Here is a 115343-nt window from a genome sequence, read left to right as displayed (position 1 = left end):
TGCAACATTAGAATGCTTAACTCATTTGATCATTCAGTAAAATCATAATCATGGAAAACGAATCACAAGACATCAGTAAATGCCCGTTCCATAACGGTAGTATGAAGGAGAATGCCGGCGGCGGCGGTACTCGTAACCGCGACTGGTGGCCCAATCAGCTTAAGTTAAATATTCTTCGTCAGCATTCGTCGCTGTCGGACCCTATGGATCCGGACTTCGACTATGCCGAGGAGTTTAAAACGCTTGATCTGGAAGCATTGAAGCAGGATCTTAATGCATTGATGACCGACTCGCAGGATTGGTGGCCGGCTGATTTTGGCCATTACGGGCCTTTATTCATCCGGATGGCCTGGCACAGTGCTGGTACATACCGGGTGCACGATGGTCGCGGCGGTGCCGGTGCCGGACAGCAGCGATTTGCCCCGCTGAACAGTTGGCCGGATAATGTCAGTCTGGATAAGGCCCGCAGGCTCCTCTGGCCTATCAAGCAAAAGTATGGGCGCAAGATCTCCTGGGCCGACCTGCTGATCCTTACCGGCAACGTGGCGCTGGAATCCATGGGTTTTAAAACTTTCGGCTTTGCTGGAGGTCGTGCCGATGTATGGGAGCCTCAGGAGGATGTTTACTGGGGATCAGAGAAAACATGGCTCGGCGGCGATCTGCGATATTCGCACGGGTCTGAGGGTGTAGCGCCGCACTCGGTGCTGGTGTCTGATGATGACGCCGATGGAAAAATACACTCCCGCGATCTGGAAAAACCACTTGCTGCAGTGCAGATGGGCTTGATTTACGTAAACCCCGAAGGTCCGGATGGCAACCCCGATCCTATCGCAGCCGCTAAGGACATCCGGGATACTTTTGGCCGTATGGCTATGGACGATGAGGAAACTGTTGCGCTTATAGCCGGCGGACATAGTTTCGGTAAGACCCACGGTGCTGCACCATCGGCCCATGTGGGCAATGAACCGGAAGCCTCAGATCTGGAAATGCAAGGACTAGGATGGAAAAACAATTATGGTACAGGCAAGGGTGCAGACACAATTACCAGCGGTTTGGAGGTTACCTGGACCAAAACACCTACGCAGTGGAGCAATAACTTTTTTGAAAACCTGTTTGGATTTGAATGGCAGCTTTCAAAGAGTCCGGCCGGTGCACATCAATGGATAGCAACCAACGCTGAACGTATCATTCCTGACGCCCATGACGGTTCAAAGCAGCACTTTCCTACCATGCTCACCACCGATTTGTCGTTACGCTTTGATCCGGTTTATGAAAAAATATCGCGCCGCTTTCTGGAAGATCCGGATGCCTTCGCAGATGCCTTTGCACGTGCGTGGTTTAAACTTACGCACCGGGATATGGGCCCGCGGTCAAGGTATCTCGGTCCGGATGTACCTGCAGAAGAACTGATCTGGCAGGATCCCGTTCCGGCGGTCGACCATGTACTGATCGATGCGCAGGATATCAACGACCTGAAAGCACGGATCCTCGAATCAGGATTAAGCATTTCCGAACTGATCTCTACCGCATGGGCTTCGGCCTCTACTTTTCGGGGCTCCGACAAGCGTGGTGGTGCTAATGGTGCACGCATCCGCCTGGCGCCTCAACGCTACTGGCAGGTTAACAACCCGGCTCAACTGCAAAAAGTGCTTGATGTGCTGACCCGCATTCAGCAGGAATTTAATACTGCGCAGTTGACCGGAAAAAAGGTATCCCTCGCCGATCTGATCGTGCTTGGCGGTAGTGCCGCGGTAGAAAAAGCCGCCCTGCAGGCTGGTCACGCAATCAGCGTTCCTTTCAGTCCGGGCCGTACAGACGCTACCCAGGACCAAACTGATGTGCACTCTGTGAGCTTTTTAGAGCCGGCTGCCGATGGCTTCCGCAACTACCGGAGATCCGTTTCAAGCGTGTCTACTGAAGCGCTGCTCATTGACAAGGCCCAACTGCTTACACTTACGGCGCCTGAGCTTACGGTGTTGGTAGGCGGATTACGTGTTCTTGAAGCGAATTACGATGGCTCAAAACATGGTGTATTTACTTCAAGACCAGGCGTATTGAGTACCGACTTCTTTGTGAACCTGCTCGACATGAGCACCGCATGGAAGGCAGTTGGCCCAGATAAAGAACTTTATCAGGGAAGCGATCGCAGTACAGGAGAGCTAAGATGGACGGCGACCCGTGCCGATCTGGTATTCGGATCGAACTCAGAACTGCGTGCTGTAGCCGAGGTCTACGCCAGTGCCGATGCGGATGGCAAATTTGTCCGTGACTTCGTTGCTGCCTGGACTAAAGTAATGAACCTTGACAGGTTTGACCTGAAACAGGCAAAATAGCTTTTTAGGAATTATTTCGCTATCATTGGCCGTATAACGCAACATGCGGCCAATGGCGAAATATTCTACATACAGCGAGGAGGAACTTGTGGCATTACTGCGACAAGGAAATCATTCCGCTTATCTGGAAATATACGACAGGTTTAAGTCGCCACTGCAGCAACACGCCTATAAGAAACTTGGCAATGCGCAGGATGTGGAAGACGTTATTCAGGAGCTGTTTACCGAACTATGGCATAAACGCGAAGCCCTACACCTCACGACAGGGCTTCCCGGTTATCTCTTCAGAGCAGTCAGAAACCGCTCGCTAAACCTGATCTATAAGCGCAGGAAGGAACATCATTACCTCGACTCACTTGAAGAATTCATCAGTGAGGGCAATTACCTCATAGACCTGCAGATACGCGAGGCCGAATTTGCGGCACAAATACAAAAGGAGATCGACGCGCTCCCACCGCGGATGCGGCAGGTGTTCGATCTGAGTCGCAACCAGGGTCTTTCCCATAAACAGATTGCTGCGCAACTAGGTACTTCTGAAACAACAGTAGCCAAGCAAATGACCAATGTATTAAAGGTACTGCGGCAGAAGCTTGGTAAGTTGTATTTCATCGTTTTTCTTATTCCCTGATTTTTTTGCAGTTTTTTTTCAAGTGCAATACTTGTATGGCCCGCGTTGTTTGTCTTAGGTATGAACATGGCAGATAAAGGCATGTTGCCCCTGGATGAAATCATCGGAGAAACTACTACACAAATATTTGAACGACGAAGCAGACGCTGCCGAACGGGAAATCGTAGAGCAATGGTATGATGCGCTTGAAGTACCCGATGTTTCGGGATTGAATGACCAGCAAAAACTTGTGCAACTGGCCACCATCAGGTCGCAATTGCCCGGCTACGCCAAACATATACCATTATGGCCGCGGTGGATGGCTGCAGCTGTGGCTATAGTGATGCTGGTGGTCGGACTCTTCTACTATCAGGCCAACAGATCGCAAATCTCTGAAAACCGCCTATCGGCGAAGCACATCAAGCCTGGAAAAACCGGCGCCACGCTTACGCTGTCTGACGGCAGGAAGATCCGCCTGGATGAGGCCGCTGAAGGTGAAATTGCAAAAGAGGCCGGCATCCGTGTTACCAAGACCGCCGATGGCGGAATTGCTTACGAAATCATAGGTCATGATTTTGGCAAGGGCCAGTTAAACAAGCTGACCACAGCGCGGGGCGAATCTTTTGAGCTCACGCTGCCTGACAAGTCGAAAGTTTGGCTGAATGCTGCTTCTGAACTTACTTATCAGGCCGCTCTTGGTGCAGATACACGACGGGTAAGATTGACCGGAGAGGCCTATTTTAAAATAGCCAGGGACGAAAAGCGGCCCTTTATCGTGGAAAGCGGATCGCAGCAGGTGGAAGTACTCGGCACGGCTTTCAATGTAAACGCTTATGCAGACGAACCCGTGATCAGGACCACGCTTATTGAGGGCAGTGTGAAGCTGGCCGACAGAAGTAGCAGCGCAATGCTCGTTCCGGGTCAGCAGGCTACCAATCGTAACGGTACAGTCAGCATTTCAACAGCAAATACGGCACTTGCAACGGCCTGGAAAGACAACAATTTCGCTTTCGACCGCCTCAGCATCGGACAAATTATGCGTATGATCTCCCGCTGGTACAATGTGGAGGTCGTATACGAGGGAAAGGTTCCGTCTGAGTTGTTCTGGGGTTCAGTATCTCGGTTCAACGATGTATCGGAGGTTTTACGCCCGCTGGAAAAGACGGGACATGCACGCTTCCGCATTGAAGGAAGAACAATTTACGTAAGGGATAATTAACTGATTAGACAACCAAACAACACCACATGAAAGAAAAACTACAAAAGTGCGGCTAAACCAGCCCCCGGAAGAAGTAAAGAACCAATTCCCCGTTTGTGCAGGGAACTGGTCTGAAAGCCGGACCCGCTAATTTATTTCAATCAACGTTTAACCGCAGTTGCCCAATGATTTCGAGACACAAGGCATACTGCTAAAACCAGCTAAACAAATGTATAAAAAAGATACTACTCATTGGGGTATGCTGAGCGCATATGCCCGTAAAATTTGGCTCATTATGCGACTAACCACCGTAATCTTAATTGTCGCCATCGTGCAGGTCAGCGCTACTGGCTTTGCTCAAAAAATCAGTCTGACCAGGTCGAACGCTTCCCTCGAATCGGTGATCAACGAACTGAGGGTGCAGAGCGGATACAATTTCATTGCCACCGGCGATGTGCTGGACAAGGCCAGACTCGTTAGCATCGATGTGAGGAACAAGGACTTCCGCCTCGTGCTGGAACAGATTTTCGAAAAACAGCCGATCAGCTACGACATTGAAAACAACACAGTGACATTGAAAACACGGGAAGCGAGCTTGCTCGATAATTTGATTTCCCGTTTCAGGTCAATTGATATACGCGGGCGCGTTACCGACGATAAAGGTCAGCCACTGCCCGGCGTAACCATCCTGGTAAAGGGAACGCAACGAGGAACATTAAGTGCAGCTGACGGGACCTATCAAATTAAAGCTGATGAGGGGGAAATACTGGTATTCAGCTATCTGGGGTTTATGGAAGCAGAGCTGACGGTTGGCAGGCAAAACAGTTACGACCTGCAGATGAAACCGACCAGCATTGAGCTCGGCACGGTTGAACTGGTGTCTACAGGCTACCAGACCCTGCCGAAAGAACGTGCGACCGGTTCATTTGAACGAATTAACCAGCAGACGCTCGACCGGAAGATCAGTCAGAACGTATTTTCAAAGATTGAAGGTGAAGTAGCCGGTGTAACCACAGATGCCAACGGACGCTTTATTATAAGGGGACTTAGTTCGATAAGGGCAAACACCGATCCGCTGATTGTGGTAGACGGATTTCCGGTGGAGCAAGGTGCGAATACGATCAATACGACGGATGTGGAGAGCATCGTTGTACTAAAGGATGCCTCCGCCGCATCGATATGGGGTATACGGGCAGCCAACGGTGTTATCGTGATTACCACCAAGAAGGCCGCCAGGAATGGGAAGCTCAATGTGAGCGGGTCGGTAAACACTGCATTTACCCCGAAGCCAGATCTTTTTGCCGTGCCCCTTGGCGATGCCGCTACACAGGTAGCCTACCACAGGGCCATGTATGAAGTGGGTGGCTATTATCTTGCTTCGCAGTTATACTCCGGCGTACTGAGCGGCAGCTCTGGCCGGGTCTTGAACCCGGTGGGTGAAACTCTGTTGCTGCGCGACCGGGGGGACATTACTGCTGAAGAGGCTGAAAGTCGCCTGCAAGACCTTGCCCATACGGATATACGAAAAGAATACCGGGATTTAATTCAGCAAACCGAGGCATGGCGACAGTACAATGTTTCGGTATCTGGTGGCAGCAAGAACTATGACTTTGTAACTTCGGCAAGCTATAACGGGAACGACAAAGAGTTTGTAACAACCGGCGCCAGGCAGTACCTGCTAAATTTTGCAAACACCTTTAATCCGGTTAGCCGCCTGAAGATCGACGGATCACTCAATTTTTCGCAGTCGAAGGAAAATTTTCCGGCTTCAACCACCGCCGACGGCATACCTTCTGTAGGTGTTAATACCCATACTACCTTTCTCAATAACGTGCCTCTAAACGGCCGCATCCTGGACGAATCGGGAAATTATGTGCCTATGGAGAGCATATTGAGTTTTGGCAAACAAAGTTCAGACCTGGCGTTATCGCGCGGCTTTCCATATGCCTGGACTTACAATATTAAGCAGGAACTTGAAAACACAAACAATACGCTTCGCGAAACAGCGCTGCGCCTGCAGACCGGTGCCACTTATAACTTTATGAAGGGCCTTGATTTCAGTATGAAATATCAATATGAATGGGCGCAGCAGAATACCTCGGACCTGCACAACGAGCAAACGCTGTTTACCCGCTCACGGGTAAATATGTTCAGTAAACTGACTAATGGTGTCGTTTCAGGATACAACATCGATCCAGGGGCTATCCTCGATACAGACCTGCGTAATCAGAGAGCGCACACCTTCCGCAGTCAGCTGAACTTCGACAGATCATTCGGCGAAAGCAAGCATCAGGTGGTCGCTATAGCAGGTTACGAAGTGCGTAAAACGCTGTTCGACCGGGCTACCGACAGGAAATACGGTTTTAATGAACAGTCGCTTACTTCTATCAGACCAGATTACAGGCCAACTGTAACCCCCGCTGTTTCGCTGACGACGATCACCACGGTTCCGCCTAACTCTATCAATGAGTATATCGAAAACCGCTTTATTTCATACTATGCCAATGGTGCCTATACGTACGACAACCGTTATACGGTTTCGGCCAGTACGCGTTTGGATGACACCAACTTGTTCGGCACGTCCGACAAGTACAAAAACATCCCCCTGTACTCTTTTGGCTTCAAGTGGAACGTTTATAACGAGTTTCTGAAAGGCAGCGAGGTGGTGGATGATATGCAGTTCCGGACCACCTATGGTACGAATGGTAACGTAGACCGCAGCACCAGTCCCTTTTTACAGGCTAAGATTAAGCGTGGCTTCCCTCCTTTCAACGGCATGAGTGCCGATATCATAAGTGTTCCTAACCCTGAACTTCGCCTGGAAAAAACACGGACACTGAATGTTGGCGCAGATTTTTCCTTGTTTAACAGATTTATCAGCGGAAGCGCGGAATACTATGTAAAAAACAGTGAAGATCTGTTGGCCTTTACGACGTTGAACCCCACGCTTGGCGTAACCGGAGCGCTGATTAATAATGGCACGCTCCGTAATGAGGGCTTCGACCTAAACCTGCGGTTCAGAGTGCTTGAAAACAGCCAGTTCAGCTATTATACTACCGGAATCTTCAGCGTAAATAAGAATACGCTCAAAAAGGTGGATGTACCCAATAAGCAGATATTTGAATACGTAAACGGGACCGTTGCTGAGTCGGGAGCGGCTTTGCGTACCATCTACAGTTACCAGTATAAAGGGCTGGATGGCAAGGGCGCACCGCAGTTTGCGAACGAACTCGGTCAGATCGTAGATGTCAAAACTTTCATTAACAGTACCGAAGCACTGGTTAAACATGGTTCGCTCATTCCAAAGTTCTATGGCTCCTGGATCAATAGTTTCTCTTACCGCAACCTTTATGTGAGGGCGCTGACCACCTTTAAGGCGGGACATGTGTTTCGCTATGCAAGGAATAATAACGTGACATACATCCCGGCTGTGTCTGTAAAGGCGCCATGGTCGAACGTGGCGGCCGACTTTAATCAACGCTGGCAAAATCCAGGCGATGAGCATTTTACAGATATTCCTGCACTTCCTACACTTGCAGACAGGCAGCAGTCGACCGGGTACGATTACTACCGGGACGCGGATAAATTTGTCGACAATGCTTCGTTTATCCGCCTGAGTCAGTTGAACCTGGGATACAGTTTGGGCAAGAAGATGACAGACCGCCTGGGCCTGACTGCTTTGCAGATTGGTTTGCAGGCCGACAACCTTGCCGTGTGGAATTTTAACAAATGGGATGTTGACCCGGAGAGCAACTTTATTCCGGTGACACCAACCTACACTTTGAATGTTTCGATCTCATTTTAATCTACAGCTATGAAAAAAAGTATTTATACAACCATGATGTTATTCGCGGTGCTAGTGTTTGCATCGTGCAAACGCGAGGAGTTCCTGGACGTAAAGCCGAGGGGCATCGTAATTCCCTCTACCCTTGCCGATTTCAGGTTGATCCTGGATAACGTTGTGTCGGCAGCCGCCAGTGGTTCAGTAACCTCTGGTTTATCGGCGAAACACCAGAGTACGGCGCTGATGACAGACAATACAACGCTTACGCCTGAGCTTATGCTTGCACTGTTTAAGCAGGATTATGAGGTAAGAGCCTATATGTTTGAAGACGCAATTTATGGGCCGACAGAGGACGATCTTGATTGGAACCGCTATTACCAGCATATTTACGTAGCTAATGTGATTCTGGACGGGCTGGAAGATATAGCTGGCCAGTCGGCCGAGAAATCACTACTGGAGGCGGAAGCCCGCCTGCACAGAGCTTATGCTTACCTGCATTTGGTAAACATGTATGCGCCACACTATAACGCTGCTACCGCAGGCAGTGATTTGGGTGTACCGATAAGGGAGGGTATTCAGCTCTCTAACGTAGACCTTACCAGGGCATCGGTACAAGCGGTATACGACCTGGTTATTGCTGATCTGACTTTTGGCACGCAGAACCTTGCGGATAAACAGCCGGGGACATTGCAGTTCCGGCCTTCAAAGGCTGCGGCATTCGGACTGCTTGCCAGAACTTATCTGTACCAGGCAAAATATTCCGATGCGCTCGCCGCAGCAGAGAGCGCATTGAAATTGCAGGGTACGATCAGGGATATTAATACAGATCCCATGTCGATGTTCGCGCCGGGCGTTCGTGTGTTTCCGAACCAGGTTAATGATCCGGAGATCATTTGGTACAAGGATCAGGGCGGGCTGTTCCTCAGTGCTGTCTCCGGCGAACTGCTCAACCTCTACGAAACGGGTGATCTGAGAAAAGAATGGTACAGTACGGTTCGAAATCATTTGATTCTGGGCAGCAATGCAGAGGGTACCATTTACGCTGCACAACTTGTCGCAAACAATACGTCTTCCGGCGTCCGTACCTCGGAACTGCTTTTAATCCATGCCGAATGTAACGCAAGGTTGGGTAACATACCAGAAGCCAATAAGGATCTTAATGAGCTGAGGAAGAAGCGCTTTAAGCCGGCAAATTATACCGATATAAACATTTCCGACCCGGGAGCGCTGCTCCGGTTTGTAAAAGCTGAGCGCCGTCGCGAAATGGCTGCGGATGCAGAGCGATTGTTTGATATAAAACGCTATAATCTTTTGGATCAGGACGGTATTTCTGTAACCAGGACATATAACGGGAAGACCATTACCGTGGGACCAACCAGTAAAAAGTGGATACTACCGATAGCAACAAAATACATCCAGATCAATCCGGAGATTAAGCCTAACCCGCGCGATTAAAAACAAAATGATTTTACTATGAAGACTATAAAACAACTGATACTGGCAATATGCCTCCTGACCACCGCCTATGCAAAGGCGCAGACTAAAGATTATGTAGTGTTTTCCGGAAAGATAGAAAACGCTAGAAACCATGAACTTATATTATTTGACGTTTACAATAATAAAAAAACGATCACGGTTGACCAGACCGGCCGGTTTAAGGACACGGTGCATGTAACCACCGCAGGACATTATCGTTTTTATGATAATAAAGACAAGCTGGCCATTTACCTTGAGAATGGAAAAGACCTGACGGTTGCCTATGATGCGAAGAACTTTGACGGAAGCATCCGTTTTTCAGGACCTGGAGCCGCGCCAAACAATTACATACGCAGAAAAGAGGAGATCAGGAAGCAGCACGAACAGAAACCTCTTGCTGACGGGGCATCAAATGTTTTTACCTTGAGCGAGGCTAGCTTTAAAGCACATTATTCTGATATGAAGAAGGCGATGCTTGGGGAATTGTCGGCCACCGCCGGGCTGTCTGACCAATATAAAAAGCTGGAAGCAAGAAACATCAATTATGAGTATCTATACTTTTTAAGTCAGTATGAAGCGGTTCAGGTGAATCATATGAAAAAACCAGATTTTAAGGCTTCGAAAGCCATGACTGAAGAATTAGAAGGGTTTGATGCCACAAATCAGGCTGATTTTCTGTTTTCTGATATGTATCGTAATATCATCCAAAGTATGTACTACGAAGATGCCGGCAAGAAGAGCATCGCTGAAGGAATTCCAAGGGATGTTACCTACCTCAAGCTAGTTTCTACGATCGACAATGCTTTTATCCGTGACTATTTGCTATACAGATTTGCTGCATCGTATTTCAACTATACGACGGATCGGGAGGGCTTCTACAACGCATTCATGAAAGGCTCTTCCAATGAGGCTGATAAAACTAAAATTACGAAGATGCGCGATGCAATAAACAGCCTGGTCGTAAACGCTCCCTCGCCCAAGTTTGTGAATTATGAGAATTATGCCGGCGGCACCTCCTCTCTGGACGATTTTAAGGGAAAATACCTGTTCATAGATGTGTGGGCAACCTGGTGTGGTCCCTGCATTTATGAAATGCCTTTTTTAGATAAGCTAGAAGACGGCTATAAGGGGAAGAACATTACGTTTATAACCCTTTCTATTGATAAAAAAACCGATCGGCAAAAATGGAAGGACTATGTTAAAGAAAAGAATCTCGACGGCGTACAGCTACTTGCCGATGATGCTTTCAACTCGGCTTTCATTAAGGCGTATAACATCACCGGCATTCCGAGATTCTTAATTATTGATCCTAAGGGTAATATTTTGTCTACAAATGCACCAAGGCCTTCGGATCCGAAACTGAAGGAACTGCTGGATAGTTTGCCGCTATAGGGTAGCGGTTAATACGTCTGGCCGCGGGTAATTGCAGGTTGCTAAGGCTGGTTTACGAAAGGAATTGCCTTTCCGAACCAGCCTTTAAAGTGTTAATGTAATATTCAATGCGTTACGGAATGGTCTTTTTTTACTAGATTTAGGTTCATTCCTAACCAATGACAATAAATTTAAACGCAAGGCCCGACTTTAAACACCACCTGGAAATTACCCAGCGCCTGGGACAAATCGGAAGCTGGGAACTGGATCTGAACAACAGCGACCCTGAAGCTCCGCAATACTGGTCGGACGAAACCTACCGGATACTGGGGTATGAACCGGGCGAGGCGAAGCCGTGTTATCGTACCTTTATGAATTCAATACATCCGGACGACTATGATAACGTTCTGGAGGCTTCGGCACTCAGCATTAAGGAAGGCAGGGAATATGATATGGAACAGCGTCATATCACCCCGGATGGTCGTATTGTGGTTACCCGAAGCGTTGCTCAGGTGATCAGAGATCAGAAAACCGGACAACCCTTGAAGTTGTGCGGCGCAATGAAAGACATTACAGAAGAAAATGAGGCACGCGAGGCCTTAGAGCGGGTCAACAGAGACCTGAGTATCTTCTTTCAAAAAGTAGATGAGGTATTGTATTCGGTAGATATGCAGCAGTACGCAGTGTTGCAGATGTCGCCCGCCTGCGAACGTGTTTACGGATACACGGTTGCTGAAATGACTGAAAATCCCTTAAGATGGTTCGAAGTAATTTTGGATGAAGATAAGCACATCATCCATGAAAGTGATCCTGTAATGCGGCGCGGCGAGATCGTAACCAACGAATACAGGATACGGCATAAGGACGGTAGTATTCGCTGGATTTGGGGGACCCTGACGCCAACGTTGGACGACAGTGGCAACCTGCTGCGTATTGACGGCGTATGCGCCGACATCAGCGCGCGCAAAAACGCAGAGCTTGCTTTGATGAACAGTGAGCTCAAATTCCGCACAATGCTGGAAAACTCTTCAGACGGTGTTGCAGTTACGGACGGCAACTGGCAGCTCACATTTGCCTCAAGCTCCATGTTGCGGATTACCGGATACAGTGCTGAGGACTTACTTCACACCAACGTGTCCGCACTGGTGCACCCGGACGACCTGGAAGCCTTGCTGGAAGTTAGGGACAACCTAATGAAGAAAACAGCCGGCACTACTCAATATACCGCAAGAATACGTCAGAAGAGTGGAAAATGGATCTGGCTGGAAGGTGTGTCACAGAACCTTCTGCATGAACCGGCCGTAAACGGCTTCGTCACGAACTTCCGTGATGTAACGGAACGCCTGTCGCACGAGGAAGCGCTTAAATCAGCAAACAGAGATTTAAAAAAAACAAATGATGAACTGGATCGCTTTGTATACAGTGTATCTCATGATTTAAGAGCTCCGCTGGCATCCCTCCTGGGCGCTATTGAATTTACTGAGACCGAAACGGATGACCCGGAAATATTAGAAAACCTGTCTATGATGAAGTTTAGCGTTCAGAAACTCGACGGCTTTATTCTCGATATTCTTGATTACTCAAGGAACTCGCGTCTAGAGGTAAAAAGCGGGCCGGTAGACCTTGAGCAAATGCTGAGCGAAACCGTGAAGAATCTTAAATTCATGAGTCAGGATAACGGACAAGTGGATGTGCGATTAAATATCCGCGGGCAGGCAATACTTCATTCGGACAGCAGCCGACTGAATACCATACTCAATAACCTCATCTCTAACGCGATAAGATATCACAATCCGGCGGCAGAAGACCCTTTCGTTTTGGTAGACGTAAGCATCGGGCCGCATGAGGCAACAATAAGAATTGCAGATAATGGAATGGGAATTGACCCTAAATACCACGATAAAGTGTTTGATATGTTTTACCGTGTGTCAAAAAAATCTGTAGGCTCAGGATTAGGACTTTATATTGTAAAGGAAGCTGTCGACAAATTAAACGGTTCCATTACCCTGAAATCTGAGCCAGGCCGTGGAACAGAATTTTTATTAAAGGTACCGAATTTAAACAATGTCCAATCCGCATAAATAGCTATCTGATGAATTACAAGAAAGTATTGATTGTTGATGACGCGCAGATAGACCGCTATTTGGCGCAGAAGGTGATGAAGAAGTACGACTTTGCCAGCGATGTTATTTCGGTAGAATCGGCCATGGACGCTTTGAGTTATATCGATGCGTACAAAAATGATCCGGGGGCGCTGCCAGAGCTTATTTTTCTGGATATAAACATGCCCGAGATGAACGGTTTTGATTTCCTGGATGCATATAAGGAGTTTCCGGACTCCATAAAAAGAAAGTGCATCATCGTGATGCTGTCGTCTTCCCTGCATCCCGAAGATAAACAACGCGCGCTCGACAGCCCCTATGTATACAGGTTTCTCAGCAAACCGATCAACCCGGACAAATTGCAGGAACTGCGCGAAATAGCGAAATAAATTATTGATTGTCAGATGACGCAATTCAGCGAAAATATAAACGAACCTTTCCTCTACCATGCGCTGCAGCATATGCAGGAAGGCTATATTTTTACCAATAATCGCTGGATCATCGAAGTATTCAACGCTTCTGCCGCAAAAATATTTGAAATGGCGGGTACAGACGCTAAGGGAAAGCACTTGCTCGAAACCTGGCCTGAAATCTTTTCTCCGCTCAAATCCAAATTAGAAGCTGATGCTGCGGCTAGCGAATACAGTTATGAGGTAAGCCACCGTCATTCCGGATCAGGCGATTCGGCTCTGGAAATAAGAGCGTATAAGTCGGCGGACGGAGTTGCCGTCTTCGTCAGGGATATTGAGCTGAATTCCAGTGAACAGCGGTTCAAACTTCTGGTGCAGGACGGATCAGATCTGGTCACCATTTTCGATCAGGATGGGGTTTACAAATTTGCGAGCCCCACAGCTATCAATGTCCTGGGCGTGGGGCCAGACTTGCTGATTGGCAGAAATGTGTTTGATTTCATACATCCTGACGACCGTGAAACCGCAAGGTTGCAATTTAAGCTGGTGGAAAATGAACACCGCATTATGATGCCTCCTTTTAGATATAAGCATTACAATGGCGAGATCAGATGGATGGAGACAATCATTACCAACAGACTGAAAGACCCGGTAATAAACGGCATCATAACCAACTCCCGCGATGTTACGGAAAGAATAAACCAGGAAATAGCACTAAAAAAGATCCTGGAGCGGTTTAATACGGTATCGAAGGCAACCAGTGACGCCATTTGGGATCTGGATTTCGTGACAAAAACGATCACCTGGAATAAAGGATTGACCGGCTTATTCGGCTACGATCTGGAATACACCAGCATGGATTGGTGGAAAGGTAATGTGCACCCTGACGATCTGGAACCGGTGCTTGCGCATTTCAATAAAATGATTAAATCGGGCATCATCAAATCGAGGCTCGAATACCGATATCGAAGCGCAGATGGATCCTATAAAAATGTGTTTGACCGATCGTATATTCATTTTGACGAATCGGGCCTCCCAACGCGTATCATCGGATCTATGCAGGACATTACGAGTCTGAAAAAACATATTGCAGAGATCGAATTGCAAAACGCTAAACTGCGGGAAATATCTTTTATCCAGTCGCACCAGTTACGCGCGCCGCTCGCCTCCCTTATGGGCCTGATATCGCTGTTAGATCCAGAAACCAGCAGCCCTGAAGATGTCTATGAGATACTCCCCTTGCTGATGCGGTCAGCGAAAGAAGCCGATGACGTCGTGAGGGCCATCACTGAAAAGGCTTCCAGTTAGTGAGTAACAAAAAATGGCCTTCGTTGGAAGGCCATCTGTGATCCCGCTGGGATTCGAACCCAGGACCACTACATTAAAAGTGTAATGCTCTACCAGCTGAGCTACGGAATCATCGCTCTTTCGAACTTATTTACTCTAAGCGTTTCCGTTTAAAGTGGTGCAAATATAGAAGTATGCCTCAATTTTTGCAAATATTTATTGTACAAAACCTATACAATCCTGATTATTAGTTAAATTAATTGTGTGCCGTCGACACCTGCCTAATAAACCGGTGGTTTTGCAGACCCTATCACCGAGAAACTTCTTTGTATGGATCTGGTACCAGCAACCACGGTTTCTTCATATGTATCTATCTTTGCAGGCGTAAAGCCTGCCCCTGCAAGTAACCCTTTCACTTCGGCGTTCTCATACAATTTAAAGCCGTACTGCGTAAATGGAAGCGTCTCCATGAAAGATTTGGGTGCAAAACAAAGGACAAACATACCGCCCGGTTTCAACACGCGTTCTATTTCCCGCAAGTATGCTTCCGGGTCTTTCCAGAAGTACAGTGTATTTACCGTAAATATCTTGTCGAACATATCATTGGGAAAATCAATCCGGATGCCGTCTGACAAATGGAACTCCGCGCGCCCGTCGCCGACCAGATCACTGTTGGTCTGTTTACACAGATCGACCATCAACGGCGATATATCGATTGCGTGATATCGAATTGCGTTTGTACGTGTAAAAAGCTCAGCAACATGTGCGCCCCCTCCAGGTCCTATTTCCAGAACGATATCGTTACTATGCAAATCCAGGGCAGAAACTGCCGTTGAGATCATGAACTGATTGTTGGCTGCCATGCTTTCAGCGGTAGGCAAGCCATTATCGCCATGCGGACAGCCCAGCTGGCTTGCCAGTTCTTTTAATTGTAGTTCATCCATCATCACTGTCAGCGATTGTAGTCGTCTTTTGGTTCGGCAGCCATTTTAATGACTAGTTCTCCCCCACCCGTGATATCCTTCCAGGAAATAAACGGGCGACTAACCGGCCTGCCCTTGAACCGCATGCTCTGGATATAACGGCGGGTCTCTCCTCCATTTTCCCTCAATATATGAAACATCTTTCCTTTGTAGTACTTCGGGTTTAAACGGATTGAAATCTTATCAAACAGCGGGCTGCTGATGCCCATCTCCGGATTAACGCTGGTAAGGCCACCTACATCAAGCAAACCCATGGCGGCCATTACATACCATGCGCCCAGCTGGCCCTGGTCTTCATCCTGCCCGAACCCATAGCCATGTACGCCATTCACACCGTAAAACTCATCGCATATCGTGCTTACCCATTTCTGAGTGAGCGATGGTCTGCCGGAATAATTGAAAAGCCAGGAAACGTGCAGGTTGGGTTGATTTCCATGGTTGTACAAGCCTTCCAATCCGCTGAAGGCGTCGAGCGTCGTCCCACCGCCAAACTTCTGCTTACGTGAGGTAGTGAAGATACTGTCGAGCCGCATGTTAAACTCATCGCGACCGATCTTTTCGACGAGCCTGTTGGGATTCTGTGGCACATAAAACGTATACTGCCATGAGTTTCCCTCCTGAAAACCACGCCAGGCTTCGCTGGGTTTAAAATTGTCGATGAACTGTCCGTTAGCCAGCTTGGGGCGGATAAGCTTTAATTTTGGATCAAACAGTTGCTCCCAGGCCGATGACAAGCGGTATAGCTTTTTATAGTCCTCAGTTTTCCCAAGCGCCTTCGCCCATTGTGCTACAGCGTGCGCACTAAATGCATACTCCATGGTGTGCGAAGCAGAAAACTTCCATGACTCTTCCCAGCCATTGCCTTTGTCGATATGATTCACATAACCGTAATGCACAAAACTGTCTACATCAAGTTTACCTGCGCCGCGCGGACGGTCCTTACCAACCAGTTCGTTCTTAAGCGAAGCTTCATAGGCCTTGTTCACGTCAAAATCGCGAATGCCCGCCATGTAGGCGCTTGCCATCGCCAGGCTTACAAAGTTTGTACCTACGCCTGAAACATATTTGCTGTTGGCGATGCCATCGGCCAGCCAGCCGGAATCCTGGTAAACCAGCAGCTGGCTTTTCACCCAGTCGGAATAATATTCCGGGTAAGCAAGCGCCCACAGCTGAGTAAGGTTCCAGAAAGCGCCCCATATGGCGTCTGTATTATAGTGGTGATGAAGTGGGCGGTTGTTGCGGTCGACCGGAATCTGACCGACAGTCCCGTCATTCTTTGGATAAGCACCATTGACATCGCTGGCCAATCCACGGCCTAGCAAGGCATGATACAGGCCGGTATAAAACTTCTGCAGATCTTCCGGCTTGCCGCCGGAGACATCTACACGCCCGAGGTGATTGTTCCAGGATTGCTGCGACAGTTTCCGGGCCTGATCAAAATCAAGCGTCTTGGCCTCAGATGCAAGATTCAGGCGTGCGTTCTCTAACGATGTGTACGACAAACCGGCTTTGATGGTAATGGGTTCATTGCTTTTAGTCTTAAAACTGAGAAAAGCACCCGCTCCTTCACCCTTTTCGGACCGGCTTCCAGCACGCTGCACGGCGCCTTTAAAAGTACCAAAACTGGAAGGCTGTTTATCGACCACTGCAGAGAAGTACATTCTGACCTCCGATCCGGTCTGATACTTCTGCACATAAACTGGCAAGGTTGTTACGTATCCTTCTATCCGGCCATCCTCCGTAACTTGAACTTCCGCGTCCTTTACTGGTCCGCTTTCGCCCTGCCGGTTGCCGATGTCAAAAATCAAATGCGCTTCTTCTGATGCCGGGAATGTATACCTGTGAAAAGCTACTCGGGCTGTTGCCGTAACCTCAGCTTTAATGCCATAGTCTTTCAACAAAACTGCATAATATCCTGCTGTAGCAGTTTCGTCCTTACGATCAAACGCAGACCGGTACCCTGCCTCCGGACTTTCCAGTTTGCCCGGGACGGTCTGCAGCTTTCCCGTTGTGGCTGTAAACACAACGCCGCCAACCTGAAACTCATGAAAGTTGGGAAAGCCCTCGATGGATGTGTGACGAAAATCGTAGCCAGTAGCCTCCCAGCCGCTCGCATTGCCATAACTACCATTGGTAGAGGGTCCGGGCTTGGCCATTCCAAAGGGCATAGCTCCGGGAGCGTAATGGAACCAGCGGCAATGCGCGGTACCAATATTTGGATTTACGTACTGGATAAAATCCTTTTGCTGCGCCCGGGTATTGCTAAATATGCCAGCTGTAAACAGCTGTGTAAAAATTATTGCACGCACTATGCGATGTTTCATAAGGTATTAATTTGGTTAAATATTCATGTGCACACGTTCGGTAATATGTACCAACATACTGCTAATGTAACAATACAAATTTTTATTTCATATTTTTGGTGTTTCATTCTCAGTTCATGACGTATTCAATTGATCATAAAAGCCCTGTCCCTCTGCACATTCAGGCAGAGCAATTATTGCGAAGAATTATTGAGGAGCCTCAGTATTCCGACCAGGGAAAACTTCTACCCAACGAGGTTGAGCTGGCCAACCATCTCGCAATATCGCGCACCACGTTGCGGCAAGCCCTGAACAAACTTGTATACGAAGGTCTGCTGATCCGTAAAAAAGGTGTAGGCACCAAGGTAGCCGAAAAGTCCGTAAGCTCGAAATCGATGAACTGGCTCAGTTTCTCACAGGAGATGAAGGCACGCGGCATTCCGATCAGAAATTACGAACTCCACATTAGTTGGGTAATACCAGACGATCATGTGGCAGAGTTTCTCGGCACAACAGCCACTGAGAAAGTACTTAAACTGGAACGTTTGCGCGGAAGGCCGGAAAGCCCTTTCGTCTATTTTGTATCCTACTTTAATCCACGGCTTGGCCTCACCGGCGAGGAGGACTTTAAACAACCGCTCTACGAAATACTGCAGAAACAATATTCGGTACTGGCAGATCTTTCCAAAGAAGAGATCAGCGCCAAGGGAGCCGATAAGTTCATTGCGGGTAAGCTGGAGATTGAGCCAGGCTCGCCCATTTTGTTCAGGAAGCGCTTCGTGTACGATCAGGACGAACGTCCTATTGAATACAATGTGGGTTACTATAAAGCCGATAGTTTCGTGTATACACTCGAAAGCCGCCGGCAACCAGCAGGCTAAAAAATGTGAACTTTTTCATACCCGGGTTGTTAACATTACAAAATACCCGATCATGAACAAATTTGCACAAGATCCACCCGAGAAAAATGAGCCAAAGCGCGATCCCGAAGTAATCACCGACCCATCGCTCACAGCCGAAACCGATGAACTTCCTACCGGGGAGGTTTCGGAGGACAAGGACAATGAGGCTGACGAACTGCATGTGGGCGACTTGAACACGGCTCCGGCAGAAGATACAGGACTGAACCATGATGCCGATGATGACCTGAGCCTGAATAAAAGTAAAGATATTTAAATTGCAGGTTCCTGTGTCTGGCGTTTGCTGCTGAGTATACTTTTAAGCACCCCGGCGAACTCCCTGTTGTCGATCTGTTCGCGCAGATCCGTTAAATCCTCATCCGATGCGTTGATCAGTTTGTGCTGCAGCGCATAAAACTCATACCGGAAAAGATATACGTAATGATGCGCCAGGTTGTAGTCAGATTTACTGACCTGGATGTCGGGCAGAACAATCCCATCGCTATAATGAACATGCAGGCAGCGCTCCTTCAACGCATCTGCCCGCTGCCACCAGGTTAAGCTGTCCTTTCCGGTTACCAGGCCGGTAAATTCTACCACGAGCAACTGAAACAGGTTCTTAAGGCTGTATTGTTTCTTTGGACCTGCCAGTTTCAGGATCTCCCTGATGTTAAACCAGACCTTAAAAAAATCCATGATCAGGCCGTTGCCACGTCTATCCGGTGCAAGGAGTTCATGGTAACTGATGATATGTTCGGGATATAATGCTTTACTCCTCAGCAGCAGCAAGGTGGCGTAGACCATCTCTTCAGCCCCTAATATCAGATGCGCCACCGAATTCGGGTAATCACCTACCGTAAAAATGTGGTGAGCAACAGAAAAATGTCTTTCCGCGTTATCAATGAGCGAAGGATATACTTCTCCGCTTTCACGGTCGCTCAAGTGAGTAAAATCGTGGTTAATGCGCATACATCTATAAAACTACTTATAAAAAATTGACTTTACATTCCTTTTTTTCTTGGATTTTCAAATTATTGGAGGTAAATTTATGATAGCGGTTTAATCTTAAGGTAAAAACAAGGGCAAATGGACACACAAAGAATTAAACTCATCCTCTATTGGTTATTTCTTATGGTCGTTTTTTACTTTTTCTGGGCTGTATCATACTTTCTTACGGTAAAATTCCTGATTTCACAGCTAAGACGGTTCGGAAACTCAACTACCTCGGTCTGGTCGGAACTGAAACTGGATGATGCGTTTTGGTACTTTATATGTATCGCGGGGGTCTCATTCGTGCTTTATGGTATTCACTATATTCTGAACAAGGCGCCATTCCGGATGTTCACATGCATAGTGTTCCTTGTGCTGATCCTGTCTTCTACCTCTCTTCTTGTTTTCAATCAAAGTTCACCTGTAGAAGGCGCTCAGCGGTATTTGCATCTTGCTTATGCGCTTGTAACCTGCGTACCAGTGGCTTATGTACTTTTTAAAGAATTGCCGGAAAACAATTCTTTTAGAAATACCAGTTTGTAGGGAACTGCATAGCATAGTTTTTGTTTTGGTTAGATATATACGTGTATATTTGATCAAAACCCCCTGACATGACCAAAAACATCTTCATCGCGTCGGCCGAGCCCTATACCGGCAAATCTGTAATAGCGTTTGGCATGGTAAATATGCTGCTGTCTAAAACGCAAAAGGTCGGGTATTTTAAGCCCATCATCGCAGAAGACGACCTAACACAAAAGGAAGCCCATCTGGAAGCCATACTGGATCACTTCTCCCTTCCCATCGCTTATAACGACACTTTTGCTTTTACGCGGCAGCAGATTCTTCAGTCGCCCAATTCGGAGAACACCAACGAAATGATCAATACGGTCATTACGAAATATAAAAAGCTGGAAGATAATTACGACTTTACCGTCATAGAAGGCAGCGACTTCCTCGGCGAAGGCATTGCCTTCGAATTTGAATCGAACGCCCTCATCGCTAAAAATCTCGGTGCGCCTATTATTATGGTGGTTACGGGGAAAGACAAGACTGCTATACAGCTGGTCACCAAAGCCATCAATATCTACCGGAACTTCCTGCAGCGTGACTTACAGGTGCTGGGCATTGTTGCCAATATGGTAGACCCGGGAGATGTGAATGATATCCGGGATGCGCTAACAGCCCAATTACCTGCTGAGGTGATGATTACTGTCATACCCATGGAGAGCGGACTGCAGAGTCCGACCATGAAGGAAATTACCACCGCTTTAAACGCAAGGGTACTCTTTGGCGAAGAGCTGATGGCCAATCAGGTAGACAATTTCGTTACCGGTGCTATGATGCTGCCTAACTTTCTGAACCACATTAAAGAGAATGTGCTCATACTTACGCCGGGCGACCGCGGCGACATCATTATCGGATCCTTACAGGCCAACCTATCGGCCAACTATCCAAAGGTTGCCGGAATTGTTCTCACTGCCGGTACCCTGCCCGATGAGCCCATGCTGCGTCTGATAGAAGGTCTGCAGGCTGTCATCCCGATTATAGCAGTCGACTACGGCACCTTTGAAACCTCCACACGGATCGGCGCTATTCATTCCAAGATATCTAAAGACAACAAGAAAAAGATTGAGCTGGCCATCGATGTGTTTGAGCGCTATGTAGATATGCAGGTGCTCGACGATAAGATCATTACCTTCCAGTATGAAGGCATCACCCCACACATGTTCCAGTACCAGCTGGTTAAATGGGCTAAGAGCCAGAAAAAGCATATCGTACTTCCGGAAGGCAACGACGAACGCATATTAAAGGCGGTAGAGCGTCTGATCAGTCAGGACATCGTCGATATTACGCTCCTTGGCGATCAGCTTGAAATCGCCACATCCATCAAACGACTTGGCCTGAACCTGGACATCAACGCGATTAACACCCATAATCCCGCACAGTCTAGCCACTACAACGAATACGTCGAGACCCTTTACGAACTGCGCAAAACGAAGAATGTAAACATGGAAATGGCCAGGGATATGATGACCGACGTATCATACTACGGCACGATGATGGTTTATAAAGGTCATGCCGACGGCATGGTTTCAGGAGCGGTACACACCACGCAGCATACTATTAGGCCCGCACTGCAGTTTGTTAAGACCAAACCAGGCGTGTCTGTTGTATCGTCCATCTTTTTTATGTGTTTGCCTGAGCGGGTAGCCATATTTGGCGATTGCGCGGTAAATCCCAACCCCACTGCGCAGCAACTGGCGGAGATCGCTATTTCTTCGGCCGAGAGCAGCGCCCGGTTTGGTATAGAACCACGCATAGCAATGCTTTCCTACTCCTCGGGCACCTCCGGTGAGGGCGAGGATGTAGAACGCGTACGCGAGGCCACGGCCATTGTTAAAGCACGCCACCCCGAACTTAAGATTGAGGGACCGATACAGTACGACGCTGCCGTTGACCCCGCAGTGGGTAAGCAAAAACTGCCTGGCTCGGAAGTAGCCGGACGGGCCAGTGTACTGATATTTCCTGATCTCAATACGGGAAACAACACTTACAAAGCCGTGCAAAGGGAAACCGGCGCACTGGCGATCGGCCCTATGCTTCAAGGATTAAATAAACCAATCAACGACCTGAGCCGCGGATGCACCGTGGATGACATTTTCAATACTGTAGTCATCACCGCCATCCAGTGCCAGGACTTATAACTTATACATGAATATTTTAGTTATTAATTCGGGAAGCAGTTCCCTGAAATATCAGCTTTTAAAGATGCCTTCTGGTACGCTCTTAGCCAGCGGACTGGTAGAACGCATTGGCGAAGCAGGAAGCCCTATCAGCGACCACAAGGCCGCACTTGACGAAGTGCTTAAAGAATTGCCTGCAGCAGTCGATGTGGTAGGTCACCGCGTTGTACACGGCGGTGAGCGATTTTCGGAGGCCACTGTGATCAACGACGATGTCAAGAAGCAAATCCGCCGGCTGTTTTCCCTGGCACCGCTACACAACCCGGCCAACTACGCCTGCATTGAAATGGCTGAGCAGACTTTCCCGGGCATTACTCAGATCGCTGTCTTCGATACGGCATTTCACCATACCCTCCCGGCAAAAGCCTACCGCTTTGCCATTCCCGAAAAGTATTACAGGGAAAACAAGATGCGCGTGTACGGCTTTCACGGCACCAGCCATAAGTATGTGAGCGAGCAGGCAATAAAGTGGCTGGGCGATAAAGCAGACACGAAGATCGTGAGTATACATCTGGGCAACGGATGCAGTATGACCGCCATCAAAAACGGCAAGTCGGTAGACACCAGCATGGGTTTCGGACCGCTGGCCGGACTAATGATGGGCACCAGGTCGGGCGACATTGACCCATCGTTGATCTTCCATCTCATTGAACACTCAGGTTATACGCTTGAACAGCTTAGCAGACTACTGAATAAAGAATCAGGATTGCTGGGTGTGGGCGGTTCCGGCGATATGCGAGACATTCGCAAACGCGTTGCAAACGGTGATCAGGGGGCTAAGCTGGCACTTGAAATTTACGCCTATCGTATCAAAAAATACCTGGGTGCTTACACCGCTGCAATGAACGGACTCGACGCAATCATCTTCACAGCCGGAGTCGGCGAAAATGACGCCGACATGCGCACAGCAGTATGCGAAGAAATGGACTACCTGGGTATAGCGCTGAACGAGGAAAAGAACAGGAACTACAAAAAGCAAATCACAGACATCAGTGAAGATGGATCTGCGGTCAGGATTTTGGTTATTCCGACCAACGAGGAACTGGAGATTGCACTGCAGTGTTATGATATGATGGCGAAATAGTGAGCGGCAGGAAGAGCTATTCCTCTTCCTCCCTGCCTTCCTTCGTTACTGCACTTTCATCAACCTCTCCGGTGCGATCGTTTGGCAGACCCTCTTTTTCAGTATCGGGAGTCACTGTTTCTATATCTTTTTGAACTTCGTCTGATGGTGCCGGGTGTTTCTTTGTTTCTTCTTGCATAGCTGTAAATTAAATAAGGGTAATACATCAATGTACTACCCTTATAATATAAACTGGAGATAAATTGTTTTTATCTATGCATATCTCTTAAAGTACCAGGCTGTAGGTTGCGCCCTTCCAGGTCGCTTTATATTCCTTCCCATGATGCTCACCAGGTGTCTTGTCCATATCGCTCACCTCAACCACATAGCGCCCAGGCCAAATAGGTGTAAACTCGAAACTACCGTTGGCATCGGTATAAAACTCCTTAGACCATCCGTAAGGCGAGAAAACAGTAACCGTTTTTTCTTTAGCAGCAGTACCGTTTAAATAGGCAGTCATTTTTACCGGTTTCTTCACTTTAAGCGATGATACATCGGCCAGGTGCAGATTAAGGGCATTGCTATTTTGAGAAGCTAACGGCGCTACCCCGCCAACCGATACGGTTGCGCTTGAGAGAAAGTGGTATTTGGTAGTACCACCCAGGTCTTTAGCTTCATGGCTTACCGTGATGGTGTATGCGCCATTCTGCTGTGGTGTAAAACTGCTTTCAAAATAGTTTACACCGGGAGTGACTGTCAGCTGAGTTTTCTTTTGATCGGGACCAACCAGCCACAGCGTAAATTCTTTAACGTCAGAATACCAGGTCGAAACGCTGTCGCGACCCAGATCGGCATACTCACCGTAGAAAACTTTAACGGTCTGCTTCTGTCCAACCTTTCCGGTGGCAGCAGTTTCTATCCATAGTGCATGTGCGAAAACACTGGCAGTTGAGAACGTCAGCAGTGCGGCAAGAATCGCGAATTTTAGTTTCTTCATTTTTATTTCTTTATATAGGTTTTTAATAGACAATTACTTCACGGGAGTACTAGCAGCGAGCACGGGCTCCGGTACCTTTTTAAATACCTTTCTGCCCGGATTAGGCCCCCCGCCTGCCGACTGCAAAGCACTCTTGCTGTCAGACTTCTTTTTCTTCTTAAACTTTCGTCCATACCATACCAGGAACCCCGTGATAGGCAAACTTGCGCCAATCAGTGAAGCTAAAAATGCCAGCACTTTTCCCGGGAAGCCCAGTATGCTGCCCACGTGGATGTCATAATTCATTTTCCGAAGTTTGCCCGCAAAGCCGGCATCTGCATAAGACACCGAATATACATCGGTACCCTTTAGCTCCTTCAAGGTATGCTGATCAAAGGCATAGGCCTCGCGGTTGTAAAACTGTCCTCTGCTTGGGTATACTGATATTTCGATGGCCGCTTTGGCTTTTTTCTGATCAGGAAAAACATAATAGAACCCTTTAGATTCCGGGCTCTTGGCAACAACCTTGCTCCAGGCTGCATCCATAGCCTCAAGTGGTCTGTAAAACTTACCAACCTGTGTGGTATCCGACTGCAGGCGGCCATACTCACCTAGTTTCTCCCCTCCGCTGGTAACCCAGTACAAGCCTTTACTATACCACTCAATTCCATATACCATTCCGGTAAGCGCGATTGCCGCAAGAAACAGCAGGGAATAAAAACCAAGCACATTGTGCAGATCAAGATTCACGCGTTTAAATGAAGCTTTCCACTTAATTTTAAAACTCTTATCGCGTGTAGAGTTGTTCCATTTCTTAGGATACCACCAAATCAGGCCCGTAATCAACAATACCACAAATACCAGCGTACCGTAATTAACAATAGGCCTGCCTATTGCCGGAGGCATCCATAAAAAGCGGTGACCGTTCAGGATAAACCTGAAGAAATCAACCTCACCTTTTTTCCGCACCTGCTCCTTCATTACCTCACCCGTATAAGGATTCAGGTTGAGCGTAACACCAGCACCTCGGCGGCCAACCTCTTCAGGTGACCTTAATGTAACCTGCACAGCACGGCCTTGTAAATAATAAGCAGATGCCGCCACCTTATCAGGAAAACGCTCCGAGGCCACAGTGGCAATAGCAGACGGCGTAATCACAGGCTTATCCTGCCACTCCACGTTTAGTTCCGGCTCTACCAGGGCTGTAATTTCTTCCTGGAATGCCCATATGCAGCCTGTGATGCAGACAACGAAAACAATGACGCCAGATATAAGACCCATCCACAGATGGAGCCAGTTGTTTACCCTCTTAAAAAGCGAGTCCTTTTGCTTTTTTTTCTGTGTGGAATTCCTGTCTGTCATCATCGTTTTATTGTTAGCTTGTTGAATTATTTAAATCGGTAGGTTAAGGTTACCCTCCCGTTGCGCGGCACTTCATAAATGTAAGTGTAGTATGATACGCTGGTAGGCGTCGGGCTAGCAACGCTAGTGTAAGATCCCTGCGTTAACAACCTTCTGTCTAGCAAGTTATTTACAACCGCTGAGATAGTGAATTTGCCTTTCTCATAAGAAGCACCAGCATCGAAGCGATAATAGTTTGGAATCATAAACGGCAGCGATGTAGAACCAGCATACCTGTCCAGTTGAATCTGATAGCCGCCGCTCAGGCCAAAACCATTTAGAATAGAACCAGGCTTTCTATGACGATATGTTAGCCATCCGTTTGTTATATGTTTCACAGAATTAGGTGAGGGCCTACCTATAAAAACAGGATTCGTATCTTCGGTTACTCTTGCGTTAGTAAATGCATAATTTAAGATAACATTCAATCCACTCATGATTTCACCGGAAATATCTAACTCTACACCATCCGAGCGGATTTCGCCCAACTGAGTTCTCCAATTAGCTCCGGGGTGGTCAAGGTCAGCAACCAAGACATTAGATTTTGTTATTCTGTATACGGCGGCCGTCGCGTTCCACTTCCCGTCAAACCAATCTTTCTTAACGCCAAATTCGATGTTATCTCCGCGAACTGCTTTAAAGGAATTGCCGAAGAAATCCTGTCCCGACTGAGGTAAGAAACTCTGATCATATAAAGTATATGCAGAAAAGTCCTTAGTAACTGAATAGCTTAAGCCTATACGCGGACTAAACACATTGTCAGACACCTGCAATGAATTCTTCTTTCCAACAGTAACTGCATGAGTAAATCTTCCCGCAAGGGTTAGACGCAACTTTTCTTCCAGCATCCTGATTTCATCCTGTAAGTATGCACCGGTGTAGGTGAGATTAGTTGCATATGTATTTGAGCCTGAACGGACCTGTATACTTCTTGAACGGTCAAACACCGGAATATTTGCCATCGGGATTCCGTATGTCGGGTCATATATATTAAACGGCGCATTACCGGACAACTGAAGATCACCATGAGTTACACTGGAAAAATCGCCCCAGGTTTTCAGGTTACCCATATCTATACCACCCATTAAACGGTGAATTACAGAACCTGCAATCAAGTCTCCCTGAATGCTCAATTGTGCATTTTTGCTTATAGCCAGTTCTTCACTAATATTCAGGTATCTCCTCATGTCACCATTAGGTGCAATCATAGACGGCCACGGTGTACCTCCAAACATACCATATTTTATATAAGCAGCCTGTCCGTTCACCTTCCAGTTTTCGTCAAACTTATGGGTAAAATATAAAGTAGCATTATGATCCCATAACTTCACCGGATCAAGCGCCGGATCACCAATAAAAAAACTTGGATCGGTATCAGCCAGACCTTTTGGAGAAAAACCGTAAGTACCTAATGCTTGTGCTTCTACGCGCTGGGTGGTATATTCAGCAGTTATTAATGTGTTTGAATCAATCTGGTAGCTCACAACAGGTGCAAGTACATATTTATCGGTGTAATTATACTTATTATAACTCCCCTTCGTTTGAGCTGCTGCATTGAAACGAAACAACAAACGTCCATCACCGGATAGTTTCCCATCGAGGTCGATAGCTGCACGGCCAAGATTAAAGCCTCCGCCGCCAAGACTTACTGAACTGCGGTTCTGACCCGTAGGCTTTTTAGTTACAATATTATAGATACCTCCTGGTTCACCATTAGCCATCATAAAGCCTGAAGGGCCTTTAACAAATTCAATCCGGTCGATGGTCGCTGCATCATCCGCCAGAGGTCCCCAAGGCATTTTTAAGTTCATCCCGTTACGGAACGCCGGAATGGTTGTTCCCCGGGTAGAAATATTTGCATATTGCGCATCCCAGTGTCCGGTCCTGGTGGTACCTGAAACATTCCTGGTAACTCCATCGACAATGTCAAAAACTTGCTGGTCAGCCATGACAGCGCTGGTCACCACCTTGATGTTTTGAGGCACTTCAAGCAGAGGCGATTGAAGGCGTAGTGATGGAGAAACCTTCTCGACTTTATATCTCTTTCTGTGACCATCAATCTCTACCATTTCAAGTTCAGAAAGGTTTTCATTCAGCGAGAAATCAACAACTACGGTCGACTTCGCATTAACCGTAACTTCTTTCTCCTTTGGATAAAGACCAACTGCAGATACCACAAGTGTGTACTGTCCTGCAGGGACTCTTCTTATTTGGTACTCTCCATCTTCGTTAGTCATCGCTCCATACGGAGTTCCTCTCAAAGAAACACTTACAAACGGAGCAATGCTGCCGTCTGATGTAGTTATGCGGCCTTTGATAATACCGTACTGCTGTTCTACACCACGGGAAGGGGCCGGTTGATTACCCGCCCCGGCGGCAGAGGCTACAAATTTTTCTTGCGAGCTTGCTGAAAAAATAGAGGCACATAACATGCCTGAGAGCACAATTGATTTGATATGCATAATTTTTTATAACATTTATGCGGCAAATATAGAACTACGTTTAGAATTAATCCAAATAAAACACATATTATTTATAATTAATCTAAACATAGCCCTATATCAAACAATATGTTATTGCAGGTGCTGAATTGCCGTGATCGTACCGCCTTCTACTTTGATACCTTGAGTAGCGGTAGCAGTAGATGCGTCAATTTTGTAAATATAAGTCGCACCACTAACCAGGTTTACGCCGATGTAACCAGTTTTGCCATCCTTAGGACTATAATTTGTGGTCGTCACACTAGAGATCTGGCTTACTTCAGGAAAACCTGTAACTGCCTTAACGGTTTTAGCCACCACGTCAACAATCGCTAAGCGTTTACCAACAACGTACTGACCTTTGGTTGCAACCGGCTCTATGTTGGCTATAAACTTGTTCTGACCCACATACAGCCAGTTAGTGATTACATATCCGTTAGACGCTTGTTCGAAATTGAAGAAGTAATCGAGGTCGAATTCCGTAGTACCGGCTTTTATACGGGTGATTGCGGAAGGTTTTGTGGAAGTCATTTTAGCATCTACCGCAGTGGTCGCCGGATCATCATCTGCAGCCACTGATGATGAAAACGCATAGCAATCGCCATTTTCCACAACGCCTAAACCGTCAGTAAAATATCTGCCAATAAAACTTGTCCTGGTATCCCTTATAGTTTTTTCATATTGCATTCCAGGATAAGAGAATACAGCAATTCCAGCCTGATCAGGATATTTTGTAAAGAAACTGTTGTAAATACTGAAATATGGAGCGAACACCTTATTACCAACTTGCTTGATCCAGCTCAGGTGTGCGATCTCGCCGTTTCCACTAGGTACTATAGCATCAGCAGTGCCCTTAGCAACTTCCTCATTCGTTGTTGTACTTACGCGGTACCATTCGTATACCGTCGGCGAACCCGCTGCAGCCATCCTTCTTGGAACCCTTATGCTAAGAATATCATCGTTTACCGGGGCAAAAGCGTGTACAGTTGCAGAAGTAAAATCATTAAGTTTCTTTAGTTTGCCTTCGTTTATGCCATAAACCGTTACGGCTCCGGGACTACCCTGACCATATAACATACTAAAGAGCTTATTGTTAGCAGTGACATAGTATCTGTACAAACCAGCCTGCTCAGTACCGTTACCAATGATAGACACAGCACCACTTTCCAGGTTACTGGCAGTTACAAGGTAATCAGCTTTACTCGCGATGGCAGTCGGCGATACCGCTATGATATAGTTTCCGGGGTTTTCAGGAATTATTTCCCTATCCGGTTTTTTCTCGCAAGAACTTAAAGCGCCAGCAAAAGCAAGGGCAACAAGAGCTTTGGTAATAGTTGTTTTCATGTTGTTATTAAAATTAATATTGACTACTATGGTTTATTTATAAAGTACCTGAAATTCAGGTAGAAGGCACGTCCTGGCTTTTGTAATGCGTAATTGTCGAATACAGGTTTGTCCGCGATGTTCCTGGCCTCCATGGAAATATTATAGCGGCCGTTTTTCATACTGTAAACGAAGTTTACGTCGTGACTTAACTGAACTTTTGTGGAAAATTTATCCTCATCGGATGGATTGCCGTAACTAGGCCAGTCGAGCCAAAAGCGATCTACAAACAATACATTATATCCGAGAGTAAGATTGTTTCCCTTGCGAAAAACATTTTTAAAAGACGCGGAGAGATCGCCGTTGCCAAAGAAATACGGGATATTGGGCATTTGGTCTAAATAAGCCCAGCTTATCTCATCGTAGTACCTTCCAGCATTTGGGTCCCAGTCATGCTTCTGCATATTGATAATGTTCTGATAGGTTAGGGTTGTGCCGGCACTTAACCATCCCTTATAAGAGTACCTTATTTCCGCGTCAATACCAGTAGTGCGTACGCCATCCCGGTTGCTTACTGTTGACCAATCTCTTTGCTGGCTCGTCCCTCCTACCAAATGAGAATAGATATAATCGGAAGCATTTCTGTATATAGCGTTAGCAGTAACAGAAAAGCGGTTTACTTCATTTATTTGAAATCCATATACGACGCCTAAATTAAGGTTATCGCTTTGTTCGGGTTTAAGAGAAGGATTGCCTTTGAAACTTTCAAGGTTACCAAAAATTTCGTTGGCTTCAGGTATCCTGTTGGCAAGCTCATACGAAGCGCGGATCTGAAGATTCGGTGTAATGTAGTAAGCAAGAGCAGTACCATATCCGAATTTTTGGTCTGTACTTTTCTGACTATAGCTGTTAACAACATTCTTAAGCAAGATGTATTTACCGAAAAAATTCAGGCTCCACTTGTTTGCAACATCGTAGGAGTAGCCAAATCCCAGCACGTTCTTGTCCATTTTTTTTGGAACATTTTGTGCGTCCAGTTCCGGAAATAAAACATCTTTTTGCTTCCTGTCGAACGTAGAGAATAGGTTATTTAGCGCTATACCGTGATGCTCAGCAAGTTTATAACTTACCATCGCTGTAGCCAAGCCGTTGTTATTCCAATATTTCCTATGTTGCCCGTTCTCATTCTCGCCCATTGAAGTCTTAGAATCCCGTATTCCATCCCAATCGTAGTCTGCTTTCGCAGTATCTATGGTTGTTTCATAGCCCAGATTATAATTTGCATTAACAGTCACTTCCAACCCAGGTATTAAATCGGTCTTTTTATATTTTAATGATGGCATCAGAATATTTCCACGCCTGTGCAACTGTCCATATACAGCGATCGGTCTCGCTGCGGTTTGAATTTCCTTATAATTCTGACCCAGCGTCAATCCAATCAGCAAGTTGTCGGCCCAGGATTTATTAATAACACCGACGTTACCAATCAACGTCTCGTTGTGATAAACATCATGAAACCTCCTCACCGTCTCAGATCTCCTATCCGGTAGCATGTTATTTTGAAGTAACTGTTCAATCTGAATTTTATAATTATTATCCGAATAATTTTGGAAAGCGCTCATCTGAACAGTGAACCCGTTTTTCGATGTCGCAGCGGCGTTAATCACACTTCTGTGTGTATTAAAGGAGCCATAAGAATACGAGGCATCCACATAGTTCCGGTGCTTGTTGCCTGTTACAATATTTATCGCTCCACCCAGCGCATCAGATCCCAGCCAAATCGGCACCACACCCTTGTAGACTTCAACCCGCTCCGCAACATTGATAGGAATATTATTGGCCTGAAAAGAAGATCCAAAATTGTCCATAGGTATTCCATCAATAAAATACCGAATATGCCGGCCGGAAAAGCCATTTAGCGAAATATCAAAATTAGAACCCACACCACCAGATTCCCTTACCCTGACACCAGCTACGCGGTCTAACGCGCCCGAAATATCCAGTGTCGTATTGTACAATTTCGTCGCATCAACCGCTGTCACATTGAAAGCCTGCCGGTTTACCTCCTGTGCTTTAGTACGGCCAATCACGTTTACCGTCTCCATATTCCGGCTATCCTCGGCGAGGGTAAAGTTGAGCGTCAGCTGTTTACCGGTCTCAATTTTGACATTCTTTTTCTCAGGATGGAACCCGATAGCAGAAACAAGAATACTATAACTGCCCGCGGCAACGTTACTGAACTGATAATAACCATTCTCGTCAGAAACGGCGCCGTAAGCGGAATTTTGAAGTTTGATGGTTGCTGAAGGTACCGATTCTCCGGTGCTGCTGGTAAGCCTCCCCTTCAGGCTGCTTGGCCCGGTTTGGGCTTGTGAAAAAAATACGCAGGTACATAATATACCCAATAGCAAAAATTTACTAATTTGCATGGCTTTTAACTGAGATTAAAGGTAACCCGGCTTTGCCGGTCGCCACACGGGTCCGAAACCGTGTGGCATTTTTTTTATGCCAGCAAATATAGAAGTATGTTTAGAATTATTCCAAATAAAGTCTCAAATTATTTATACAAATTCTAAACAAGCATTACATAGACTACCAAAAACCTGCAAGAGGCCACCTGAGCTCGAGATTAGGAACTGAGCTATAAAGCCCACAAAGACTTGGCTAGGATAAAAATAAAAAAGATCAGTATCCCGCATTTTAAGGATACTGATCTTTTAATGGAACGAAGTTTCGATCTGAGGGCCGCTAGAACCCAAAGAGCTCTTTTAGTTTACCGTCAATCTTATCGCTATCGCCAACGTAAGCCGCCACAACCTTACCTGCTTTGTCGATCACAAACTTGGTGGGCAACGCCGGAACGCTGTACATGGCCATAATATCGGCGGGATTCTCCTCACCCTTCATACGTTTTTTGGGATCTGAACCTGCCAACGCGTGGTGAAACATGGTGATGTTGTCGGCCGCAATGGCCTCACGCCAGGCTTCAGGTCGCGGATCATCATCTGCTATGCCAATAATTTCAAGACCTTTATCATGGTACTTTTTGTAAAGGGAGATGAGATGCGGGTGACTCTGTCTGCATGGTTTACACCAGGTGGCCCAAAAGTCGAGGATTACATACTTACCCTTAAAACTTTCAAGCGACAGTTTTCTGCCGTTGACGTCCTTGGTAATAAAATTGGGCGCTTTCTTGCCTACCAGTTTATTTTGAAGCTCAGATACCAGCGAAGCCAACATCTGATCCATATTCGCGGGTGAAGTAACTTTTTGTTCCTGTGCGTTAACGTTTATACAGAAGCTTACCAGCAGCGCGCATCCTAATATTTTGATTGCTTTCATATATCAAATGTTTAGTAAATCTTACTTAGAATATCCTGGGTTTTGATCGCCAATAGCCGGGTTACTTACAAACTCCGTTTTCGGTATCGGTAAAATATATTGATTCACACTTGTTATTGTCGGGCGCAGTTCAGTCACCTTAGCCAAAGGAAAACGAAGCAGCGCCCAATAAGCTTGTCCATCTTCACCGATAAGGCTCCTGACATATTCATAGTAAATCTCCTTACAAAGTTCGTTGGCTGTGCCGGAGCCGTCTACAGCACTAAAGTTCGTCACCCCGGCGCGGGTCATTACTGCTTTTAACTGTGTTTTGGCCAGGTTGAGGTCACCGCCTGAGCGCGCAATCGCCTCCGACTGCATCAGGTAGATCTCCGATAGTCTGAAGGCATATGCAACTTCAGATACCATCGTCGTGGCCAGGGCAGGCTGCACATATTTGATAAAATAGTACCCTTTGCCCCTTCTCCCGGCATTCCCGATCATCCATGACTTGCGAGGATCATTGGTTAGCAGCGTATTCAAAGCAGCGGTAGCCACATAATAGGAGTTTCTGGAAACGTAATTTCCACTTGTGTTATAGTAGTAGTTCTCCTGATTGGCCTGAGGTTTAACACCCATAATCACCTCGGTGCTGGTTAAGCCCTTAGTGTAGAATATATCCCTCGGATTGTTTTCGAGCACATACGGGCCGGTGGTGATTATCGTATTTCCAAGCTGGGCGCAATCGGCATAGTCACTTCCCTGTCCGCGACTCATTAGTACCCGCATTTTAAGGGCCATTGCGGTCCACTTATTCGCATATACATTTGTTGTTGCCGGAACATCGGCCGCTATCGAAAAGTTCAGATCTTCCAGTATAAAAGCATAACTGTCTTTTACCGATGCCCTGGCCTGCGAAATATTTGTCGAGGTAATAAACTTCTCGCGTAGCATCACACCGTACGCGCTGTTCAAATCCCACCACTGACCAAACCAAAGTAGCAATTTGAAGTGGCCGTAGGCGCGTAAAAACCGGGCTTCTGCAAGCATTCGAAGTTTTACATCATCAGCGATGGCAGCGCTGCCCAGCTTGTTTAAGCCTTCAATAACACCGTTTGCCGCATTGATTAATGTGTATTGTGTACGCCATTCGCTGTTCATCGGACTAGTACCCAGCAGGTTTTTGGCCTCATTTAAAGTATTGTTGCCATCGTCCAGATAACCGGTCAGGATTCCGCCGTTTATCTGGTTGCTTAGCCAGTTGGTATTCGTTACCGTAGCATTAGCGAACCGGTAATATACCCCATTTAAAGCCGTTGCAGCTGTTTGCTGATTTACAATCGCGTTACCCTCTACAAGCGCATTTTCGGGCAGCGCATCCAATTCTTTCTTACATCCATATTGCGATAACAAGGTAAGTCCCACTATCGCCATCAATATCTTGTGTTTCATGATCTTATCAATTATTATCTGTTAAAAACTTAGCCTTGCACCCAATACATACTGTCTTATCGTAGGATAAGCGTTGGAATCTGTATAGCCATCAACCAAGCTGTAAGGATCGTTGCTTACCTCGGGGTCCTGACCAGGATATTTTGATATGGTAAACAGATTGGTGCCTGAAACATACACCGATAGGTTGGCGACCTTAAGGCGCTGGAGCAGGGTTTGTGGCAGCTGATAGTTCAATGTCAGCGATTTCAGTTTGATGTATGACGAACTGTAAATACTGCTGCTGGTTGTGCCGATAGAATTCTGCCCGTATACCAGTCGCGGACGATCGGTATTCGTGTTTTCCGGCGTCCAGCGGCCAAGTACCACCCTTCCTTTGTTGGCCATGTCATAAATAAAATTGTCACGGATATCGGCCAGGTAGAGTATTTGGCCCCCGTAAGAATAGTTAAGCAGACTCACCAGTGAAAAGTTACTGAAGATTAACGTGTTCGTCCAGCCCCCATAAAATTTAGGCGCGGCACTTCCAATAAGTCTGTAGGTATCCACAAATCCTTCCAGCGGACCGCTACCGATCTGATACATAGCATCGCCGATGTTCAGGTATGGATTAAAGAACATATAAAAGGGCTGCTGTGCTTTATAGGCCTCCAATTGCTCCGTGTTTTGGATAATGCCTGCGTACTGGGCACCAACAAACTGCCCTACTGCCATGCCGGTTCGCAGCACGGTGTTCGACATGATATAACTTTGTCCGTTGTTGCTGTTTACACTTCCATGCTTAGGATCGGCATAGTCCATATTAAGCCCGGTAACCAGACTTCTGTTGAACGACACATTCAGATCACTCCTCCAGGTAAAAGACTTAGCGCGTAAAATCTCGCCTTGCAGACCAATTTCCAAACCGCGGTTGCGTATATCGGCCAGATTGGCCGTTAAATTACTGAACGAAGAACTTGGTGCAAGCGGAAGGGTAAACAGCAGACCCGACGACTTCTTCTCGTAAAGACCTATACTTGCCGATAATCTTGAATCGAACAATGAAAGGTCAATTCCAGCATCCTTTTGTAAAGTTGACTCCCACTTGATGGCATTATTGCCGAGCTGACTGGGTATAACGGCATTTGCACCATTATAGGTGGCTGGAGTATACAGAGTGCGGTACAAATAATCGCCGATATTCTGCGTACCCGTATAACCGGCACTGGCGCGCAGTTTAATATCATCTATCCAACTTATATCCTTCATGAAATTTTCCTCTGATAACCGCCAGGCTACACCAGCAGAAGGAAAATAGCCGATCCGGTTGGTATTAGAAAATTTGGAAGAAGCATCAGAACGTGCTGTAACGGTAAGCAAGTATTTATCCTGATAAGCATAGTTACCTCTTGCATAAAAACTTAAGAGTGAATTCTGACCAAATGACGAAACGTTCGGAAGGGTTACTGCCGCAGAACCAAGGTGGTTCAGTACAACGTCATCCGGGAAGGTCTGGCCCGATGCCTGGAAAGAGGACGACTTACTCAACTGCCAGGAAGTACCCGCCACGAAATCTAAGCGATGCTCAGCAAACTGTGTATTGTAATTTAAGGTGTTTTCGTAAAGATAACTCACGTTTTCTGACTGGCCCAATGAACCTACACCTCCTTTAGAGTCGACTGCATTGGTACTACCCGAAGCGACTAGTGTAGACGATGGCGTGAAGTTTCGCTGCTGGTAATTGTTATAGTTTACAGACGACTGGCTACGGAATTTCAGGTTTTTAAGGATATCGTATTCCAGCGTAAGGGAGCCCAGGAACATGGCGTTCTTGCCTCGGTTTATACCCTTCAGCAACAACAATGGGTTCTGCAAACCTAGATAAGCATCGCTTCCAATAGCCCCGGCACTCAGGTTTGTCAGCGAACCATCTGCATTATAAGGACTCCGTGTAGGCGGTGCATAAAGCGCCTGCGAGTATGCGCCGTTGGTAATATTGTTGGTGGTAAAGCCATAGTTGATATTGGTGATCACTTTAAACTTGCTGGTCACCTCGTTATCGAAGTTCACCTTACCCGAAAGACGCGAAAAGTCTGTCCCCTCAATTACCCCGCTCTGCTTGCTGTACGATAATGAAGTATAATACCGAGAGGCCTTTCCGCCGCCGCGAACCGACAGGTCGGTATTTTGAGTTAAACCCGTACGCAACACCAGATCCAGCCAGTCTGTGTTATCTGCACCAAGAAAGTCAGGCGTATTAACGATGCTACTGGCCCTTGCACTTAAGGGCTCCCCTAGCGCAGCCTGTTCGTTCAGCAAGTTCTGCGCTGCTTCCTTCATGATCGTCCGGTATTCATCGGCATTCAGCAACTCCGCTTTTATCGGATTAGAAAAGCCGGTATAATTGTTTAGTTCTACAACCGGCTTCTGATCACGCCTGCCTTTTTTAGTGGTGATGATTACCACCCCATTGGCCGCTTTCGAACCATAAATCGCCGTACCTGAAGCATCTTTTAATATATCGATAGTTTCGATATCATTGATGTTCAAACCGGCCAGACTATTCAATCCCCTGGCAAAAGCCCCGGCTAGCGCTGGTGAAGAATCGCTCGATGCGCGTGCAACAGGATCTACCAGTTCGCCGGGAGTACTGATGTATCTGTTTTGAGGTGTAATCTGCACGCCGTCAATAATATAGAGCGGATCATTTCCGCCCATTATCGAAGTTCCGCCGCGAACCCTGATACTGGCAACACCCCCCGGTGAGCCGTCGCCCTGCACTACCTGGACACCGGCTGCTTTACCCGATAACGCCTGGTCTACACTCATGAAGGGTATGTCCTTGATCTCGTCTACGCTGACAGAAGCTACTGACCCGGTCAGATCTTTACGTTTCACTGTTCCGTACCCTACCACAACCACCTGCTCCAAACCGGAAGTAACTGGTTCAAGCTTTACATTGTAAACCGTAGAATTGCCAACGGTTACATCGGTGGTCTTATACCCAATGTAGGAAAACACCAGTACGTCAGCACGTTCAGCCGCAATAGCATAGGAACCATCCTTATCCGTCACGGCCACCTTTTTTGAACGCTTGTTCATAATCCCTACGCCCGACATTGGTCCGCCCGTTTCGTCGGTCACCTTCCCGCCCACGGTTACCTGGGTGGCAACATTAGATACTGCCGGAGACATGGGTACAGATTGCTCCAACTGCTTTAGAACAATATTGCGTCCAACAATCTTATAAGTGAGCGGCAAGTTATCCAGGCAGGTCTTCAGAGCTGTCTCAACAGTCACATTTTTTACATTCACAGAGACGACCTTTTTGTCCAGGTCTTCCGAATCATAAAAAAAATGATACCCCGTTTGCTTGTTAATCAGCTTCAGTACCTTTTCAAGAGGCACATTGCTTTCATTCAGGCTCACCTGTCCATAGCCGGCAGCACTTACCTGGAGCAAAGCAATAAATAGTATACATGTGGTTAGTTTTAAAACCATTAGGATTTTTTTTAAATGCCATGCCTCCGGCACAGCAATAGAATTGAATTTCATTACTTTTGTACAGTTTGGTTTAATTGATTGAATCACTTTTCATCGTTTGCCCTCAGGCAAGGTTAAGCCAGCTTAACGCAGGGGTGCTGTCACACTCCTGCATTTTTTATTCCGGGAAACCTTCGTTTACATCATGGCAGCCATTTTTTCATCGTGTTGGGTTTGTTGGTTTTTGGTTCAGTTTATTTTTGTTGAATATGTATTACCTTCCGGCCATCCTGCTGCGTCAGTTTAAAATTGACATCAAGAAAACTCAGCATGTCAAGGATCTCAGAAATGTTTGAATTTCGGGCAAGTTCGCCGGAGAAACTACGGTCACTCATCCCGGCCGCATAGGTAAAATCCACATCGTACCAGCGGGAAAGCTGTCGGGTTACCTCACGCAGACTCGTCTTATTGAACTTAAATATCCCGTTCTTCCAGGCAATAACCGGTTCTACATCGGCAGAAGCGATCTTTACACTTCCTCCAGCCAGGATGGACTGCTGACCCGGCTTTAAAACAGCTATAGAAGTAGTGGAGACATTAGAGCCGGGGATTACGCGAACGCTGCCTTCCAACAGTGTAGTCCGGACAGCTGGTTCGTCAGGATATATATTTATATTAAACATGGTACCCAACACTTCCACGGTTTGCTGTCCAGAAACCACACGGAAAGGCCTGGTCTCATCGTGGGCGACTTCCATATACACCTCTCCGCTAATCTCAACCCGGCGCTCGCCTGCAGGAAAATCAGCGGGATAGGAAATCGAGGAGGCCGAATTTAGCCATACCCGCGTGCCATCAGAAAGTGTCACTTGATATTGTCCGCCACGCGGTGTCCGGATGTTGTTCATCAGTTTTTCACCGTCAGACGAAGCGCTGTTTCCGTCGATCAGGTAAGCAAGCTTACCATTCCCTTGCTCAACAAGTCTGACCCCGCCCTGCTCTTTGACTTTACCAGACCCGGCAGTGGTACCGAGCAATACCCGGCTACCATCCGCCAGCGTTAGAATAGCTTTATTACCGCCGGGTGGGATTGTGATCGCTGACCGCACCGGTTCTGCGGAGCCTCCACCAGGATTTAAAATCAAAGTGTAAATGCCCACAGAAAGCACCATCAGTAACAACGCAGCTACAGCTATCCAGCGATAAGAGAGCCGGAAACTCTGCGGTTCATCCATCATATATTCATGCTTCAGTGCCAGAATGTCGAGCAATTGCTTGTCAGAAAGCCCCTCAGCATCTGCTATTTCAAGACCATGATACCAGGACTGTAAAAGCGCCTGCTCGGCCTCAGTCGCCTCGCCATCCAAAAAGCGGTCTATTAGTTTTTCAAACCCTTGTTTATCCATATCCCGTAGTCCTGATCTCTAATGATGATGTTTTAGAGATAAGACAACCAGGAAAACAAACAGGGCTAGTAAGATTAAAAAAAAAATCAGCAAAATAAGAAGAGTGCGTTTCCGAGGTTTCTGCGAAGCACCTTTAAAGCTGCCTTCATATGATTCTTAACCGTAAACTCAGATATACCGAGACGCTCGGCAATCTCCCGGTGCTTTAGATGCTCCTTTCGGCTAAGTATCAAGACCTCTCTCATTCTGTCGGGCAGACTGGCTATCTCCTTGTCTATCAGTGCAGCGAGTTCCTTTTCCCTGAAAACCTGGTCAGGAGTATGCGGGTTTTCGGCCAGATACTCATTAAACGAGGCCAGGTACCGATTGGCCACAGCATGGTGTTTTACCACGTTTAAGACCCGGCGCTGCACCAGGACATACAAATAGGCGGGCAAACTGTTGACCGCACTCAGCGAAATGCGATTATGCCACAACGTCGAAAAAACTTCCTGCACCACATCCTTAGCCTGCTCAAAGTCGCCCAGTTTCTTAAAGGCGTGTAATATCAACGCAGCCTTATACCTGCGGTAAATTTCCCCGAAGGCCTGTTTATCCTCCTGAGCGAGTAAAACGATCAATTCTTCGTCGGTTGCTTGATCCCAGTGCTGCATTGGTGCCAATGTACTGTATTTCCGGCTTCCAGCAAACAGTAATCTGTATGCAAAGCCGAGAGCTTGAACATGAAACTACCCCTTCCCAGTAATCACCTTTCGGTGCTGTTTTCCCCACCTGGCCAGGTCGTCGATAATAGACTGCAGGGTTCTGCCATATTCCGTCAGGCTATACTCAACAGTAACGGGCTGCGTATTATGAACCGTACGGTTAATCAGCTTGTTCATTTCAAGTTCCTTCAGTTCTTTGCTTAGCATTTTATTGGATATACCCTCTACATCATTCAGGATATCCGAAAACCTTCTTTTGTTATAATAGCAGATCGACGAAACTATGGAAACCTTCCATTTTCCGTTAAGCACGTCCATGGCGTCGTGAACGGCCATAATCTCTGGTTTGTGGCAAATATTTTCTGTCATAAGTTACCTGGTTACTCAAATGTTACTGTTACTTTTGGTTACAAAGTTACCATAATTAATTTACTCACACTAGTTTTGCATCATAATTATTAAACACTTTTAAACACTTTACAATGGACTTTACAGGAAAAAATTTGATTATAACCGGAGGTACCACAGGTATCGGCCTGGCGACCGCACATGCCTTCATAGGTGCCGGCGCTAACGTATGGATTACCGGCAGAAATGAAGCGAACCTAGACAAGGCACGTGCAGAGATCAATAGTCCGAACCTGCACACACTCGTGGCAGATACGTCAAAAATGCCGGATATCGACCTCCTGGAAAAAACTTTTGCTGAAAGCCGACAGAACCTGGACGTGCTGTTCCTCAATGCGGGTATTGCTGTGTTTACACCTATTGCGCAAACCACGGAAGCCGACTTCGATGCGCAGTTTAACACTAATGTGAAGGGTCACTATTTTACACTTCAAAAGCTAATGCCACATCTTGCAGATGGTGCATCTGTTATCTTCACTTCTTCTACGGTTGCAACGGCTACTAACGTGGGTACGAGCGTATACTCCTCTACCAAAGGTGCGCTTAATAAGATCGCACAGATTGCAGCGAATGAATTGGTCGACCGCAAAATAAGGGTAAACATTGTAAGTCCCGGACCAGTACTTACACCAGGGCTAGAATCAGTTGCCTCAGAAGCTAAATCATACCTCGCTGCTGCAACTGCCCTTCAGCGTTTAGGTCGCCCAGAAGAAATCGCCAGCACCGTACTGTTTCTGGCTTCTGATGCCGCGAGTTTTATCACAGGAACGGAAATTGTTGCTGATGGAGGTTATTTAACCTATGGATTGAAGTAAATTTTAACCCCATAACGGGAAATAGCAGTTACTTGAGCCGGCTTCCTGCAAAAAAAAGTGCATAAAAGTTCAAATTGCCGGACAATATCTCACAAAAAAGCTAACTTTAGTGCGACGGTAACAAGTAACTGCTTCCCCGGGGGTATGGAAGATTATAGTGCGTATTCTGATTTAGAGTTAATCCGGGAGCTAAGCCTGGACAATACCACTGCGCTTACGGAAATCCACTCCCGTTACTATGCAGCACTGTACATTCATGCATATAAACGATTTCCTCACAGGGAAGAAATTCTTGATTTGCTCCAGGAGATATTCGTTGCGCTCTGGAACAATCGCGAAACGCTCTCCATATCAGTTAATTTACAGGTTTACCTGTATGGGGCTGTGCGAAAGAGTCTGCTAAAACTTTACCGACACAACAAGGTTAGAACCGACTATATCAATTCTTTGCAGGTCTTTATAGATCAGGGTGCCAATACCACCTACGAAAAAATTAGAGAGAAAGAGCTTCTCCTGCTCATTGAGGCCGAAATCGCCGCCTTGCCACCGCAAATGCGCATCATATTCGAGTTAAGCAGAACGGACGAATTAAGCCACAAAGAGATCGCCGAAAGATTGAATATTAGTCCCCAAACAGTGCGTACCCAAGTACGTAACGCACTCAGAATCCTGCGGTCAAAACTAGGGGCAAATATTTTTTTTCTTTTGTAATACCCCATAGGCCTTGGTTAGGGTACTTATCTGTATAAGCCTAACAAACTTTTATGGGAACCACCAACGCAAAAGACCTTCTTGACAGATATCATAACGGACAGGCCACTGAGCAGGAAAAAGCACTTGTGGAGCGCTGGTACATGGAGTCGTCCAAGGGCGACCTGCCAGATCCAGTTCAAATTATTGCGGACCAACGCATCGCACGCGTTAAGTTGCTCGAAACCATACGACCACGCACAAGGCGGTTAAACTGGGCACCCTATGCTGCTGCCGCTGTGTTGCTGCTGGTTGCGGGAATATTTCTTTACCATATGCAAACTGACAGTCCCGTGAAAAAACTTGCCGCAAATGCAACCGAGAAATTAGAAGATGTGGCGCCGGGCGGCAACAAAGCTGTTCTGATCCTTGGCAACGGAAAAAGGATAGACTTAAGTGATGAAACCAATGGTACCCTTAGTGTACTGGCGGGCATCACCATCTATAAAACACGCGACGGGCAGATCACCTACAGTCAGGCAAATACCAGCGAGCATAACAACGTCTCCAATACCATAGAGGTGCCCACAGGCGGACAGTTTCGTGTCACACTTCCAGACGGAACCTTGGTATGGCTTAATTCGGGTTCCTCACTCACCTACCCGGTAAGTTTCAAAGGCGGGGAAAAGCGTTTAGTTACGCTAAAAGGTGAAGGCTACTTCGAAGTGGAAAAAGATCCCGTAATGCCTTTCATAGTTCAAACTGGCAGTCAGGAAATTGAAGTTCTTGGTACGCACTTTAATATAAACTGCTATGCCAATGAGCACGGAACGCTTACCACACTTGTTGAAGGAAGTATCAGAGTTTACGGCGATAGGTTTACCCAAATTCTTAAGCCAGGTCAGCAGTCATATACCAACAACGGTGTTCTGCTTGATGTAAAAAATGTAAACACCGACCAGGCGATTGCCTGGAAAAACGGGCTTTTCAGCTTTAAACGGGCCGACCTAGAGACAGTACTGCGCCCGATGTCACGCTGGTATAACGTCGAATTCAGATACCAGCGAACCATCCCGGAAGTATCTTTCACCGGAAAAATACCGAAAACACTCACGCTGCAGCAAGCCCTCAAAACCATAGGTTTTCTCGGCGTTAAATACAAAGTAAAAGGCAACACTGTCTTCATCGAATCTGAACTACAATAAAATAATCAACAAACCGAACACACTAAACAACCACACATGAAAAGACATTTACGACAGCAACGCTAAGGCAAGAAGGTTATAAAATAGTACACGGAAGTGCGCCAACACTCCCGTGCAAATTATTGAGTTAACCTTTCCGGCATATGCTCCGGAAAAAAATCCGATTCTTCAGTTTAACCCAACAAACAAATGTAATGAATTTTAGTACGATTACTAACGGCCACCGCATGCGCGGAAAACGGCCGGTCAACAAACTTTTTCTGGCTATGAAGCTAACAGTCCTGATAGTGATGGTATCGTTTCTGCACGTCGCAGCACGTGGATACAGCCAAATCACACTGAATAAAAGGAATGCATCCTTGCCCAGTATCATTGAATCTATCGAAAAGCAATCAGGATATGTGTTCCTTTACAATGAAAATCAATTGCAGGATCAGCGTATCTCGATCCAGGTTAAAAACGCCACTATCGATGAAGTGCTTACCAAGTGCTTTACAGGAACCGGTATCTCATTCCAAATCATCAACAACAACATTGCCCTAACTAAAAGGCGAAACGCTGATGTAACGCAGCAATCCTATGTGATTCAGGGTAAGGTGACCGATACCACCGGCGCCTCCATACCTGGCGTTACCATAAGCCTGGCCGGGACAACTTTTGCGACAACTGATGGCAGTGGGAATTACCGGATCGAATCCAGGAACGCCGCGGGATCGCTCAGTGTTTCCATGCTGGGCTATATCACCAGGGAAATCCCATTTGATTTTGCTGGCCGCCCCGCAAATCAAACCATTAATGTTATCCTCAGGCAAAGCACCATTGGCTTGAAGGAAGTAGTGATCAATACAGGTATTTATACACGTAAAGCAGAGAGCTTTACCGGTTCAACACTCGTTATTAAAGGTGAAGACCTGAAAAAAGTGGGTAATGCCAACTTCTTTCAAGCGCTAAAGAATATCTCGCCTTCCATGGTGCTTGATAACTTCACCAACGGATCCAATCCGAATGCACTTCCCGACATACAACTAAGGGGAACTTCTACCTTCCCCCTTGCGTCAGATGAGGTGACTGGAAACCTGAAAGGAAACTATATCAAAAACCCCAATGAGCCTCTGTTTATACTGGATGGCTTTGAAAGTACTGCGGAGCGGATTTTTGATTTAGACATGAACCGCATTGAGAGTGTCACCATTTTGAAAGATGCTGCTTCAAAAGCCCTGTATGGTGCCAAGGCGGCCAACGGCGTCATCGTTATTGAAACAAAGAAACTGACGGCTGGAAGAGCGCGTGTATCGTACAACAGCAGCTTAGACCTCGAACTGCCCGATCTTACAAGCTATAACCTCACCAATTCGACGGAAAAACTGGAAGCAGAGCGTATCGACGGCTACTATGTACCGCTTGGTTCGAGTTCTCCCGAAACGCATGTAGCCGGCCAGCAGTTGTACAACTTCAGAAGGAAGCAGGTATTGGAAGGGCTTGACACCTATTGGCTTGCCAAGCCGCTGCAAAGTGGTGTAGGTCATAAACATGCGCTTTCTGTAGAGCTGGGCGGACCAAGTCTGAACATTATAGCCGATGTAGCCTATCGTGACGTTACCGGGGCCATGATTGGTTCTAACCGTGAAAACATTTCCGGAAATATCAGCACCTCCTACCGTGTGAAAAACCTCCTTTTCCGCAATATCATGTCTGCCATCGACAACAGAGCCATTGAATCGCCTTACGGAACATTCAGCGAATATGCTCAAATGAATCCCTACTGGCGTGCAGAAAATGCCGACGGCACTATTCCCTATTATGCCGAGGTCTCGTCAAACGGTACTCAGTTCGTTAACCCGCTGTACAACTCGACAATAAACTCAAAAAACAGCACAGATTATTTCAACTTTATTAATAATTTCTATCTGGAGTGGACCATGATACCCGGGCTGCGGGCAACAACCCGTTTGGGGATTGATGTCCAAAACAGCAATGCTGACGAGTTTTATCCAGCGGCACATACAAGATTTGAAAACTACTTTGGCGATGATATACTGAGAAAAGGATCTTATCAGGCCAACACCGGCAAGCAGCAATATTTGTCGGGCGACTTCAACCTGACCTATTCCAAAGAAATCAATAAGCATTTCCTGTTTGGTAATGCTGGTTTTAACGTCAGTGAAAGAAACTCTATGGAGGTTGTTCACTTTGTGGAAGGGTTCCCGAACGACAGGCTCGACGACATTACATTTGGCCGTAACTATCGCTTTGAATCTACACCTACTGGTCTTAATTCGGTTCGCAGGGAACTTGGTTTTCTAGGGTCCTTTTCCTATATGTACGATAACCGCTTCCTGTCTGACTTTACTTTCCGCACGAACGCATCTTCACAATTTGGCTCAAACAAAAGATGGGCAAATTTCTGGAGCCTTGGACTGGGATGGAACTTGCATAACGAAGCTTTTCTTAAAAACATGGACGTGTTTAAATTGTTCAAGGTACGCGGATCGCTTGGATCAACAGGAAATTCAAACTTCCCAACCAATTCATCCGTTTCAACTTACAAATATTACCAAAATGCCTACTATCAAGGCTTTCCGGGATCATATTTAGCAAACCTCTCCAATGTAGACCTTCAATGGGAGAGTAAGTTCGACTATAATGCCGGTGCGGATATTACCGTAGGTGGCCTGAATGTGCGTTTTGATTACTATCAAGCATTTACCGAGAACCTTATTGCCGACATCACCCGACCAAACTCCACAGGCTTTAACGTGGTAAAGGAAAACCTTGGAAAGGTTAAGAACAGTGGTATAGAACTTTATACGTCATACACGCTGCTTAGCCGCGGCAATAACTTCCTTAACCTCAATTTCGGTTTGGAGACCAACAAGAACAAAATTATCAGCCTTTCTAGTGCCATGAGATCCTTCAATGAGCGGATGGACAAAATTGCGGCCGACAGAGGAAATAGCGTACCGGTTAAGCGTTATGAGGATGGCCTGTCTATGAACGCCATCTGGGCAGTTCCTTCACTTGGAATCGATCCAGCAACAGGCCGGGAGATATACTTAAAAAAGAACGGCAGTACGACATATGAATGGGACGCGGCCGACCAGATCGTAGCCGGACAATCGAACCCGGAATATCAGGGAACCATGGGCTTTTCCGGAGAATACAAGGGAATTGGACTAAATGTCGTTGCGCGTTACCTCGGCGGTGGCCAGCTTTACAACCAGACTTTGGTAGACCGCGTTGAGAACGTTGTTATGGACTACAATGTAGACCGCCGGGTGCTGACCGGCAGATGGTCGGTACCCGGACAAAACGCGCTTTATAAGCGTCTTGGCACTTACAGCATACCAACGGCTGACGGAACAAGCACTACCAGCGCACGTGAACTTACACGGTCGACCACCCGCTTTGTACAAGACCGCAACGAGATCACCATTTCTGCTGTAAATCTTTACTACCTGTTCGACAACCAGTTTTCGAAACGCATGGGTATTGAGCGCCTGAAAGTAGGATTTAACATGAACGAACTGGCCACATTCTCTACCATAGGTTTAGAACGCGGAACACAATATCCGTTCGCCAGGACACTGTCCTTCAATTTGTCTGCAACATTTTAAAAAATTACTATGAAACCTAACTATAAATATATCATTGCATTGCTTACCGTAGCGGCATGTGCTACTTCATGCAAGAAAGGTTGGCTCGATGTAACATCTAATACGGAAATTCGGTCAGACGATCAGTTTAAGACCGAGTCCGGTTTCAAGGATGCTCTTATCGGGGTATATATCGGAATGACAGATCCTGGACTGTATGCGAAGGAAATGACCTGGAGCGCCATGGATCTTCTTTCGCATCAATATGCAGCGCTGCCTGCCAACGCTGCATATGCCGATCTACAGAACAATTCGTACCGCACTATACGCTCTATACCAGTGGTAGACGGCATATGGAATAAAGGTTATAACGTTATCGCAAACATAAACAATGCGCTTAACAATATTGATAAAAACAAAAGTGTACTCAATCCGATCAGCCATTCCATCATTAAAGGCGAATTGCTTGGTCTGCGCGCATTTATGCACTTCGATCTGATGCGGGTATATGGGCACGGTAATCTTGCTGCGCGGACGGATTTGGCTACCAAACTTACCATTCCATATGTGACGGAGTTTACCAAAGATCTTACGCCTCAGGTATCGTATCAGCAAACGTTATCGCTGCTTTTGGCAGATTTACAAGCGGCCTCCGAACTTCTGAAAGAAGATCCAGCTTATAGTAACCCTAAGAAACCGGCAAGTTATTACGCAAATGTTAACCGCGACGGTTTTTTTAATAATCGGGAACAGCGCATGAACTACTACGCCGTAAAAGCGCTTCAGGCCAGGGTGTTGCGCTGGGTTGGTGGAACGCAAAATGCCGCGGCTGCTGCTGTTGCTTCGGAGGAGGTCATTAAAGACAGCCCTGCACGTCTTATCGTTTCTACCGAAGCTGCGTCAGACCCTGTTTTGTACCCTGAGCACCTCTTCAATTTAAATGTAGCGGGATTTGCAGACATTATCAATTCGTATCTCGATGCAAGTAACGCAGCAAATACGTTTGCTCTGTTTATGGCACCACAGTTTGCGCAAAGCGTTTATGAAACACAGATTCCTGCGATCGGTGCTGCAGATATCCGTTACAATACTTTACTGAGTTCACAAACACGCGGACTTGTAAGCATTAAGTTGAGACAGCTAAACCGCCCGTCTTACTATAATATTGTGCCTCTGATTAAGCTACCCGAAATGTATTATATCGCGGCCGAACAATACGTATCAGCAAACCTTCCTAAGGCAATTGAATATCTGAACAAAGTTCGTGCAAGCCGCGGCATCGCACAAAATATCGCAGCTACGGCAACTCCCGAGCAGGTAAACGAGGAGATTATGAAAGAATACCGCAAAGAATATGTGAGTGAGGGTCAATTGTTTTTCTTTTACAAACGGTTGGGTCTAACTACAGTACCAGGATATACGGGTACCGTGGGCGATAATGTCTATGTATTGCCATACCCACAATCAGAAATAGAATTTGGAAATAGAGTACAATAACATTCAACACCATGAAAAAAAATCAATCAAACATCAGTCTGATGCTGATAGCGCTGGCCATTTTATTCCAGGGCTGCAAAAAAGATGAAGTAGGTGGTTTTAAAGCCAATGCAGCGGTGAACTTTGCCTCGCCTATCGCGGAGTATTCGTTTATGACAAACCCTGAAAACGAATATATACAGGAACTTGAAGTAAAGATTATCGGTAACAAGGCAGATCACGACCGTACCTTCTCTGCGGAAGTGGTAAAAGATGAATCTACAACTGCCTCCCCGAATCAATATGAAATCCTGGGTGGTGTAGTTAAGGCCGGAATGTTCACTGGAAAGCTTTCTGTTAAATTGAAAAATAGTCCGGAGCTGGCCACCAAAAAGGTCGCCGTTAAGCTTAAACTGGTCGATGCAGGCGATTTCAAAGCGGGCAACATAGAAACCTCTACACTTGTGCTGGGCTGGACCAACCAGATCCTTGTACCTAACCCTTGGAGCTATTTCCAGTATTTCTTTACCACGAGAGGCAGCACGCAGGCCTACAGGATCATCCTGCAAACTACCGGGCTGACCAAGTTTACCCTAACAGAGTACCGTGCAGTTGGTGAAGCAGGGGCTATAGCTATGGGTACAAAGTTCGGTGATTATGTAAAGCAATGGAACCTGGATCATCCTAACGATAAACTTAAGCACGATGACGGTCAGCTTGCCGGACAGGAGATCACCCCACTTTATTACACACGTTCAAAATACGACTAACATGAAGAATTTTAAAAATATACTCTGGATGGCCGCGGTTTTGGTCGGTATGTCCGCCTTCATATCGTGCCGGAAAGACTTGAGCACCTACGATACCAATCCTGTTCCGGGCGTATCTATTGACACCACCGGAATGCACACGCTAGCCGTATTCCAGTTTGAGAACCTAATTATTAACCCTAAGCTAAGCTTTAACGGCGCAGATGAAAGCAGGTTTACCTATCAATGGAAAATGAACCTTGCGTATAACGATACCGCGTCCGTAGTATTGAGCAACAGCAAGAATCTTAATGCAGAGATTCGGGTCAAGCCCAATCTGACAAACCAATACCATACATTGGTGTTTACCGCTACAGATAAAGAAAATGGGTTGCAGTATATCACAAACTGGAGGCTTACCGTACGCAACAGCATAGGCGAAGGACTGGTTATTGCGGAGACCGCTGAAGGTATCAATACCGACCTAAGCCACATCATGTCGCCGCTTGTCACGCCTCAATACAATGCTGAAAGCATCAAAAGAAATGTGTATTCGGCCATAAACAAAGAAACCATTCCGGGTATCGTAAAGCAAATGCGTTTTACCGGCACAACGACAGGAAACACGCTATTTGCTATAACGGACAATAGTCTCACAAAAGTGAAAACGCTCGATTATACCTTCGGCGGACGTAACGACGATCTTTTCTATAGTCCCTCTGGCACCTATAGTTTCCAGGCGCTGTCTGGCCGTAACCAGGGCGACTTGTTCATTGAGAACGGGAAGCTTACCTCTGCATATTTAGGTATTACCGCTAAGATCGGCCTGCCGTACGACATCACCGTTCGTATACCATCCATCTTTGCCATCAATCGTATGGACAACCCTGATGTAGCGTTTAACTTCTATGAGGAAGTGTCGGGCAAGTTCATGTACATCCCGTCGGTAAATACGCTGGCCTTTAGCGACCATAAGGCTTACGCCTATGCCAGCCAGCCAGCAGCTGTCTTCAACCCGGGAAGCCTGCCAAACAAAACCAACCTGGGCGCAGGCTTAGGTGCTGAAGATGAGTTTGTACATGTGCTTAAAGACAAGACCAGCGGAAAGATCAACATGTATGTTTTTGACAAAGGCGGGTTCGACTATGACAATTTCGTTGTCATCCCCCCGGCACCAAAGGCAACGTTCGATATCTCCAGCGCGCCTGGCATCAATGAAGCTACCCAGTTCCTGGTTCTTGATAATCAGCGCGTGATGTACTATGCTACCTCAACTAAAATATACGCTGTACTTTACGGAAGCAGTACAGCTGTGGTGGAGGAGCGTTATACTGTGCCAGCCGGCGAAACCATGACCACATTACAGGTTTATCAGCAAAGCAATTACCCTTGGGGTACAAGTTTCCTGCCGACCAACAACAAGCAATTGATCATGTCTACTTATGGCGGCGCAGCGGGCACTGGCAAGGTATATATCCTGCCAATGGTTAATCTCGGCCTGGGTAATATAGACCAGGCAAACATCAAAACTTTTACCGGCTTTAACCGGATTACAGCAATAACCACACAAAAGTAAACACAGCATAAGCTCTGGAACGTACTCGCTTCCAGAGCTTATTAAATCGACCAAATGAAGAAAATCATCAAGATAGCCCGCCTCGAGCTGAATATTTTATTCTATTCGCCCATTGCATGGCTGGTGCTCATCATTTTCATTGTACAGTGCGGCATTACCTTCACCGGCCTGCTGTACGACAAGGAAACGAGTCAACAGATGGGCAATACATTCGAATTTCTGTCACGCAACCTCTTCAGCGGGTCAGACGGCTTTTTCACCGCGGTGCAGAAAAAGCTTTACCTGTATATCCCGTTGCTCACCATGGGCCTGATGAGCCGTGAAATCAGCAGCGGTTCCATCAAACTATTGTTATCGTCGCCTCTCACCAGCACCCAGATTATTCTTGGCAAATTTGTATCGATGATGGGCTACGGCGCCATACTGATGCTTGTCCTTTGCGGCATCATGTTATCCGGCGTAGTCGCTGTCGAGGCCCTTGACGTTCAGTACGTACTCGGCGGTATGCTCGGCCTGTACTTGCTTATCTGCGCATACGCCGCAATCGGACTGTACATGTCTTCACTTACGGCCTACCAAGTGGTAGCGGCCATAAGTACCCTGGCGGTGCTTGCGGCCCTGAACTTTGTTAATAAAGTTGGCCAGGGAACAGATTTCATACGCGACATCACTTATTGGTTGTCCATTGCCGGAAGGGCCGATAACTTCATCAACGGATTAATCACCAGCAGCGATGTGATCTACTTCCTCCTGGTTATTATGCTGTTTCTGAGCCTCAGTATCATGAAGCTGAACGCCGGCCGGGAAATCCGCAGTCAGGCTACCGCAGCCCTGCGTTACAGTCTGCTCGTAGGTGCTGTTATCCTGCTGGGCGTGGTAAGCTCCATGCCTCAATTTACGGCGTATTACGACACCACTCGTTTCAAAACCAATACGCTGACCGAAAGTAGTAAAGAAATCATCAGGCAGCTCCAAAAGCCGGTGAAAATTACCACCTATGCCAATGTGGTCGATAATGCCTTCGGCCGTATGGGTGCACCAAAATGGCGCAAATTTGAGATTAAACAATTTGAACAGTACACACGCTATCTGCCCGGTATTGAGTTTGAGTATGTAGCGTTTTACGATACACTGGTGAACGACGTACCTCAAAACAAACCTTTGGAAGATCGTGCTATGCGCGCAGCTACGGCCAATGGGTTTGACTTTACAGAACTACTCACGCCAAAAGAAATTAAAAAAGTGATCAACCTGATTCCCGAAGAGAACCGGTTTACCCGGACCATCAGTTACGACGGGAAAGAGACCTTTCTAAGGATGTATTTCGATATGATCTACTACCCGCAGGAAGCCGAGATATCCGCAGCACTTAAAAGACTGCTCATCGGTACGCCGGTGATTGGTATTCTTTCAGGAAACGAGGAGCGCAGTATTAACAAAACAGGCGACAAGGCCTACAAAAGCCTGCTGAATACGCTTACCGTACGGAATTCCATGATCAACCAGGGTTTCGATGTAAAAGCCATTGAGCTTAATGATACCACAAACATTCCTTCTGGTCTAACTGTGCTTATCGTCGCAGATCCGCGCACCCAATATACGGAAACCCAGATCTCGAAGATATCAGACTATATTTCCAAAGGCGGAAACCTCATGATCAGTACAGAGCCCGGCCGACAAAACGGCATCGAGAAAATAATATCGCCCCTCGGCGTTAAGGTAGCTTCCGATACCCTCAGAATACCAAACAAGGATCTGGAACCTGAACTCATGATCACGACATTCGGTCCCTTAGCAGCAAAAATAGGGTTCAGCTATCCAAAAGAAACCCTGATTACGCTGCCCACCGCGTCTGAAATCTCTTATGCCGCAATACCCGGTTATCAATACACCCCGCTTCTATTCACAAAAATGCAGCAGCCAGTGGCGTTGGCCATCACCAGGAAGCTCGGCGAAAAAGAACAACGCATTCTGATCTCCGGCGATGCAGATTTCATGAGCAACGCGGAGTTATCGCGATACAATGTAAAAGCCTACAACACCACGTTCGCGACAAACCTGTTTCGCTGGTTTACTAATGGCCAATTCCCGGTCGACACCACGCGGCCCAAATCTATTGATAACAAAATACAGGTCACGCGAGAACAAATCGGATGGATGAAAATCATCCTCCTGGGTATAATTCCCGGATTACTCCTCCTTGCAGGCGCATACAGTCTAATCAGCAGAAAAAGAAACTAAAGAGAACCCGAATAAGAAAACAGACATGAATCAAAGCATAGCAAAAATACAACACCTCTCCCACCGCTACAGCCGCGACTGGGCCATAAAAGACATTACCTTCGAAATTACCGAAAAAGGGATCCTCGGACTTCTAGGCTCCAACGGCGCCGGAAAATCGACCACCATGAATATCCTATGCGGTGTTATTAATCAAACCGAAGGCGACGTATTTATCGACGGCATCAACGTTCGCACAAACCCGGTCGAGGCGAAAAGACTTATCGGATTCTTACCGCAAAAAGCGCCGCTCCACCTGGAGCTTACGGTCGACGAATACCTCACCCATTGCGCCTATATGCGTTCTATACCCGAAAGCGAAATCAAACATGCCCTGGAAGTAGCCAAAGCAAAATGTGGCATTAGCCATTTCAGCAAACGCGTGCTGAGTAATCTTTCAGGCGGATATCAGCAACGCGTGGGCATTGCGCAGGCCATTATCCACAACCCTAAACTGGTGGTGCTGGATGAGCCAACCAACGGACTAGATCCTAACCAGATCCTCGAGGTCAGAAAACTGATCAAGGAGATCGCCGAAGACCGGTCCGTAATCCTTTCCACTCATATTTTATCGGAAGTACAGGCAACGTGCGACAACATTATCATGATTGAGCACGGCAATATTGTTTTTGCAGATACCATGCACGCGTTCAATAATTATATCGAACCAGATTCCCTGATCGTTATGATCGACAATCCGCCTGCACCGTCAGAGCTGGAGCAAATTCCGGGAGTGACCAAAGCAGAGGCGATCCACGGCGGACAGATTCGCATCCACTTTAACAGCGGTCCGGCTATTACCAAAACCATCATTCAGACCTGTGCACAGAAAGGCTGGTCGCTATCGGAGATCTACCTCGAGAAAAGTTCACTAGACGGCATTTTTGCGCAGTTATCGAAAAAAGCAGGAGTCAACTGATCATGAAGAAAATTATTCGACTGGCAAGACTGGAACTGAGTATTCTGTTCTATTCGCCCATAGCCTGGCTCGTGCTTATCGTCTTTATGATTCAGGCGGGAATCACATATACCGAACAATTGTACAACCAGGAAACCCAGCAGCAGTTGGAGCGTCCGCTATCCTCCCTTACGTTAGTGCTGTTTGGCGGCGACAACGGTATGTTTAAAAGCATTCAGGACAACCTGTACCTTTATATACCTCTGCTCACCATGGGCCTATTCAGCAGGGAAACAAGCAGCGGATCCATCAAACTCCTGCTCTCCTCACCCATTACTGTGGCGCAGATTGTATTGGGAAAATTCCTGACCATTATGATTTATGCACTGCTTCTGGCCTTCATGATGTTTGGCTACGCCAGCGCCGCATATCTTTCGGTAGAAAACTTTGATCTTCCCATTGTGCTTGGCGGGATATTCGGATTGTATTTGCTTATTCTTGCCTACGCTGCTATCGGACTATTTATGTCGAGCTTAACCAATTACCAGGTTGTTGCGGCAATCAGTACATTGGCCATTCTGGCCGCGCTTAACTTTATAGGGGAAATCGGACAGCAGTACGACCTTATTCGTGATATCACTTATTGGTTGTCTATGGCCGGCCGTACAGAAAAGATGGTAAACGGACTCATCATCAGCAGAGACGTGATCTACTTTTTGCTCTTCATCATGCTGTTTCTGATCCTGACCATGATGAAACTTGCAGCAGGCCGTCAGAAGCGGAGCTTTGGTGTACGCGTGCTGCGCTACGGAGCCTTGCTGATTAGCGTTATCGCCGTAGGTTACATAACCTCTTTGCCGGCACTTACCGGCTATCTGGATACCACACGTTTCAAAAACCGTACCCTTACGGAATTTAGCCAGTCGTACACCAGCAGGTTTACCGAACCGGTAACCATCACCGCATACACCAATGTGGCCCATTACACCGCAGGCTTTGGCGCACCTAAAAACCGCATTGGCGATATGGGTCAGTTTGAAAAGTACCAGCGCTTTATGCCGGGACTTAAAATGGAGTATGTGGCTTATTACGACGAGCCGCTCGACTTTAACGATACCACCAAAACACTTGTGGAACGCGCCAAGCGATCTTCTGAGGCATTAGGTTTTAACTTTAACAAGTTGCTCAAGCCGGAAGAGATCCGGAAAATGGTAGACCTCTCCGCAGAAGACCGCCGTTTCGTTCGTATGGTCACCTACAAAGGCAAGAGCGTGCCCCTTCGCATGTTCGATGACATGTTTGTTTATCCTTTTGAGTCGGAGATCACAGCAGCGCTGAAACGATTGCTAGACGACCCGGCGCGTGTAGGCTTTATTACCGGAAACGAGGAACGGAGCACAGATAAGTATGGCGATAGAGAATATAAAGCCATTACCAAAGGACTCGGTGTACGCAGTGCGCTTATCAATCAGGGATTTGTGACCCAAAACATCGATTTAAGCAAGGGAGAACCCATCCCTGATAGTCTGAGCGTCCTTGTCCTTGCCGATCCTGCGCAAACCTATCCCGCAGAACAGCAACAAAAAATCATCGCATACCTGCAACAGGGTGGAAACATGCTCATTGCCGGCGAACCGGGCAAGGAAAAACACGTCAATCCGATATTGTCAGCCCTTGGAGTAAGCATGAACGCTGGAACGTTGCAGGAAAAAACGGAAAACTTCGAGCCTGAACTGATCCAGGCGAAGCTTACACCAGAGGCCGCTGCCGAACCTTTAGGAATGAAGTTTTATGACGATGCAGTTGTCACCCTAAATGGCGCAACAGCTTTGACCAGCGAGTCCGGAGGAGAGTACCGGAAAATACCTTTGCTGATAAACCGCAGCAAAGAGCCCGTGGGATTTGCGCTAACCCGCAACGTAGGAAAGCGTGAACAGCGCATCATTGTAATGGGCGATGCCGACTTTATGAGTAATGTAGAGATGAGCCGGAATACACCTAATACGGTCAACGTTCTGTTCACGACCCGGGCCTTCCGATGGTTCAGCAATGGGGAGTTCCCCGTTTCGCCATCAAGGCCAAAAGGTACCGACACTAAGATCACCATTAGCCGCAGCGGCGTAAACCAGCAAAAAGCCCTCTTTTTGGGCGTACTGCCACTGCTGATAGCCGTTACCGGTGCCACTACACTAGTACGCCGGAAAAGAAAATAACACTCTGCCCTTAAAAAAGAAACGGGGTTGCAACCAGATGGATTGCAGCCCTGCTTTCTGTACTACGTATCATATAAGTAAGTATTAACTAGGACATAAATAAATAATAAGTACATAATTAAAATATATTTAATATATCCTTGATATACCAACCCCCCTACTTACTATCTATTTAATACCTAATTATTATATACCTATATCCGAAGAAAAGAAAGTCCGATGGCCGCAGAACAGGTTGGTCTTGACCGGAAATTACCGGGGGCACTACAATATCACTAATCGTTCGGTCGTTCGTAAAAAGATGAGAATTGTACTATTAGCCAGCCTGTTGCTCGTAACGCTTTTTCTTGCAGCATGCGGAGGCCAAAACCTGGAAAGCAAAAACGGCTTCACAGTTTTGCCCACTAAGAAACCGCAAGAAGAGATCGCGACATTTGCGGGTGGATGCTTTTGGGCAATGCAGGAATGCATGCTGGAACTTAAAGGCGTGACCACCGTAGTAAGCGGATACTCAGGCGGCACAACAACCAATCCTGATTACGAGACGGTGCTAACTGGTAAAACTGGCCACGCAGAGTCGGTACAAGTATACTATGACCCCCGGCAGATCAGCTTTGAACAACTGACAACGGCTTTTTTTAATGCTCATGACCCCACGCAGATCAACCGTCAAGGCCCGGATGTTGGGTCTGACTACCGGTCGATTGCCTTTTTCCGTACTGCTGATGAACGTAAAACCATCATAAAGGTTATGAATCAGCTTGACTCAGCCCAAAGATACACCATGCCGCTTGCTACGGAAATCACAGCCTTCAGCGTATTCTATCCTGCAGAAGCAGAACACCAGGATTATTATGTACGTCACAAATTTGACGGCTATATCAGGAACGTATCGAAACCTAAAGTGCTGAAGTTGAGAAAAGCTCTGCCTGAACTGATAAAAAATGAATATCTGGATTAGAATAGCTAGGTTGGCGACGCCCTTTTGCTTACCTGTTAGGATGTAAGGAGACCAGATTAAAGATTAGCCATGCGCCCAGTTTTGCTGTGCGATTGTCTAGGTCGAAGGTTGGATTTAGTTCTGCAACATCAAAACTGATCACTTTCCCCCGTCGGATGACATGTGCCAGGATTCGTTCAAAAAACGCATCCGGTATCAGGCCAGTCGGATCAACAGCACTTACGCCTGGAGCGTAAGCAGCGGCAAACACATCGAGATCGATGGTTAGGTACACGTGGTCTGTAACTTCGATGAACTCGTTTATAGCCTGAATAATACCGGTCTCGTTTGCCGGTATAAATTCGTTGGCATGAATAGGTTTAACTCCCATTTGCGCTGCTATGTTATACAATTCACGAGTGTTTGCGTGCTGCTGTATGCCAATAGGCAGATAATGGAACGACCGCCCGGAAGCTTTGCAATCTTCCGCAATTTGCCAGAATCCGGTACCCGATGACGGTCCCGCTGCAGCGGGAATGCGGAGGTCAAAGTGTGCATCAAAATTGATGATACCGATCTTTTGAGCCAGGGCAGTGAAGCCAGTGTAGTGGCCGTAGACAACTTCATGCCCGCCCCCGAGCACAATTGGACGAAAGCCATAGGTAATAGCCAATTCAACCAGTATGCCCAGTGCCAGTTGTGCGCCTTCCAGGTCGTGATCGCGGCACACAATATCGCCGAGGTCGACCAGGCGCGTGCCTGGTTCGAAGTGTACTGGAAGTGATGCACAGGCTTTCCTGAGCTGCCCGGGTGCAAAGCCCGCGCCCGGGCGGCCCTGGTTACGGACGACGCCTTCGTCACAACAAAAGCCAATGAAGGCAAAGCCTTTTTGTCCGGCCAGCAATGCGGGCATGGCAACCTCCTTATCCGGATGGACCAAGACGTTGAACAGTTCAACGCACTGGTGCCAGCGCCTGGACTCCCAGGTATCGCCATCTACCCGACCCTGCCAGAGCCTGCCATCCGCGGGCTCATAAAAGGGCATTACTTGTTTCCGCTTTTCCATACGCAGGTTGGTTTTAATTTACCTTGATGATACAATATCTCCCGGTAGTCGTCGCAAGCATAAGCCTGCAAATCGGCCAGTTGCCCGGGTGCTATCCGACCCCTGTCAGACAGGCTAAGTGCATGTGCAGCTCTAGAGGTCAGCCCAGCGAAAGTTTCCGCGGTGGTCAGCTTTTCAGCTGCCCCCATGACTGCTGCCTGAGCAAGCAAGTCGCCCATAGGTGCAGAACCCGGATTCCAATCACTGGCAATAGCCAGGGCTGCCCCCGCATCCAGCAACTTCCTGGCCGGAGCGTAGCCCATACCCAGACCAAGTGACGCACCGGGCAGCGCGACAGCTACCGTCAGCGAACCTGCAAGCAACGCAATTTCCGCATCGCCGCAGGCTTCCAGATGATCCGCAGAGACAGCACCAGTCTTCACAGCTACCGCAGTCCCCCCGACGCTAAACTGGTCGGCATGCACCGTATGCCTGAAGCCCATCCTGATGGTCTGATCTAAATAGCTTGCTGCTTCTTCAGGTGTAAAGGCACCCGTTTCTACAAAGATATCGACCCGCGATGCTAAATTCCGCTGGCGTACCAGCGGCAAGAGGTCCCGCACTACATGCTCCAGATAGGCGGATGCCGATCCGTCAAAGTCCTTTGGTTTGATATGTGCGGCCAGACAGGTGGGAACCAGTTCTGCCACACTCCTTTTTGAAGCTGCATGTATCGCCTCCAGTTGCCGGTGCTCCTCGTCCGGGTTAAGTCCATAACCAGTCTTGACTTCGATGGTGGTTACCCCCTCCTGGAAATGCCGTGCAGCCCGAACACAGATAAGCTGCTCGAGTTCAGCCGCAGAGGCCCCGCGTGTTTGGGTTACGGAATCCCATATTCCCCCGCCTGAGGCGGCAATCTCCAGGTAAGTACGCCCCGAGATGCGCATCGCATAATCCTTTGCCCTACTTCCGGCGAAACACAGGTGGGTATGACAATCGACAAATCCAGGCAGCAATACCATCGGGTTTTCGACAGCCTCAACCGCAGCATCCGGGTACCTCAGCCGTAACCGCTGAAAATGCCCGACATCGACGATACGTCCATTTTGGACGAGTACGCCACCGTCTGGAACGATCTCCAACTGATCGTCCAGCAAGGCGCCTTTTAGCGGTAAGTTTGCCAGGGTTAGCATTTGCTTAAAGGGACCAATCAGTTTCATTGCCTTATCCGGAGTTGTTACCATACTTTAAGATCAAATTCTTTGGCCCAGGTATTGGCTTTTTCATAGCCTGCATCGGCATGTCGAAAAATACCCATGGCCGGGTCATTATGCAATACGCGCTTCAGGCATTCCGCTGCCCGGTCTGTACCATCGGCAACCACCACCATGCCCGCGTGCTGCGAATAACCTATGCCTACGCCACCGCCGTGATGGAACGAAACCCAGGTAGCACCGCCGGAGGCGTTCGCCATTAAATTGAGCAGTGGCCAGTCAGATACCGCATCAGAACCATCGAGCATAGCCTCCGTTTCGCGGTTTGGCGAGGCTACTGAACCGCAATCTAGGTGGTCGCGACCGATCACTATCGGAGCCTTAACTTTGCCGGAACGTACCAGTTCATTGAACAGCAGTCCCGCTTTTTCACGCTCGCCCATGCCCAGCCAGCAAATCCTGGCTGGTAGTCCCTGGAAACTGATTTTTTCTCGCGCCTGTCGAAGCCAGTTGGCCAACGCCAAATTTTCAGGAAAAGCCTCTATCAAGGCCTCGTCGGTCGTGTAGATATCCTCGGGGTCGCCCGATAAAGCCACCCAACGGAAAGGCCCCTTGCCTTCGCAAAAAAGGGGACGAATGTACGCCGGCGTAAAACCTGGAAAGTTGAATGCGTTCTTCTCCCCGCCCTGCCGGGCAAACTCCCGGATGTTATTTCCATAATCGAACGTGACCGCCCCTGCCTGCTGATGCTGCAGCATAAGATTCACGTGTCGAGCCATGCTTTGAATGGATTTGGTTTCATAGGCTTTAGGGTCCGAGTGCCTCAGTGCCTGAGCCTCTGGCAACGATAACCCATTGGGAATGTATCCATTGATGGGATCGTGTGCTGAAGTTTGATCAGTAAGGATGTCCGGAATAAGTCCGTCGGCAATCAATCGCTCCAGCATATCTCCTGCATCGCTGACCAAGCCCACCGAAAGCGGATTACGGGAGGTTCTTGCCTCCTGTATCCAGCGTATCGCCTCTGCGTAATCTTCTGTCATTCGATCGATATACCCTGTATCCAGCCGCTTCTGTATCCTGGACGCGTCTACATCTGCACCCAGAAATACAGCGCCAGCCATGGTAGCGGCGAGTGGTTGCGCACCGCCCATTCCACCAAGCCCAGCACTCACAATGAGGCGCCCGCGCAAATCACCGTTAAAGTGCTGTCGACCGCATTCCATAAACGTCTCATAAGTACCTTGTAAAATGCCTAGTGAGCCGATATAGATCCAGCTTCCCGCCGTCATTTGTCCGTACATCATGAGTCCACGCTCGCGCAGATCATTGAAATGGTCCCAGGTAGACCACGCTGGCACCAGATTGCTGTTAGCAATAAGCACGCGCGGCGCCTGCGGATGACTCCGGATAATACCCACTGGTTTGCCTGACTGCACCAGCAGGGAGTGCTCTTCATCAAGCTGAAGCAGTATTTCTATGATTTTTTGTAAGGATTCCTTATTGCGTGCGGCTTGACCTATGCCACCGTATACGACCAGCTCGTTAGGATTTTCAGCAACTTGCTGGTCGAGGTTGTTAAGCAGCATCCTGAGCGGTGCTTCTGTGGCCCAGCTTTTGGTATGAAGCGTACTTCCTTTGGGCGAACGGTACCGCGGATGCGCCGCATATTGTTTAATAAATTCCGAATGTGTCATGATGTAAAAGATTTAGGTTTTGGTCGCCAGCCTCCCGGGCAACCCTCAACAGAGATCCGTTGGCTATGAGCTGATGAAGTGCCTTGATGTCGGTGCCAAAGATGCGGTCGCTCTTAGCGAAGGACACTTGCTTTCTGACAAAGGCATGGCAGGCTTCCAGGACCGGCGTAGACCGGAGCGGCCGTCTGAATTCAATGGCTTGCGCCGCATAAAGCAATTCTATCGCCTGGATGTATTCGAGATTTTCGATCACCTGGTGAAGTTTTCTTCCGCTGATAGAACCCATTGAAACATGATCTTCCTGGCCTAGTGATGTAGGCACACTGTCTGCACTGGCCGGAAAGCAAAGCGTCTTGTTTTCGGTGACCAATGCGGCTGAAGTATATTGAGGAATCATAAAGCCAGAGTTTAATCCCGCGTCATCGATCAGCAGTTTTGGAAGTCCGTAACGCCCCTCCAGCATGAGGTAGCAGCGGCGGTCGGCGATATTCCCAAGTTCAGCGCTGGCTAGTGCCGCATAGTCGAGCGGCAGAGCCAGGGGCTGTCCGTGGAAGTTGCCCCCGCTGATGGTCTCTTCTGCATTGAAGATGATGGGATTATCCGTAACTGAATTGAGCTCGAGGGCAACGGCGTCGCGCAAATGCGCCCAAGCCTGGCGCGAAGCCCCGTGTACCTGTGGCATACAGCGCAGGGAATAAGGATCCTGCACGCGGTCGCAGTCGGCATGCGCATCGCCAATTGCCGAGCCTTTAAGCAAATACTGAAGGCGGCCCGCTACGTATAAACAACCCGGAAAAGGCCGCAACTGATGCAGTCTCGGATCGAACGGCCGCGAAGAGCCCATCAGGCCTTCAAGCGAAAGTGCACCTATCAAGTCGGCCGCGTCCAATGCCTGATGCATTCGCTGCACGGCACTCGTAGCGAAGGCAAGGATAAGCTGTGTGCCATTGATCAGGGCCAGGCCCTCTTTAGGTCCGAGCACTATAGGTTTTAGCTGATGCTTCTGAAGTGCCTCTGCCGAGGGTATTCGCCGACCTTTATCCCATACCTCTCCCAAACCGATCAAAGGCAGAAAAAGATGGCTTAAAGGCGCCAGGTCGCCCGAGGCGCCGACGGAACCTTTTTCAGGAACAACGGGTATCACGTTTTGCTCAATATGCCAGATGATGCGCTGGAGCGTTTCAAGTGACACGCCCGAAAATCCCATAGCAAGCGCATGTACTTTGGTGATGAGCATAAGTTTGGCTAGCTTCGGCGCGATGGGTTCACCTACACCGACGCTGTGGCTCTGCAAAATGTTGTACTGAAGCTGCCGGGTGTCCTCTTCTGAAATGCGCGTGTCGCAAAGCGGTCCGAAACCGGTGTTGATGCCATACACAATATTATGCTTGCTGACAATGTCGGTAACGTAAGCGCGCGACTGTTTCACCTTAGCGATCGCCTCGGCCGAAAGGATACCACGACGCTGCCCGTCGGCGATCGCTAGCGCAATACTAGCTGTGAGCGTAGATGTTCCGTATTGGAATTCGTTGTTCATAAGTTTTATTTCTGGTTATCATGACTAAGATGGCTAACAATGTCTTGCGCCAAAGGTGTTGCTGTGAGTTTTTCCTCTGCAGCCGTGAGAATCTGCAGCAGGGCTTTGCTAGCTGGATCGTTCTCGATCCTACCCTGGAGAACCTGAACGATGGCATCCCATATTGGAATGAGCTTTTGGAGCAGCTGTTCGCCGTTTGCGGTGAGTCTGATCTGTTGCTTACGCGCATCATCTTTGCTCTTTTCTGAGATCACCAAACCCTTCTTTTGGAGCGTGCTAACCAGTTGACTTGAAGCAGAATGTGAAACCATCATCGTCTCCGACAATTCCTGAATGGAGACCGGTTGGTGTTGTGAGAGTAAATAGAATGCGGGAAACCAGCTGGCATCAAATTCTATGTCCTGCTGCTTATAGACCGCATTAATTTCTGAAAGAAAATATTCACTCAGCCTTTTGAGCCTGCTGCCGAGGATGAGGTAACCGAGCGATTGGTAAAAGTTATCCATTTATATAAGTGCTTATACAAATATATATAAGCACTTATATAAATACAAATAGCGTCTTGATTTTTATTTATGACAAGGCATTAGGAGCAGGACCTCCTGCAGGTCTAGACTGTGTGATGGGCAAAGGGATAAACTCTGAATTATCTGTAGGCGGTAAAAGTATCCGCCCCTGTTTCCAGTCTTCCTTGGCCTGTTCAATTCTTTCTTTGCGACTAGAGACAAAGTTCCACCAGATGTATCTGTCGCCAAGATGTTCTCCACCTAACATCATCAGGGTGGTATGTTCAGCAGCGATCAGGACAGGGTCTACACCCTTGCTGAACACGAGCAGTTGCCCCTCCGGATATTGCATCCCGTTAACGATGAGACTGCCGTGCGCAATATACACGCCTCTTTCGCCGTATCCAGATGGTATACCGAATCTGGCGCCGGGTTCTAATACAACATGCAAATAGAACAATGGCGAAGTGGTTTCTACAGCACTTTTTAACCCAAACGCATCGCCGGCGATAAGCCGCAGCCATATGCCGCTGTCGGTAAACACAGGGAGCTGGTCGGCCGTAAAATTTCTGAAAGAAGGTTCTGCCTCTTCATCCTTTTCAGGTAGGGCTACCCAGGTCTGGATCATCTCCAGTTTACCTCCTGCCCTTATTGCCGGGTCTTCGAACCTTTCACTATGTGCGATGCCTTTTCCGGCTGTCATCCAGTTTACCTCACCCGGTTTGATCACCTGCTCTACACCAAGTGAATCCCGGTGAGTCACCTCGCCACTGAACAAATAACTGACGGTCGACAAGCCGATATGCGGGTGCGGCAGGACATCGAGTTCGCTGCCGATTGACGCAGGCATGTTTACCGGTCCCCCGTGGTCTACAAATATAAAAGGCCCCACCATCCGTCGCAGTTGATAAGGTAGGATACGCTTTACAGCAAAACCTTCCGTGATTTGCGCCTGTCGAGATGGTATAACAATATCGAGCATACTTAGTATTCTATGACATACGAAGTCATCTTGACAATTTTATCATTGCTAAAATGATACACATCACAAAACCCGGATTCGTATGGGCTACCATCAGCTCTTTTTCCGGTAGCAGTGCCTTCAACGGCCGCAACGTTACCCTCAATAGTGATTTGCCCGAACTTGAAATGCATTTCTACAGGCATGCTGCCGTCGTCCATACCGGCCAGTTCGGCCTTGCCATTGAATTTCTTGTGACCACTAGTCGACGAATACATCTCCCAAACGATATCTTCGGCCATATAGTCCAGAAATTTCTCCATTTCGCCGCTGGTAAACATGGCGTTAATTTCTTCGATCAGTTCTTTTGTAGTTGCCATAACAATCTGTTTTGTTTATTAGTATATAACCAAAGATAAGTTTCAGGGCTACATGTAGAAAGGGCCGATTACGTCAAAGTTGCGGGCATAAGCCGACCGCCCAACGTTTTGGCCGGCTACAGATATTGACTGACAAAAGCTTTCTTCGTGATCATGTGCAGGTATGGATAACTTTCACCCAACTGCGGACGCTGTTTGAGCTGATAAAGAAAATGCCCGCCAAGGTCAACAATAATAGGACAGGTCGCCTCGTACCATACACGATGAGGCTGCTTCCAGCAAAAAGAATAATAGTAACTAGTAAAGGGTATGTTTTTTAATTCAGGATGATAAAAGTTAAGCCGCCGAGCTGCGCCCGAATGCAGCTCGGCCCGCCGGTAGACAGATAAATGCTCACCAAGGCAAAAATCATACGGATCCAGGCGCGGATCATCCACGTCGGGTAAATGCTTTAATATCTTGAAGCCCTTAAATTTCTTTCCGTTCAGCACCCATACCAATTTGGGATAAAAAGCTTCCCGGCTTCGCAGTTCGTCCAGACTGATCGGTGAATTTTGAAATTCCAAGGTCGTTCCGCATGATGTGAATATATCTGCCCGGTGTAAGTCCCCGAGAAGCTTATCGGGAAAGCTTACCTCACGGTATGATTCAGGAAAAAGATCTTTCCATCCCTTGTGCCACGCACTTTCGCCCCTTATAAGGGGCTTTTTCTTACCAACCATAGTGAAATTCAAATTTAAGAATATTGAATTTTCACGCAAAATTTTGGTATAGATAGCAAATATTAGTTATTCTGCCTTCAAATCGGCTTTCATAAGAAAAACATTGTAAGGATGCCACATTGACATCAGGAAATATAGTTCGCTACCGTTGGTTGATGAGGGATGGATAAAACCGCCGTAAAGCGCCGGGTAGTCGGCAGACTTAACCAATGATTGTGCCTCAGTCCAGGGCCCCGTAATTGAAGCAGCCGACCGCAGTACCAGTTCATGCCGTTTTTCATCAAGGTAGACAACAACCCAGCGCTTATACCTTTGGTGCCAGGCGAGTGACAGTTCTCCAGCTGGCGCTGGAATGATCGGTGTTGCTGATGATTCCTGATTTCTCAGCCATTTTACCCCGTTCCAATAGTCGTAAGCCGATTTATGTTCCATATCGCGCTCCTTTACCCGGCTTAGGTGAATAGCTCCCTGCCTGCCCGAAACGGTGCCCATCATATACACGTAACCATCCTTTTTTGCATATGCAGCCTGGGCAAAATTGCTCGTCCGGCTAAACACTACAGTCTTGCATTCTGTCCATGTGAGTGCATTGTCGGCCGACTTATATAAGCCAGATTTGTTGGTGGTCCAAGTTCCCGGAGGCCCCCATTTCCGGACCTCCATATAATGAACATAATCTTTCCCATTAGCGTGTATGGCTGCTGTCGGTATCGTTGTGTGGTTGCCGGTACCATCGGTGATATGCGGACTAGGGATGATTTCTTTGGCAACCATGTGATCAAAAGTGACGCCATCACCGAGGTGCTCATCAGTCGATATACCCACTACGTTGGAGCGCCAGTGGCCTGCCGGGCCAGGTCCGCCTTCTGGAGTCGGCTTCCAGTCAGCGCCATAGGTATCTCCAAACCAGAAGCCGGTTTTACCATTGCCCATGCGCCATGCTATACCTAGATCGGTGCCGCCGATATCGTATTTTTTTACCGTCTCGTTGGCATTGGGAAGGTCTTCACCAGGCAGGCTATTGCCGGTAAGGCGGGCAACACGTATCACATTTACAGGTTTCAAGACCTTCTTGAGGTTGCCCAATTGCTGCGCTGCACTGAATAGGGGCGCGGCAAGAAGAAAAGCTAGGCTAAGCTTCACAATATTTGGTTTCATACAATGTGCTAAATGGTTATATAGCACCAATAATAATGATATTTTACGAAAGCAGGTTTAGCAAATCATCTTTTGTGAGCGACTTAAAGATGGATTCTTCGGTGCGGATCAGGTTGTCTGCTAAATTTCTTTTATGTTGCTGCATGGTCATGATCTTTTCTTCTACCGTATCTGGACAAATGAGGCGAATGGCCATGACATGCTTATCCTGACCTATCCGGTATGCGCGGTCAATCGCTTGATTTTCGACCGCAGGATTCCACCACGGATCTACGAGATACACATAATCAGCACGTGTAAGGTTAAGTCCGACACCTCCGGCTTTCAGGCTTATGAGGAACACCCGGACTTTGGGGTCATCCTGAAACAAGGATACAGCAGCTTCGCGGTCGCGTGTTTGTCCTGTAAGATACGCGTAACCAACCTGCCGGCTTTCTAACCGTACTTTGATCAAATCGAGCATGGTAACAAACTGCGAAAAGACAAGTATTTTATGTTCAGGCGATTTATTTTCAATCTGCTCCAGCAAAACATCCATCTTTGCTGAAGCGTCCCCATAGTATTTGTCTTTGGCTAGTAAGGCCGGCGAATTACATATCTGCCGCAACCTGGTGATACCCTGAAGCACATGCATACTGCTTTTAAGCAATTCATCTTCCGAGCGGCCCATCAGGTACTCCCGTATCTCTTCCCTGGCAGCGTCGTATATCTCTCGCTGCTGTGCGCCCATCTCACAGTAAATGATCATCTCTGTCTTTTCCGGTAATTCCCGCGCTACTTGTTCTTTCGTACGCCGTAAGATGAAGGGCTTGATGCGGTGCTGCAGTTCTTTAGCGCGTCTGCTGTCCTTAAACTGGTCGATAGGCACAGAATAAAGCTGTTTAAAATGCATTTTGGAACCAAGCAAACCAGGGCAAGCGAACGATAGCTGACCGTACAAATCAAAGGTATTGTTCTCAACAGGCGTACCTGTCAGTACCACTTTGTTTCGCGACTGGAGTAAGCGAGCCGCTTTATATCGCTGCGAGTCGGGGTTCTTGATGGTCTGAGATTCGTCGAGAAAAATATAATTGAAGCGGTATGTTTTTAAATAGCTGATATCGGATAACAGTGTTCCGTAGCTGGTGAGAATTACTTCGCACTGATCAAAGTGATTCGTTTGCTTCGCTCTCCCAGCGCCGTAGTGCGTGTAAACTTTCAGTGCAGGGCCAAACTTACGAAGCTCCTGCTGCCAGTTAAAGATAAGCGATGCCGGGACAACAATTAGGTTGGTATTTGGGTGACCGAGTCCCTGAGCGCTGATCTTTTCGCCCTGCGACAGTATAAAGGCAATGACCTGTATCGTTTTTCCAAGTCCCATATCGTCGGCCAGACAAGCGCCGAAATTGAAGTCGTCCAGAAAATTTAACCAGTTGAGCCCCTCCTGCTGATAGGCCCTGAGCTTGGCCTGCAACCCGGACGGCACAGGTACCGGGCTTATAGCCTCGAAATTTGCGAGCCTGGTTCTAAGCACCGATAGATCCTGGCGCGCTTGCTCGTCGAGCATATGATCCTCATAAAGTTCGTGCACGGAAAGATAATTGACGCGGGCTGTACGGATTACATCCTCTGACACTTCCCCGGCGCCGAAATAGTCTTCAAACCGCCTAATCCACTCGGACGGCAGAATACCCATGGTACCATCGTCGAGCTGCACAAAATGGCTCTTGTTGCGTATAGATTTATGCAGGTGCTTTAGTGCAACGGTCTGCTTGTTGAATTTAACTTTGACAGCAGTTTCGAACCAATCCATACCACTATTTACTTTAATGTCGATCTCCGGCTTGTACTGACTTAGCTTGTTACCCTTCAGCTCATTGAAACCAAGGATAGCTATGCCCCGGCTGCGCCAGGCAACAAAGGCCTCGAGGAACCAGTCGGCATCCAGAAAATGCTTGCGGTGCATGTAGAAACAGTCGGAAATGAATACATTTTGGTCGTCGAACTGGTTTACCTGTTCCTGAAAATAAGGATGTGCATGCATGATGTTGGCCAGGAACTGCAATTCGCGGTCTTCATCACGTTTTAAGGTGAAGGCCTTACCAAACTTATCTTTAGAACGGATTTGTTTTCTGGATAACACGGGGATTTCCAGGGAGCCATACTTCATAACCGGGGTGAGCAGAACAAAATCTTCTGATTCAGACAGGTAAATGATCTGTTCGTTTTCAAGATCAAAACCTTGCTCTTCGATCTGCATTTTGGTAGCACGTTTAAGATAGGAATAGTCGACCCGGACTTTTTCCTCCATGGGCGACAGCACGCTTTGCTGAAACACCTCATATTCATCCCCACCTATGATAATGGAACTACCCTGGTTTTTAAAGAAATCGATAATGCTTAACACATACGGGTTATCAACCAGATAAAGATGATTATCGACTTGTATAAAATAGCTGTATTTTAATTGAATATCTGACAGCATATAAAGTGTTTGTCCCACTTTTATCCTGCCTGATATCTCAAAATCTTCATTCTTTTGATTGACTGTGATCCGGAGATCAGGTTTGAGAATACTCAACCGGGCTGCAACGATGGAGCTTGATGTAATAGACGACGACTTATTGGCATCGTGGAGGTAAACCGGCAAAGACAAAGGATTGGCGGCTACCGCCTTTAGTGCTTCCAAATCAGCTTCTGCCCGGCCTTCTGCATAATTATTTCGGAACCTAGAGACGCCACTATAGAATTTGAGTTCGGCTGGCTGCTGCGTTTTCCATACACTATCCAGCGGATCGAGGATTATAAGGGGATTTTTGAGTTTGCCTGTCTGCGAAACCGGCGCTTCAGCCAATTCAATCACCAAATTCCGGTAGAAACGGTGCTGACTGAATATCAGCACCGTAATATGACCTTCCTTCTGCAAAGAACGCGGCATAGCGGCCGATCTGGCTGTAGCTATTGCCTTTTTAAGCAGGCCGAAATCGTATTTCTTTTGGCTGTCCTCTTGGTTCATCTATCATCAGCATAGCGCTGAAGCGCAAATATAACTGATTATTACGGACGCAGGGCTGCTATTTACCGAACCGCGAAAGGTATGCATCCGAATTTTTTAAGTGCATTTTAAACAGGCTGTCAATTTTTGCGACCTTTCGTTGTTCGGCCTGAAAATACCGTATGGCTTCCGCGTTCGACTTTCCTGTGATGTCGGCCTGAAATTCATGCATCCAGTCATTCATACTTTCTTCGGCATCCAGCAGGTGTTGCAGGATAAGGTCCATGCTGTCCTTTTCTTTGATGGTGTCGAGCATCGGATGGCTGGCTTTTAACGATTTAAGATCACTAAGTAAGGCCTGTATTTTGCGTTGATTGCCCACTACTTTTCCGTGGTCAGCCATCACGATATCGTGATATTCGATTACCTTTTGACGTTCTGCTTTGTAGTCTCCTTCCTGGCTCCCGCAAGCTGAAATCGCGGCGACGAGCACAATAGCTGTCATAATTTTAATGAAATACATGATGAAATATTTAACTAGTATATTTTACTGTTGGTAAGTTGGTAATATATTTTGGTTCCGGATGGCTCCTTCCGTTCCCATGCGAGGAGAATCCTTCCTGACAAAGGGAGCAGCACAGCATGGCTGTCAGCAAACTGACCATTTGTGATTAACGATTTTGCCTGGATTTGTCCGTGGCTGAGATACCGCAACACAATGCTTGAGCCTTCTGTCTGCTCCGCCTGATGGCCATGGGTATGGTGTTCCACCGCAGCTTCCGTTTCTTCGCAAACGATGGCCTGTACTCCGTTCGGTAATGCGACCATCTGCGGATGCCTGCCTTTGCTGCTTACAAGTGTACGCGGTCTGAATTTCCCGCTGTTCCGTTCTCGCGAAGTATAATAAACACCAGGGGCGCCACCTGCAGTAAACCATACGGCATGGACGCGGTTGCCGGCCACAGCAAGTGAAGGTCCTGAATGCGGACAACCGGAAACTTCCCAATTATCAGAGCTGACTACCTCGGGCGCCGCAAAACCATTTCCACCGCTGGTCGACCGCATATAGATCATGTCTCTCACTTGTTTCGCATTGTCCTGTAGTTGGCCAACTTCCATAATGTCGCGAAGGGCCAAATGTACGGTTCCCTGACTGTCCTGCAACAACTCGGTCCGGCAGCATTCGCAGGTGCCTTTCAACAGGCAGGCTTCCCTACCGAAGCCGCCCTGCTTTTGTGTGCGGCTAAAATACAGGGCAGATCCCTTGATCGTTTTGCCAAAACGCCCGTCGAGCCAGATGGCCGCTACTTCTCCATCATTTAAGGTAGTGATGTCAAAAAAGTTACGTCCATAGGCATGACTTGTATCGGAGTGCAGAAAAGCCGCGGGCAACCAGCTTTTGCCCTGATCTGCTGACATGCTGTAGTAGATTGCCCCGGCAAAGCGATTCTTTTCTTTTGGAAACGGCTTTGCAAACACTGCGATTATGGCGCCGTCGGCTTTAAAGGCCACCTTAGCCATACTTTCCGCTGATGCGCCGCATCCTCTGGAGCTGTATACCGTTATGGCCTGCCCAAAAACATTTTTAATGGAATCATACACGGCGTACTTAAGGCAATTGAGGGAGTCGGCCGTGTCTAACTCTGTCCAGCATAACACTGCCTCGCCATGTTGATTCTTAGTAAGATACGCGCCTCTTGCAATACCATTTACCGGAAGCTGAATAGCGGCTGCTTCCTGCTCTTCGCTTTTATGAGCGGAACATGCCTGCAGGATCAGCAGGGCTACTGTTCCAAAAATTACTTGAACTTTTCTCATCTCATATTATATTTAAGATTTAACCCGCCATACCCAGCCCTTAACGGTGAGGGATTGTAGTATGCTGGTGCCGAACCCCCAAAGCCAGCCGCATTTAGTGCAAAAATGGAACTGTAATTCCTATTAAGCAGGTTATCTACTCCGCCGTAAATATTGGCTTCAAAGTGCCTGGCGAAGCGCTTCTTGTAACCTAGTCGTGCACTAAGAACTGTGTAAGCACCATTGAAGTTTGTATTTGCGTCGTTAACCGGCAGCCTATCGCTATAAAAACAGCTTCCATACATATAGAAGCCGTTGCGCATTTCAAGATCTACCCCGCCATCAATGACCCATGGAGAAACTCCGGTTAACTTATTCCCGTCGTAAGTGGCCGTTACCACATTTTGGGCGTTAATAACTTTATAGTCACGGAATTTAAAATCAGCGTAAGTAACTGCCGCATAAGGACGCAGGTTCATGATCGGGCTATTGTCCTCTTCGCGCAGCAACTGGTACGACAAGGAAAGCTCGATGCCATCATGATCTGTCTTACCGGCATTGTTATACACGGTGATACCCTGTGAGATCGTCTGACCAATCAATTCTCCTTTCAGGTTCATCATAAACAAAGCGAGGTCGTATGCCACCCTGCTTGCACCTAAGTTACCTTTAGCATTAATCTCATAATTCATACCTCGTTCTGCTTTCAAAGCACCGTTGATAGAACCATCTGCATTTCTGATCTCCGATCCGGTGGGCGGGGAAAAGCCAGAACTGAGACTTGCATGCAGACTAAGAGCTTCTCCGAAAGTGTGACTTAAGGCGAGGCGTGGGCTAAATTGAGGCTCAAAGGCTTTAACGCCGCTCTGCGTTGGTTTAAGGTAGTCTGAAACGTCATAACTGAGTTTGTTATAGCTCATCCCGATCGTTAAAGCCGTGCGGCGGCTAAGCATGGTCTCCGACTGATAAAAGATTGCGTACTGTAGGTTTCTATAGTCAATCTGCGTATTTAGCGCACCCTCTGTGCCATTGTTGTTTACATATTGACTGCCTTTGGTAAGTCCTTCATTAAACTCTGCGCCGATGGTGAACCTGGTGGGTAACACTGGAAAATCAGCCTCGTAATTAAAGCGGGTACGACCACCGTAACTCTGGTAAAAGTTTCGTATGTAGGCAAAAGCCAACGGATGGTTTAGATCATAAAAATAAGTATAGACGCTGCTGGAATTGCTGAGACGATCACTGAAAAGGTATTTCTGTCCTAACCCGACTCGTGTCCAGTTCTGATATCGCCCGGCCTGTTTCTCAACATTCGTGAGGTTGGCCTGTCTCGGATCTTCGGACACCTGAGCGGCAGTCAGCGCCCCCGGTATTTGTGAATACTGCGTGGTGCGGTTAATCAATAGCGTGACTAGTCGCTCATTGTCGGGAAACAACTGGAAATTACCTGTAAGGAACCTCCGCATATCTGAACTATGACTGCGGTAACCGTCATATTCCTGCCATCCGTATGATACATAGCCGTTCATTTTGTCGCCCCCGCTACGATAAGCAGATGCTATACGCCTCAGCCCGTTGTCGCCAAATAAAGTAGACCCCTCTATGCTCTGTTCCTGATAAGGGGAGCGCTGAAGCTGAAAGTTAATAACTCCTCCCGTTCCGGCACCGTATACACTTGATCCGGGTCCGCGGATAACTTCTGCCCTGCCTATACTGTTTACGTCGAGGGCCTCTATCCGGGTAGTACCATCTGCTTCTGTAACCGGAATTTCGTTGACGTAAATCCGGATGTTTCTGTTACCGAACGAAGCTCGTATGCCATTCCCCCGGATAGAAATCCGAGCCTCCGACAGCGTGCTCTGATCCATTCGGACGCCGGGAATGCCGTTAAATGCCTGTTGTAGAGACACGCCGTTTCCACGGTTAATTTCTGTTGCGGTTACAACAGATACCGCACCCGGCGTTTCACGAATCGTATTGCCGTTGTTGGCGCCGGCAACACGAACTTCGTTCAAACGAACTGCGTCTGCTTCTAACTGAATATTGTAATTTCTCTGCGACTGTACTACCTTGATAAGCTGTGTTTTATAGCCGACGAGAGAAACGCGAAATGTTTGTGTTGCACCAATCGTAAACTCGAAGTGACCGTTTCTATCGGTTACGCCTAAGCTATCGATGTTTACGCCAGCCAACGGCTGTTGTGTTTGAGAGTCATAAATATAACCCGTTATGGTATAGGTCTGGGCATGTGACTGCTCGAAAATGAGCATAAATACCACACATAGACCTAAAAATCTGATCTGGTTCATGAAAAGGATATTAAAAAATTCGAAACATTGTCAGTGCCTTCAAAAGGCACGCTTTAGCATGTTAATCACCCTTGTGGTGGATGAAATATCGAATTTTTAATACTACTCGGCATACCCATAGAAGGCGGCACGTGTGCATCAAGCTCCGCCAAAGAATATTGCTTGAAATTGAGTTGCGTCACTATCACTGCATCCTGGACAAGCTGCGTTTTTTGCGACTGACGTTCCTGCTTTTGTTCCTTTTCTTCAGCCTGCTTGAGTTTTTTCATTAAGTAGCACTTTCCTTCGCAATGGAGCTGAGGTCTGTCTTTGTTAACACAAAGTTCCCGGGCGATGTATTTCTGGCTCATACTGAAGCCCAGGCAAATCCACAAACCCGAGAAGTTCGCACTTAGCAAACTCATAAGCAGCAGAATGGAAACCGGCTTTAGAAACATCTGCGCAAAGATAGAGAGATTTATTTTTCGGACAAGAGATTTACCTATTCTACTGCGCAGAATTCGAACTTCTTAACCGGCCCCACTTCAAATAGGTAGCTCCCCATGAGAATCCCGCACCAAAGGCGGTCAGGATCATCTTGTCTCCATACTTAAAATCGTTTCTGTAATCCCAAAGAACAAGCGGAATTGTTGCCGCTGTGGTGTTGCCGTAGCGGTCTATATTTACTTTAACCTGATCGCCAGACAGACCAAGGTACTCACCCACCGACTGAATAATACGCAGGTTAGCCTGATGAGGTATAAGATAGTTGATCTGAGCGCTTACAAGATCATTGGCTTTCAGCACTTCATTACAAGTGTCGGTCATCCCCTGAATGGCTGCTTTGAATACGACCCGGCCATCCTGGCGTACGTAATGTAACTTATCGTCAAGGGTCTGCTGTGAAGCAGGGAACCTTGAGCCGCCAGCTGAGACGATCAAATTTTCCTTGCCAGACCCATCCGTACGAAAGAAGCTATCCATAAGACCTACGGGTTCTTCTGTTTGCTCAAGCAATACTGCGCCGGCACCATCTCCGAAGAGAATACAAGTGTTGCGGTCGGTATAGTTTACAATTGCGCTGTTTTTATCGGCACCGATAACCACGACCTTTTTACAGCGACCACTTTCTATCATACTCGCCCCCAACGTAAGTGCGTAAAGGAATCCGCTGCAAGCCGCGTTAGTATCTATACCCCAGGCGTTCTTGAGCCCGGCCTTTTCACATACCATGCTACCCGTAGAAACCATCACATAATCAGGTGTAGAAGTGGAGACAATAACGCAGTCTATCTCGTCGGGAGACACATTGCCTTCCTCCATCAACCGATTCAGAGCCTTGACTGCCATATCTGAAGTGGCAATTTCAGGATCGTTCACAATCCTTCTTTCTTTAATCCCCGTGCGCGCAACAATCCATTCATTATTGGTATCCACCATTTTTTCAAGGTCATGATTGCTCAAAACTGTATCTGGAACGTAACCACCAACAGCAGTAATCACTGCGTTTTTCCTTATTCTCATTCAGTGTGTGTATCTATGAATAATCGGGCAGTTAGCCAACTGCCCAGAAATTTTGTGCAAAGGTACAAAAGTAACGCACTCCTTGACTTTAAATTGTAGAAAACAAACTACATTTGTGCGTCTCTCTTACTTTGAAATCACATCATATGAAATTATTTAACTTCCTTGCCTGCCTTCTGATCCTCGCTTCCCCAATCCTTTTGCCATCGTGCAAAGAAGAAAAGCCTCTGCCGGTACTAGGCCAGAAGCCGATTTCCGACTTCAGTTTCCTGAATCAGGATAGTGTAGCCATTACGAACAAAACCTTCGGGAACAAGATTTACATTGCTGATTTCTTTTTCACGTCCTGCACCACCATATGTCCGATCATGCACCGCAATATGAAGGATCTATATGAGGACTTTCAGGACAGACCTGAGCTGATGTTCTTATCCCATACTATTGATTTCAAATATGATAAGCCTTCTGCACTGAAGCGTTACGCAAAAAAACTCGGCGTTGATGATGGTCGCTGGCAGTTTGTGTATGGCAGTAAAGACAGTGTTTACACCATTGCAGAAAAGGACTACCTGGTTACTGTGATGGAAGACAGTACTGCTAAAGAAAATTACGTGCATGCGGGGTACTTTGTGCTGATAGACGGCAAGAGACAGATCAGAGGCGTGTACGACGGCACGGATGACAAACAGGTAGCGCAGCTAAGGAAGGATATTCCGGTTTTACTGAAAGAAGTTAAGAATTAACGATCATGCATCTGAGGCTTAAATTCAGGACTGCGGGCGTACTTGGAGGTTGCCTTACTTTTTGTCTCATTGCAGCCTCCTGCCAGAGTACGGAGCAATTACAGCAGGACATCTATTATACCAACGGCCGCGACCTTTATATAAAAAAGTGCCAGAACTGCCATGGATCAAAGGGCGAGGGTTTGGCTGATTTGTATCCTCCGCTTACGGACACCGTCTGGATGAAGTCTAACAAACATCAGCTGCCGGCACTGATCAAACATGGTAAGAATGAAATGCCGGCAGCAGAGGATATGGCCAATATTGACATCGCTCAGGTGGTTGTTTTTATCACCAATAGTTTTGGCAATAAACAAGGGATGTACACACCCGAGCAGGTTGCATCTGATCTGACTAAATCTGGTTCGGATTAGCGGCATAATCGGCCCAAAGCTGGTCGATCGTCTTCCCTGTATTTGCAGGCCAGAACGTTGCTGTGGTGTAGGCTGCAGTACGCATACTTTTATCGAGCTTTATAACAATGCCCTCGTATCCATTTTTTTCCAGCCATAGAAAAAATCTTGCAGTTACCCGGTAAGCATCTTTGTAAGACTGATTGCTTGAAAATGCAGGCAGCGTCCATTTAGCGACCGGATTTGTAAGTCCATGCGTAAAACGAACATAGTCGGCGATACCTTCAGTTACCCAGCCTGCATCGGCTACGTAGGGATAGGACTGTACCACATGCATTAGCTCATGTGTAGCTACATCAAGGTCTGTCGGATTACTTACGAACCAGTCGGGGTCGTAACGGATCACTGCCCCACCGAAAGCAGCGGCTACGCCTTCGTATGCCGCATCTACGACAAATACCACTTTCGTTTTAGCGTCAGGATTATAAAGGTCGGCCATACGCTGATAGTTCTCTTTGAAAACGTTAATGAGGCCGTTTTTGACCGGAAGCGTAAGAAGATTTGATTTATTAACAAATATCAGCGTGTTCTTGCCCGCTGTAATCGTTTCCGTGGTACTGAATGGCAACACCTTCTGGAGGTTCGATGGCATCTGGAAAAGTCGGAGTTCCGATAGTTGGAACAGGCCCCCTCCCCGAATTCCTGTTATGTTTACCCGGTAATATTTGTAAGCCGTAGGATTAACAAAATAATACCGCTTTGTTTGCGTACGCTCGGGAAAGAATTCATAGTCCTGCTTATCCAACTGTACCCAGGTGCTTCCATCGAGCGAACCTGTAACGGTCCAGTTTTCGGGATCCCTCCCATCGGCGTCATCGCCGGACGTGAATGCGTACGACGCAATAAGTTTTGGCTCAGCAAATGAAAACTGAATGTAAAATGCAGGGGTGTAAGATTGTATAAGATACTTTGTCGCTTTATCATTATCAATCAATTTAGGCGACCCTTCCTTGGACGCCTTGCCGAACTGGTTTTCTGTGCTGACAAATAAAGTAGCGAGACTCGTGATGTCCTTTTCTTCGATCAAAGGCTTTGGCTCTTCTTTGATGGGCTTTTCTGGTTCTGGTTCGGTGGGAGTAGGCTTTTCTTTTTTACTACAGCTGAAACTCAGGCAGGCAGAGATCATGAGGCATGCCGAAAACATGGTCAGGGTTGACTTTTTCATTCAAATTTAGGTTTTGGTTATTCGCTAAATATAGGATTTTATATAGAATACTATAAAACACCGCTGCTGCCGAGCAGAAACACCCTGGTACTTTGCCTGTAAGCACGCCCCTGTTCATTAATATATTTCAGGTCCAGATAAAAAGCCTTATAACCTTTCGACGGCAAGGTTTCGCTGACGATAAACCGCTTCGCACCAGCGATTTTAAGAGGTCTGCTGCTCCATCTGTCGTTTCTGAAATCGCGATCGGGCGAACTGGCCTCCCACAACGTAACCTCTGTGACTTTACCGCCGCTATTGGCCACGTCGAGTTTTAAGGACGACTGCGACACGGCCAACTTCCAGCTGCAAACCGGATAGTCCTTATGGTCAACTGTATATCCGAAGAAGGCGCTGAGCGCATCCGCGGCTTCCTGAAAATCACCAAGGTTATGGCCGACATTGGCTACGTATTTAAGCTGTTTGTTGCCGGAAAGTTCATTGAAATAGTTTTTCACATTGTCAACGGTCCAGTACTCGTCGTTGGTTCCCATGATCATTAATTTAGGCATTGTCAAGACCTTCCTGTAGCTGTAGGGATCGATCATTTGTACCAGGTCATTACTTAATCCCGAACCCATGTCCTGCACCAGGCCTAGTTTTACATAATCCTGGATCTGTGGACTATAATCGTTCCAATTGGTAATTTGGTATTTCATGCTAACAGGTATGTTGAGCATGTCAATCACCATTGGTACTATGCCTTTTACGCGGCTATCCGTGGCAGCGGTCAGCCATGTGGTCCAGCCCCTCTTTGATGCCCCGGATACGACAAATCCCTTGAGAGAATGCTGAAGCTCAGATTTCGAAAATTCCTGTACCGCATCCATGGCACGGCAGGCCGACTTAACCATGGGAAAGAGCAAAGGCCATGTGTAATCGTTGTCGGATTTGTAACGATGCAGCGTATAAGAGATCAATGCATCTTCATACAATCCGTTAAAAAGTGGCTGATTGGGCGTTTGTTTGAGCATAGAAACAATAGCCCCGTTTTGGCTGGCAATACCTGCAAACATCTTTAGTGCAGCGTCACCTGAAGATGACCAGTTAGGCAAACCCTCCTTTCCGACGCTGCCACCGCTTATGAACAGCAGAGCATCCTCTTTTATTTTACCAGGAGGCACTAAAACTATAAGTTCGTGCTTCCAGGTTAGTGAGCGCCACTGCTGGGAAGTGAGAAGTATGCGATACGCCCTGACGCCGCCTACCTCGTAACTGTCGCGCATCTGCCACTGATAAGCGTTGTCGGCCTTGTTCACATAATGACTTAAGGCCGTGGAAGGCGTAACAGATGGCTGAGTGAAGGCAGCCTGGCAAACACCGAGCAGAAACAAACAAAGCAGGCGTATGGTACGGAGATGGAGTTTCATAACAAAACTAATGGGGCTAATAGAAGGGTAATTTAAGAATAATAAAAATGAATTGCTACCTTTAAGGCCGTGCATATCTATGCATCTATTAACCAACCAATAAACACAAAATGAATTTTAACAAAAAATTGTTACTGCTGCTGATCGCTGTTGCAGGTATTTGTACGGGCTTACAAGCCCAGAGCAAGACACAGGAGTTGTCTTCGCCGAATGGAGAAATTAAGGTATCCCTCAACATAGCCGACAGGATTTATTACACGGTTTCCTGCGACGGCGAAACTCTTCTTGAAAAAAACCATCTTGCGCTGGATTTAAAAAACGAAACGCTGGGCAGTAACCCCAGACTGTTGAGCGCGAAAAGGCTTAAGGGTAATGAGGTTTTGAAACCCTATATTGCGCTAAAATATGCTTCCGTAAAGAACGACTACAACTCTTTGCTACTGAATTTCAAAGGAGATTACGCGGTAGAGTTCCGCGCCTTCGATGAGGGTGTAGCATACCGTTTTATAACTAAGAAGAAAGGCTCGATAGAAATATTAAACGAAGACTTCTCTGTAAATTTCCCTGGCGAGTATGCCTTACACCTTCAACAGGCTGGCGGGTTTAAGACAGCTTACGAAGAGATATACACACATTTGGCCTCTAAAGATTGGAAGCCGGAAAATAAGATGTCTACGCTTCCTGTTCTTATTGACACGAAAAAGAAATATAAGGTACTGATCAGCGAATCTGATTTGTCTGACTATCCTTGTATGTTTTTAAAGGGTACAGGTGATAACGGCATGGCCGCAACTTTTCCTAAAGTTCCGCTTGAGTTCGGTGATGATGGCGACCGTAGTGTTAAGATCTTGAAAGAGGCCGACTATATTGCGAAAACAACCGGATCAAGGACTTTCCCGTGGCGGTACTTTGTGATTACAAAAGAGGATAAGCAGTTGTTGGAAAACACCATGACACTGAAGCTCGCTTCGAAAAGTGTGATCAAAGACCCTAGCTGGGTGAAGCCAGGTCAGGTGAGCTGGGAATGGTGGAATGACGCCTCCCCTTACGGCCCGGATGTAAACTTTGTTGCCGGTTACAACCTTGAGACTTATAAATATTATATTGATTTTGCTGCAAAGTTCGGCATGAAATACATCATCATGGATGAAGGATGGGCCAACAGCACGCGTGATCCTTACACGCCAAATCCGAAAGTTGATGTTCATGAGCTCATCCGCTACGGAAAAGAAAAAAATGTCGGCGTCGTTTTGTGGCTTACATGGCTTACTGTTCACAACAACATGGATTTGTTTAAGACCTTTAAAGACTGGGGAGTTAAGGGTGTCAAAATCGATTTTATGGATCGCAGCGATCAGTGGATGGTTAATTACTATGAAAATGTTGCAAAAGAAGCCGCTAAACATGAACTATTTGTTGATTTCCACGGCTCCTTTAAACCCGCGGGATTGGAATATAAATACCCGAATGTGATTTCTTACGAAGGTGTGCGGGGTATGGAGCAGATGGGTGGCTGCTATCCTGACAACAGTATTTTCCTTCCATTCATGCGAAATGCGGTCGGCCCAATGGATTACACACCGGGCGCAATGATCAGCATGCAGCCGAATGTCTATCGTGCCGAACGGCCGAATGCCGCCAGTATTGGCACAAGGGCTTATCAGCTTGCATTGTTCGTGATTTTTGAGAGTGGATTGCAAATGCTCGCGGATAATCCGACATTGTATTATAAAAACCAGGAATGTACTGAGTTTATCACTCAAGTGCCGACTACTTGGGATGAAACAAAAGCTCTTGAAGCTACGGTAGGTGAAGTCGCTGTTGTAGCAAAACGCAAAGGGGACAAATGGTACATTGGCGGTATGACGAATGGCAAGAAAGAGGAGCGAAATATATCGGTAGCGCTCGACTTCCTGGAAAAGGGACGTACGTACACGATGACGTACTTTGAGGACGGAATTAATGCCGGCAGACAGGCCATGGATTATAGAAAGAAAACAATACAGGTTAAAGCCGGCGACTCGATACCTGTGAAGATGGTTCGTAATGGTGGTTTTGCTGCTGTAATCAATTAAGTAAAAGAAACTCTCTGGAAGGCCCCTGAAACGGGGCCTTCTTTATTTATAGAGATTCAATTTCTTTCATGTATTGGACATAGGCATCCTTGTAGGTCATTTGTTTTGGTTGCTGTTTCTCTATAAAACTCTTAAAATCCTCAAGGTCGTTCTCAGTCCAGCCAAGCCTCACAAATAGCATTTTATCATCATCCCAATGATCCAGGTTTACCTTTATGGCTTCTAACTTCTTATAGAGGAGAACACCTGTGCGAAAATCTTGGTACGCAGGCGTTGTTTTGAACAAAGTGATAAACTCTATAATAGTGCGGTATGTCGCAGGCTTGCCTTTCCGCACCTGCTCAACAAGCAGTGCAGCCAAAACCGGTGCTTTTAGTATTTCAGCATCAATACTATCGAGTTTTACAGAACCACGTATGATCTGTATATCTTTCTGAAACAGGGAATCTGAGGGCTTGGCAGCGTACCTGGCAAAATATGGTTCCTGATCGAGTATGGCACTAGTGTAGCTAACCTGTGCAAATCCGGTTGTAGTAAATATCAAAAGAAGTATGTGGAACAAAAAACATTTCATCACTCAAAGTTAAACATTAAGTATGTAGATTAGCATCCACCCGGAGATTCAATTTATGTTTTGCCGGGTTCGATAAAAGACCGTACTTTAGGCGTGTAGCATGTGCTTCTTAAAACTGTGGAGATTGATAAGTATATAGAGAGTGGAGTAATTGAAAGTTACTTACTTGGTTCGGCATCCGACAAGGAGATTGAGGAATTGATGCATCTTAAGGAAAGATTCCCTCAAGTAGCTTTGGCTATGGAGGAGATTGAAGCAGATATAAGTCATATTACTATGAATTTGGGAGTACCTCCGCCTCCGTCTACCTTCAATAAAATTGAAGACCGCGTTAATGAACTTATTCAGACTCCATTCAGCCCATATCCTGACGGTCGGAGTAAAGACCGCAGGAGCAACACGAATTCCAGGGAGAACTATATTGAGGTTGAAGGCAACTCCAGTCATATGCGTGTGCATAAAATTTGGCGCTGGCTGTTCCTCATTGTTTTTTTGCTAGGCAAGATATTCCTGGCTTTTGCGATATATTTTTATCTGGAGAGCAGACAATACGAGCAACGTGTGCAGGAATTAAAACAGGAACTGCTTCGAATGGAACAGAAATAAAAAAAGGCAGCACCTAAGGTGCTGCCTTTTATGTCAAGCTGGTTTTTAAGAAACCTTAATATCCCGCACCTGTGACTGACTGTTTTCTTTGCCAATAGAAATACGGAGTATACCATCCTGATAATGGGCTTCGATACTGTCCGTATTTACGCTTTCAGGTAACACAAAAGATCTTGAAAATGAGGTATACTCAAATTCTTTCCGGGTGAAATTCTTCTTTTCTTCTGTCTCGCCCTGTTTTTTATCTGACGATATCGTCAACGTATTCTTGACAAGGTTGATCTGAAAATCTTCTTTCCCGATACCCGGAGCTGCAAGTTCAATTTTATAACCTTGCTCATCTTCCAGAATGTTTACGCCAGGCACTTTATTTACGGTCAGATTTTTATTTATCGCTTCGCTAAACAAAGAATCGAATACATTGTTGAAATAAGGTGCGGTGTTTCTGGTACGGTTGTTAAATTTTACTAGTGTCATTGTTTATTCTTATTAAGTTTCAATTTTATTATCTACCTAACAACGTTAGTCAACTCTTATACCAACAAGCTTTTCTATGATTTTTGAGACATTTTGGCGTAAAAAACAAAAACAACAAGACAAAACGACAGAAGAAAGTACGGAGATCGATGTAGACACATTCAAGTATAAGACTACGATAGAAACCCGGTTTGCGGATTTTGATATGATGGGGCATGTAAATAACGCCGCGTATTTCACTTTCATGGAAATCGCCCGAAGCAAATATTGGAAACAGGCCATACAATGGGATTGGAAAAAGACAGGGGTTATTATAGCCCGGGCAAGCCTCGATTATATTGTTCCAATTCTGCCTGACGACAAGATCAGCATATATGTGCGCACATCGAAAATAGGAAATACAAGTTTTGAGTTAGAATACCTCTTCGTAAAGCAGAAGAACAACGATGAGGTCATATGCAGTAAAGGAAAAACCGTCTGTGTAGCCTTCAGCTATGTGCAGAACGCACCAGTGCAAATACCTCATAACGAAAGAAATAAGATGCTGATTTTTGAGCAGCTAAACGAACATTAAAAGATCTTTCCCGGGTTAAGGATATGATTAGGATCGAATACGCTCTTAATAGCCCTCATAATTCCGAGGTGTACTTCAGAGTATTTGATCGGCATATATTCTTTTTGAACAAGCCCGATACCATGCTCGCCGGATATCGTTCCGCCTAATGCCGTTGTGAGTTTAAAAATCTCTGCGATACCATCTTTTAATTTCTCCTTCCAGTCGGAATCACTCATGCCAGCCTTGATAATATTTACATGCAGATTTCCGTCGCCGGCATGTCCGTAACAAATACTATCGAATCCATATCGACTGCCCGTTTCCTTTATTCCCTTAATAAGTTCGGGAAGAGCTGCCCGAGGCACCACAGTATCCTCTTCTTTGTAAACGGAGTTGGATTTGACTGATTCAGCCATCGTACGGCGCATACGCCACAACTCCTCTTTTTGCATAGCAGTATCTGCGAATAACACGTTACTGCAGCCAAATGCTTCGAGCACCTCGTTTACCCTGTCACAATCTTGAAAGATGTTGTCCATATTGTCACCATCCAGCTCTATAAGTAAATAAGCTTCCACCCCGGGGTTAACGTCAAAGCGGATATCGTCGTAGCGGATCACCCATTCAACCCCTTTTCGCTCCATGAATTCTAGCGCCGAAGGGGTCACACCAGCTCTGAATATCGCCGAAACTGCCGCACACGCCGTTTCGTTCCCGGAGAATTCTGCGAGCATGAGCACGCTATGCTGATGCTTCGGAATCAGTTTGGTCACAATCTTCGTTACTATACCCAATGTGCCTTCCGATCCGATCATTAATTGTGTAAGATTATATCCCGAAGCATACTTCAGCGTATTGGCCCCGGTCCAGATAATCTCCCCCGAAGGCAGTACGACCTCCAGATTCAGAATATACTCCCGGATAGTGCCATATTTTACCACGCGCGGTCCACCGGAACAATGCGCCACGTTTCCACCTATGAAGCAGGACCCTTTACTGGACGGGTCTACAGGATAAAGCAAACCGTGCTCCCCTACTGCATTTATAAATTCTTCGGTGATAACGCCCGGTTCAACAACAGCTTGCAGATTTGCCGTATCTATATTTATGATATTTGTAAAGCGCTCCATAGAAAGCAGGATACCGCCATGTATCGGCAAAGCGCCGCCACTCAGTCCTGTACCTCCCCCTCTCGGGGTCAGAGGAATGTTGTAAAGATTACATAGTTTGAGTAAAGCGGCAATCACGTCAGGAGTTTCAGCCTTCACCACTACTTCCGGACGATATTTCAGATCTTCTGTTTCATCCTGTGCATATTTTTCAAGTGATTCATCATCTACAAAGACATTGGCAGTTCCTGCAGTATGACGAATCTTTTCAAGAATTTCCTCGGTGACGGAGTTGTATAGCATGATATTCAGTTGTTGTCTGAACAGTATTTTAATTGTACGAAAGAGTGTCCAACCTGCCCTGGCATCGGCGGACTCAGCTTTTTAATACTGACTTCAGCAGTGCGTAAAAAGGGATAACCAGAGATTACACGATCTATAATCCTGCGTACAACGGTCTCAAGCATCTTCTGAGTCCGCTGCATCTCTTCAATAATAATATTATTAAGAACCTCATAGTTTACAGTCTGCTCTATATCCTCTGTGTCGCCGTTAGGGACAAAATTGACCACTATGTCGACACTGAAATAGATCCCCGTAAGCTGTTCCTCAGGATAAAAGCCGTGATAGGCATAACACTTTACGTCGCGCAGGGCGACAGTTTGGGTAAAATTTTGCGAATTCATTAACTTTGGCTGGTACCGACCAGCCAAATATAGCTTAAAAATGAACATTCACACAAAAAAAGACCTGTACGAATCGCCCGATTACTATGCTCTCGATGATCTACTATCCCAGGAACATAAAATGGTAAGATCCTCAGCACGTGAATGGGTAAAAAAAGCACTCAGCCCCATAATTGAAGATTATGCCCAGCGTGCGGAATTCCCAAAGCAACTGATTAATGGTCTGGCAGATCTTGGAGCATTTGGGCCAACAATACCCGCCGAATACGGCGGAGCAGAACTTGACTATATATCGTACGGGATTTTGATGCAGGAGATCGAGCGGGGTGACTCAGGCATACGGTCGACAGCCTCCGTGCAGGGCTCTCTTGTGATGTATCCGATATTCAGGTATGGTACAGAAAAGCAGCGCAGGAAATACCTTCCGGCACTTGCCAGCGGAAAGCTAATGGGCTGTTTTGGGCTAACCGAGCCTGATCATGGATCTAACCCTGGCGGAATGATCAGCCGGATTACAGATCAGGGAGACTATTATCTTCTCAATGGTGCGAAGATGTGGATCTCTAACGCTCCGTTTGCCGATATTGCGGTTGTATGGGCGAAAGACGAACAAGGAAAAGTTAGAGGAATGATACTGGAGCGTGGCATGCAAGGATTTTCCACACCAGAAACTCATGGCAAATGGAGTTTGCGCGCTTCAGCTACAGGTGAATTGGTTTTTGATCAGGTCCGGGTTCCAAAAGAAAATATACTCCCCGACACCATCGGTTTGAAGGGTCCGCTCGACTGTCTAAACCAAGCCCGCTTTGGAATCGCCTGGGGTGCCATAGGTGCTGCAATGGATTGCTATGATACCGCTTTGAGATATGCGAAGGAACGCCTGCAGTTTGGCCGCCCTATAGGTAGCTTTCAATTGCAGCAAAGGAAACTTGCCAAGATGATCACCGAAATCACTAAAGCCCAGCTTATGGTTTGGCGGCTCGGGATTTTAAAAAACGAAGGGCGCGCCACTCCTGAACAAATATCGATGGCAAAACGTAACAGTGTGGAAATGGCGCTTGACGTCGCCAGAAATGCCAGACAGATCCTGGGCGGGATGGGGATCACGGGTGAGTTCTCGGTGATGCGTCACATGATGAACCTCGAGTCAGTTGTTACTTACGAAGGCACACACGATATTCATCTGTTAATTACGGGAATGGATATTACAGGATTGAACGCTTTCAAGTAATTTATTAAATTAGCAATTTCTGATTTATATGCTTTTAATAACGTTCTCATCTTGCAACAGATGCCTGCTGAATTTCCTCATCCGGAATTTATTCGCCGTTGTCCTAATATTTCTACTACTTCCTGGTCTTTCTTCTGTGGCACAGAAGAAGAACTTTTCAATCGACCGCGAGTTTCCCACATGGCTTGTCAAGGTTGAACCAAAAAACACCAGGCCGGCTTCTAAAGATATATCGGATGGGTATTTTTTATCGTTCGTTGAAAATCAGAATCATGCCGAACTTCACGAAGAGTACAGTCGTGTCATTCGTGAAATCGTCTCGGATGCAGGGGTTCAGTATGGCTCCCAGATAAGCGTTGAATACGACCCGAGCTTTCAGAAGTTGATTTTCCACAAAGTCATTTTGTGGAGAGGAGGCAAGGCTTTCGACAAACTAAACAAAGCTAATTTTAAGGTGCTTCAGACGGAAAAGGAACTTTCCAGATTTATATATAGTGGCACATATGACGCTTTTTTTCTCATAGAAGATGTAAGAAAGGGCGACCGTATTGAATTTGCATATACATTGAAAGGTACAAATCCAATATATGGAAAGAAGTACGCTAACACCTTATATTTTGAGGGCGGAAGTAGCATTGGCCATCTTTATACCAATATAATTTTTTCAAACAAAAGAGCAATAAAGTTAAAAGACTTTGGAAATAAGACGCCTGGACGCGTTTCACAAAAAGCAGGCATGCGTATCTATGAATGGGAAAGTACGCTAACAAAAACTCATCGAACGGTGGATTATGAACCGTCCTGGTATAACCCCATTAGCCGGACAGCAGTATCGGAGTATAAAAACTGGTCAGAAGTGGTAGAGTGGGGTTTGAATGTAAGTCATTATCCAGAAAGTAATTCGATACTGTTGAAAACGAAGGTTAAAGATTTGTCTGATCTGGCCGGCGATGATAAGAAGAAGTACATCACACTTGCTACCCGATTTGTGCAGGATGAGATCAGATACATGGGTATAGAAACAGGAATCTATTCGCACAAGCCAAACCCACCGGAAAAGATCCTTACCCAGCGCTATGGCGATTGTAAGGATAAGTCACTCCTCCTGGTAGAACTGCTGAAAGCCAAGGGAATTGATGCCAGCCTGGTATATGCAAATACTTATACCACAGTTAAGACCAATGAATCATTACCCAGCCCATTTGCCTTTAACCATGTCATTGTAGTAGTTAACCTTGATAATTATTACACATGGATTGATCCGACAATGAGTTACCAACGTGGCGGATTCGACGACTTCTATCCGCCGCCCTATGGATATGTCCTGGTCCTGAAAAAAGGAAATAATAAGCTGGATTTGATTGAAAGAAAAACTCTCGGGAAATTAACCAGTAATTTGCGCTTTAATTTGGCAGACACTACCACTAACGCAACAACTAACCTGGTTGTAACCAGTATATATACGAGCAATTACGCCGACACATTTCGTGAGCAGTTGGCCGAATCTGGTCTTGACGGCATGGAGAAAAATTTCTTTGAATACTTCGAGAATATGTATCCAGACATTTCAGTCGCAGAATCGCTAAAAGTAGAAGATCATGAAGAATCGAATACCATCGAAGTTACTGAATCGTATGAAATCAAGAATATCTGGGCAGACAACGACGAAATAAAAGACAAGGTGGTTTATTTCTATGGTGATATTATCAACGCTAATCTTCGGAAGATCCCGATAAGCGCCAGATTGTCGCCCGTTTTGCTAGATGAAGACTTGAATGTGGAGCAGAATATCTTTGTAGATATGCCTTACGATGTCAGTCCATCTGAAGACAGTTTTCAGGTTGAAACCGGCGACTACCATTTTGATATTTACACCAGTCAGCGAGACCGGGAATTAAGATTTAGTTATACTTATCGAAACATGTCTTCTTTTTTAGCTTCCGATAAAGCCAGAGCATACGCAAAAGATGTGAAAAAGATCGACGAATATCTGACTCATTACGTCAGACGAAGCATAAACGCTGAAACAGCGACTGGCCCGAATCAATTTACCGCGATCACGTATATGCTTGCTGCCGCGGTCTCGGGTTTTATCTTTTTCCGGCTGTTTAAAACACCGAGCACTTTTAATGTAAACGCTATTGCGAATGCAACAGAGATCAAAGGCTGGTTAATATTGCTTGCAATACGTATCGTAGTTCTCCCAATTCTACTGATACATGGAGTTTTGAACTCGGGTGTATTCAACAAGACAGTATGGATGAACATCACAAGCTTTGGTAGTTGGGCTCTTCCACTCAAATCTTATTTCCTGCTTGAAACAATTCTGTTTTCAATCCTCTTTACGTACAGTATATTTTGCATGGTGATTTTCTTTCAGCGCAGGAGAGAATTTCCGAAACATTTCATCATTCTGACAGCGATCAATATAGTACTCTTGCTGTCGGACTTTTTGGTAGGCGGGCTGATCAACAGATCTCAAAACGTATCTTTTACAACACCCGAAGCGGTAGTTCAGGTGATCTTTGGTACTCTTTACAGCTTTGCCTGGATTTTATATTTGTTAAAATCTGAACGAGTCAGGGATACATTTGTGTTCACATATCCTAAATTTGCATGGCAGTCGGCACTCGGTGTATATTATACAAACCTTTATGAGCAGAAACCTCAGGTAGAGATAAAAGCTACTGAAATAGAACATGAGAACATTTAAGAGATATACCTACATAACCGCTTCACCGGAGGAAGTGTACCTGGCATTAACCAAGGCACAAAGCATACAACTATGGACAGGAGCAGAAGTTGTGTTTACGGATGCCCCTGACACAGAATTTTCCTTGTGGGATGGAGACATAAGCGGCAAAAACCTCGATTTTGAATATGGCAAAAAAATCGTTCAGCAGTGGTACTTCGGCGACCAGGAGGAAGCATCAATTGTTACCATAAAACTTCATGAGGATAAGAAGGGAACTTCGATGGAATTTGTTCAGACGAATATCCCAGACCAAGATTATGCTGACTTTACCGAAGGATTGAATGAATATTTCATTGGCGGACTACTTGATTTCTTTGAAGAATAGAGCTCGCGTTTAGTCCGCGAGCTCATTAACCGTGTATACTGACCTCAGCTCATTTCTGAGGTTGTAATTGGAAGCCATTACTTCTCCATATGCCCCCGCACTTCTTAGCGTAACGAAATCGCCACGAAAGGTTTCCGGAAGCTCCACTTCCTTCCCAAAACAGTCAGTACTCTCGCAAATTGGGCCTACAATATCATATTTTATCAAGTTGGCTAGCTGAACGTGCTCTCTCCTGCTCAGATTTTCAATCTGATGATAGGCCTGGTAAAGTGCCGGACGCATCAGTTCAGTCATACCAGCATCAAGTATGACAAAATTCTTCTTTTTGCCATTCTTCACATATAGAACTCGGCTTACCAGTGATGCGCATTGACCTACCAGTGCCCTCCCCAGTTCAAAATGCACCTCCTGATTAAGCCGAACTTCCAGAAAATCACGGAATATTTTAAAATAGGCGTCAAAATCAGGAATCTGATTGTCCGGATTATGATAGTCAATACCCAGTCCACCCCCAACGTTGAGAACTTTAACAAGAAACCCACGCTCCTCAAACCATGAAGCAAACTCGTTAACGCGTACACAAAGGTTTTTGTATACGTCAAGATTGGTAATCTGTGAGCCGATGTGGAAGTGAATACCAACAAAGTCGAGCTGAGCCGATTGTTTAAGCATCTCGGCACATGCCGGTAAATCCCACGAATTGATCCCGAACTTGTTCTCATCCAGCCCAGTAGTGATATTATGATGTGTATGAGCATCTACATTCGGATTGATACGAATCGCAACCCGGGCACGCCTTCCATGTATTTCAGCAAGTCCGTTAATGACTTCCAGTTCCTGGATGGATTCAACATTGAAACAGAAGATATCGCTGTTTAGCGCGGCTACAATTTCCTTATCAGATTTACCCACACCAGCAAAAACGACCTTACGCTTATCAAAACCTACCTCCAAAGCTTTACTTACCTCGCCACCGCTTACACAATCAGCACCCAGTCCGGCGAGCTTTATCGCATCCAGAACCTTCGGGTTAAAGTTTGCCTTCATCGCGTAATGCACATGAAAATTATATACCTTAGCCGCGTCGGCGCAAGCTAGCAAAGTTTGCTGAAGCAGGTTGAGATCATAGTAGTAAAATGGGGTTTCCAGCTCAGCAAAATCAGAAATATCTTTAGAAGAAAACATCGTGTTTAAGTTTCTTATTATCAGTTTTATTGTATTTTGCGCACTTATCTACGCAGGTAATTATATCGACTATCGCAATGGGCGGATCAGCACTTATGAGTACAATAAGCGAAAACGATTTTTTATTCTGTTATTGCTAATTGTAGCTGCAGTTTTGTTTTGGCTTAAACGGCGTTAGTCAAAAAGCCGGTTATGCAGACTTTTCAGCGCTTCCGCCTTATCCTCAGTATTAATTAGCAATGAAATATTGTAATCACTTCCGCCGTAAGATATCATTCGCAGCGGTATGTGCTTGATAGCATCCAATACACGCGCCGCATATCCGTGCTTTTCGGCACTGAAATCTCCAACTACGCAAACGATTGACTGGTCGCGGTCAACCTCTACTGTTCCGAATGCAAGCAGCTCTTCTTTAATTGCTTCCAGGTTGTCCGTCATATCAACTGTCAATGATATGGCTACCTCAGACGTGGTAATCATATCAATCGGTGTTTTGTAACGCTCAAATATTTCAAAAACCTTTCTTAAAAATCCGTAAGCCAGTAACATTCTGCTTGAATGGATCTTAATTGCAGTAATTCCGTCCTTCGCAGCTATGGATTTAATTTTCCCTTTTTCGCTTTGAGTGGAAATCATCGTGCCGGGGGCACCCGGTTCCATAGTGTTAAGCAAACGCACAGGAATCTGATATTTTTGTGCAGGAAATACCGACTGCGGATGCAAAATCTTCGCGCCAAAATATGCTAATTCAGCAGCTTCATCAAATGTTAAATGGGCAATGGGTTTAGTCCCTTTTACAATACGCGGATCATTATTGTGCATACCGTCAATATCGGTCCATATCTGCACTTCTTCAGCCAATATAGCCGCACCTATGAGCGATGCCGTGTAATCACTCCCGCCACGTCTGAGGTTGTCTACTTCGCCAAAACTGTTCCGACATATAAACCCTTGAGTGATAAACAGCTTGTTATCTGCATGTTGATCCAGCAAAGGCTTAAGGTGAGTCGTTGCATAAGGAATATCAGGTTCATTGTCTTCATCAATTTTCATGAAGTCCAGCGCAGGCAAAAGTACCGAAGCAATGCCGATAGACTTCAGATAAATGTGATATAAAGTGGTAGATAAAAGCTCGCCCTGCGCCAGAACAACCTTTTCCTCCAACGGTGTGAAAAGATCACTCGCCAGGTTTGTCAAAAAGCCGAAATGATAGTCGATCAGCTCCTGACCTTGTTGCCGGTATTGCCCCTCAGGCAAGAGGTCGGCCACAAACTCGTTATATTTCTCCTTCAATGCTCCAATGAGATCAAAGGCTTTCTGTTTCTCTTCTGCTAAAAGTTTGGCTGAAATCTCGACTAAACTATTTGTGGTGCCGGAAACTGCTGAAAGAACTACGATCTGCTCTTCAGCCGGATTAATGATATCCAGCAATCTTCTCATTCGCTCAGGGCTTCCTACTGACGTTCCTCCAAACTTTAATACTTTCATTTTCTTTCGGAATATTTAAATTTTATCGTCTGTTTATATTATGTAAATGATGTTATACCTATATTAGGGCGTGAAATTAAATAAAATACGCAACAAACCTTCAGATTATTTTATTTGTTTCCAGAACATCATATAAAAAAAGATACAATTTAATATGCAGCTAGAAACAGGAATCCAACGTACGGTAAACGAGTGGTTAAATGGTAATTATGACGATGCTACCAAGCAGGAAATCAAGGATTTATTGGATCAGCAGGCTTATACTGAGCTTACTGACTCATTTTACAGGAACCTTGAGTTTGGCACCGGTGGATTAAGGGGCATTATGGGAGCCGGCTCTAACCGCATAAACCGTTATACCATTGGGACTGCTACGCAAGGATTGAGCAACTATCTTTTAAAGAAATACCCTGCGGAAAAAATTAAAGTAGCCATAGCGCACGATAGCCGAAATAACTCAGATGTATTCGCAAAGGTAACAGCTGATGTGTTTTCTGCCAATGGCATACACGTATACTTCTTCAGCGCCCTGAGGCCAACACCTGAATTGTCTTTTGCCATTCGGGAATTAGGCTGTAAAAGTGGCGTAATGCTTACAGCGTCTCATAACCCAAAAGAATATAACGGTTACAAGGCGTATGGCGCCGACGGCGGACAATTTACTTCCCCGGACGATAAAATGGTGATGGAAGAGGTTGCGGCGATAACAAGCATAGATGAGGTGAATTTTAACCGCATCGACGCGAATGTTGAGTTTATCGGTGAAGATATCGACCAGCTTTATCTGAATAAAATCAAAGCACTGTCGGTTTCACCCGAAGCGATCTCGCGGCAGAAAGATCTTAAGATTGTTTTCTCTCCGATCCACGGGACCGGTATTACGCTTGTCCCCCAGGCATTGAAGCAATTTGGCTTTGAAAACGTGTCCCTGGTTGAAGAACAAAGTACACCAGATGGAAACTTTCCCACAGTAATATATCCCAACCCGGAAGAAAAAGAAGCGCTTACACTTGCACTGGAGAAAGCTAAAGAAATCGACGCCGACCTCGTACTGGCTACAGATCCGGACGCTGACCGCGTGGGTATCGCAGTAAAGAACAGCAATGGAGATTTTGAGCTGTTGAACGGCAACCAGACTGGAAGCCTGCTCATCAATTACCTATTGAGCGCCTGGGAAGAAAAAGGCAAACTCACCGGGGAAGAATATATTGTGAAAACGATTGTGACATCTAACCTGATTGATACCATAGCAGCTGCGAAGAACGTTACCTGTTACAATACACTTACCGGCTTTAAATGGATCGGCAAGATGATGACCGAACTTGAAGGCAAGAAGACCTTTATAGGCGGGGGCGAGGAAAGTTATGGCTACCTTATCGGCGAGCTTGTGCGCGACAAGGATGCAGTTATTTCTTGTGCATTCATAGCTGAAATGACTGCGTTTTATAAAGATAGGGGCAGCAGTTTGTATGACGCGCTACTTGACATGTACGTGAAGTACGGCTTTTATAAAGAGGAGCTTGTGTCGATAACCAAAAAGGGTAAGTCGGGCGCTGAAGAAATAAAAGCCATGATGGAAAAATTCAGAACAAATCCGCCTGCGAAATTGGGAGGCTCAGACGTTATCACGCTTAAAGACTACGAATTGGGAATCGAAACCGACATAAAATCAGGTAGTAAGTCTCAGTTAGCTTTACCTAAGTCGGACGTGCTTCAGTTTGTGACCGAAGACGGGAGCATCATTTCGGCAAGACCATCAGGCACAGAGCCTAAAATTAAATTCTACTGCAGTGTTAACGCGCCGTTGGCCAGCGGGGATGCTTTTGCAGCAGTCAATACTGAACTCAGTTCAAAAATCAAAAATATTATTAGTGATTTAGAGGTTTAACCTCTAAATCACCTTTCAATAAGTCGAGGTTGCAGAACAATTTTTACCATACTTCGCTGCTCTATTTGTTTTTCCGTTTTATTACGGGTCAACTCCTGTAATAAAATATCAATGATCTTTTCAGCCATATCTTCTATGGGCTGATCTATAACGCTAATCGGCGGTGTATGCAAGCGAAAGACGTCATGGTCGTCATAAGATACAATATCAAGGTCGGGACCAAGCGATCTATCCAAATCTTTTAATGCACCCAAGCCCTTTATTGCCAAATAGTTGGTCGAAAATAAAACCGAGTCAATTTCAGGTTGTTCACTGAAAAGCTCAATCAATTGAGCGGAGATAGCCAGATCACTGCTACCAAACGCGACTGCCCTGTAAATCTCGTCGTTAAATGGTATTCCAGCATCAGCCAGAGCCTGTTTATAACCCAGAAAGCGGTTATTCATCTGATCAACGTCAAGGTCAACCGTAACAAACCCGATATGCTTCTTACCTTGGTTTATTAAATGCTGAGTAGCCAGATATGCTCCGTTAAAATTATCTACACCAACAAAATTGACATCCAGGTCATGCAGGTTCCTGTCAAATATGACTACAGGGATTCCCTCACCCACCAGCTGCTTTATTTCAGCCTCCATTCCCGGCACCGGAGCTATAATATAAGCGTCGACCTTACGTGCCTTAAACATGTCGATCAGTTCCTTGGCCTTGCGAACATCGTTTTCTGTACTTGAGTAACTGATTTTATAGCCAAGCTTATATGCTTTGTCTTCAATCTTCCTCGCAATGCTGGCAAAAAAGGGGTTAGAAATGTCTTCCACAATCAAGCCTATGGTCTTGGTATTTCCGGTCCGCAGGCTTCTGGCTACCTGGTTCGGAACGAATTCCATCTCTCTTATTATCGACCGGACATTGTCGATGACAGGTCTGCTGATCCGCATTTTCTCGCCCTTCCCGTTAAGAATGAAAGAAACTGTCGTGATAGAAACTTTAGCGCGGGTCGCTATGTCTTTTATTGATGTAGGTTTCATCTAATTTGTCCCTCTCCTTTTATAATCCATTTTTCAGTTACTAATTTTTCTAATGCGAACGGCCCGCGGGCGTGAAGCTTCTGCGTCGAAATCCCTATTTCCGCACCCAGGCCAAACACTTCCCCATCTGTAAATCGTGTTGATGCGTTTAAATAAACTGCTGCTGCATCTACTTCATTCAGGAAACGATCTGCCGCTTCGTTATCTTCTGTCACAATCGCTTCAGAATGCTTCGAGGAATGCATCGCAATATGTGCTAGCGCTTCAATTAATCCGGACACGACTTTCAAGGAACACTTGAAATCCAAAAACTCCCTCCCGTAATCTTCCGCGCCTGCACGTTTACGATAAGGATATCCGGCTTCATGTAGCAATTCATAACCTAAAGGGTCGGCAAAAACCTCGATTTTATATGGTAAAAAAGCTAAGGCTAAAGCCTTGATAAATTCAGCAGCTACGAATTCATCGACCAATATTGTATCCAATGCATTACAAACTGACGGACGCGAACTCTTCGCATTCACGACAATGTTTACGGCCTTATGCATATCTGCCGTTCGCTCTATATAGGTATGGCATACTCCTGCTCCGGTTTCGATAACGGGAACCAGCGAATTTTCCCGGACGTAGTTAATCAACTGCGCAGAACCACGCGGAATAATCACATCGATATAGTGTTTGGCCTTAAGGATGTCAAGGATGTACTTTCGGTCGGCAGGCAACTGCTGCACTACATCCCTGTTCACGCCGGCCTTGCTGAGAACGTCTTGTATAAGCCTAATGATAAAGGCATTTGTGAACTGTGCATCCTGCCCACCACGAAGCAAGCACGCATTTCCAGAACGCAAACATAACGCGGCAACATCAACGGTAACATTAGGCCGCGATTCATAAATAACACCAACAACACCCAGGGCTACAGTTTTCTTTTGAACCAAGAGGCCATTATCCAGTGTCTGCTCCGAAATGAGGCAACCAGTGGGATCGGGCAAGGCCGCTATTTTCAACAAACTGTCATGCAGCGCGGCAATACGACTTTCATTGAGCTTTAATCGATCGAATTTAGGATCCGCCCCACTCATCCGCGCGAGGTCCTTCAGGTTTTCTGAGATGATCTCACCGCTATTAGCGCTCAGCATTTGAGCCAATTGCCTTATAATAGCCTGTCTGCCAGCATCTGTCATGCCGGCTATTGCTGGTTTTGCACGCAGTGCCCGATCCAGTTGTTCTTGTATCACTTTCATTATAATATCACAATGTCGCTGGCATTAGCGATTTCCAGGTTATGTTTCTTAAGTTCAGAAGTAAATCGTTCAGAAGACATTCTTGCCCGGGCAACGGCAACGATTTGCTCCTGTTCATCTACGATTTCAAATATTTCCCCGTCAGAGAAATGCGCTATAACTGATTTCAGGCCAACTGCCAACAAACTTTTACGCTTCCTGATAGCCTCGCAGGCACCACTATCTATCATCAGCCTACCGGTTACCAGGCTTCCGCTCGCCAGCCATTTGTTCCGGGCCGAGATCGAGGCGCTCCGTGGCTTGCAATATGTACCTGTTTGATGTTCCACAGCCTTCAATACACCATCCGGCGTACGGGCCCCAAATATTACGACACCAATACCCATCGTCGATGCAAGATGAGCAAAGGTGAGTTTCGAAGTCATACCCCCTAATCCTACGTCTGAAGTCTTTTTATTGGCAAGAGAGAATGTTTCATCATTAATAGAGTCAATCTGGCTTACAACCGCTCCCCCGCTATCCAGTACTCCAGGAACAGATGTGCCAAGAAGAATTAAAGAAGCGCCGAAACCCACACCTAGTAAGGTGGCAAGTTCATCATTATCAGAAAATCTAAGTTCCAGGTTACTGACAACATCATTTTCATTAGCAATAGGTATAATACCGCTCTTCCAAAGCTCTTCGTAAGTTTGTTTTAATTGAAGAAATTGCGCTCTTTTCGAAAAATGCTGCCGTTCGCACAAACTTTGAGCAATGGAGATGCCATAGGGCTGGAAATACTTAGCGTACATATTCAACAACAGCGGATTACCAATAGCCGCAGCTGCTTTCCGCTCCGTAATGCGTCCGCGATAGTTGGTCAGATAACGCTTACCTGCCGCAACAGCACCTGAAGACACCAGGATAATGTGGTGTTTTTCATTCAAGATAGCCACCTGTCTGGTAATATCGGCAATAACGCTTTCGTCGATCTCTCCCTGAGGCGTTGTGATAGAAGCTGAACCCAGCTTCAAAACAAGTATAGACTTGCTCATTAGTTTGTTTGTTTAAAAAATATTTAGGTTGCCTTGCGAAAATATACAAAATACACCTTTACGCCCAAACAGTTCCATAAAAAAATCCTCCTGAGCTTTCGCACAGGAGGATTTAGGTTCGGCATTTTTAGGTACTAGACCAGCGTGGCATCCAGTGAAATATCAACGCTGTAGGCCTTACTCACCGGGCAATTCTCTTTAGCACCCTTGGCAATCTCCTGAAACCTGTCTTCCTCTATACCGGGGATACTTGCTTTGAGGACAAGATTAGAACTTGTGATCACCCCGTTGTCGATAGTAACGGTGCCTGTAGTCTCCAACGACGCTGGATTGAAGCCAGCCTCAGTTAAATCCAGGCTCAGTTTCATGGTGAAGCAACCCGCATGTGCTGCTGCCATAAGCTCTTCCGGGTTGGTACCTATACCTTCTGCAAACCTGCTATTGAAAGAATACTGGGTCTGATCAAGTACTTTACTACCAGTTGTTAAATGACCAGAACCTTCTTTAATTGTGCCATTCCAAACGGCTGTTGCATTACGTTTCATAATTATATAGTTTTTGATTTGTCGCGATTTTTATTCAGTTTAATCTTTATTTTACCATCCTCGCCATCAGTTGCCAGTAAATGTAACACTATTCCTTTCATCCTCCGCGCTTTAATTTCCTTTTCATCTGTGAGATCCTCATCCTTTTTTGGATTACGGAGCGGCACGTCCACCGCGATATTGGTACCCTCATTCATAGAATAAACTCCCGAAACGTCCATATTCAACACACTTGAACTGATCTGCATAGGTTTTATCATAATCTTCTCTCCACGTATGTCGAACCGCCCCTTCAGGTCACTGAATGTAATATTATCCATATCCCGGAACGGAAAGGCAAATTTGCCCACGTTCTTTACCGGTTCAAAATCTTTCAGTACACCTTTTCTTAAAAGAAACGATACATTACCATTCATCGAGTTTCTGACCAGTTTGCCCTCGTCGTTCACAAGCCCCCCTACTTTAGCCTGCGCGTTCATGAAACCCTGGAGATTTGCTGCAGTTAATGACGTTAGCCCAAAATTATCAAACGCATAGAAAAGTCGCTTCACGTCCACATTATTCAATACTGTGCGGATGCCAAAACGGTTGACTCCCCGTTGCTGTGTCACCGCACCGTTCAAAGTTAAAGACCCGCCGGCATGGCTGAGCCTGACATTCCTGAGTTGAATGCCAGATTCTGAAACTAACAGCATGGCTTTTACATTGCTGGCCAGAAATTTATTATAGTAAAGCTTGTCGACGCTTACATTCATATCTACGTTACTACGTTCAAACGCCTCATTAAGGTTGTCCGAAAAATTTGACTGCGGTGTTCGCCTTTTAGCTTTAGGCTTTCGGGTTCCAAGAAAGCCCGCGAACTCTCCCAGATGTATCTCCGGACTTTTTACCTGCCAGTTAAGGACAATTTTTTCAGGAGCGTTGTAGTAAAGGTTCAAAAAGTTTTTGATAGAACCTTCCATAAACACCTTGCTTTTCCCGCTTTGCAGTTTTATGTTTCTGATGAATAGATCGTTATCCGTGAAATCAAGCGAGATTGCTGTGTTCTTAAAACGCACTTTCCTCGGAACGTACGTTACATCACCGTTTGTTATCGAAACTTTCCCTTTCAAGTAAGGTTTGTTGAGCTGAAAATCAACAATACCCGCTTTGTATGCGAGTGTCACATCCGCCGTGCCTTCACCAAACTTAAGCATGTTATCGCCTATCACATTGTTGAGCTTAATTATTGCGAAGCGTGACTTAAACACACCTGTAGCCACCGGATCGTCAAGGTTCACGATCGACGCGGTATCGATTGAAAAAGGAATCTCCTCATAAGTGCCCCTGAACTTATAGAGTTTAATAGCCGAGTTTTCGTCCCCCTGCGGCTGAGAGGCGAGATTTTTATTCGTGAAAGTTCCGGTAAAATCACATCCCTTTACCACGCCACCCGGACTGCTTAAAACGTTATCTTTTACGATCGCCTTTACGTTAATAGTGGGATCACCGCCCGGGCCCATATCCCCAGCTATATTGCAATATACATCTATAGGCTTATCCAGGTTAAACATATTTAATTTAGCAGATATATTGGAGGCCAGTAAAGCCGCGGCTTCGCGCCAGCGTATATCGTTGACTTCAATATTAATTCCAAACCGCGTATCGGGCACTGATGTATCAAAACGGCCACTTATGAGAAAAGGGCGATTTCCGATCTTGAGTTCATTAGGCCAAACTTCCAGCATGCCTGTCTTAGCGGTATAACTGATTTTGAACGGCCCTTCCAGTATCTTGTCTTTAATAAAGCTTCCTTTTCTTGTGTTGAAAGCCAAGCTCCTGGCCATCGTCTTCAAACGAATATCTGCTGTCCAGTCCGACCAGTTGTAGTCGACCGCCGCATTTAGCCTGTCTACGTTAAAGTGAAACTTTTTATAACCTTTCTGATTGTCGAGTACAAAGTCGACGTCACTTAGATTTAACCTGCCGATCTCAAGATCTCCCGCCCCACGATCAGACTTGTCTGTACCGCTGCCACCCCGTCCGAATATTGAACTGTTGCTGTAACCCGTACTATCCGTATACAGATAGATGGCCGCCTTATGAATACTGATCTTATTAATGTCAATGGTGCCCGTTACGAGTGCTAAAGCGTTTACCGCGATTTCGAAATCTTCCGCTTTTAGCAGAGTATGTCGATGCTTTTCCCAATACCGATCCTTAAGGAGCACATTTTTTAGTTTGAAGGAAACAGAGGGAAATCCCGACAGGAAGGTTGGATCCATGCTTTCCACGGTCATCCTGCCGTTCAGATTTTCATTTAATTTCTTTGTTATACTTACGAGAAGTTGTTCCCTATTAAAGTAAACATAGGCCGCAATGGCCATATACATAACAAGCACAACCAAGACAAGCACACCGAATATTCTAATGGCAATTTTAGACCACTTTGGCATATAGCGTTTATCATCAAACGCTTAACACCTGAATTTGTTTGGCTATCCTGCCACCGACTTTGGCTGTAGTCCTAAAGCAGCGGATGTTTCATTACGGACTGAGTCCAGAAGTTCAGGATTGTCGCTCAGTTTTTGTCCGTACGACGGAATCATATCCTGCAGTTTACGTTGCCATTCTGGCGAATTGACGCGTTCAGGGAAGCAACGCTCCATTAAAGTCAGCATGATAGATACCGCTGTTGACGCCCCCGGGGAAGCACCAAGCAATGCCGCGATCGATCCGTCGGCAGCTGTCACCACTTCCGTACCGAACTCTAGTATACCCCCATGTTTCTCATCTTTCTTGATCACCTGCACACGTTGCCCGGCAGTCTCAAGCTGCCAATCTTCCATCCTTGCCGTTGGTAAGTATTCCTTTAAGGCTTCTAGCCTGTCCTCTGGCGATTGCCTCACCTGGTCAATCAGGTATTTGGTCAGCTGCAGGTTATCTAAGCCAGCAGCGATCATCGGACGTATATTGTTGATCTTAATCGACAAAGGCAGATCTAATAACGAGCCGTGCTTCAAGAAGCGCGTAGAGAACCCGGCATATGGGCCAAACAGAAGCGCTTTTTTCCCGTCGATCATCCTGGTATCGAGGTGCGGTACCGACATAGGCGGCGCGCCTACAGAAGCTTTGCCGTACACCTTGGCATTGTGCTGCTCAATCACCTCCGGATTGGTGCACTTCAACCACTGCCCGCTCACCGGGAAACCGCCAAAACCATTACCCTCAGGAATCCCTGATTTCTCAAGCAATGGCAAAGATCCGCCTCCGGCGCCTATGAACACAAATTTAGCTTTTAATGTACGTTTATTGCCGCTCGTCTCATCCTTAACTTTAACGTGCCACAGTCCATCCTTTTGTTTCAACTTGCGGACCTCATGAGCGAAATACATGTTTACATTCTCCTGCTTTTGCAGGTGACCAAACATCATTCTTGTTAGAGATCCAAAATTGACGTCAGTCCCAAGATCCATACAAGTTGCCGCAACTTTCTGGCTACTGTCCCTTTCTTCCATTACAATAGGCATCCATTCAGCCAATTGTTTCGGATCTTCAGAGTAAACCATTCCCTCAAAAAGCCTGCATTCCTGAAGCTTATTATAACGTTCACGCAAAAATTCAACATTTTTCTCCCCCCACACAAAGCTGATATGCGGAATGGGCTTTATAAAATCTGCCGGCGATCCCACAAGTCCGTGCTTCACCAGGAAGGTCCAGAATTGCTTTGATACCTCGTAAGACTCGGCAATAGAAACAGCCTTCTTTGTTTCAACGGTACCATCCGCACGTTGCGGTGTATAATTCAATTCGCAAAACGCAGAGTGCCCTGTACCGGCGTTGTTCCAGGCGTCTGAACTCTCTGCAGCAGCTACATCTAACCTTTCAAAAATCTCAATAGTCTGATCAGGCTGCAATTCTTTCAACAATACACCCAAAGTAGCGCTCATGATCCCAGCGCCAATCAATATCACATCAACCGTTTGCTCCTGATTACTAGTCTTACCTGTCATTTCCGAAATTTTGTGCAAAAGTACGATTCTTCAGCAAATTAAACGCACTTCAAAGCCTTTTGATTTAGATTATATGGCGTTAAAACAACAATATGATACTACTTGAACGCCCCCTCTTTATGAAGCAGGTTAAAATAGTTGTCGAGTGGTATCCCCAAACTCGTTTCTAGAGCTTGCTGCAAGTCCTTAGGCTGGGGATGTTTATGTTTCCATTTGCTGAAATAGCTCTTAAATGCAGCGTCCATTTTCTCTCTACCCACCTGACTTTCCAGGATGAATAGCCACAACGCTGTCTTCACATAAGAGATAAGCCCATACTCTTCAGACGATTTAAATTGGTCGGCCGGTATATCAATTGGGGAATCCATCGGAACGCTGCTCAGCGCACCGTAAAGACTTTGCAGAAACTCCCTTTCAGGAAGGGCTCGGATCTCCGCCGGTATTGCATCCCCGAATAGTGAATTCAATCTATATTTTTCAGCCTCATATCTAAACTGGAAGTAGGTATTAAGACCTTCGTCCAGCCAGGTATGCTTGCGCTCATTCGATCCCAGCATACTCATAAACCAGTTATGCCCAACCTCGTGTGCAATCACCGCATCGAGCGACTCCTTTTTGGCGTCCGGACTGGTAATCAATGTGATCATTGGATACTCCATACCCCCGCTTGAATTGTTTGCCGGCCCCTCAACAACCTGTACTACCGGATACTCATACTCTCCAATCCAACCGCTGTATTTCTTAACAGCATCTTTTGTATAATCAATGCTATTATTCCAGATCGTTGGGGTTTTATCGTGATAGTAATTAAAAACATCAATGATCTTTCCTGAACCAAGCTTTGCCGTATCGTACTGTATCACAAACTTTTTGTCGGCAAACCAGGCAAAATCGGGAACGTTTTCTGCTACGTAAGTCAACGTTTTAGTGGCAGCCTTGCCCGATGGAACATATAACTGCGGACGCTTGGTTCTGTTCGAAGCATTGCTTGCGCCGATTTTCTTATACTGGGCAAGTTCCGCTGCCGACTTCAGTTCACCCGTTGCACCAACCACATAAGCGGAGGGGACTGTAATATTCACCCTGAAGTTGCCATAATCAGCATAAAACTCCCCCATGTCAAGGTAAGGAAACTCATGCCAACCGTCCTTATCATAAACTGCAGGTTTAGGGTACCACTGGCAAGCCATAAACTGACCATCAGCAAAGCCCGACCTAGAAAAATACGATGGCAGCTTTACCCGGAAGTCGGTTGTAATAACCACCGAATCTCCAGGTTTAAGCGGATTGTTGAGTTTAACCTTCAACACATCAATATACTGCGGATTCGGATGGGGCTCCGTGCCGGCAACCTTACCATCCGCCTTAAAAGATAATTGATCGATATAGCCATGCGTAACGTTCCCAGCCTTTTTTACGCGAGCGGTATCATTCTTAATCTGCTTAAACAGCGCCGTCGAATCGTGCTTGTAAGCATTTGGCCATATATGAAACCAGATAAAATCAAGCGTCTGCGGCGAATTGTTTTTGTAAACGATCTTTTCAAATCCTTTAAGCGACTTGTCCTGATCATTCAGCGTTACATCGATGTTGTAGTTAACCTGCTGCTGCCAGTAATTTTCCTGTCCGAACGCAACAGCGCTTATCGAAAAGATAAGCATAAATAAGAATTTTCTCATGCGGTTTTAAACGAATCCCCCGGGTTTTTAGTACCCAAATATATAACAACTGAAACTATTATATGTTCTCCATGTTTCTATATAAATCAAAATATATTCACTATGAAAAATCTTTCAAGCCTTATCGTATTGGGCGCCGCACTGCTCCTTTCTTCCTGCGCTGGCGGCAACCACGAAATTGCCTCAGCGAAATTGTCTGCTACGGCCGATAACAAAGAAATGGGGATGGCCACCTTCTATGCCGAAGATGACAACAAAATCAGGATGGAACTTGAAATTAACTATCCGGCGCGGGCCGACAGTATTGTGGCCGTACACTTCCATGAACACGGCGATTGTGGCAATATGGGCGAAAATGCCCACGGCCACTGGAACCCCACAAAGGAACCCCATGGCAGATGGGATTCTGGAGCCCACCACTCAGGGGACATTGGGAACATACAGCTGGACAGCAACGGAAAAGGTCACATCAGTGTGGTAACCGACCGGTGGACAGTCACAGAAAATGATGTAAACAGCATTATTGGCAGAGGAATTATCGTACATGGCGGAACCGACGACTACACCACTCAGCCAACCGGCAACTCTGGTCCGCGAGTAGGCTGTGGCGTCATCGAGAAAAAATAATTTTACAAACCATTGCGAAGTCGAGATGTTAGACAAATACATCAAAACCTTTAATGACATGGAAAACAATAAAGTAAATGCAGAAATTCTAAATGATCTGATCCAGATCAACAACGACAGAGTTGCCGGATATCAGAAAGCAATTGAAGAGCTCCGCGACGAAGACAGCGATCTTAAGACACTGTTCACCGAAATGATCGTTCAAAGTCAGCGCCTCAAAGCAGAACTTGCACAGGAAGTACAGGTACTTGGATCTGATGTTGAAACCGGTACAACCAATTCCGGAAAAATATACCGTGCCTGGATGGATGTAAAAGCGATGTTTACAGGACACGATCGCGAGACAGTACTAAACAACTGCGAATTCGGGGAAGACGCCGCTCAAAAAGCATATCAAATGGCTTTGGAAGACGAAAGTCTGTCAGCACACCTTAGAACAATTGTATCGGAGCAAAAATTTGATCTTCGTGGATCGCATGATGAGATCAAAGCACTGCGCGATCACGTAAGTCACTAAAGCACTTAGTTAGTTCTTGTAAAGCTCAGGTTTGGTTAGTCCAGATCTGAGCTTTCGTATTCATAGACGCCCTTTATGCACTTGTTGAGGTAGGCGCCTTTCGATCTTGCAGTTTTGAGCGACAAATATGCACCCTGCGGTACATTTTTGTAATAATATACCTTTCCAGACTGAAACACCACCGTAAGTATTTTCAAACCGGCATCATAATCTATATGTTTAATAACGCTTGAAGGCATGCCTTTTGTAATAAACAAACCATTTTACATTGGGTTTAGTAAATAATGCAATCAAATCCTCTACTGGATTGTTATTCCTGTAAGCAAATATTCATATTATGAAACGGATATATAAATTGGGTTTGATTTTCGGTGCGGTGGTAACATGTATCGTTTCCTCCTGCAGCAGCACCAGACTGGTCTCCTCATGGAACGCCCCTGATGCCTCTTTGCGAGGCTTCAACAAAGTGCTTGTCATCGGGTTGATGGGCGACAGAGACAGGAATTTAAGAGAAAACACAGAAAATGTGATTGTCAAGCGCCTGCAGTCTTACGGAATAAACGCCGGTTCCGCCTATGCCGAATACGGACCCAAAGCTTTTGAAAAATTAGAAGAAAAAGCAGCCCTAAGCAAGCTCAAGGAAAAAGGCTACGATGGTGCATTTACCGTTGCCCTTCTGGATAAGAGCAAAGAAAAGCGATACACTCCGGGAATGATGGGCATATACCCCGGCCCTTACCGGTTTTGGGGATACTATAACATGATGTATACCCGCATTTACGAACCAGGATATTACACGGTCACAAACAACTTTATGCTGGAGGCAAATTTCTATGACCTGAATGCAGACAAGCTCCTTTACTCCGGGCAGGCCAGATCTGTAGATCCTGCAAGTCCACAATCCCTAGCCACCGAATTCAGTGATAAAATATTTAACGACATGACCCAAAAGGGGATTATAAAACAAGCCGAATAAATATGAAGATATTCCCGATCACGTTTACCGTAGGCTGTCTTGAGCTTGACGCCATTGTTACAGCCTCAGAAAACAACGACCGTTTTAAAGTTGAGATGGTAACGGGCGAGCCGCATCCCATTATCCTCAACCGTTGCCCCGAAGGCAACTGGAGTATTGAAAACTTCGGCACACGCAGCATGTCGGCCCAGGCTTTCCTTGACATCGAACAAGCCATCGAGAAACATCTTAACTTGTCAGCTGATTGAAGGGAAGGAAATGCCTTTTATCTTTCTGAACATCTCAACAGCATAGATATCCGTCATACCCGAAACGAAATCCAGTACACTCTGGATTTTGGAGTAAGGATCGGTGCTATCGGTTAGAAACTGCCTTGGAATAAGTTCTATGAGTTTTTTATGGTACTTCGACTTGTTCTCAAGATACGCGGGAATAAATTCCTCCAACAAACCCTCCATGACCTTGTAGCCCGCCACTTCAATCTGGACTACTGATGAATCGTTGTAAATGCGCTTCACAGATATGCGCTCAATATCTTTCATCACCGTATGGAAAGTAGCCGGAATAGCATCCATTAAACTTTTATTGAATTCGCCTGAAAGGATAGCCGTTTGCTCGTTGAAAAAAACCTCAGAACATAAGCCGATCAGCGTACTGATAGACTTGGCACGCATGAGCGTTATCCTCGCGTCATGATCGTCTATCTCAGCCAATCGCCTCTCTATATTGGCATCATTGCACAACGGCAGCAGCAACTGTTTAATCTCCTCGTAGCTAAGTATACCAAGGCGATGCGCATCCTCCAGATCAATAATATTGTAGCAAATATCGTCTGCAGCCTCGACAAGGTACACCAGCGGATGCCGCATATATACCGATGGATCCTGCTGCACATGAATAAGTCCCATTTCTATGGCCAGCTTCTCAAAAGTACTCTCCTCAGAAACAAAATATCCATACTTCTTCGTGTAGACCTTTGTCTTATCGTGACCAGCCAAAGATGCGCATGGATACTTCGCGATAGCGGCTAGTGTGGCGTACGTTAGCGCAAATCCACCCGACCCCTTACCCTTAAACTGATGCGTAAGTATCCTCAGGGCATTGGCGTTACCCTCAAAATGTATAAGGTCGTTCCACTGCTGCGCGTTCACCTGATCCTTATAGATACGCCCGCCGCCATTAATGAAGTAGGAAGATATGGCCGATTCCCCCGAATGGCCGAATGCAGGGTTCCCAAGGTCATGCGCCAGACAGGCCGATGCCACGATATTTCCAATTTCAGCAAGTAAAGGGCAAGTGTTGTCTATGTCAGGATCGCTGTCGCGCATCCGATTATAAAATATCGTGCCGAGCGAACGGCCCACACTTGCCACTTCAAGACTATGGGTAAGCCGATTATGCACAAAAACGCTCCCGGGCAAAGGAAAGACCTGAGTCTTATTTTGCAGTCTCCGAAAAGGAGATGAAAAAATAATCCGATCATAGTCGCGCTGAAATTCCGACCTCGCCTCTTTTTGATTGCCTTTGAAACGATCTTCGCTGCCCCATCGCTTTGCCGACAGCAGCTTCTCCCAGTTCATTGTTTGCGTATTCACGCCGCCAAAATAGAATTAATTTGTGGTGCTGACAAAATCAAAGCTATCCGGCACGAGAATTGTTAGTTTAAAGTCATATAACTTAGTGTATATTGTACACTATTGTTGCATTACTTATATTTGTCCTAACAAAAGCCTTTACGGAACGTAATAACAAGCTCACAAAGGCGTTTGATAGATAGAAAATAAATCACAATCTCATGTACTGGTACAGAGATTGTATTAAAAGAGAAAACCGTTCATACAGGTTTATATTTGGTTAGAAAAGGGTTGTGTCTGGATGGAACTACCCTTTTTTTATTTTATCTAATTTACCTCAAGATCATCTCTCGACGGAAGTTTAGGAAAAGGCGCATGAGGCTCACGCTGATACCAGTAGGCTACGGTCACAATATCGGATTTTTGCGGCAGATACCGTCCACCGTCACGCCATCCTAAGTCCTGAATAGTTACCTTAAGATCTTTATCAAAACGAATAGGATCCATAACATGCCAGCGATACATACCGAAGCGCTGCTGTGAGCGGTAAGTGCCGTCAGGACGGATTACCTGATGAAAGCCCGCATAAGGTGTGCTGAACTCAACATATTTACCGCCTCTGTCAAAATTATAAGAACCACAAAAGTAGTCCTCCGTACCTGTTCCGGCTATCGTCGGATAGGTTTTGTCGCCATCCATATAGAACTTAATCTCTCCTTCACCCCACCAGCCAACATTATTCACACCCAGCCCCATGTAGGTCCCCACATAATGTCCTTTACCCTTTATGCCGTCTATAATGGTGTGTACTGAGGTCAGGTTGGGATTACTACGCCTATATTGCGCATGAAAATAAGCCTCGTCTTCACCTACGGTCGTTAAAGTATAGTTCACCTGGTAATACAGTCGCATCTCGTCGCGCGGATTGATATTTTCGAGCGTAATCCGGCACTTCTTACGGAAAGGCATCTTCCAGTAACAGTTAAATGCACTTCCTGGATTAACGGTCACCGGCAAAGAGTTTAAAGGAGCGTATTCTCCCCATCCCATTCCAAAAAATGCGCCTACAGGACATTCTACAGATGCTTCCTTTTCGTCGTCCCAATAAAACCTGAGGATTGAAAACTGCCAGTTGCCTGTAGGAGTCATCCAGATTTGTTGAATAGCTCCGGGACCTTCCATTTCCGCAATGGTGATCGTTTCTCCACTTTTTACAATAATAAATGGATTCACTTTCCAGCCTACTCCCAGGTCGCGCGCAGCATCCGCAGCATTTGCCACATTACGCTGACCCTTCTGCTTCGCAGGATCAGCCATGGCAGCCTTTCCCTTTTCCCCGGTAAAATTTTCGGGACTTATAGAACGGGTTTTAGCATCAGACAATCTCGACAAACTGCCCAGGTTCATGTCAAGTCCGTTGAACTTTTCAGGCGTCTGCCCATCAGCGTGCGATACAGCAAATAATAATGCAGCGCAGGCGACTAACTTTTTCATATGGTTTTATTTGGTGTTTCGGAATATTCCGAAACCAATATAAAAACATTATCCTTAACTTGTATATTTGTATATGAACTACCTGAAGCACATCCTGATATTGGCCTGCGTGATGATCAGCATCGCAGCCTGCAAGAAAGATGAAGTTGAACCCTTCGATGAACTTGCACAGTTTCACATTGATACTACTGCCATAAGAGCCTACGTTAAAGCCAACAGTATTTCCGTTATAAAACAGGAAGATACCGGCATATTTTACCAGGTTACCACGGAAGGAGACGGTGAGGCCATTACACTGAACAGTTCCCTAACGGCCACCTATACAGGAAAAATATTAAACGGACCAGAGTTTGTAACCACCGGCTCAACACCAGAAACATTCTCTTTAAAGGGTGCTATGCTTGGGTGGCAGGCCATTCTTCCGCTTGTAAAAAAAGGCAGCACTGTCCGTATGTTCTTGCCATCCTTTTACGGTTACGGACATATTGCAAACGAACGGGTACCGGCAAATTCGGTGCTCGATTTCGTAGTCAATATTGCCAAAAACACGAATTAAGGTTTTCACCGGTAAATAGCGGGTCTTTACCGCCTCTCACTTACTGATGACCTTATGTGTATTCCCTCATGCTTACTTTTTCTTCATTTTTGAACCAGAGTTTGAAACAAATTATCTCATTCCAGGTCAAAGAAGAAATGAACACATCGATTTTTAAGACAAGTTTAACGCATAAGAGGGACATTAAAAAAATAGAGCCTGTTTTTGACATGCTGTTTGGAGAAAAAAACTGGCTCTTTGCTTTTGAAGACAGACTGCTAAGCGTGGTATCGTCTATACCATGCGTAGAAGTAGTCCGGTATCTGCTTAAAGAACGCGGCTACAACTGCGAAGAAGTGTCCTTTTACTAAATATATTCCTTTAGCCGGGTCAGGTTTGCTTTCCGGAGCTGGGAGATTGTGCTCGCGCGTATTTGCCTCACTCTCTCTTTACTTAGATCATTTCTTATGGCCACCTCTTCAAGCGTCATCGGACCTTCGCAGCCAATACCCATGATTTGCCTGAGAATATTGGCATCCCGCTTCCCAAGCGAAGCTAAAAGCCTCTCGGCTTCAACGCCAAGCGATGACTTTATCACAAGGTGATCCGCATCCAGCGTATTGGGATCGGCCAGTCCACCGCCAATATCAAGATCACTATCCTCAGAAACCTTTTCATCAAGCGACTTCATATGCCCGTCCTGCCCGAGTGTTTTCGCGATAATATCCGACTCTGTTTCCATCACTTCCGCCAATTCCTCTATCGTAGGCTCGCGTTCCAGCGATTGCTCAAGGCTAGCAGCATTATGCTTTATTTTATTTATGGTAAGTATCTGGTTCATAGGCAGCCTTATCATCCGCATGTGTTCGGATATTGCCGAAAGCATCGCCTGCCTGATCCACCAGACTGCATAAGATATAAACTTGAAGCCCTTACTTTCATCAAACATCCTGGCCGCCTTCATTAGACCCAGATTACCCTCACTCACCAGGTCACCGAGAGAAAGACCAACGCCCTGGTATTTTTTGGCGCAGGAGATAACAAACCTGAGATTGGCCTTAACAAGTTTCTCATATGCCTGCTCATCACCGAGTTTTATCTTTCTGGAAAGCCTGACCTCTTCATCAGCTGAAATCAGATCTATTTTGTTGATTTCACTTAAGTACCGGTTTAACGAATCGCTGTCCCGGTTTGTAAAAGATTTTTCGATACGTATTTCTCTCATCGCCGCGGTCCATTATATAGCCATATTATATTCAGCCTGTATTTTCCCAACACCAATTTCTGCTTCAAATTCCTGCATAACCTCTACCAGGAGCGCCACGCTTGATATGGGCAGCGCGTTATACAATGAAGCCCTGAACCCGCCAACGGTCCGGTAGCCTTTTATACCTACAATACCCCGGCTGGAGGCAAAGGAAAGAAAGGCCGGCTCCAATCCTTCATCATGCATTTTAAAAGTAACGTTCATTCTGGAGCGATGAGCCGGAGTAGCCAATCCGTAAAAGAGCGCGTTACGATCAATCTCCTGGTACAGCATTGCAGCTTTTTTCTTATTCTGATGCTCAATAGCCGGTATCCCACCCTGATCTTTAAGCCATAGCAGATTAAGCATCGCCGTATAAATGGAGAAAACAGGAGGGGTATTATACAAACTGTTATGGTCTTTATATACGCGATAGTCGCTCATAGCAGGTATGGCCTTATCAATTCTTTCCAGTAGCGCGTTTTTCACGATAACCAACGTCAGCCCCGCCGGACCCATATTTTTCTGTGCGCCAGCATAGATAAGGTCAAAATCACGTACGTTAATGATCCTGGAAAAAATATCTGACGACATATCGCATATCACAGGAACCTTAGTCTCTGGAAGATGAAACATCTCTGTACCCTCAATGGTGTTGTTGGATGTACAATGCAAATATGCCGCATCATGCGTCTCGTCAATATAATCCGGGATGTACGAGTAATCCTTGTCTGCAGAAGAGGCCACTACCCTAACCTTGCCGAATAAACTGGCTTCTCGGATCGCTTTTTGAGAAAAGTAACCCGTGTCCAGATAGTCGGCACGCGAACCCGGCTTCAGGAAATTCATCGGAACCATGTTAAACTGCGTACTGGCCCCGCCCTGAAGAAAAAGCACCGAGTAGCTATCGGGAACATGAAGAAGTTCCCTGATCAGGAGTTGTGTTTTAAGAATCACCGCCTCAAACTCAGGAGAGCGATGCGAAATTTCCAGGATAGACAGACCCATACCGTTCCAATCCAATACCGCCTGAGCTGCCCGTTCCGTGACCGACGCCGGTAAAATACAGGGGCCTGCACCAAAATTGTGTTTTTTCATGTTCAATAAGTCAGTTGAATAACAGAAACCCAGAGTTTCCGAGGATAAAGTTCAGAGGTTAAATTATTTATTACTTTATGTCTGTATCATTTTGGTAAAAAAAACGGAATCGAGACCAGAATCACCAATATTATTTGGTTAGACACTGTTTAATGCCTGAACGCAGAATTTAATTTTTAGCAAAATAAAAAGCCGGCCTAGATAATGTAAAATATACACTAAGTAATCACAATACATATATTTTGAGCAAAACGTCAAAATATTAGAATCCAATTGATTTGCAATATAACAGAGCATTTTATACATTTGGGCGTACTGACAGATACAACCAGACCTTACTAAAAGAAATACACTAAGCCAAAATCACCAGGATGCACAACCACAAACTTGATGAAACAGATTTCGACATTTTGCGTCTGGTACAACGCAACGCACTTTTATCTTATAAAGAAATAGGTTTTAAGATCAAACGCTCGGCAAACGCCATCTTTGAACGCGTAAAACGACTTAGGGAAGAGGGCTATATCAGATCTACCGTGGCTATGGTCGACTACAGCAAACTGGGACCTGTATTCATCGCATTTCCGCACATCAACCTTACGGCCCATTCAGAAGAGGCGATCATCAGCTTTCAAAAGACTGTTACCGCATATCCCGAGGTCATGGAATGCTATAACCTGACCGGGCACTACGACTTCATGCTTAAAATCATGATGCCAAACATGAACGCCTACAATGAGTTTCTAAAAACCAAGGTGGCAAACCTGCCCAACGTTGGCAGCATTCATAGTTTCCTGGTCCTGTCGGAGGTAAAAAAAGAAACCGCCTATCACTTTCTATAGCTATTTTTTAAACTCAATAACAGCCATTACAGGGAAATGATCCGACGGAAGTTTAGCCTCAAAGGCTTTCAAGCTCAGTTCCCTCGGAAAATTCCCCGAAGTATTCACGTCCCCTGCATCAGCCCGCGTAGCCCTGTAGCTATCTGTAAGCACACCATAGCGCTTTACCACCACCTGTTTAGTCAAAAATATGTGGTCGATCCGGCTATTCGTTTTAGAATTTATTTCAAAATGATTGAACGTGCCATTGGTGGCATAGCGGAACAGCGCCGTTTCGTAGGCATCACGCACCACATTTGAACCATTCATGATCTCATAGATTTCATTGGTCTGGTCTACATTAAAATCACCGGTCAAAATCACCGTCTCATTGGAAGCAAACTCGCTGATTTTTGCCATAATGAGCTTTGCACTTTCTCTGCGTGCTTTAATGCCTACATGGTCGAAATGCGTGTTAAAAAAGTAAAATTTGGTTCCCGTTTCAATATGCTGAAATTCACCCCATGTGCATATTCTTGGCAACGCGGCGTCCCATCCCCTGTTGGGGCTATCCGTTTTTTCCGACAGCCAGAAATTGCCGCTCTGCAGCAGCCTGAACTTTTCCGGTTTATAAAAAATAGCGGCATGCTCGCCCGACTTTTTCCCGTCGTTGCGGCCTACACCGATATACTTATACTCCTGAAGCTTAACCGACAAATCCTCCAGCTGTTCATGAAGTCCCTCCTGTGTACCGAAGATATCGAAGTCATGAAACCGTATCAGATCTGCAACAACAGGCATGCGCTGATCCCAGCCATTTCCATTTTTGGCATCGCCACTGTTTTTATATCTGATATTAAACGTGGCCACATTCAATTGCTGCGCAAACGAACCGTTCACCGCAAAAACCAACCCCAACAAGAAAACTGATACTTTTTTTAGCATAGCACAAGATAGTAAATTAATGGGAGCCAACCAGCGCAGCAACAGTCTGATAAGTCAAACCCTCATAATTATGTATATAAAGGTCGCATGGAGGAAGTTCCTCCTTGGCATGTGATGTTAACACCCCGACTACTTTCATTCCGGCATTTAGCGCAGCGGATACACCAGAAAAAGAATCTTCGAACACCACACAATTATCCGGACTTACACCCAGATTCTTCGCCGAAGTTAGATATACCTCCGGGTCTGGTTTATGGCGGCTTACATCTTCGCTAGCCATAATAGAGCCCAGTTTTTCGCGGATCAACACTTTACTTAAGATCAGCAACAAATTGGCCATAGGCGCAGAAGTGGCTACCCCTATTTTAGCACCATTCAGGTGCAGATCATCTATAAAACCCTCCAATCCCCCTACCGGCTCAACATGAGGCTCATAAATTTTTCTAAACAAGCTTTCTTTCTCATCCTCCAGCTCAAGCAACTCCTGTCCGCTAATAGGCCGCTTCAGGAAATGACTTAAAATATAGCTGTTGCTTTTGCCAAACATATGCTGGGCAAACTCTTCGTCGGTGGGCGACAAATCCCTCAAAGAAAAAAACTCACGGAAGGCAATAGAATGGTAAGGGTTTGTGTGACAGATCACTCCGTCCATATCAAAGATTACAGCTAGATTTTTATTCATTAAACAAAGATAAGCATGTTTTTTATAATACTTTTTCTATATTTGCGCCCATTAAACGTTATCGTTTAGTCATGCCCGGATGGCGAAATTGGTAAACGTTGCGGTCTCAGAAGCCGTTGGAGTAATATCCTTGAGAGTTCGAGTCTCTCTTCGGGCACAAAGGGAACAACCCGCAGGTTGTTCCCTTTTTTATTAGGCTTATCTTTTAAAAATCAACCTCATCAGGATTCAATCCAGACCCGCCTATATACGGGAAAGCATTGATCCGTTGCATATCCTCCTCGCTGATCGCAAAATCGACTTCAAGGTTTTGCTTTATCCGCTCGGGAGTTACAGATTTAGGCAATGGCAAAGTACCGTTCTGCAGGCACCACCGCACACATAACTGCGCAACGGATACATCATATTTCGCAGCAATCTCTTTCAAGTCAGCATTGTCAAGCATCCGGCCCGTACCAAGCGGTCCCCAGGCCTCGATCAAAATATTATTATCGCGACACAGGGAGACCGTCTCCTCCTGCATTTGTCCCGGATGAAACTCGATCTGGTTTACCATAGGCATAACCTCCGCTTCCGGAATCAATGCCTCCAAATGGTGTGGCAAAAAGTTGCTTACTCCAATCGCTCTGATCCGCTTTTGCTTATACAACTCTTCAAAAGCCCTCCAAGTCTGCTCGTTCAGTCGCTGCCAGTTGGCAAACTGCTTTTCATTGGCAGGCCAGTGAATCAGGTAAAGATCAAGATATTCCAAACCAAGATCGGCAAGCGACTTCTCGAAAGCCCATATCGTTTTGTCATAACCGCGCTCACTGTTCCACAACTTACTGGTTACAAAAATATCCTTCCGCGCCACACCCGATTCGGCGATTGCCTTTCCTACGCTATGTTCATTCTGATAAACCGCTGCAGTGTCAATATGCCGGTATCCGTATTCCAATGCTGCTTTCACAGCCGATACCGCAGTTTCGCCATCTGGTGTTTGCCATGTTCCAAAGCCTATAGCGGGGATCTCTACCCCGTTCACCAATGTATATTTTGTGTTTATAGATTCCATACCAGTAATTACATGAACCATTTAAAATTGTTTGAAGTTTTGATAAAAGCTACCTGATCGGAGGCGGTGGCGTTGCCCGGAACGGCAGCTCCCTCCTAAGCATCTTACCAGCATGGCCGCTAAGATACAAATAGTAGTCAGACGGTATATCCGCTTCAAAACTAACAAATGTACTCGCGCCTACCGGCGGATTCTTAGAAACCTTGAAAATCGCCGTAGCTTCATCAATCTCGTCAAACATCGCGATATATATTGACTGCGCACCCTGCCTTACCGCGCCCTCAATCTGTTTCCAGAAGAAGGTACCACGCTCACGCGGAATCTGATCAGATGGGGCCGAACTATTCATGTTATGCCAGCTAAAGCCAGGAAATACTACCGCCGTATAATCCAGCCCATTAGCCTTACACCATGCCATATCCTCACGCTGCACCCCGGCATATCGCTCATAGCCAGCCTCATCTCCATACCGCCCGATGGTCCATGGATGCACAATATCAGCCTTCCTGATCAGCTCATGCAGAAGCGGATTGTTCTCAGTGTCATCTCTCATTTCCCGCCAATACGTTGGTACACCCAGCATCACCGAACAGCCCCCATATACCGGGTCATTTTTTAGGAAATCTACCACGCTCGCCACATCTTCAATCGAGTATTTACGCTTGTCGTTAAAGCCTACCCCCCATATCACCACCAGCGGCTTACCTCTATGAAACAAGTAGGTTTGCTTTTTACCCTGCCGGGTGATCTTCATGCTATCCACCAGATTCTTCCAGTCGTCGATAAGCACCTGCATATCTACCA

95 protein-coding genes and 2 tRNA genes (1 of these 97 cut by a window edge) are annotated in these 115343 nt (G+C 46.3%); 42 read left to right on the top strand and 55 right to left on the bottom strand.

The genetic code is table 11. The features are described 5' to 3' along the window. Positions 1 to 50: 50 nt before the first annotated feature. The 9 genes from katG to QEP07_RS02005 all read left to right on the top strand — a co-directional run bounded on the left by katG (position 51) and on the right by QEP07_RS02005 (position 14589). Entirely contained in the window at positions 51 to 2333 is a 2283-nt protein-coding gene (katG, locus tag QEP07_RS02045; RefSeq protein ID WP_285008294.1) for a catalase/peroxidase HPI, read from the top strand. Positions 2334 to 2385: 52 nt separating this feature from the next. Next, complete coding sequence (locus tag QEP07_RS02040; RefSeq protein ID WP_285008293.1) at positions 2386 to 2961, top strand: RNA polymerase sigma factor; 576 nt, start codon at positions 2386 to 2388, stop codon at positions 2959 to 2961. A gap of 94 nt (positions 2962 to 3055) precedes the next feature. After that, entirely contained in the window at positions 3056 to 4159 is a 1104-nt protein-coding gene (locus QEP07_RS02035) for a FecR family protein (protein ID WP_285008292.1), read from the top strand. Between the two features lie 208 nt (positions 4160 to 4367). Then, a complete protein-coding gene (locus QEP07_RS02030; RefSeq protein ID WP_285008291.1) occupies positions 4368 to 7943 on the top strand; it encodes a SusC/RagA family TonB-linked outer membrane protein in 3576 nt (1191 codons plus the stop codon). Positions 7944 to 7952: 9 nt separating this feature from the next. Next, entirely contained in the window at positions 7953 to 9377 is a 1425-nt protein-coding gene (locus QEP07_RS02025) for a RagB/SusD family nutrient uptake outer membrane protein (protein WP_285008290.1), read from the top strand. A gap of 18 nt (positions 9378 to 9395) precedes the next feature. Beyond that, positions 9396 to 10790 (top strand): TlpA family protein disulfide reductase, encoded by a 1395-nt coding sequence (locus tag QEP07_RS02020; RefSeq protein ID WP_285008289.1) that lies wholly within the window; start codon positions 9396 to 9398, stop codon positions 10788 to 10790. A 158-nt stretch (positions 10791 to 10948) separates the two neighbouring features. Further along, a complete protein-coding gene (locus QEP07_RS02015; protein ID WP_285008288.1) occupies positions 10949 to 12850 on the top strand; it encodes a PAS domain-containing sensor histidine kinase in 1902 nt (633 codons plus the stop codon). 11 nt (positions 12851 to 12861) lie between these two features. After that, positions 12862 to 13260 carry a response regulator gene (locus QEP07_RS02010; RefSeq protein ID WP_256006023.1) on the top strand — a complete coding sequence of 133 codons (399 nt, stop codon included), beginning with the start codon at positions 12862 to 12864 and terminating at the stop codon, positions 13258 to 13260. A 15-nt stretch (positions 13261 to 13275) separates the two neighbouring features. Further along, the gene (locus QEP07_RS02005; RefSeq protein ID WP_285008287.1) at positions 13276 to 14589 is read left to right on the top strand and encodes a PAS domain S-box protein; all 1314 of its coding nucleotides are present in this window, start codon (positions 13276 to 13278) and stop codon (positions 14587 to 14589) included. A gap of 38 nt (positions 14590 to 14627) precedes the next feature. On the opposite strand, the gene QEP07_RS02000 is transcribed toward QEP07_RS02005, so the two are convergent. The 3 genes from QEP07_RS02000 to QEP07_RS01990 form a co-directional block, all read right to left on the bottom strand. After that, positions 14628 to 14700, bottom strand: a tRNA-Lys gene (locus QEP07_RS02000). Between the two features lie 149 nt (positions 14701 to 14849). Beyond that, entirely contained in the window at positions 14850 to 15515 is a 666-nt protein-coding gene (locus tag QEP07_RS01995; protein WP_285008286.1) for a class I SAM-dependent methyltransferase, read from the bottom strand. A 5-nt stretch (positions 15516 to 15520) separates the two neighbouring features. Next, entirely contained in the window at positions 15521 to 17875 is a 2355-nt protein-coding gene (locus QEP07_RS01990; protein WP_285008285.1) for a GH92 family glycosyl hydrolase, read from the bottom strand. A gap of 116 nt (positions 17876 to 17991) precedes the next feature. Here QEP07_RS01990 and QEP07_RS01985 point away from each other — a divergent pair, with 116 nt between their 5' ends. Together QEP07_RS01985 and QEP07_RS01980 are read left to right on the top strand one after the other, a co-directional pair. After that, complete coding sequence (locus QEP07_RS01985; protein ID WP_256006039.1) at positions 17992 to 18735, top strand: GntR family transcriptional regulator; 744 nt, start codon at positions 17992 to 17994, stop codon at positions 18733 to 18735. Positions 18736 to 18787: 52 nt separating this feature from the next. Further along, positions 18788 to 19030: a hypothetical protein gene (locus QEP07_RS01980; RefSeq protein ID WP_256006040.1), complete on the top strand. Its 243-nt coding sequence runs from the start codon at positions 18788 to 18790 to the stop codon at positions 19028 to 19030. Here the strand turns inward: QEP07_RS01980 and QEP07_RS01975 are convergent. Further along, positions 19027 to 19722, bottom strand: coding sequence for a hypothetical protein (locus QEP07_RS01975; RefSeq protein WP_285008284.1), 696 nt, complete (start codon positions 19720 to 19722; stop codon positions 19027 to 19029). The two genes, QEP07_RS01980 and QEP07_RS01975, sit on opposite strands and share 4 nt — an antisense overlap. A 117-nt stretch (positions 19723 to 19839) precedes the next feature. On the opposite strand from QEP07_RS01975, the gene QEP07_RS01970 reads away from it, so the two are divergent. The 3 genes from QEP07_RS01970 (at position 19840) to QEP07_RS01960 (ending at position 23571) form a co-directional block, all read left to right on the top strand. Beyond that, entirely contained in the window at positions 19840 to 20286 is a 447-nt protein-coding gene (locus QEP07_RS01970; RefSeq protein WP_285008283.1) for a hypothetical protein, read from the top strand. A 68-nt stretch (positions 20287 to 20354) separates the two neighbouring features. Then, entirely contained in the window at positions 20355 to 22448 is a 2094-nt protein-coding gene (gene pta / locus QEP07_RS01965; protein WP_285008282.1) for a phosphate acetyltransferase, read from the top strand. A gap of 7 nt (positions 22449 to 22455) precedes the next feature. Further along, a complete protein-coding gene (locus QEP07_RS01960) occupies positions 22456 to 23571 on the top strand; it encodes an acetate/propionate family kinase (RefSeq protein ID WP_285008281.1) in 1116 nt (371 codons plus the stop codon). Between the two features lie 16 nt (positions 23572 to 23587). Here the strand turns inward: QEP07_RS01960 and QEP07_RS01955 are convergent, their stop codons facing one another. The 12 genes from QEP07_RS01955 to QEP07_RS01900 form a co-directional block, all read right to left on the bottom strand. After that, positions 23588 to 23749, bottom strand: coding sequence for a hypothetical protein (locus tag QEP07_RS01955; protein ID WP_256006053.1), 162 nt, complete (start codon positions 23747 to 23749; stop codon positions 23588 to 23590). Between the two features lie 87 nt (positions 23750 to 23836). Further along, entirely contained in the window at positions 23837 to 24547 is a 711-nt protein-coding gene (locus tag QEP07_RS01950; RefSeq protein WP_285008280.1) for a DUF4198 domain-containing protein, read from the bottom strand. Between the two features lie 33 nt (positions 24548 to 24580). Next, a complete protein-coding gene (locus QEP07_RS01945; protein ID WP_285008279.1) occupies positions 24581 to 25891 on the bottom strand; it encodes a PepSY-associated TM helix domain-containing protein in 1311 nt (436 codons plus the stop codon). Between the two features lie 23 nt (positions 25892 to 25914). Further along, complete coding sequence (locus QEP07_RS01940; protein ID WP_285008278.1) at positions 25915 to 28389, bottom strand: TonB-dependent receptor; 2475 nt, start codon at positions 28387 to 28389, stop codon at positions 25915 to 25917. 111 nt (positions 28390 to 28500) lie between these two features. Next, positions 28501 to 29751: a DUF4374 domain-containing protein gene (locus tag QEP07_RS01935; RefSeq protein ID WP_285008277.1), complete on the bottom strand. Its 1251-nt coding sequence runs from the start codon at positions 29749 to 29751 to the stop codon at positions 28501 to 28503. Positions 29752 to 29777: 26 nt separating this feature from the next. Then, positions 29778 to 32159 (bottom strand): TonB-dependent receptor, encoded by a 2382-nt coding sequence (locus QEP07_RS01930; RefSeq protein WP_285008276.1) that lies wholly within the window; start codon positions 32157 to 32159, stop codon positions 29778 to 29780. A 319-nt stretch (positions 32160 to 32478) separates the two neighbouring features. Next, a complete protein-coding gene (locus QEP07_RS01925; protein ID WP_285008275.1) occupies positions 32479 to 33072 on the bottom strand; it encodes a TlpA family protein disulfide reductase in 594 nt (197 codons plus the stop codon). Positions 33073 to 33093: 21 nt separating this feature from the next. Then, entirely contained in the window at positions 33094 to 34503 is a 1410-nt protein-coding gene (locus tag QEP07_RS01920) for a RagB/SusD family nutrient uptake outer membrane protein (protein WP_285008274.1), read from the bottom strand. Between the two features lie 21 nt (positions 34504 to 34524). Continuing rightward, positions 34525 to 37983, bottom strand: a complete 3459-nt coding sequence (locus QEP07_RS01915; protein WP_285008273.1) for a SusC/RagA family TonB-linked outer membrane protein — start codon at positions 37981 to 37983, stop codon at positions 34525 to 34527. A gap of 236 nt (positions 37984 to 38219) precedes the next feature. Next, on the bottom strand, positions 38220 to 39371 hold the full coding sequence (locus QEP07_RS01910; protein WP_285008272.1) for a FecR family protein: 1152 nt from the start codon (positions 39369 to 39371) through the stop codon (positions 38220 to 38222). An 86-nt stretch (positions 39372 to 39457) separates the two neighbouring features. Further along, the gene (locus QEP07_RS01905) at positions 39458 to 40024 is read right to left on the bottom strand and encodes an RNA polymerase sigma factor (protein WP_285008271.1); all 567 of its coding nucleotides are present in this window, start codon (positions 40022 to 40024) and stop codon (positions 39458 to 39460) included. Between the two features lie 75 nt (positions 40025 to 40099). Continuing rightward, positions 40100 to 40444: a winged helix-turn-helix transcriptional regulator gene (locus QEP07_RS01900; RefSeq protein WP_285008270.1), complete on the bottom strand. Its 345-nt coding sequence runs from the start codon at positions 40442 to 40444 to the stop codon at positions 40100 to 40102. A 113-nt stretch (positions 40445 to 40557) separates the two neighbouring features. Between QEP07_RS01900 and QEP07_RS01895 the strand changes: the two genes are divergently transcribed. The 11 genes from QEP07_RS01895 to msrA all read left to right on the top strand — a co-directional run bounded on the left by QEP07_RS01895 (position 40558) and on the right by msrA (position 56939). Next, positions 40558 to 41298, top strand: a complete 741-nt coding sequence (locus tag QEP07_RS01895; protein ID WP_285008269.1) for an SDR family oxidoreductase — start codon at positions 40558 to 40560, stop codon at positions 41296 to 41298. Positions 41299 to 41442: 144 nt separating this feature from the next. Continuing rightward, positions 41443 to 42009 carry an RNA polymerase sigma factor gene (locus QEP07_RS01890; protein WP_285008268.1) on the top strand — a complete coding sequence of 189 codons (567 nt, stop codon included), beginning with the start codon at positions 41443 to 41445 and terminating at the stop codon, positions 42007 to 42009. Between the two features lie 53 nt (positions 42010 to 42062). After that, positions 42063 to 43193, top strand: a complete 1131-nt coding sequence (locus QEP07_RS01885; RefSeq protein ID WP_285008267.1) for a FecR family protein — start codon at positions 42063 to 42065, stop codon at positions 43191 to 43193. Positions 43194 to 43387: 194 nt separating this feature from the next. Next, positions 43388 to 46807: a SusC/RagA family TonB-linked outer membrane protein gene (locus QEP07_RS01880; RefSeq protein WP_285008266.1), complete on the top strand. Its 3420-nt coding sequence runs from the start codon at positions 43388 to 43390 to the stop codon at positions 46805 to 46807. 9 nt (positions 46808 to 46816) lie between these two features. Continuing rightward, positions 46817 to 48283: a RagB/SusD family nutrient uptake outer membrane protein gene (locus tag QEP07_RS01875; RefSeq protein WP_285008265.1), complete on the top strand. Its 1467-nt coding sequence runs from the start codon at positions 46817 to 46819 to the stop codon at positions 48281 to 48283. Positions 48284 to 48294: 11 nt separating this feature from the next. Continuing rightward, a complete protein-coding gene (locus tag QEP07_RS01870; protein ID WP_285008264.1) occupies positions 48295 to 49032 on the top strand; it encodes a DUF4843 domain-containing protein in 738 nt (245 codons plus the stop codon). 1 nt (position 49033) lies between these two features. Next, a complete protein-coding gene (locus QEP07_RS01865; protein WP_285008263.1) occupies positions 49034 to 50587 on the top strand; it encodes a PKD-like family lipoprotein in 1554 nt (517 codons plus the stop codon). Positions 50588 to 50641: 54 nt separating this feature from the next. Then, positions 50642 to 52828: a Gldg family protein gene (locus QEP07_RS01860; protein WP_285008262.1), complete on the top strand. Its 2187-nt coding sequence runs from the start codon at positions 50642 to 50644 to the stop codon at positions 52826 to 52828. Positions 52829 to 52853: 25 nt separating this feature from the next. Beyond that, positions 52854 to 53786 (top strand): ABC transporter ATP-binding protein, encoded by a 933-nt coding sequence (locus tag QEP07_RS01855; RefSeq protein ID WP_285008261.1) that lies wholly within the window; start codon positions 52854 to 52856, stop codon positions 53784 to 53786. 2 nt (positions 53787 to 53788) lie between these two features. Beyond that, positions 53789 to 55978 (top strand): Gldg family protein, encoded by a 2190-nt coding sequence (locus QEP07_RS01850; protein ID WP_285008260.1) that lies wholly within the window; start codon positions 53789 to 53791, stop codon positions 55976 to 55978. Between the two features lie 301 nt (positions 55979 to 56279). Further along, on the top strand, positions 56280 to 56939 hold the full coding sequence (msrA, locus tag QEP07_RS01845) for a peptide-methionine (S)-S-oxide reductase MsrA (protein ID WP_285008259.1): 660 nt from the start codon (positions 56280 to 56282) through the stop codon (positions 56937 to 56939). Positions 56940 to 56967: 28 nt separating this feature from the next. On the opposite strand, the gene hutG is transcribed toward msrA, so the two are convergent. From hutG to QEP07_RS01770, 15 genes are all read right to left on the bottom strand, one after another. Beyond that, on the bottom strand, positions 56968 to 57984 hold the full coding sequence (hutG, locus tag QEP07_RS01840; protein WP_285008258.1) for a formimidoylglutamase: 1017 nt from the start codon (positions 57982 to 57984) through the stop codon (positions 56968 to 56970). Next, complete coding sequence (gene hutI / locus QEP07_RS01835; protein WP_285008257.1) at positions 57963 to 59207, bottom strand: imidazolonepropionase; 1245 nt, start codon at positions 59205 to 59207, stop codon at positions 57963 to 57965. The genes hutG and hutI overlap by 22 nt, the downstream gene beginning before the upstream one ends. Beyond that, positions 59201 to 60874: a urocanate hydratase gene (gene hutU / locus QEP07_RS01830; RefSeq protein WP_285008256.1), complete on the bottom strand. Its 1674-nt coding sequence runs from the start codon at positions 60872 to 60874 to the stop codon at positions 59201 to 59203. The genes hutI and hutU overlap by 7 nt, the downstream gene beginning before the upstream one ends. Next, positions 60852 to 62411, bottom strand: coding sequence for a histidine ammonia-lyase (gene hutH, locus QEP07_RS01825; RefSeq protein ID WP_285008255.1), 1560 nt, complete (start codon positions 62409 to 62411; stop codon positions 60852 to 60854). Before hutH ends, hutU begins: the two co-directional genes overlap by 23 nt. Positions 62412 to 62416: 5 nt before the next feature. Next, positions 62417 to 62917: a MarR family winged helix-turn-helix transcriptional regulator gene (locus QEP07_RS01820; protein ID WP_285008254.1), complete on the bottom strand. Its 501-nt coding sequence runs from the start codon at positions 62915 to 62917 to the stop codon at positions 62417 to 62419. A 67-nt stretch (positions 62918 to 62984) separates the two neighbouring features. Continuing rightward, positions 62985 to 63899: a pirin family protein gene (locus tag QEP07_RS01815; protein WP_285008253.1), complete on the bottom strand. Its 915-nt coding sequence runs from the start codon at positions 63897 to 63899 to the stop codon at positions 62985 to 62987. A gap of 2 nt (positions 63900 to 63901) precedes the next feature. Continuing rightward, positions 63902 to 64258, bottom strand: a complete 357-nt coding sequence (locus QEP07_RS01810) for a nuclear transport factor 2 family protein (protein WP_285008252.1) — start codon at positions 64256 to 64258, stop codon at positions 63902 to 63904. A gap of 116 nt (positions 64259 to 64374) precedes the next feature. Beyond that, positions 64375 to 64980 (bottom strand): competence protein CoiA family protein, encoded by a 606-nt coding sequence (locus QEP07_RS01805; RefSeq protein WP_285008251.1) that lies wholly within the window; start codon positions 64978 to 64980, stop codon positions 64375 to 64377. A gap of 66 nt (positions 64981 to 65046) precedes the next feature. Then, positions 65047 to 66138 carry a glycoside hydrolase family 183 protein gene (locus QEP07_RS01800; RefSeq protein WP_285008250.1) on the bottom strand — a complete coding sequence of 364 codons (1092 nt, stop codon included), beginning with the start codon at positions 66136 to 66138 and terminating at the stop codon, positions 65047 to 65049. A 43-nt stretch (positions 66139 to 66181) separates the two neighbouring features. After that, complete coding sequence (locus QEP07_RS01795; protein WP_285008249.1) at positions 66182 to 69133, bottom strand: DEAD/DEAH box helicase; 2952 nt, start codon at positions 69131 to 69133, stop codon at positions 66182 to 66184. A 58-nt stretch (positions 69134 to 69191) separates the two neighbouring features. After that, positions 69192 to 69635, bottom strand: coding sequence for a hypothetical protein (locus QEP07_RS01790; protein WP_285008248.1), 444 nt, complete (start codon positions 69633 to 69635; stop codon positions 69192 to 69194). A 14-nt stretch (positions 69636 to 69649) separates the two neighbouring features. After that, a complete protein-coding gene (locus QEP07_RS01785) occupies positions 69650 to 70930 on the bottom strand; it encodes a sialidase family protein (protein ID WP_285008247.1) in 1281 nt (426 codons plus the stop codon). Beyond that, the gene (locus QEP07_RS01780; protein ID WP_285008246.1) at positions 70927 to 73218 is read right to left on the bottom strand and encodes a TonB-dependent receptor; all 2292 of its coding nucleotides are present in this window, start codon (positions 73216 to 73218) and stop codon (positions 70927 to 70929) included. Before QEP07_RS01780 ends, QEP07_RS01785 begins: the two co-directional genes overlap by 4 nt. A 65-nt stretch (positions 73219 to 73283) precedes the next feature. Continuing rightward, entirely contained in the window at positions 73284 to 73655 is a 372-nt protein-coding gene (locus QEP07_RS01775) for a hypothetical protein (RefSeq protein WP_285008245.1), read from the bottom strand. 49 nt (positions 73656 to 73704) lie between these two features. After that, positions 73705 to 74721 (bottom strand): beta-ketoacyl-ACP synthase III, encoded by a 1017-nt coding sequence (locus QEP07_RS01770; RefSeq protein ID WP_285008244.1) that lies wholly within the window; start codon positions 74719 to 74721, stop codon positions 73705 to 73707. Between the two features lie 146 nt (positions 74722 to 74867). On the opposite strand from QEP07_RS01770, the gene QEP07_RS01765 reads away from it, so the two are divergent. Both QEP07_RS01765 and QEP07_RS01760 read left to right on the top strand, forming a co-directional pair. Continuing rightward, complete coding sequence (locus QEP07_RS01765; protein ID WP_285008243.1) at positions 74868 to 75464, top strand: SCO family protein; 597 nt, start codon at positions 74868 to 74870, stop codon at positions 75462 to 75464. Between the two features lie 5 nt (positions 75465 to 75469). Further along, positions 75470 to 75877 (top strand): c-type cytochrome, encoded by a 408-nt coding sequence (locus QEP07_RS01760; RefSeq protein WP_285008242.1) that lies wholly within the window; start codon positions 75470 to 75472, stop codon positions 75875 to 75877. On the opposite strand, the gene QEP07_RS01755 is transcribed toward QEP07_RS01760, so the two are convergent. Both QEP07_RS01755 and QEP07_RS01750 read right to left on the bottom strand, forming a co-directional pair. After that, positions 75858 to 77081, bottom strand: coding sequence for a basic secretory protein-like protein (locus QEP07_RS01755; protein WP_285008241.1), 1224 nt, complete (start codon positions 77079 to 77081; stop codon positions 75858 to 75860). The genes QEP07_RS01760 and QEP07_RS01755 overlap by 20 nt on opposite strands. A 50-nt stretch (positions 77082 to 77131) precedes the next feature. Further along, positions 77132 to 78490, bottom strand: a complete 1359-nt coding sequence (locus QEP07_RS01750; RefSeq protein WP_285008240.1) for a PhoPQ-activated pathogenicity-related family protein — start codon at positions 78488 to 78490, stop codon at positions 77132 to 77134. A 110-nt stretch (positions 78491 to 78600) separates the two neighbouring features. Between QEP07_RS01750 and QEP07_RS01745 the strand changes: the two genes are divergently transcribed. After that, the gene (locus tag QEP07_RS01745; protein WP_285008239.1) at positions 78601 to 80565 is read left to right on the top strand and encodes a glycoside hydrolase family 97 protein; all 1965 of its coding nucleotides are present in this window, start codon (positions 78601 to 78603) and stop codon (positions 80563 to 80565) included. 46 nt (positions 80566 to 80611) lie between these two features. Here QEP07_RS01745 and QEP07_RS01740 read toward each other — a convergent pair whose 3' ends face one another. Next, positions 80612 to 81139 carry a hypothetical protein gene (locus QEP07_RS01740; RefSeq protein ID WP_285008238.1) on the bottom strand — a complete coding sequence of 176 codons (528 nt, stop codon included), beginning with the start codon at positions 81137 to 81139 and terminating at the stop codon, positions 80612 to 80614. 102 nt (positions 81140 to 81241) lie between these two features. Between QEP07_RS01740 and QEP07_RS01735 the strand changes: the two genes are divergently transcribed. Next, on the top strand, positions 81242 to 81745 hold the full coding sequence (locus QEP07_RS01735) for a hypothetical protein (RefSeq protein WP_285008237.1): 504 nt from the start codon (positions 81242 to 81244) through the stop codon (positions 81743 to 81745). Between the two features lie 45 nt (positions 81746 to 81790). Here QEP07_RS01735 and QEP07_RS01730 read toward each other — a convergent pair whose 3' ends face one another. After that, positions 81791 to 82222 carry an Hsp20/alpha crystallin family protein gene (locus QEP07_RS01730; RefSeq protein ID WP_285008236.1) on the bottom strand — a complete coding sequence of 144 codons (432 nt, stop codon included), beginning with the start codon at positions 82220 to 82222 and terminating at the stop codon, positions 81791 to 81793. 76 nt (positions 82223 to 82298) lie between these two features. On the opposite strand from QEP07_RS01730, the gene QEP07_RS01725 reads away from it, so the two are divergent. Then, positions 82299 to 82796: an acyl-CoA thioesterase gene (locus QEP07_RS01725; RefSeq protein ID WP_285008235.1), complete on the top strand. Its 498-nt coding sequence runs from the start codon at positions 82299 to 82301 to the stop codon at positions 82794 to 82796. Here QEP07_RS01725 and QEP07_RS01720 read toward each other — a convergent pair. Together QEP07_RS01720 and QEP07_RS01715 are read right to left on the bottom strand one after the other, a co-directional pair. After that, positions 82793 to 84190 (bottom strand): FAD-binding oxidoreductase, encoded by a 1398-nt coding sequence (locus QEP07_RS01720; RefSeq protein ID WP_285008234.1) that lies wholly within the window; start codon positions 84188 to 84190, stop codon positions 82793 to 82795. The two genes, QEP07_RS01725 and QEP07_RS01720, sit on opposite strands and share 4 nt — an antisense overlap. Positions 84191 to 84195: 5 nt before the next feature. Further along, complete coding sequence (locus tag QEP07_RS01715) at positions 84196 to 84573, bottom strand: dihydroneopterin aldolase (RefSeq protein ID WP_285008233.1); 378 nt, start codon at positions 84571 to 84573, stop codon at positions 84196 to 84198. 40 nt (positions 84574 to 84613) lie between these two features. Here QEP07_RS01715 and QEP07_RS01710 point away from each other — a divergent pair, with 40 nt between their 5' ends. The 3 genes from QEP07_RS01710 to QEP07_RS01700 are packed head-to-tail and all read left to right on the top strand — an operon-like array spanning position 84614 to position 88884. Then, positions 84614 to 85804, top strand: coding sequence for an acyl-CoA dehydrogenase family protein (locus QEP07_RS01710; protein ID WP_285008232.1), 1191 nt, complete (start codon positions 84614 to 84616; stop codon positions 85802 to 85804). Between the two features lie 28 nt (positions 85805 to 85832). Then, complete coding sequence (locus tag QEP07_RS01705) at positions 85833 to 88517, top strand: DUF3857 domain-containing protein (RefSeq protein ID WP_285008231.1); 2685 nt, start codon at positions 85833 to 85835, stop codon at positions 88515 to 88517. Beyond that, the gene (locus tag QEP07_RS01700) at positions 88504 to 88884 is read left to right on the top strand and encodes an SRPBCC domain-containing protein (protein ID WP_285008230.1); all 381 of its coding nucleotides are present in this window, start codon (positions 88504 to 88506) and stop codon (positions 88882 to 88884) included. The genes QEP07_RS01705 and QEP07_RS01700 overlap by 14 nt, the downstream gene beginning before the upstream one ends. Before the next feature lie 9 nt (positions 88885 to 88893). On the opposite strand, the gene lysA is transcribed toward QEP07_RS01700, so the two are convergent. Both lysA and QEP07_RS01690 read right to left on the bottom strand, forming a co-directional pair. Continuing rightward, entirely contained in the window at positions 88894 to 90069 is a 1176-nt protein-coding gene (gene lysA / locus QEP07_RS01695) for a diaminopimelate decarboxylase (RefSeq protein ID WP_285008229.1), read from the bottom strand. Between the two features lie 174 nt (positions 90070 to 90243). Beyond that, positions 90244 to 91557 (bottom strand): aspartate kinase, encoded by a 1314-nt coding sequence (locus tag QEP07_RS01690; protein ID WP_285008228.1) that lies wholly within the window; start codon positions 91555 to 91557, stop codon positions 90244 to 90246. Between the two features lie 154 nt (positions 91558 to 91711). Here QEP07_RS01690 and QEP07_RS01685 point away from each other — a divergent pair, with 154 nt between their 5' ends. Next, positions 91712 to 93445 carry a phospho-sugar mutase gene (locus tag QEP07_RS01685; protein WP_285008227.1) on the top strand — a complete coding sequence of 578 codons (1734 nt, stop codon included), beginning with the start codon at positions 91712 to 91714 and terminating at the stop codon, positions 93443 to 93445. Positions 93446 to 93453: 8 nt separating this feature from the next. On the opposite strand, the gene QEP07_RS01680 is transcribed toward QEP07_RS01685, so the two are convergent. The 7 genes from QEP07_RS01680 to QEP07_RS01650 form a co-directional block, all read right to left on the bottom strand. Further along, positions 93454 to 94476 carry a LacI family DNA-binding transcriptional regulator gene (locus tag QEP07_RS01680; RefSeq protein WP_285008226.1) on the bottom strand — a complete coding sequence of 341 codons (1023 nt, stop codon included), beginning with the start codon at positions 94474 to 94476 and terminating at the stop codon, positions 93454 to 93456. Continuing rightward, the gene (locus tag QEP07_RS01675) at positions 94473 to 95720 is read right to left on the bottom strand and encodes a glutamate-5-semialdehyde dehydrogenase (RefSeq protein WP_285008225.1); all 1248 of its coding nucleotides are present in this window, start codon (positions 95718 to 95720) and stop codon (positions 94473 to 94475) included. The genes QEP07_RS01680 and QEP07_RS01675 overlap by 4 nt, the downstream gene beginning before the upstream one ends. Next, positions 95720 to 96754, bottom strand: coding sequence for a glutamate 5-kinase (gene proB / locus QEP07_RS01670; RefSeq protein WP_256006176.1), 1035 nt, complete (start codon positions 96752 to 96754; stop codon positions 95720 to 95722). Before proB ends, QEP07_RS01675 begins: the two co-directional genes overlap by 1 nt. Positions 96755 to 96888: 134 nt before the next feature. Continuing rightward, entirely contained in the window at positions 96889 to 97299 is a 411-nt protein-coding gene (locus QEP07_RS01665; protein ID WP_256006179.1) for an OsmC family protein, read from the bottom strand. 2 nt (positions 97300 to 97301) lie between these two features. Next, the gene (locus QEP07_RS01660) at positions 97302 to 99734 is read right to left on the bottom strand and encodes an AsmA family protein (RefSeq protein WP_285008224.1); all 2433 of its coding nucleotides are present in this window, start codon (positions 99732 to 99734) and stop codon (positions 97302 to 97304) included. A gap of 42 nt (positions 99735 to 99776) precedes the next feature. Continuing rightward, complete coding sequence (locus QEP07_RS01655; RefSeq protein WP_285008223.1) at positions 99777 to 101309, bottom strand: malate:quinone oxidoreductase; 1533 nt, start codon at positions 101307 to 101309, stop codon at positions 99777 to 99779. A gap of 80 nt (positions 101310 to 101389) precedes the next feature. Then, on the bottom strand, positions 101390 to 102970 hold the full coding sequence (locus QEP07_RS01650) for a M1 family metallopeptidase (protein ID WP_285008222.1): 1581 nt from the start codon (positions 102968 to 102970) through the stop codon (positions 101390 to 101392). A gap of 102 nt (positions 102971 to 103072) precedes the next feature. Between QEP07_RS01650 and QEP07_RS01645 the strand changes: the two genes are divergently transcribed. Further along, positions 103073 to 103597, top strand: a complete 525-nt coding sequence (locus QEP07_RS01645) for a superoxide dismutase family protein (RefSeq protein ID WP_285008221.1) — start codon at positions 103073 to 103075, stop codon at positions 103595 to 103597. A 58-nt stretch (positions 103598 to 103655) separates the two neighbouring features. After that, positions 103656 to 104114 (top strand): ferritin-like domain-containing protein, encoded by a 459-nt coding sequence (locus QEP07_RS01640; protein WP_256006200.1) that lies wholly within the window; start codon positions 103656 to 103658, stop codon positions 104112 to 104114. 35 nt (positions 104115 to 104149) lie between these two features. On the opposite strand, the gene QEP07_RS01635 is transcribed toward QEP07_RS01640, so the two are convergent. Then, positions 104150 to 104353, bottom strand: a complete 204-nt coding sequence (locus QEP07_RS01635; protein WP_285008220.1) for a KTSC domain-containing protein — start codon at positions 104351 to 104353, stop codon at positions 104150 to 104152. A 98-nt stretch (positions 104354 to 104451) separates the two neighbouring features. On the opposite strand from QEP07_RS01635, the gene QEP07_RS01630 reads away from it, so the two are divergent. Both QEP07_RS01630 and QEP07_RS01625 read left to right on the top strand, forming a co-directional pair. Continuing rightward, positions 104452 to 105090: a DUF4136 domain-containing protein gene (locus QEP07_RS01630; protein ID WP_285008219.1), complete on the top strand. Its 639-nt coding sequence runs from the start codon at positions 104452 to 104454 to the stop codon at positions 105088 to 105090. A gap of 2 nt (positions 105091 to 105092) precedes the next feature. Next, on the top strand, positions 105093 to 105338 hold the full coding sequence (locus QEP07_RS01625) for a hypothetical protein (protein WP_256006206.1): 246 nt from the start codon (positions 105093 to 105095) through the stop codon (positions 105336 to 105338). Here the strand turns inward: QEP07_RS01625 and QEP07_RS01620 are convergent. Both QEP07_RS01620 and QEP07_RS01615 read right to left on the bottom strand, forming a co-directional pair. Further along, on the bottom strand, positions 105327 to 106670 hold the full coding sequence (locus QEP07_RS01620) for a deoxyguanosinetriphosphate triphosphohydrolase (protein WP_285008218.1): 1344 nt from the start codon (positions 106668 to 106670) through the stop codon (positions 105327 to 105329). The genes QEP07_RS01625 and QEP07_RS01620 overlap by 12 nt on opposite strands. Positions 106671 to 106991: 321 nt before the next feature. Further along, positions 106992 to 108158 carry a glycoside hydrolase family 172 protein gene (locus QEP07_RS01615; protein ID WP_285008217.1) on the bottom strand — a complete coding sequence of 389 codons (1167 nt, stop codon included), beginning with the start codon at positions 108156 to 108158 and terminating at the stop codon, positions 106992 to 106994. A gap of 73 nt (positions 108159 to 108231) precedes the next feature. Between QEP07_RS01615 and QEP07_RS01610 the strand changes: the two genes are divergently transcribed. Both QEP07_RS01610 and QEP07_RS01605 read left to right on the top strand, forming a co-directional pair. Next, positions 108232 to 108714 carry an FKBP-type peptidyl-prolyl cis-trans isomerase gene (locus QEP07_RS01610; RefSeq protein WP_285008216.1) on the top strand — a complete coding sequence of 161 codons (483 nt, stop codon included), beginning with the start codon at positions 108232 to 108234 and terminating at the stop codon, positions 108712 to 108714. A gap of 137 nt (positions 108715 to 108851) precedes the next feature. Next, a complete protein-coding gene (locus tag QEP07_RS01605; RefSeq protein WP_256006213.1) occupies positions 108852 to 109064 on the top strand; it encodes a hypothetical protein in 213 nt (70 codons plus the stop codon). Here QEP07_RS01605 and QEP07_RS01600 read toward each other — a convergent pair. Together QEP07_RS01600 and serC are read right to left on the bottom strand one after the other, a co-directional pair. Then, the gene (locus QEP07_RS01600; RefSeq protein ID WP_285008215.1) at positions 109061 to 109918 is read right to left on the bottom strand and encodes a sigma-70 family RNA polymerase sigma factor; all 858 of its coding nucleotides are present in this window, start codon (positions 109916 to 109918) and stop codon (positions 109061 to 109063) included. The two genes, QEP07_RS01605 and QEP07_RS01600, sit on opposite strands and share 4 nt — an antisense overlap. A gap of 12 nt (positions 109919 to 109930) precedes the next feature. Further along, a complete protein-coding gene (serC, locus tag QEP07_RS01595; protein WP_285008214.1) occupies positions 109931 to 111037 on the bottom strand; it encodes a 3-phosphoserine/phosphohydroxythreonine transaminase in 1107 nt (368 codons plus the stop codon). Between the two features lie 371 nt (positions 111038 to 111408). Here serC and QEP07_RS01590 point away from each other — a divergent pair, with 371 nt between their 5' ends. After that, the gene (locus tag QEP07_RS01590) at positions 111409 to 111879 is read left to right on the top strand and encodes an Lrp/AsnC family transcriptional regulator (protein WP_256006219.1); all 471 of its coding nucleotides are present in this window, start codon (positions 111409 to 111411) and stop codon (positions 111877 to 111879) included. On the opposite strand, the gene QEP07_RS01585 is transcribed toward QEP07_RS01590, so the two are convergent. Next, the gene (locus tag QEP07_RS01585; RefSeq protein ID WP_285008213.1) at positions 111880 to 112803 is read right to left on the bottom strand and encodes an endonuclease/exonuclease/phosphatase family protein; all 924 of its coding nucleotides are present in this window, start codon (positions 112801 to 112803) and stop codon (positions 111880 to 111882) included. It abuts the gene before it with no gap. 16 nt (positions 112804 to 112819) lie between these two features. Next, positions 112820 to 113485: an HAD family hydrolase gene (locus QEP07_RS01580; RefSeq protein ID WP_285008212.1), complete on the bottom strand. Its 666-nt coding sequence runs from the start codon at positions 113483 to 113485 to the stop codon at positions 112820 to 112822. Between the two features lie 73 nt (positions 113486 to 113558). Between QEP07_RS01580 and QEP07_RS01575 the strand changes: the two genes are divergently transcribed. Continuing rightward, positions 113559 to 113642, top strand: a tRNA-Leu gene (locus QEP07_RS01575). A gap of 48 nt (positions 113643 to 113690) precedes the next feature. On the opposite strand, the gene QEP07_RS01570 is transcribed toward QEP07_RS01575, so the two are convergent. Then, complete coding sequence (locus QEP07_RS01570; RefSeq protein WP_285008211.1) at positions 113691 to 114560, bottom strand: aldo/keto reductase; 870 nt, start codon at positions 114558 to 114560, stop codon at positions 113691 to 113693. A gap of 28 nt (positions 114561 to 114588) precedes the next feature. Continuing rightward, positions 114589 to 115343: the 3' portion of a glycoside hydrolase family 99 protein gene (locus tag QEP07_RS01565; protein WP_285008210.1), read on the bottom strand. Its footprint extends 520 nt past the window's final position; only the last 755 of its 1275 coding nucleotides appear in the window; its start codon lies beyond the right edge, outside the window; it ends in the stop codon at positions 114589 to 114591.

Origin of the sequence: Pedobacter faecalis (assembly GCF_030182585.1) — a bacterium.
Classification (GTDB): Bacteria; Bacteroidota; Bacteroidia; order Sphingobacteriales; family Sphingobacteriaceae; genus Pedobacter; species Pedobacter faecalis.
Note: the sequence above shows the minus strand (reverse complement) of the source record. Positions and strands in the feature narration are given on the sequence as shown.

Bases quoted from the DNA above. Each gene is read 5' to 3' on its own strand.
- proB (WP_256006176.1), bottom strand. From the start codon at position 96,754: ATGAGCAAGTCTATACTTGTTTTGAAGCTGGGTTCAGCTTCTATCACA.
- QEP07_RS01905 (WP_285008271.1), bottom strand. From the start codon at position 40,024: ATGCAGCACTGGGATCAAGCAACCGACGAAGAATTGATCGTTTTACTC.
- QEP07_RS01785 (WP_285008247.1), bottom strand. From the start codon at position 70,930: ATGAGAAAAGTTCAAGTAATTTTTGGAACAGTAGCCCTGCTGATCCTG.
- serC (WP_285008214.1), bottom strand. From the start codon at position 111,037: ATGAAAAAACACAATTTTGGTGCAGGCCCCTGTATTTTACCGGCGTCG.
- QEP07_RS01665 (WP_256006179.1), bottom strand. From the start codon at position 97,299: ATGAAACGTAATGCAACAGCCGTTTGGAATGGCACAATTAAAGAAGGT.
- QEP07_RS01860 (WP_285008262.1), top strand. From the start codon at position 50,642: ATGAAGAAAATCATCAAGATAGCCCGCCTCGAGCTGAATATTTTATTC.
- QEP07_RS01800 (WP_285008250.1), bottom strand. From the start codon at position 66,138: ATGAAACCAAATATTGTGAAGCTTAGCCTAGCTTTTCTTCTTGCCGCG.
- QEP07_RS01585 (WP_285008213.1), bottom strand. From the start codon at position 112,803: ATGCTAAAAAAAGTATCAGTTTTCTTGTTGGGGTTGGTTTTTGCGGTG.
- QEP07_RS01955 (WP_256006053.1), bottom strand. From the start codon at position 23,749: ATGCAAGAAGAAACAAAGAAACACCCGGCACCATCAGACGAAGTTCAA.
- QEP07_RS01950 (WP_285008280.1), bottom strand. From the start codon at position 24,547: ATGAAGAAACTAAAATTCGCGATTCTTGCCGCACTGCTGACGTTCTCA.
- QEP07_RS01945 (WP_285008279.1), bottom strand. From the start codon at position 25,891: ATGATGACAGACAGGAATTCCACACAGAAAAAAAAGCAAAAGGACTCG.
- QEP07_RS01580 (WP_285008212.1), bottom strand. From the start codon at position 113,485: ATGAATAAAAATCTAGCTGTAATCTTTGATATGGACGGAGTGATCTGT.
- QEP07_RS01940 (WP_285008278.1), bottom strand. From the start codon at position 28,389: ATGCATATCAAATCAATTGTGCTCTCAGGCATGTTATGTGCCTCTATT.
- QEP07_RS02035 (WP_285008292.1), top strand. From the start codon at position 3,056: ATGAAATCATCGGAGAAACTACTACACAAATATTTGAACGACGAAGCA.
- QEP07_RS01705 (WP_285008231.1), top strand. From the start codon at position 85,833: ATGCTTTTAATAACGTTCTCATCTTGCAACAGATGCCTGCTGAATTTC.
- QEP07_RS01790 (WP_285008248.1), bottom strand. From the start codon at position 69,635: ATGTATTTCATTAAAATTATGACAGCTATTGTGCTCGTCGCCGCGATT.
- QEP07_RS01900 (WP_285008270.1), bottom strand. From the start codon at position 40,444: ATGACAGAAAATATTTGCCACAAACCAGAGATTATGGCCGTTCACGAC.
- QEP07_RS01795 (WP_285008249.1), bottom strand. From the start codon at position 69,133: ATGAACCAAGAGGACAGCCAAAAGAAATACGATTTCGGCCTGCTTAAA.
- hutH (WP_285008255.1), bottom strand. From the start codon at position 62,411: ATGAACAACGAATTCCAATACGGAACATCTACGCTCACAGCTAGTATT.
- lysA (WP_285008229.1), bottom strand. From the start codon at position 90,069: ATGTTTTCTTCTAAAGATATTTCTGATTTTGCTGAGCTGGAAACCCCA.
- QEP07_RS01625 (WP_256006206.1), top strand. From the start codon at position 105,093: ATGAAGATATTCCCGATCACGTTTACCGTAGGCTGTCTTGAGCTTGAC.
- QEP07_RS01780 (WP_285008246.1), bottom strand. From the start codon at position 73,218: ATGAACCAGATCAGATTTTTAGGTCTATGTGTGGTATTTATGCTCATT.
- QEP07_RS01755 (WP_285008241.1), bottom strand. From the start codon at position 77,081: ATGAAAAAGTCAACCCTGACCATGTTTTCGGCATGCCTCATGATCTCT.
- QEP07_RS01920 (WP_285008274.1), bottom strand. From the start codon at position 34,503: ATGAAACACAAGATATTGATGGCGATAGTGGGACTTACCTTGTTATCG.
- QEP07_RS01960 (WP_285008281.1), top strand. From the start codon at position 22,456: ATGAATATTTTAGTTATTAATTCGGGAAGCAGTTCCCTGAAATATCAG.
- QEP07_RS01925 (WP_285008275.1), bottom strand. From the start codon at position 33,072: ATGAAAGCAATCAAAATATTAGGATGCGCGCTGCTGGTAAGCTTCTGT.
- QEP07_RS01630 (WP_285008219.1), top strand. From the start codon at position 104,452: ATGAAACGGATATATAAATTGGGTTTGATTTTCGGTGCGGTGGTAACA.
- QEP07_RS01775 (WP_285008245.1), bottom strand. From the start codon at position 73,655: ATGTTTCTAAAGCCGGTTTCCATTCTGCTGCTTATGAGTTTGCTAAGT.
- QEP07_RS01975 (WP_285008284.1), bottom strand. From the start codon at position 19,722: ATGCGCATTAACCACGATTTTACTCACTTGAGCGACCGTGAAAGCGGA.
- QEP07_RS01870 (WP_285008264.1), top strand. From the start codon at position 48,295: ATGAAAAAAAATCAATCAAACATCAGTCTGATGCTGATAGCGCTGGCC.
- QEP07_RS01680 (WP_285008226.1), bottom strand. From the start codon at position 94,476: ATGAAACCTACATCAATAAAAGACATAGCGACCCGCGCTAAAGTTTCT.
- QEP07_RS01645 (WP_285008221.1), top strand. From the start codon at position 103,073: ATGAAAAATCTTTCAAGCCTTATCGTATTGGGCGCCGCACTGCTCCTT.
- QEP07_RS01690 (WP_285008228.1), bottom strand. From the start codon at position 91,557: ATGAAAGTATTAAAGTTTGGAGGAACGTCAGTAGGAAGCCCTGAGCGA.
- QEP07_RS01895 (WP_285008269.1), top strand. From the start codon at position 40,558: ATGGACTTTACAGGAAAAAATTTGATTATAACCGGAGGTACCACAGGT.
- QEP07_RS01765 (WP_285008243.1), top strand. From the start codon at position 74,868: ATGAAATTATTTAACTTCCTTGCCTGCCTTCTGATCCTCGCTTCCCCA.
- QEP07_RS01880 (WP_285008266.1), top strand. From the start codon at position 43,388: ATGAATTTTAGTACGATTACTAACGGCCACCGCATGCGCGGAAAACGG.
- QEP07_RS01760 (WP_285008242.1), top strand. From the start codon at position 75,470: ATGCATCTGAGGCTTAAATTCAGGACTGCGGGCGTACTTGGAGGTTGC.
- QEP07_RS01805 (WP_285008251.1), bottom strand. From the start codon at position 64,980: ATGGTTGGTAAGAAAAAGCCCCTTATAAGGGGCGAAAGTGCGTGGCAC.
- QEP07_RS01995 (WP_285008286.1), bottom strand. From the start codon at position 15,515: ATGATGGATGAACTACAATTAAAAGAACTGGCAAGCCAGCTGGGCTGT.
- QEP07_RS01590 (WP_256006219.1), top strand. From the start codon at position 111,409: ATGCACAACCACAAACTTGATGAAACAGATTTCGACATTTTGCGTCTG.
- QEP07_RS01730 (WP_285008236.1), bottom strand. From the start codon at position 82,222: ATGACACTAGTAAAATTTAACAACCGTACCAGAAACACCGCACCTTAT.
- QEP07_RS01615 (WP_285008217.1), bottom strand. From the start codon at position 108,158: ATGAAAAAGTTAGTCGCCTGCGCTGCATTATTATTTGCTGTATCGCAC.
- QEP07_RS02010 (WP_256006023.1), top strand. From the start codon at position 12,862: ATGAATTACAAGAAAGTATTGATTGTTGATGACGCGCAGATAGACCGC.
- QEP07_RS01930 (WP_285008276.1), bottom strand. From the start codon at position 32,159: ATGCAAATTAGTAAATTTTTGCTATTGGGTATATTATGTACCTGCGTA.
- QEP07_RS01750 (WP_285008240.1), bottom strand. From the start codon at position 78,490: ATGAAACTCCATCTCCGTACCATACGCCTGCTTTGTTTGTTTCTGCTC.
- QEP07_RS02030 (WP_285008291.1), top strand. From the start codon at position 4,368: ATGTATAAAAAAGATACTACTCATTGGGGTATGCTGAGCGCATATGCC.
- QEP07_RS01885 (WP_285008267.1), top strand. From the start codon at position 42,063: ATGGGAACCACCAACGCAAAAGACCTTCTTGACAGATATCATAACGGA.
- QEP07_RS01685 (WP_285008227.1), top strand. From the start codon at position 91,712: ATGCAGCTAGAAACAGGAATCCAACGTACGGTAAACGAGTGGTTAAAT.
- QEP07_RS01600 (WP_285008215.1), bottom strand. From the start codon at position 109,918: ATGAGAGAAATACGTATCGAAAAATCTTTTACAAACCGGGACAGCGAT.
- QEP07_RS01700 (WP_285008230.1), top strand. From the start codon at position 88,504: ATGAGAACATTTAAGAGATATACCTACATAACCGCTTCACCGGAGGAA.
- QEP07_RS01980 (WP_256006040.1), top strand. From the start codon at position 18,788: ATGAACAAATTTGCACAAGATCCACCCGAGAAAAATGAGCCAAAGCGC.
- QEP07_RS01715 (WP_285008233.1), bottom strand. From the start codon at position 84,573: ATGAATTCGCAAAATTTTACCCAAACTGTCGCCCTGCGCGACGTAAAG.
- QEP07_RS01610 (WP_285008216.1), top strand. From the start codon at position 108,232: ATGAACTACCTGAAGCACATCCTGATATTGGCCTGCGTGATGATCAGC.
- QEP07_RS01770 (WP_285008244.1), bottom strand. From the start codon at position 74,721: ATGAGAATAAGGAAAAACGCAGTGATTACTGCTGTTGGTGGTTACGTT.
- QEP07_RS01725 (WP_285008235.1), top strand. From the start codon at position 82,299: ATGATTTTTGAGACATTTTGGCGTAAAAAACAAAAACAACAAGACAAA.
- QEP07_RS01675 (WP_285008225.1), bottom strand. From the start codon at position 95,720: ATGAAAGTGATACAAGAACAACTGGATCGGGCACTGCGTGCAAAACCA.
- QEP07_RS02040 (WP_285008293.1), top strand. From the start codon at position 2,386: ATGGCGAAATATTCTACATACAGCGAGGAGGAACTTGTGGCATTACTG.
- hutG (WP_285008258.1), bottom strand. From the start codon at position 57,984: ATGGAAAAGCGGAAACAAGTAATGCCCTTTTATGAGCCCGCGGATGGC.
- QEP07_RS02005 (WP_285008287.1), top strand. From the start codon at position 13,276: ATGACGCAATTCAGCGAAAATATAAACGAACCTTTCCTCTACCATGCG.
- hutI (WP_285008257.1), bottom strand. From the start codon at position 59,207: ATGGTAACAACTCCGGATAAGGCAATGAAACTGATTGGTCCCTTTAAG.
- QEP07_RS01620 (WP_285008218.1), bottom strand. From the start codon at position 106,670: ATGAACTGGGAGAAGCTGCTGTCGGCAAAGCGATGGGGCAGCGAAGAT.
- QEP07_RS02015 (WP_285008288.1), top strand. From the start codon at position 10,949: ATGACAATAAATTTAAACGCAAGGCCCGACTTTAAACACCACCTGGAA.
- QEP07_RS01710 (WP_285008232.1), top strand. From the start codon at position 84,614: ATGAACATTCACACAAAAAAAGACCTGTACGAATCGCCCGATTACTAT.
- pta (WP_285008282.1), top strand. From the start codon at position 20,355: ATGACCAAAAACATCTTCATCGCGTCGGCCGAGCCCTATACCGGCAAA.
- QEP07_RS02025 (WP_285008290.1), top strand. From the start codon at position 7,953: ATGAAAAAAAGTATTTATACAACCATGATGTTATTCGCGGTGCTAGTG.
- QEP07_RS01865 (WP_285008263.1), top strand. From the start codon at position 49,034: ATGAAGAATTTTAAAAATATACTCTGGATGGCCGCGGTTTTGGTCGGT.
- QEP07_RS01605 (WP_256006213.1), top strand. From the start codon at position 108,852: ATGAACACATCGATTTTTAAGACAAGTTTAACGCATAAGAGGGACATT.
- QEP07_RS01985 (WP_256006039.1), top strand. From the start codon at position 17,992: ATGACGTATTCAATTGATCATAAAAGCCCTGTCCCTCTGCACATTCAG.
- QEP07_RS01740 (WP_285008238.1), bottom strand. From the start codon at position 81,139: ATGAAATGTTTTTTGTTCCACATACTTCTTTTGATATTTACTACAACC.
- QEP07_RS01720 (WP_285008234.1), bottom strand. From the start codon at position 84,190: ATGCTATACAACTCCGTCACCGAGGAAATTCTTGAAAAGATTCGTCAT.
- QEP07_RS01815 (WP_285008253.1), bottom strand. From the start codon at position 63,899: ATGCTCGATATTGTTATACCATCTCGACAGGCGCAAATCACGGAAGGT.
- QEP07_RS01850 (WP_285008260.1), top strand. From the start codon at position 53,789: ATGAAGAAAATTATTCGACTGGCAAGACTGGAACTGAGTATTCTGTTC.
- QEP07_RS01875 (WP_285008265.1), top strand. From the start codon at position 46,817: ATGAAACCTAACTATAAATATATCATTGCATTGCTTACCGTAGCGGCA.
- QEP07_RS01915 (WP_285008273.1), bottom strand. From the start codon at position 37,983: ATGGTTTTAAAACTAACCACATGTATACTATTTATTGCTTTGCTCCAG.
- QEP07_RS01890 (WP_285008268.1), top strand. From the start codon at position 41,443: ATGGAAGATTATAGTGCGTATTCTGATTTAGAGTTAATCCGGGAGCTA.
- QEP07_RS01650 (WP_285008222.1), bottom strand. From the start codon at position 102,970: ATGAGAAAATTCTTATTTATGCTTATCTTTTCGATAAGCGCTGTTGCG.
- hutU (WP_285008256.1), bottom strand. From the start codon at position 60,874: ATGACACATTCGGAATTTATTAAACAATATGCGGCGCATCCGCGGTAC.
- QEP07_RS01635 (WP_285008220.1), bottom strand. From the start codon at position 104,353: ATGCCTTCAAGCGTTATTAAACATATAGATTATGATGCCGGTTTGAAA.
- QEP07_RS01570 (WP_285008211.1), bottom strand. From the start codon at position 114,560: ATGGTTCATGTAATTACTGGTATGGAATCTATAAACACAAAATATACA.
- QEP07_RS02020 (WP_285008289.1), top strand. From the start codon at position 9,396: ATGAAGACTATAAAACAACTGATACTGGCAATATGCCTCCTGACCACC.
- QEP07_RS01640 (WP_256006200.1), top strand. From the start codon at position 103,656: ATGGAAAACAATAAAGTAAATGCAGAAATTCTAAATGATCTGATCCAG.
- msrA (WP_285008259.1), top strand. From the start codon at position 56,280: ATGAGAATTGTACTATTAGCCAGCCTGTTGCTCGTAACGCTTTTTCTT.
- QEP07_RS01660 (WP_285008224.1), bottom strand. From the start codon at position 99,734: ATGCCAAAGTGGTCTAAAATTGCCATTAGAATATTCGGTGTGCTTGTC.
- QEP07_RS01820 (WP_285008254.1), bottom strand. From the start codon at position 62,917: ATGGATAACTTTTACCAATCGCTCGGTTACCTCATCCTCGGCAGCAGG.
- QEP07_RS01810 (WP_285008252.1), bottom strand. From the start codon at position 64,258: ATGGCAACTACAAAAGAACTGATCGAAGAAATTAACGCCATGTTTACC.
- QEP07_RS01855 (WP_285008261.1), top strand. From the start codon at position 52,854: ATGAATCAAAGCATAGCAAAAATACAACACCTCTCCCACCGCTACAGC.
- QEP07_RS01745 (WP_285008239.1), top strand. From the start codon at position 78,601: ATGAATTTTAACAAAAAATTGTTACTGCTGCTGATCGCTGTTGCAGGT.
- katG (WP_285008294.1), top strand. From the start codon at position 51: ATGGAAAACGAATCACAAGACATCAGTAAATGCCCGTTCCATAACGGT.
- QEP07_RS01910 (WP_285008272.1), bottom strand. From the start codon at position 39,371: ATGGATAAACAAGGGTTTGAAAAACTAATAGACCGCTTTTTGGATGGC.
- QEP07_RS01970 (WP_285008283.1), top strand. From the start codon at position 19,840: ATGGACACACAAAGAATTAAACTCATCCTCTATTGGTTATTTCTTATG.
- QEP07_RS01990 (WP_285008285.1), bottom strand. From the start codon at position 17,875: ATGAAACATCGCATAGTGCGTGCAATAATTTTTACACAGCTGTTTACA.
- QEP07_RS01935 (WP_285008277.1), bottom strand. From the start codon at position 29,751: ATGAAAACAACTATTACCAAAGCTCTTGTTGCCCTTGCTTTTGCTGGC.